The sequence below is a fragment of the Mariniradius saccharolyticus AK6 genome, assembly GCF_000330725.2.
Taxonomy (GTDB): domain Bacteria; phylum Bacteroidota; class Bacteroidia; order Cytophagales; family Cyclobacteriaceae; genus Mariniradius; species Mariniradius saccharolyticus.
This window is the reverse complement of record NZ_AMZY02000014.1, coordinates 115344-230686: the sequence shown is the minus strand read 5'-3', so window position 1 is coordinate 230686 and position 115343 is coordinate 115344. Positions and strand designations below refer to the sequence as shown.

Annotated in this window: 93 protein-coding genes (2 of these 93 cut by a window edge); 39 read left to right on the top strand and 54 right to left on the bottom strand. The window is 47.7% G+C overall.

Features of this window, described 5'->3' with window-relative positions; all coding sequences use genetic code 11:
• On the bottom strand, window positions 1-184 hold the 5' portion of the coding sequence (locus C943_RS15285) for a 3-keto-disaccharide hydrolase (protein WP_157198567.1). It extends 584 nt beyond the left edge of the window; only the first 184 of its 768 coding nucleotides appear in the window; the start codon lies at window positions 182-184; its stop codon lies off the left edge, out of view.
• A gap of 151 nt (window positions 185-335) precedes the next feature.
• On the opposite strand from C943_RS15285, the gene C943_RS15280 reads away from it, so the two are divergent.
• Window positions 336-1247: a DUF1684 domain-containing protein gene (locus C943_RS15280; protein ID WP_008629519.1), complete on the top strand. Its 912-nt coding sequence runs from the start codon at window positions 336-338 to the stop codon at window positions 1245-1247.
• 67 nt (window positions 1248-1314) lie between these two features.
• Here the strand turns inward: C943_RS15280 and C943_RS15275 are convergent, their stop codons facing one another.
• The 4 genes from C943_RS15275 to C943_RS15260 form a co-directional block, all read right to left on the bottom strand.
• Entirely contained in the window at window positions 1315-3768 is a 2454-nt protein-coding gene (locus C943_RS15275) for a zinc-dependent metalloprotease (RefSeq protein ID WP_040480869.1), read from the bottom strand.
• A gap of 66 nt (window positions 3769-3834) precedes the next feature.
• The gene (locus tag C943_RS15270; protein ID WP_008629517.1) at window positions 3835-5931 is read right to left on the bottom strand and encodes a helix-hairpin-helix domain-containing protein; all 2097 of its coding nucleotides are present in this window, start codon (window positions 5929-5931) and stop codon (window positions 3835-3837) included.
• Complete coding sequence (locus C943_RS15265; RefSeq protein WP_040480867.1) at window positions 5928-6752, bottom strand: PorV/PorQ family protein; 825 nt, start codon at window positions 6750-6752, stop codon at window positions 5928-5930. Before C943_RS15265 ends, C943_RS15270 begins: the two co-directional genes overlap by 4 nt.
• An 85-nt stretch (window positions 6753-6837) precedes the next feature.
• Window positions 6838-8295, bottom strand: coding sequence for a POTRA domain-containing protein (locus tag C943_RS15260; RefSeq protein ID WP_008629512.1), 1458 nt, complete (start codon window positions 8293-8295; stop codon window positions 6838-6840).
• 60 nt (window positions 8296-8355) lie between these two features.
• Between C943_RS15260 and yidD the strand changes: the two genes are divergently transcribed.
• Window positions 8356-8577 (top strand): membrane protein insertion efficiency factor YidD, encoded by a 222-nt coding sequence (gene yidD, locus C943_RS15255; RefSeq protein ID WP_008629510.1) that lies wholly within the window; start codon window positions 8356-8358, stop codon window positions 8575-8577.
• Here the strand turns inward: yidD and C943_RS15250 are convergent.
• From C943_RS15250 to C943_RS15230, 5 genes are all read right to left on the bottom strand, one after another.
• Complete coding sequence (locus C943_RS15250; protein ID WP_008629507.1) at window positions 8559-9683, bottom strand: prolipoprotein diacylglyceryl transferase; 1125 nt, start codon at window positions 9681-9683, stop codon at window positions 8559-8561. The two genes, yidD and C943_RS15250, sit on opposite strands and share 19 nt — an antisense overlap.
• Window positions 9684-9704: 21 nt before the next feature.
• Window positions 9705-11552: an NAD(+) synthase gene (nadE, locus tag C943_RS15245; RefSeq protein ID WP_008629505.1), complete on the bottom strand. Its 1848-nt coding sequence runs from the start codon at window positions 11550-11552 to the stop codon at window positions 9705-9707.
• A 46-nt stretch (window positions 11553-11598) separates the two neighbouring features.
• Window positions 11599-12258, bottom strand: coding sequence for a ribonuclease III (gene rnc, locus C943_RS15240; protein WP_008629504.1), 660 nt, complete (start codon window positions 12256-12258; stop codon window positions 11599-11601).
• A gap of 83 nt (window positions 12259-12341) precedes the next feature.
• A complete protein-coding gene (gene fabF, locus C943_RS15235) occupies window positions 12342-13595 on the bottom strand; it encodes a beta-ketoacyl-ACP synthase II (RefSeq protein ID WP_008629502.1) in 1254 nt (417 codons plus the stop codon).
• 21 nt (window positions 13596-13616) lie between these two features.
• Window positions 13617-13853 carry an acyl carrier protein gene (locus tag C943_RS15230; protein WP_008629501.1) on the bottom strand — a complete coding sequence of 79 codons (237 nt, stop codon included), beginning with the start codon at window positions 13851-13853 and terminating at the stop codon, window positions 13617-13619.
• A 149-nt stretch (window positions 13854-14002) separates the two neighbouring features.
• Between C943_RS15230 and C943_RS15225 the strand changes: the two genes are divergently transcribed.
• Together C943_RS15225 and pyk are read left to right on the top strand one after the other, a co-directional pair.
• Window positions 14003-14431, top strand: a complete 429-nt coding sequence (locus tag C943_RS15225; RefSeq protein WP_008629500.1) for an IPExxxVDY family protein — start codon at window positions 14003-14005, stop codon at window positions 14429-14431.
• A gap of 12 nt (window positions 14432-14443) precedes the next feature.
• A complete protein-coding gene (gene pyk / locus C943_RS15220) occupies window positions 14444-15874 on the top strand; it encodes a pyruvate kinase (RefSeq protein WP_008629498.1) in 1431 nt (476 codons plus the stop codon).
• Window positions 15875-15966: 92 nt separating this feature from the next.
• On the opposite strand, the gene C943_RS15215 is transcribed toward pyk, so the two are convergent.
• Together C943_RS15215 and C943_RS15210 are read right to left on the bottom strand one after the other, a co-directional pair.
• Window positions 15967-16443, bottom strand: a complete 477-nt coding sequence (locus C943_RS15215) for a heme-binding domain-containing protein (RefSeq protein WP_008629495.1) — start codon at window positions 16441-16443, stop codon at window positions 15967-15969.
• A complete protein-coding gene (locus tag C943_RS15210) occupies window positions 16440-16829 on the bottom strand; it encodes a heme-binding domain-containing protein (RefSeq protein ID WP_040480863.1) in 390 nt (129 codons plus the stop codon). The genes C943_RS15215 and C943_RS15210 overlap by 4 nt, the downstream gene beginning before the upstream one ends.
• A gap of 266 nt (window positions 16830-17095) precedes the next feature.
• Here C943_RS15210 and C943_RS15200 point away from each other — a divergent pair, with 266 nt between their 5' ends.
• Window positions 17096-18403, top strand: a complete 1308-nt coding sequence (locus tag C943_RS15200; protein ID WP_040480860.1) for a hypothetical protein — start codon at window positions 17096-17098, stop codon at window positions 18401-18403.
• Between the two features lie 102 nt (window positions 18404-18505).
• On the opposite strand, the gene C943_RS15195 is transcribed toward C943_RS15200, so the two are convergent.
• From C943_RS15195 to C943_RS15170, 6 genes are all read right to left on the bottom strand, one after another.
• The gene (locus tag C943_RS15195) at window positions 18506-20632 is read right to left on the bottom strand and encodes a S9 family peptidase (protein WP_040480858.1); all 2127 of its coding nucleotides are present in this window, start codon (window positions 20630-20632) and stop codon (window positions 18506-18508) included.
• A gap of 70 nt (window positions 20633-20702) precedes the next feature.
• Entirely contained in the window at window positions 20703-21239 is a 537-nt protein-coding gene (locus tag C943_RS15190) for a hypothetical protein (RefSeq protein ID WP_008629485.1), read from the bottom strand.
• A 32-nt stretch (window positions 21240-21271) separates the two neighbouring features.
• Window positions 21272-22615 carry a DUF418 domain-containing protein gene (locus C943_RS15185; protein WP_008629483.1) on the bottom strand — a complete coding sequence of 448 codons (1344 nt, stop codon included), beginning with the start codon at window positions 22613-22615 and terminating at the stop codon, window positions 21272-21274.
• 258 nt (window positions 22616-22873) lie between these two features.
• Entirely contained in the window at window positions 22874-23761 is an 888-nt protein-coding gene (locus C943_RS15180; RefSeq protein WP_008629480.1) for a carbohydrate kinase family protein, read from the bottom strand.
• Entirely contained in the window at window positions 23754-25097 is a 1344-nt protein-coding gene (locus tag C943_RS15175; protein ID WP_008629477.1) for a sugar porter family MFS transporter, read from the bottom strand. The genes C943_RS15180 and C943_RS15175 overlap by 8 nt, the downstream gene beginning before the upstream one ends.
• A 45-nt stretch (window positions 25098-25142) precedes the next feature.
• Window positions 25143-25625: a YciI family protein gene (locus C943_RS15170; protein ID WP_157198565.1), complete on the bottom strand. Its 483-nt coding sequence runs from the start codon at window positions 25623-25625 to the stop codon at window positions 25143-25145.
• Window positions 25626-26021: 396 nt separating this feature from the next.
• Here C943_RS15170 and C943_RS15165 point away from each other — a divergent pair, with 396 nt between their 5' ends.
• Genes C943_RS15165 through C943_RS15150 form a run of 4 tightly spaced genes read left to right on the top strand, consistent with a single transcriptional unit; the run spans window position 26022 to window position 28970 of the window.
• Entirely contained in the window at window positions 26022-26396 is a 375-nt protein-coding gene (locus C943_RS15165; protein WP_008629461.1) for a response regulator, read from the top strand.
• Between the two features lie 45 nt (window positions 26397-26441).
• On the top strand, window positions 26442-27239 hold the full coding sequence (locus C943_RS15160) for an MlaE family ABC transporter permease (RefSeq protein ID WP_008629459.1): 798 nt from the start codon (window positions 26442-26444) through the stop codon (window positions 27237-27239).
• Window positions 27232-27993: an ABC transporter ATP-binding protein gene (locus C943_RS15155; protein ID WP_040480856.1), complete on the top strand. Its 762-nt coding sequence runs from the start codon at window positions 27232-27234 to the stop codon at window positions 27991-27993. Before C943_RS15160 ends, C943_RS15155 begins: the two co-directional genes overlap by 8 nt.
• A complete protein-coding gene (locus tag C943_RS15150; protein WP_008629454.1) occupies window positions 27993-28970 on the top strand; it encodes an MlaD family protein in 978 nt (325 codons plus the stop codon). The genes C943_RS15155 and C943_RS15150 overlap by 1 nt, the downstream gene beginning before the upstream one ends.
• A gap of 112 nt (window positions 28971-29082) precedes the next feature.
• Here C943_RS15150 and C943_RS15145 read toward each other — a convergent pair whose 3' ends face one another.
• On the bottom strand, window positions 29083-30291 hold the full coding sequence (locus tag C943_RS15145) for a cation:proton antiporter (RefSeq protein WP_008629452.1): 1209 nt from the start codon (window positions 30289-30291) through the stop codon (window positions 29083-29085).
• Between the two features lie 278 nt (window positions 30292-30569).
• Here C943_RS15145 and C943_RS15140 point away from each other — a divergent pair, with 278 nt between their 5' ends.
• Window positions 30570-31172, top strand: coding sequence for a diheme cytochrome c-553 (locus tag C943_RS15140; RefSeq protein WP_008629451.1), 603 nt, complete (start codon window positions 30570-30572; stop codon window positions 31170-31172).
• A 233-nt stretch (window positions 31173-31405) separates the two neighbouring features.
• Here C943_RS15140 and C943_RS15130 read toward each other — a convergent pair whose 3' ends face one another.
• The 4 genes from C943_RS15130 to C943_RS15115 all read right to left on the bottom strand — a co-directional run bounded on the left by C943_RS15130 (window position 31406) and on the right by C943_RS15115 (window position 35599).
• Window positions 31406-32017 (bottom strand): Uma2 family endonuclease, encoded by a 612-nt coding sequence (locus C943_RS15130; protein ID WP_008629448.1) that lies wholly within the window; start codon window positions 32015-32017, stop codon window positions 31406-31408.
• A 12-nt stretch (window positions 32018-32029) separates the two neighbouring features.
• Window positions 32030-33286 carry a carcinine hydrolase/isopenicillin-N N-acyltransferase family protein gene (locus tag C943_RS15125; protein WP_008629447.1) on the bottom strand — a complete coding sequence of 419 codons (1257 nt, stop codon included), beginning with the start codon at window positions 33284-33286 and terminating at the stop codon, window positions 32030-32032.
• 103 nt (window positions 33287-33389) lie between these two features.
• Window positions 33390-33842: a VOC family protein gene (locus C943_RS15120; RefSeq protein ID WP_008629445.1), complete on the bottom strand. Its 453-nt coding sequence runs from the start codon at window positions 33840-33842 to the stop codon at window positions 33390-33392.
• Window positions 33843-33961: 119 nt separating this feature from the next.
• Complete coding sequence (locus tag C943_RS15115; RefSeq protein WP_008629443.1) at window positions 33962-35599, bottom strand: S41 family peptidase; 1638 nt, start codon at window positions 35597-35599, stop codon at window positions 33962-33964.
• 154 nt (window positions 35600-35753) lie between these two features.
• On the opposite strand from C943_RS15115, the gene C943_RS15110 reads away from it, so the two are divergent.
• The 7 genes from C943_RS15110 (at window position 35754) to C943_RS15080 (ending at window position 43205) form a co-directional block, all read left to right on the top strand.
• Entirely contained in the window at window positions 35754-36515 is a 762-nt protein-coding gene (locus C943_RS15110) for a hemerythrin domain-containing protein (RefSeq protein WP_008629442.1), read from the top strand.
• Complete coding sequence (gene ruvX, locus C943_RS15105) at window positions 36515-36928, top strand: Holliday junction resolvase RuvX (RefSeq protein WP_008629434.1); 414 nt, start codon at window positions 36515-36517, stop codon at window positions 36926-36928. Before C943_RS15110 ends, ruvX begins: the two co-directional genes overlap by 1 nt.
• Window positions 36925-37479 carry a peptide deformylase gene (gene def / locus C943_RS15100; RefSeq protein WP_008629431.1) on the top strand — a complete coding sequence of 185 codons (555 nt, stop codon included), beginning with the start codon at window positions 36925-36927 and terminating at the stop codon, window positions 37477-37479. The genes ruvX and def overlap by 4 nt, the downstream gene beginning before the upstream one ends.
• 48 nt (window positions 37480-37527) lie before the next feature.
• On the top strand, window positions 37528-38337 hold the full coding sequence (locus tag C943_RS15095) for an amidohydrolase (RefSeq protein WP_008629429.1): 810 nt from the start codon (window positions 37528-37530) through the stop codon (window positions 38335-38337).
• A gap of 254 nt (window positions 38338-38591) precedes the next feature.
• Window positions 38592-40820: an NADP-dependent isocitrate dehydrogenase gene (locus C943_RS15090; protein ID WP_008629425.1), complete on the top strand. Its 2229-nt coding sequence runs from the start codon at window positions 38592-38594 to the stop codon at window positions 40818-40820.
• A 371-nt stretch (window positions 40821-41191) separates the two neighbouring features.
• A complete protein-coding gene (locus C943_RS15085; protein ID WP_040480854.1) occupies window positions 41192-41866 on the top strand; it encodes an ABC transporter ATP-binding protein in 675 nt (224 codons plus the stop codon).
• A gap of 1 nt (window position 41867) precedes the next feature.
• Window positions 41868-43205, top strand: a complete 1338-nt coding sequence (locus C943_RS15080) for a TolC family protein (protein WP_245545552.1) — start codon at window positions 41868-41870, stop codon at window positions 43203-43205.
• 30 nt (window positions 43206-43235) lie between these two features.
• Here C943_RS15080 and C943_RS15075 read toward each other — a convergent pair whose 3' ends face one another.
• A complete protein-coding gene (locus C943_RS15075; RefSeq protein ID WP_008629423.1) occupies window positions 43236-43778 on the bottom strand; it encodes an SRPBCC family protein in 543 nt (180 codons plus the stop codon).
• 36 nt (window positions 43779-43814) lie between these two features.
• A complete protein-coding gene (locus C943_RS15070; protein WP_008629422.1) occupies window positions 43815-44639 on the bottom strand; it encodes an alpha/beta fold hydrolase in 825 nt (274 codons plus the stop codon).
• A gap of 215 nt (window positions 44640-44854) precedes the next feature.
• Between C943_RS15070 and C943_RS15065 the strand changes: the two genes are divergently transcribed.
• The 5 genes from C943_RS15065 to C943_RS15045 all read left to right on the top strand — a co-directional run bounded on the left by C943_RS15065 (window position 44855) and on the right by C943_RS15045 (window position 52083).
• Window positions 44855-45475, top strand: coding sequence for a TetR/AcrR family transcriptional regulator (locus C943_RS15065; RefSeq protein WP_008629421.1), 621 nt, complete (start codon window positions 44855-44857; stop codon window positions 45473-45475).
• Window positions 45459-46817, top strand: a complete 1359-nt coding sequence (locus C943_RS15060) for a TolC family protein (protein ID WP_008629420.1) — start codon at window positions 45459-45461, stop codon at window positions 46815-46817. The genes C943_RS15065 and C943_RS15060 overlap by 17 nt, the downstream gene beginning before the upstream one ends.
• A 35-nt stretch (window positions 46818-46852) precedes the next feature.
• Window positions 46853-47980, top strand: coding sequence for an efflux RND transporter periplasmic adaptor subunit (locus tag C943_RS15055; RefSeq protein ID WP_040480850.1), 1128 nt, complete (start codon window positions 46853-46855; stop codon window positions 47978-47980).
• A 4-nt stretch (window positions 47981-47984) separates the two neighbouring features.
• Window positions 47985-51395 (top strand): efflux RND transporter permease subunit, encoded by a 3411-nt coding sequence (locus C943_RS15050; RefSeq protein WP_008629408.1) that lies wholly within the window; start codon window positions 47985-47987, stop codon window positions 51393-51395.
• Between the two features lie 193 nt (window positions 51396-51588).
• Window positions 51589-52083 carry a UpxY family transcription antiterminator gene (locus C943_RS15045; protein ID WP_008629406.1) on the top strand — a complete coding sequence of 165 codons (495 nt, stop codon included), beginning with the start codon at window positions 51589-51591 and terminating at the stop codon, window positions 52081-52083.
• A gap of 305 nt (window positions 52084-52388) precedes the next feature.
• Here C943_RS15045 and C943_RS15040 read toward each other — a convergent pair whose 3' ends face one another.
• The 5 genes from C943_RS15040 to C943_RS15020 form a co-directional block, all read right to left on the bottom strand.
• Window positions 52389-53087: a hypothetical protein gene (locus C943_RS15040; protein ID WP_157198564.1), complete on the bottom strand. Its 699-nt coding sequence runs from the start codon at window positions 53085-53087 to the stop codon at window positions 52389-52391.
• Between the two features lie 77 nt (window positions 53088-53164).
• Window positions 53165-53371, bottom strand: coding sequence for an exodeoxyribonuclease VII small subunit (gene xseB, locus C943_RS15035; RefSeq protein ID WP_008629401.1), 207 nt, complete (start codon window positions 53369-53371; stop codon window positions 53165-53167).
• Window positions 53361-54677: an exodeoxyribonuclease VII large subunit gene (gene xseA / locus C943_RS15030; protein WP_008629398.1), complete on the bottom strand. Its 1317-nt coding sequence runs from the start codon at window positions 54675-54677 to the stop codon at window positions 53361-53363. Before xseA ends, xseB begins: the two co-directional genes overlap by 11 nt.
• A 2-nt stretch (window positions 54678-54679) precedes the next feature.
• Window positions 54680-55315: a chromophore lyase CpcT/CpeT gene (locus C943_RS15025; protein WP_008629396.1), complete on the bottom strand. Its 636-nt coding sequence runs from the start codon at window positions 55313-55315 to the stop codon at window positions 54680-54682.
• A gap of 93 nt (window positions 55316-55408) precedes the next feature.
• Window positions 55409-56872, bottom strand: a complete 1464-nt coding sequence (locus tag C943_RS15020) for a Gfo/Idh/MocA family protein (protein ID WP_008629394.1) — start codon at window positions 56870-56872, stop codon at window positions 55409-55411.
• A gap of 205 nt (window positions 56873-57077) precedes the next feature.
• On the opposite strand from C943_RS15020, the gene C943_RS15015 reads away from it, so the two are divergent.
• From C943_RS15015 to C943_RS14985, 6 genes are all read left to right on the top strand, one after another.
• Window positions 57078-58697, top strand: a complete 1620-nt coding sequence (locus C943_RS15015; protein WP_040480846.1) for a beta-N-acetylhexosaminidase — start codon at window positions 57078-57080, stop codon at window positions 58695-58697.
• A 247-nt stretch (window positions 58698-58944) separates the two neighbouring features.
• Window positions 58945-59808, top strand: coding sequence for a hypothetical protein (locus tag C943_RS15005; protein WP_008629383.1), 864 nt, complete (start codon window positions 58945-58947; stop codon window positions 59806-59808).
• A gap of 52 nt (window positions 59809-59860) precedes the next feature.
• Window positions 59861-60757 carry a helix-turn-helix domain-containing protein gene (locus C943_RS15000; protein ID WP_008629382.1) on the top strand — a complete coding sequence of 299 codons (897 nt, stop codon included), beginning with the start codon at window positions 59861-59863 and terminating at the stop codon, window positions 60755-60757.
• Window positions 60758-60931: 174 nt separating this feature from the next.
• Window positions 60932-61759, top strand: coding sequence for an AraC family transcriptional regulator (locus C943_RS14995; protein ID WP_040480842.1), 828 nt, complete (start codon window positions 60932-60934; stop codon window positions 61757-61759).
• A 298-nt stretch (window positions 61760-62057) separates the two neighbouring features.
• Entirely contained in the window at window positions 62058-63128 is a 1071-nt protein-coding gene (locus C943_RS21535) for a BspA family leucine-rich repeat surface protein (RefSeq protein ID WP_008629380.1), read from the top strand.
• Between the two features lie 253 nt (window positions 63129-63381).
• Window positions 63382-64485 carry a serine hydrolase domain-containing protein gene (locus tag C943_RS14985; RefSeq protein ID WP_008629379.1) on the top strand — a complete coding sequence of 368 codons (1104 nt, stop codon included), beginning with the start codon at window positions 63382-63384 and terminating at the stop codon, window positions 64483-64485.
• Window positions 64486-64614: 129 nt separating this feature from the next.
• On the opposite strand, the gene C943_RS14980 is transcribed toward C943_RS14985, so the two are convergent.
• Window positions 64615-66951: a TonB-dependent receptor gene (locus C943_RS14980; protein ID WP_008629378.1), complete on the bottom strand. Its 2337-nt coding sequence runs from the start codon at window positions 66949-66951 to the stop codon at window positions 64615-64617.
• Between the two features lie 517 nt (window positions 66952-67468).
• On the opposite strand from C943_RS14980, the gene C943_RS14975 reads away from it, so the two are divergent.
• A complete protein-coding gene (locus C943_RS14975) occupies window positions 67469-67927 on the top strand; it encodes a hypothetical protein (protein WP_008629377.1) in 459 nt (152 codons plus the stop codon).
• 213 nt (window positions 67928-68140) lie between these two features.
• On the opposite strand, the gene C943_RS14970 is transcribed toward C943_RS14975, so the two are convergent.
• The 4 genes from C943_RS14970 to C943_RS14955 all read right to left on the bottom strand — a co-directional run bounded on the left by C943_RS14970 (window position 68141) and on the right by C943_RS14955 (window position 73468).
• Window positions 68141-69739 (bottom strand): DUF7133 domain-containing protein, encoded by a 1599-nt coding sequence (locus tag C943_RS14970; protein WP_081610496.1) that lies wholly within the window; start codon window positions 69737-69739, stop codon window positions 68141-68143.
• 301 nt (window positions 69740-70040) lie between these two features.
• On the bottom strand, window positions 70041-70790 hold the full coding sequence (locus C943_RS14965) for a succinate dehydrogenase/fumarate reductase iron-sulfur subunit (RefSeq protein WP_008629373.1): 750 nt from the start codon (window positions 70788-70790) through the stop codon (window positions 70041-70043).
• Between the two features lie 26 nt (window positions 70791-70816).
• Window positions 70817-72751 carry a fumarate reductase/succinate dehydrogenase flavoprotein subunit gene (locus tag C943_RS14960; RefSeq protein WP_008629371.1) on the bottom strand — a complete coding sequence of 645 codons (1935 nt, stop codon included), beginning with the start codon at window positions 72749-72751 and terminating at the stop codon, window positions 70817-70819.
• Between the two features lie 36 nt (window positions 72752-72787).
• Window positions 72788-73468, bottom strand: coding sequence for a succinate dehydrogenase cytochrome b subunit (locus tag C943_RS14955; protein WP_008629368.1), 681 nt, complete (start codon window positions 73466-73468; stop codon window positions 72788-72790).
• A 261-nt stretch (window positions 73469-73729) separates the two neighbouring features.
• Between C943_RS14955 and C943_RS14950 the strand changes: the two genes are divergently transcribed.
• From C943_RS14950 to C943_RS14935, 4 genes are all read left to right on the top strand, one after another.
• Window positions 73730-76516, top strand: coding sequence for a T9SS type B sorting domain-containing protein (locus C943_RS14950; RefSeq protein WP_008629367.1), 2787 nt, complete (start codon window positions 73730-73732; stop codon window positions 76514-76516).
• Between the two features lie 245 nt (window positions 76517-76761).
• On the top strand, window positions 76762-79548 hold the full coding sequence (locus tag C943_RS14945; RefSeq protein WP_008629365.1) for a T9SS type B sorting domain-containing protein: 2787 nt from the start codon (window positions 76762-76764) through the stop codon (window positions 79546-79548).
• Window positions 79545-79970, top strand: coding sequence for a thiol-disulfide oxidoreductase DCC family protein (locus tag C943_RS14940; RefSeq protein ID WP_008629363.1), 426 nt, complete (start codon window positions 79545-79547; stop codon window positions 79968-79970). The genes C943_RS14945 and C943_RS14940 overlap by 4 nt, the downstream gene beginning before the upstream one ends.
• 66 nt (window positions 79971-80036) lie before the next feature.
• On the top strand, window positions 80037-80684 hold the full coding sequence (locus C943_RS14935) for a carbonic anhydrase (protein WP_008629361.1): 648 nt from the start codon (window positions 80037-80039) through the stop codon (window positions 80682-80684).
• A 54-nt stretch (window positions 80685-80738) separates the two neighbouring features.
• Here C943_RS14935 and C943_RS14930 read toward each other — a convergent pair whose 3' ends face one another.
• The 14 genes from C943_RS14930 to C943_RS14860 form a co-directional block, all read right to left on the bottom strand.
• Entirely contained in the window at window positions 80739-81602 is an 864-nt protein-coding gene (locus C943_RS14930) for an alpha/beta hydrolase (RefSeq protein ID WP_008629358.1), read from the bottom strand.
• Between the two features lie 176 nt (window positions 81603-81778).
• The gene (locus tag C943_RS14925; protein ID WP_040480840.1) at window positions 81779-82801 is read right to left on the bottom strand and encodes a PorP/SprF family type IX secretion system membrane protein; all 1023 of its coding nucleotides are present in this window, start codon (window positions 82799-82801) and stop codon (window positions 81779-81781) included.
• Window positions 82798-87693: a PKD domain-containing protein gene (locus C943_RS14920; RefSeq protein ID WP_245545556.1), complete on the bottom strand. Its 4896-nt coding sequence runs from the start codon at window positions 87691-87693 to the stop codon at window positions 82798-82800. Before C943_RS14920 ends, C943_RS14925 begins: the two co-directional genes overlap by 4 nt.
• Window positions 87694-87965: 272 nt before the next feature.
• The gene (locus tag C943_RS14915; protein WP_008629348.1) at window positions 87966-90311 is read right to left on the bottom strand and encodes a TonB-dependent receptor; all 2346 of its coding nucleotides are present in this window, start codon (window positions 90309-90311) and stop codon (window positions 87966-87968) included.
• A gap of 39 nt (window positions 90312-90350) precedes the next feature.
• Window positions 90351-90962 carry an OmpW family outer membrane protein gene (locus C943_RS14910; RefSeq protein WP_008629346.1) on the bottom strand — a complete coding sequence of 204 codons (612 nt, stop codon included), beginning with the start codon at window positions 90960-90962 and terminating at the stop codon, window positions 90351-90353.
• A 117-nt stretch (window positions 90963-91079) separates the two neighbouring features.
• The gene (locus tag C943_RS14905; RefSeq protein WP_008629344.1) at window positions 91080-92312 is read right to left on the bottom strand and encodes a hypothetical protein; all 1233 of its coding nucleotides are present in this window, start codon (window positions 92310-92312) and stop codon (window positions 91080-91082) included.
• 97 nt (window positions 92313-92409) lie between these two features.
• Window positions 92410-94122 (bottom strand): peptidase associated/transthyretin-like domain-containing protein, encoded by a 1713-nt coding sequence (locus C943_RS14900; protein WP_008629342.1) that lies wholly within the window; start codon window positions 94120-94122, stop codon window positions 92410-92412.
• Entirely contained in the window at window positions 94109-95077 is a 969-nt protein-coding gene (locus tag C943_RS14895) for a FecR family protein (protein WP_008629341.1), read from the bottom strand. The genes C943_RS14900 and C943_RS14895 overlap by 14 nt, the downstream gene beginning before the upstream one ends.
• The gene (locus C943_RS14890) at window positions 95074-95655 is read right to left on the bottom strand and encodes an RNA polymerase sigma-70 factor (RefSeq protein WP_040480836.1); all 582 of its coding nucleotides are present in this window, start codon (window positions 95653-95655) and stop codon (window positions 95074-95076) included. The genes C943_RS14895 and C943_RS14890 overlap by 4 nt, the downstream gene beginning before the upstream one ends.
• Window positions 95656-96581: 926 nt before the next feature.
• On the bottom strand, window positions 96582-97400 hold the full coding sequence (locus tag C943_RS14880; protein WP_008629336.1) for a queuosine precursor transporter: 819 nt from the start codon (window positions 97398-97400) through the stop codon (window positions 96582-96584).
• Between the two features lie 181 nt (window positions 97401-97581).
• Window positions 97582-98499, bottom strand: coding sequence for a ribonuclease Z (locus tag C943_RS14875; protein WP_008629335.1), 918 nt, complete (start codon window positions 98497-98499; stop codon window positions 97582-97584).
• Window positions 98500-98501: 2 nt separating this feature from the next.
• Window positions 98502-98882, bottom strand: a complete 381-nt coding sequence (locus C943_RS14870) for an STAS domain-containing protein (RefSeq protein ID WP_008629334.1) — start codon at window positions 98880-98882, stop codon at window positions 98502-98504.
• 30 nt (window positions 98883-98912) lie between these two features.
• Window positions 98913-99848 (bottom strand): phosphoribosylaminoimidazolesuccinocarboxamide synthase, encoded by a 936-nt coding sequence (locus tag C943_RS14865; protein ID WP_008629333.1) that lies wholly within the window; start codon window positions 99846-99848, stop codon window positions 98913-98915.
• A gap of 83 nt (window positions 99849-99931) precedes the next feature.
• Complete coding sequence (locus tag C943_RS14860; RefSeq protein ID WP_008629332.1) at window positions 99932-101050, bottom strand: toxin-antitoxin system YwqK family antitoxin; 1119 nt, start codon at window positions 101048-101050, stop codon at window positions 99932-99934.
• A 928-nt stretch (window positions 101051-101978) separates the two neighbouring features.
• On the opposite strand from C943_RS14860, the gene C943_RS14855 reads away from it, so the two are divergent.
• From C943_RS14855 to C943_RS21530, 3 genes are all read left to right on the top strand, one after another.
• Complete coding sequence (locus tag C943_RS14855; RefSeq protein ID WP_008629330.1) at window positions 101979-102542, top strand: PepSY-associated TM helix domain-containing protein; 564 nt, start codon at window positions 101979-101981, stop codon at window positions 102540-102542.
• 1209 nt (window positions 102543-103751) lie between these two features.
• Window positions 103752-104915, top strand: coding sequence for a baeRF7 domain-containing protein (locus C943_RS14845; RefSeq protein ID WP_008629327.1), 1164 nt, complete (start codon window positions 103752-103754; stop codon window positions 104913-104915).
• A gap of 183 nt (window positions 104916-105098) precedes the next feature.
• The gene (locus C943_RS21530; protein ID WP_157198563.1) at window positions 105099-106319 is read left to right on the top strand and encodes a DUF5692 family protein; all 1221 of its coding nucleotides are present in this window, start codon (window positions 105099-105101) and stop codon (window positions 106317-106319) included.
• Between the two features lie 367 nt (window positions 106320-106686).
• Here C943_RS21530 and C943_RS14835 read toward each other — a convergent pair whose 3' ends face one another.
• A complete protein-coding gene (locus C943_RS14835; protein WP_040480831.1) occupies window positions 106687-107343 on the bottom strand; it encodes a DUF6266 family protein in 657 nt (218 codons plus the stop codon).
• Between the two features lie 776 nt (window positions 107344-108119).
• Here C943_RS14835 and C943_RS14825 point away from each other — a divergent pair.
• From C943_RS14825 to C943_RS14805, 3 genes are all read left to right on the top strand, one after another.
• Window positions 108120-108998, top strand: a complete 879-nt coding sequence (locus C943_RS14825) for an ORF6N domain-containing protein (RefSeq protein WP_008629322.1) — start codon at window positions 108120-108122, stop codon at window positions 108996-108998.
• Between the two features lie 1106 nt (window positions 108999-110104).
• A complete protein-coding gene (locus C943_RS14810) occupies window positions 110105-111376 on the top strand; it encodes an ATP-binding protein (RefSeq protein WP_008629317.1) in 1272 nt (423 codons plus the stop codon).
• A gap of 342 nt (window positions 111377-111718) precedes the next feature.
• The gene (locus tag C943_RS14805; RefSeq protein ID WP_008629316.1) at window positions 111719-112501 is read left to right on the top strand and encodes a hypothetical protein; all 783 of its coding nucleotides are present in this window, start codon (window positions 111719-111721) and stop codon (window positions 112499-112501) included.
• Window positions 112502-112630: 129 nt separating this feature from the next.
• Here C943_RS14805 and C943_RS14800 read toward each other — a convergent pair whose 3' ends face one another.
• The 4 genes from C943_RS14800 to C943_RS14785 all read right to left on the bottom strand — a co-directional run.
• On the bottom strand, window positions 112631-113413 hold the full coding sequence (locus C943_RS14800) for a LytR/AlgR family response regulator transcription factor (protein ID WP_008629315.1): 783 nt from the start codon (window positions 113411-113413) through the stop codon (window positions 112631-112633).
• 3 nt (window positions 113414-113416) lie between these two features.
• Window positions 113417-114442, bottom strand: a complete 1026-nt coding sequence (locus tag C943_RS21525) for a sensor histidine kinase (RefSeq protein WP_008629314.1) — start codon at window positions 114440-114442, stop codon at window positions 113417-113419.
• Window positions 114443-114592: 150 nt separating this feature from the next.
• Entirely contained in the window at window positions 114593-115276 is a 684-nt protein-coding gene (locus C943_RS14790; RefSeq protein ID WP_008629313.1) for an ABC transporter ATP-binding protein, read from the bottom strand.
• Window positions 115273-115343 carry the final stretch of an ABC transporter permease gene (locus C943_RS14785; RefSeq protein WP_008629311.1) on the bottom strand. 1177 nt of this gene lie beyond the right edge of the window, so only the last 71 of its 1248 coding nucleotides appear in the window; its start codon lies off the right edge, out of view — the gene reads right to left on this strand; its stop codon occupies window positions 115273-115275. Before C943_RS14785 ends, C943_RS14790 begins: the two co-directional genes overlap by 4 nt.

The following is a 115343-nucleotide window of genomic DNA, read 5'->3' as shown; positions in this document are numbered from 1 at the left end:
GCATTTGGGCCTTGAAGCGCGGACCTTCCCAATACTTCCAATTCTTGTCCAGTGACTTTCTACTTCCATCAAAGAGTTGGATGGCGCCTTTTTCCTTTTTGACACCGACACCGGTTTGGGCCTGAAGGCAAAATGGGCCGAGTAAAAAAAGGAGTAACAATAGGAATTGGGGTCGGGTCTGCATGGTTTTCGGGTTTTGTTTTTGGAATATAGCCAGCATCCGGGATTTATGAAAGTGGGATTGCATGTTTGGCGGGGCCCGGTTAGAGAAATTGATAGCTGGTTGAAAATATTCTGCGAAAGGTTCTAAATTTCCCCGGTAAACCTATCCATCTATGGCATTTCGGTATTTGAACCTTGTTTTCGTATTGTCCTTTTTCCTTTTCGGTTGTGGAAAGTCCTCCAAATCAGGCCATGAAATAGACGCGGCAGCCCATCAATCAGAGGTGGAGGAATGGTACCAAAACCGTGTAATTTCGCTCAAGAAGGAAAATGGATGGCTCAATTTGATCGGTTTGGAGTGGCTGAAGGAGGGAAGCAATTCGTTCGGTACAGATTCCACCGCTTCGGTCAGGTTGAATACCGATAAGTTTCAGGGCATGTTGGGTGATTTCACGCTTGAACAGGGGAAGGTCTTTTTCAGTCCTTCAGTTGCGGGTATCATGGCGGACTCTGCTTCCATTGAGGGAAAGACCCTGATTTTTGACGAAGAGCAAAAACTGAATGCAAACCTGCAATACCAAACCCTGCGCTGGACAATTATCAAACGGGCCGATGCCTATGGTGTGCGGATCCGTGATTTGGAGTCACCTGCGGTGATGGATTTCCATGGCATTGAAAGGTATCCTGTGGATTTGGCTTGGAGACTGAAGGCCAAATTTGTACCCTATGTGCCCCAAAAGGACATCATGATCACCAATGTCCTCGGACAGACAACACCCAATCCTTCCCCAGGGTATTTGGAGTTTGAGAAGGAGGGGAAAACATTCAGAATTGACGCATTGGATGCGGAGGATGAGTTGTACCTCATCATTGCAGACCAAACATCCGGGGCGGAGACCTATGGTGCAGGTAGGTACTTGTATGTGAAAAAGCCTGTGGAGGGGGACGAAGTCATTATTGATTTCAACAAGGCGTACAATCCTCCTTGTGTTTTCACTCCTTTTGCTACTTGTCCCTTACCACCCAAACAGAATATTCTTGAGCTTGCGATCGAAGCGGGTGAAAAGACTTATGGGGACCATTGAGGGGATTCTACCCTTTGCTTTAATATGGTAAAGAAAAAGGCTGGCAAATAACCAGCTTTTTTCCTTGTTAATATTCGAAGTCGCAACTTAAGTCCCTGCTTCCGATCGGCGCTCCGTCGGGGATTTTCAGCATTTCGGGAATTTTGAATTCTTCTTTGTCTTGAAGGAATACATTGATCTTTTGCGCCAGGTATCTTCTGAAGCTATCCGAAGTCTCTTTGGTAGCACTGCTTTTTGCATCGGCGGTTTTTCCGTTTTGGTTCCAATATGCGATTTCTGAGAGTTTGGCCCTGGTGATGGCTTTCACAGGTGCAGTGGTATTCGGGTCTTTTGCCAAGTTCATCAGGTGGTCCACCAATCTATTCCGGGTCATCAGGTTGATTTCGGACAGGTAATCGGCTTGGTAGCTTCGGTTGAAAACCTCATCAATCGTTTTGTTCAACACCTCGGAGAACGAGGGTAAATTAGAGTCGAATAATTTTTGCTGGTGAAGCCTGTTGGCTCTGCTCGACTCGAAAAGGAAGGAAAAGCTGTGGTCCACTATGTTTTCTCCGGGAGCCAGCGGATCAAAGTTGAGCCCATTTCTCGAGGGGAAGGTTTCCCGGTTTCTTTCATATCCCATGGGTCGAGGCGGAATCAGGGCCAATATTTGCTCTGGTACGGCCAGGTTTTCGGGCCTTATCGCTGCAAGCATGGCGTTCAATGCGGCCATTTGCTTGACTGCATCCAGTCTGGATTGAACGGGTTGGTTGTCTCTTTTGACTTTGTAGGTATAGTCCACGCCACCGATGAGTTTGCTTGTCGCTTCGATTTGGTACCGGTGCATGAGGTAAAGCGGCACCATTACTTCCTCCAACAATGCCTCGGGCTGTCCGTCGGCAAGGGCATTGAGTCCGAAGCTTTTGAGCTTCGTTTCCCGGATCTTCATCAATCGGAGGAGTTCCTCGCTTGCGGAGGCACCATTGTCCCACAGGTGGGAAGTCGGGTGACTCCCGCTTGCCGCCCGAGAGTCTGCATCTGAAATGAATGTATGGCCTGCACTGTAAGTATCTTCGAGGATTTTGTTGAGAAAGGCTTTCTCGTTTTGGCCATTTGGAACTGTCGCGTAGCCATACTTGATTGCCCATTTGTCCCAATCGCCGATCTTATTGTCGTAGGCATTGGAGAGGTCTATATTGCCTGCGTTGTCCATGGAGATCAAAGGGTAGGGATAATCCATGACGGAGGCCCTATTGGTAGGGGAGGATGCATAGGCATGGGCCAATCCAAGCGTATGACCGATTTCATGGGCTGACAGTTGTCTCAGTCTTGCCACAGCCATTTCCAGCATCTTGGGATTCTTCGGCTTGCCATCTTCGAAAGGCTGCAAAAGCCCCTGTGCGATCAGGAAATCCTGCCTCACCCTGAGACTTCCGAGGGTAACATGTCCCTTGATGATTTCGCCGGTGCGGGGATCCCTGACAGATGAGCCGTAGGACCAGCCCCTTGTCGACCGGTGTACCCATTGGATCACGTTGTAGCGAACGTCCATGGGGTCTGCGTCCTCGGGCATCAGCTCGACGCGGTAGGCATTTTTGAATCCTGCCGCCTCAAAGGCCTGTGCCCACCAGTTTCCACCTTCCAAGAGTGCGGATCGGACGGGTTCGGGTGTGCCGCGATCGAGGTAATAGACAATCGGCTCCACAGGCTCGGAGATTTCAGCCTCTGGGTTTTTCTTTTCTAAGCGATGCCTCGAGATAAACCTTTTGACGATGGGTTCTCCGATGGGCGTCGTGAAATCCATGTAGTCGATGTGGAAATAACCGGACCTTGGATCAAACTCCCTCGGCGTGTAGCCCGGTCCGGGCAATTCGATGAAAGAATGTCTTTGCCTCACGGTCACAGCCTCAGGGGAAGGGGTGACCGAGCGGATATAACCTCCCGTAGGCGTTCCGGTCAGCGTGACGATGGCTTCCACTTCTGTGTTTTTGGGGAAGTTTTTTGTCATCGGGTAGTGGATGGCACTTCGGGAAGGGTCTGGACGATAGGTGCCCTGCCGCGCTCCTCCCAGTCTTTCCCCCACCATATGGGCATCCTGGAGATAAAAAGTCGTACCGTCTACTATGTATTTCCCGCCAGCTTGTTCCAAAATATCAAAACCCCAAAGCACCGATTCTGCAAAAGCATCTTTCACGGATTTCACTTCGGCGGGATTGTCACTGTAGGCGCGGAAGTCGTAGTTTTTGTGGACAAGCAGGATCTTGTTCCCTGCTTTTCTGAACTCGACGATGCGGGTGCGTCCGAGTTGGCCGCGATCGAGTCCGATATCATTGGAGCCGATACCGGCTGGCATGGAATTGACATATAGAAATTCCGAGTCCAGACGGCTGATTTCCAGGTAGACCTTTCCTTTGTTTTCGTCGGTCAGGATGGTTACAAATCCCTCTTTTCTCAGCCAGTTGGATTTGTCGATGGCTTGGGAAAAAGCAGCTTGTACCGAGATCGTGCAGCAGACCAGCAACAATAGTAATTTTCGATTCATGGATATGGTGGTTTGTTGGTGGAAATTATCAAAAAATGCCGACGGACTTTGTACCAATAATGGAAATTATCGGTTGAAGAGGTATTGCAGCTGAAAGGTCGTCTCGGTGATGGTGTTGCCTTGGATTTCCTGAAGGCCGCTGCCGATTGTCTCGCGGTCGGTGAAAACCGTGCTTCCCCAGCGAGCCCAGATCACGAACTTTGGGCTGATTTTGTACTGGGCCAGCAGGTAATACCGCATCCCTTGTCCCTGTAAGGCAGGAATCGAAAAGGCCCACAACACGTTTCGCTCGTAGATGAATTGCCTGTTGTCATAATCTTGGGTGTCAAACAGGACAATCCTGCTGGATATCCTCCACCGATCCAAGTCCGCGTTGATGTCTTGGGAAATGGCAAATCCTCGGCTGGTTCGCCCATCAAACAAAAAACGGCTGCCCATGACCCGGGTCTTGATGCTCCATATTTTATCGATACCATAGTCCAGGTTGAAGACATAGTTGAACTTGGAGCCTTGGGATAACTGGTAAGTGGATTGGAAGCCAGGAAGCGCGGAAATATTTCTGGCCTTTGATTCTTCCCTTAGCTGGACAAACAAGAGAACTTTTTTAGAGGGGGTATATTGAACCCGTGTCAACCACTCGTGGCCTTGGGAGGGCGCGTAGACCCAGTATTTGAGCCATGGAAACTTGAAATAGTCGTAGTATACCGACCAGGAAAATTTGGATGAGGGCTTGAAATGAATGCCCGTATACACCCCGCTTTCGTTGATGGGGCGGCTTCCTTCCGAGAACGAGTTTCCATAAAAGCTGTGAAAGTCGCGCCCATAATTTCTCCACAGTATGGAAAGCGAGAGTTTGGGATGCAGGCTGCTCATCATTCCGATAACCGCGGCTTTTCCTCCACTTTGAGAAATGGCCGTTTCGCCGAAAATCAAGTGGTTTTGCAGATTGATTGAAAAGTAGGCGCTATGGACGTGGTTTTCTTTTCCCGCAAATTCAAATTGATTGTACAGTTGGGGCTTTTTTTGTATCGGCTGGCTAAATTGAGTCCAAAGCGTATTGACTCCGATTTGCAGACGCCTGCTTTTGTCCATCCAATGGATGTTGGCGCCAAGGTTCGTTTCCTTGGCTTGTCTGCGGTAGGCCAATTCGGTGGGCGTTCTATGCAATCCCGAGGTCGGTAGCGAGCTGATGAATGGTTGGGTACTTTCACCTTCATCCGCGACTTGGATGTTGCCGTCCCTTGGTGCTTTGGAAGCAAAGACGCTTGCCAACACAGGTCCAAATTGATAGGAGGAAGATACACCGCGGAAGAATCCGTATTCCATGGCAGCCGTGTAGGGACGAAGCCCAATGCTGCTGCGGCGCGTGGTAGTGATCGTTTCGGCGCCTTTGCCCACAGAGAATCCTGCGCCATATACCAATCCCTGACCAAACTGCCATTGGAAATCCCCTAGGCTGAGGGATTTGAGGTTGCCACGGTTGTAGATGCTGAAATGGTAGGAGAAAAAATTGAAGCCATACCGTTGCGTTTCGGGTTGCCAGAGGAATTGTTCGCCGGGATCTTTGTCCAAGGTGAATCCAAAGCTGAAATCCTTTCCATGCTGCATACGAAAGCGCAGGTAGAGGTTGTTGGGGTCTCCGATATAGCGGCTGCTGAGGTTGCCATTGCTGAGCGTATCTGGAGGTGTATAGCCCTTTCTTGTCTGCCAGACCCTGTTTTGCCGCATGATGAGATAAGCGTCTTTGGTTTTGCCGACTCTTGTCAAGAATGGAACAGTCCTGTTTCCATTGTCCTCCAGCTCGACAAAAGGCAGGATTTTGTAAATGGTTTCGAGATCAAATTCCGGAATCGCCTGCAATTCATAAAGGGAAATTAATGGGCCATTTTTTCTTTGATGTTCGAAGAAGTGGTGGATTTGGGAAGGTGTCAGGATGTAGAGCGAGCCCAGTTCCTCCGGGCTGGTTTTGTTGAGATTGATAGGGTTGAGGAAAACCTGCAAAAGGCTCTCGTATAGGTCTTCGTAGTCCGCATCCGTCCGCTGCATCGCAAAAAACTCTTCCACGAAGTTCTCCAGGTTGATTTCCCCTTTGCGGTAGGTCTGCGCCGAGAGTGGTTGGAAAATTAGGCCACAGCAAATCAAGAACAGGATCCCGGCTTTCATTTCCTGACAAAGAGATAGGAGACGGAGAAATGGTGTGTGAATCCCAATCTGTGGTGCTGCGTCATGGCATAGTCGATGTGGAATCTTCGGGGACGAAAACCGATCCCATAAAATGCTCGCTCGGGATTGGTGTTGAAGCCGACCCTTAGCCAAAGTCTCTGGAGAATGCTGTATTCGACTCCGATTTTTAACTGGGGTGGGAGAAGGATATCCTTTTCGGCATCGAGATTAGCCGAGACTTTGTCACTGGGTCGGTAGGAAATACCTGCCTTGACGATCGTGGGCAGTTTCTCAGGGGAATCGCCGCCATAAGATGCCATCGTTGGATTGTACACATGTGCACCAAAAAACACGACGGGACTAAGTTCAGCCAAGCCCCCAAATTCCAGCACAGCGGCACCCGCCGTGCCATATCCGTTTACATGGGTTTGAAAGTAGTTGATTTTCAGGCCTAGGCTCGCGATTCCCAAGCGATGGGCGATTCCCAGACCTGCTTGGCTTTGGGAGAAATCCTTATCACCAAACTGGGATACACCGATCCCTAGGCCCAAGTGATTCATTTTGATGGCCACGAGCGCAGCGAGTGTGCTCAATTCGTTGAGCTGCATGCGGTGGTCATAGGAAAAGGCAGCCTGTGATTCCTTGATTTCTGCAAGCGCACCGATATTGTTGAAAATGGCCCAGGGATCTGCCAGGGTTGTGTGGGCGTTGCCCATTCCCATGGATCTACCGCCTTTTGGGAATACTTCCAAGGGGCTTTGGGCTTGGATGCCCGTCCAAGTGCATACAAAAAGCCAGGCCATCCAAACTCCTGATTTCATTGTCGAGCGGGTTTTACAAGCAATTTAGTTTTTGCCTGTGCGAGATGAAATCAGGTTTCCGATATTAAGCGTTTAAATCGGCTTTTTAGAACGGCGCCCGGAAGTTGAAGAAGAAGGTTCCCTCGTTTTGGTTGTTGACAGAATACTCAAACCGGAAAACCATGTCGTAAAAAGTCACCAAGTCCAATCCCATGCCATAGCCAAAAAGATGGGTATTGGTCAGGCGTGCATTGGAGGGGATTTTGTTGCGGTCATTGACAAAGCCATGGTCGAAATTGGTGCTGAGAAACAGCCGAAGCGGGAAATAGGAGAACTCTTCCAAGGGCATGATTTTGCCGATATTGAAACTTAGGTCTAGGATTTTATAGCGGAGGCTGTTTTTTTGTACGATCGCCTGCTGACCTTCTATGACGTTCAATTCGTATCCCCTTACAAAGTAAGGATTGTATCCGATGCCTCTGACTAGGGTGTAGGGCTGCGCTTGCTGGATAAAGCTTGTGGCGGACAAGCCTGTGGCAAAGTGAAACCTATTGCTTAATTTGAAATACTTGGCAGCTGTCAGCGATATCTCCCAATCGTTGATAGCGTCGTTGGGCAGTAGCCCATATTTGAAAATGCTTGCGTTTAGGACTTCCCCTTCTGTGGCATATTGTACATTATCGCGGTCATCATGTCGGTAAGTATATCCAAGAATGGTGTAACCAATTTGGTTGCCGAGTCCTAGGAGGTAGTTTGGGTTTTGGGTAAAAACATCCTCGTTGATCTTCGTCCTGTTGTACCCAATAGTGGCGAAGTGGAAATTGTAGTAGCTTCCGCGGTAGGTGTACCTCAAAAAGGTAGAAAAATTTTGTCTCAAGACTTCTTCGGCCTCGTTTGTGTAGAAGACCTGTTTGTTGTTTTCTGACTTTACCTGCAGGTTTTTTTGGGTAAAGTATGTCAATTGGAAAGCCAGTCCGTGTCGCTGCTTTCTATCGATATAGGGTTTGCTGTATTGAAGTTCAAAGGCTCTGATGAATCCAAATTGGGCCCCAATTCGCAGTTTTTCGTTTCTGCCGCCCACATTGTTATGGATTAGACGTGCTCCGAAATTTACACGGGACAGGTCCTTGTCTTGGTTGGTCCACCATTCGGCAAAGTTCCTGTCGGCGAGGTTGAAGATGATGTTGGGAATTATATACCAGCGTTCGGTCACCGATACCAGGAGCTCAATTTGTTCGGGTTCGGTGAAGAGTGGCGTGATCTCGACGCTGTTAAACAACTGAAGATTATAGATTTTTTTCTGATCGGCTTCTATCAGTTCGATGAGCAGGTCCCAATCGTATTGGATTCCCGTTTGGACGTTTATTTCCCGAAGGATGATACTCTTTCTGGTTTTCTCATTTCCAATTACAAAAATGTTGTTGACCGTGACCTTGGTGGGAACGGTGCTTTGCACACTGTCCGCCTCTGCATCATCGTCTTGGGCAAATAGTTTCCCCGTTTGGGGAAAAACCCAAGCCAGTATAAAAATTACAAGGATATGTCTTCGTAAAATCTGCTTCAAATCCCTCGTTTCTTGAACTTTTACCCTATTGTTTTGGCTTTACGAATAAAACCCATCTGCTTGAAATCGGTCCTACGCCAAATCGCCATCCTACCCGTATTGTTTTACCAATACCTCATTTCGCCGCTGTTTCCCTCAAGCTGCCGCTACACACCCACCTGCTCCCAATATACCAAAGAAGCCATCCTCAAACATGGGGTTTTCAAAGGTGGCTGGTTGGGGATCAAGCGTATTGCAAGTTGCCACCCCTGGGGTGGTCATGGTCACGATCCGGTACCCTGAGGCAGTTCTTTTTTGAATCCCTTTTTCAAGGCCAGAATTATCAGCACCAGACCAACAGCCACCAAGGGGATACTCAGCCATTGGCCCATATTGAGTGACATTCCTTCCTCGAATTCCACTTGGTTTTCCTTCAGGTATTCCCATACGAAGCGCATTCCAAATACCGACACGAGAAACATCCCCAGCAACAATCCATCGGGAAGCCTTGATTTGTATTTGGACCAAAGGCCAAGCAGCACAAGGAAAATCACGAAATAGGAGATCGACTCGTAGATTTGCGTCGGATAGCGTGCCACGCCAAAAGTCCGAATAGTGGCCACATATTGCTCCCCTTCGTCCTTGAGATCAAAATTGAGTGGTGTTTCCGGACTTTCGGACAGGTATTTTTGGGAACTGTTGAACCTTGTCAGGACATACTTTACGTCCGTTTCGATGGCCCGCCTCAGGTCATCTTCTGCGTATCCGCCTTTTTCTATTTTGATTTCAAAATTCACCGGAACGATTCCATTCCCCGTCAATTCCTGTGCCCTGTCTTCGGGCTTGTAGGCATTTACCTCTGCCACGGGGATCTTGAGTGTTTGCAGGATTTCCTCTGTGTCACGTGCATAGACAAAGCCGCTGTCGGAGCCAGTTGGCATACCGCCGATTTCTGAGTTCATCAGGTTCCCGAGGCGAATCAGTGCTCCTGTCATCGCAGTCACGATAACGATTCTGTCTACTACCCACAGGTAGGATTGTGTGGGGACTTTCCGCGCATACAGATAAAGGGCAAACAAGATGGCGATTGCCGCACCGTGGCTTGCCAATCCACCTTCCCAAACCTTGAGGATATCGATCGGGTTGCTGAGGTATTTTTCAGGTTCGTAAAAAAGCACATGCCCCAGCCTTGCACCGATGATGGTTGCCAAAACCATGTAGACAGTGAGTCTGTCGACCAATTTCTCGTCTTGACCCTCTTTTCTGAAAAAATAGAACATAAACTGCTGCGAAATGATAAAGCCCAAAGCAAACAGCAGGCTATACCAGCGCAGTCGTTCAAAACTGGGGATAACCGCCGGGTTGGGGCTCCAAACAATGTAGTCAAGTATCGTCGATAGTATTGTCATGATAGCAAAGGGTGTCTTTTCTTAATAGTTTTCCAGTTCTTCCAACTCCTCCCGGTATCCCGCCGACAGGATCGGGAAGCGGTACCAAGTTTTTGGGTCCACGTTGAATTCATCCAAATGGAAGGAAGGCGCGAGGCGTTCCCGCTTCCATTGGTTGCGCGACCAAAGTTGGAAAAATTTCTTGATGTAGCCTTTAAGTACGGCTGGTTCGATGGAGAGTTCTTCTTTGAGTATGAGAAAAACATCCAATGGTGATCGCCTGTCCCTAATGGCCAAGCGCTCAATTTCCACGATTACGGCGTAGGGCATCAGGTCCGATTCATCCGTCTGTTGGTTTTCCGCAGGGCGCAATTCTGCCGTTGGTTGGAGGCTGTTCACCTTTTTCAATGCGGGGTAGTTGAGATTTTTCTCTGCCCATTGTAGCCATTGCAGGATAAAATGCTTATCCACGGCGGCAATAGGGGAAATGCTGCCGCTCGTGTCTCCGTCCATGGTGGCGTAGCCTACGTCGCCTTCGCTGCGGTTGGATGTGCTGAGGAGGAGACAGTGTTTGATATTTGCCAGCATCCAAATGATCGGTGAACGGGCTCGTGCTTGGATATTCTGAAGTGTAATGTCATCTTCTTTCCAAGTGAGTTTTCGTCCGATGGCATTCTCGATTTTGGTCGTGTAGGACTGGACTTCGTCGTCGATTTTCCAATGGAAAAACTGGGCTCCGATGCTTTCCGAAAGGGTTTTGGCACTTTGGTAGGTTGAAAATCCCGAGTTTTCGGTCGCTTGATAAGCCGTGAAGAATATTTGGCCGATGATTTCCCGGACCGGATCGGTGCTTTTTACCTGCAGGGGAATGCCAAGTTTTTTGACAAAAGCTTCCACACCTAGTTCTTCCACTCCGCGGCGGACCATTTCGGCAACCAAGACCGCAATCGTGGAGGAGTCTGCACCGCCACTGAGGGAAAGCACAAAACCTTTACTTCGGCTTTTTCTCAGGTAGTCAAACAAGCCCAAACTGGCAGCCTTCACAAATTCCAGGTTGAGATTGGAATCCGACTTTAGTTCGGGGGCATTGAGGTTCTGCTGATTCAAGTCGAAAGTCAGCACTTGGAAATCCTCGAAGGATAGAATTGGGTTTTTGAGAAGCAATTTTCCCTGATGGGCGAGGAGAATTTCCCCGTCAAAGATCATCCGGCCGGATTCGTTGCCGAGTAAGTTGACATAGACGTAGGTGGCGTTGAATAATTCGGAGCTCCGTTTGATCAAATCTTCGCGGAGGACTGATTTTCCCATCGCAAAATGGCTTGCACTTGGGTTGAAAATCAGATCAACCTGCCTGTCTCGTAGTCGGAATCCGGGCCTCACATCTCCTCTCCATGCATCTTCACAAATTTCGAAGCCATATTTTATCCCCTCTTTCTCAAAGATCATATCGCCCAGCGGAACCGCTGCACCCATGAATTCCAAGGAGATTACTTTGCCGGCCTCCCAGGGAGTAAACCAACGGAATTCATAATGTACGCCATCGATCGCAAGGAACTGCTTGGCCACGAAGCCTTTGATTTTCTGATCTTCGACAACCGCGACACAATTAAATACTTTGTCTCCTATCCGGACGGGCAATCCGACGGCAACCGTGATGCCTGCGCAATGCGGTACGAGTTTTTCGAGTTGGGCGAGCGCCTTTTTGGGGTACCAATAACTCAAGAACAAATCTTCACTTCCATAACCCGTGAGGGCCAATTCCGGAAAACAAAGCAATTGAACGCTGTTTTCCTTGGCATATTGGATGGAATCAATGATCCTGCCCAGATTGCCAGACCAGTCCAAAGGAGTCTGGTTTACTGTAGCACAGGCGATTTTGATGGATGACATAAAAAGAGGGATACAAACTGAAAACCCGAATTTCAAATATACTGTTCTAAACGGCTATGTTCAGAATTTCGCAGGCGTTTTTGGCAGCTTCCTGTTCAGCTTTCTTTTTGGTTGCGCCTTTGCCTGTGGCCACGGGTTCATTGTTGATGAGCAATTCAACGACAAATTCCTTGAACCGTTGGCTTCCATCGATGGAGACAGTCCTGAAATCAACCGAGCTGTTTTCTTTTTGGGACCATTCGATGACTTTGCTTTTGAAATTTGTGGTCGTATTGATGATGCTATCCAAGTCAAAATGGATGATGATACGCCTGAGGATAAACTTCTTGCAGAACTCGTAACCACGATCCAAGTAAACGGCGCCCACCATCGCTTCGAGGGCATCGCCGTAGATTGACTTGTGTGTTCCCACGTTTTTCCCACGATATTCCTCTTCGATAATTTTGCTGAGGCCCAGTTTGATGGCAATGTGGTTTAATGCCTCGCGGTTTACCATTCTCGAGCGCGTTTCGGTCAAAAAGCCCTCGTCTCGAAATGGGTATTTGATGAACAGAAACTCTGCCACCACAGCTCCGAGCACGGCATCCCCAAGGTATTCGAGGCGTTCGTTCGAGATTTTCATTCCATTGACAGTCTCCTCTGCAGCCGCGGCATGCTTGATGGCCAGCTTGTAGAGGGACAAATTAAAAGGCTTGCTGCCTACCATGTGTTTGATGGAGGCGGCAAGCCTTTTTTCGTATGATGTGTAGAATAAAGATCTAAGCCGGAGTAAGCGCGAGAGTTTCAAGGCTACCCATTTATTTTCTTGAAAATGAGGGACGCATTGTGTCCACCAAATCCAAAGGTATTGCTAAGCGCAGCCCTGATTTCCCTTTTTTGGGCTTTGTTGAATGTCAGGTTAAGCCTGCTGTCAAACTCCTCATCATCCGTAAAATGGTTGATGGTAGGAGGGACGAGGCTATTTTGGATTGCAAGGATGGAGGCTATTGCTTCGATTGCCCCGGCTGCCCCCAATAAGTGCCCTGTCATGGACTTGGTACTGCTGATGTTGATATTGTAGGCATGTTCGCCAAAGACCTTTTGGATGGCTTTCACTTCGCTGATATCTCCCAAGGGGGTTGAAGTTCCATGAACATTGACATAATCAATATCCTCGGGTTTCAATCCTGCGTCTTCCAATGCGGCGATCATAACGTTGCTTGCTCCAAGACCCTCCGGATGTGGCGCCGTCAGGTGGTATGCGTCGGCGGACATGCCGCCACCGACTATTTCGGCGTATATTTTTGCTCCCCTTGCTTTGGCGTGCTCATATTCTTCTATGATCAAAATACCTGCACCCTCGCCAAGTACAAAGCCATCACGCTCTTTATCAAAAGGTCTTGATGCTGTTTGGGGAGAATCATTTCTTTGTGAAAGTGCTTTCAGGGCATTGAACCCACCGACACCTGCTTCGGTGATCGTGGCTTCCGTACCGCCGGAGACAATAATGTCTGCTTTGCCCAGACGGATGTAGTTGAAGGCGTCAATGATTGCGTTGGTCGCCGATGCACAGGCTGATACTGTGACGAAATTTGGTCCCCTGAATCCGTATTTGATGGATACATGACCGGCGCATATGTCGGCGATCATCTTGGGGATAAAAAATGGGTTAAACCTTGGTGTACCGTCGCCTTTTGCAAAATCGGTGACTTCATCCTGAAAGGACTTGAGTCCTCCGATTCCTGATCCAAGGATCACGCCGATACGGTTGAGGTTGCTTTTTTCGAGGTCGATGCCAGCGTCAAGAATTGCTTGATCTGCTGCAATGAGGCCCATTTGTGTAAACAGGTCCATTTTCCTGGCTTCTTTCCGGTCGATGAACTGTTCTACATCCAACCCTTTGACCTCGCAGGCAAATTGGGTCTTGAAAAGTGATGCGTCGAATCTAGTAATAGGCGCGGCGCCGCTGACACCATTTGAAAGCCCTTTCCAGTATTCTTCTACTGTGTTTCCAAGTGGTGTGAGGGCGCCTAGACCTGTTACTACAACTCTTTTTAAATTCATAAATGAATTTTAAAGGGAATATTATTTTACGTTTGCCTCCAGGTAGCTGATAGCTTGGCCTACTGTGCCGATTTGTTCAGCTTGATCGTCTGGAATGGAGATGTTGAATTCTTTTTCGAATTCCATAATGAGCTCAACTGTATCCAGTGAGTCAGCACCAAGGTCATTAGTGAAGCTTGCCTCAGGAGTAACTTCAGATTCTTCAACGCCTAGCTTATCAACGATAATGGCTTTTACTTTTTGTGCTATTTCAGACATTTTTTGAACAGTTAAATTTTAAACACTCCGCAAAGAAATGGATTTATAACCTTATTGCAAAAAATTGGTTGAGCTAAATTTAAGATATTGTCTGCCTCCAATGAAGTACGAATATTATTTTTACTTTTGTTTTTGCAAATTTTTCAACCATGAAGAAAACCAAGTTATTTGTAGAACACCACTACGAATTTGAACTTTTGGGCTTTGTGGCTCCGCTCAAGGATTACAAGATCGCATGGTTGATCAATCAGCTTTTGAAGACGAGGTTAGCGCGCACCGAGGACTACGTTTTGGATTTCAATGATGGTTCGACGCTGTACATTTCCCAATTCAAGGAAGCTAAGGAGCATGGTTTTCTACAGTTGCTAAGAAACAAATCCCATCACGATTCTGCCGCTTCCATGTACTTAATTCCTGAGTTGAAAATGATCGACTATTTTCTGCTGGTACAGGATTTGACCGGCGAATTGGATTTAAATGACTATATTGGCCGATTATCGGAAAGCCCCTTGATCCAAAATGTGGTCAAGCTTGATATCAGTAAAATCAAATCAAAAGAAAACCTTCTAACCTATTAACATCAATATTCCATGAGTATTGCCCTTTACAATAAGACCAAAATCCTCGCGACGATAGGCCCCGCTTCCAATACCAAGGACATGCTGAGCAGCTTGGCCAATGCCGGCGCAAATGTATTCAGACTCAACTTCTCGCACGGCAAGCACGAGGACCATGCCAAAGTGGTCAAATTGATCCGCGAAATCAACAAAGAAAACAACCTTAATATCGGAATCCTACAAGACTTGCAAGGTCCAAAAATCCGTGTCGGTGAAATGGAAAACGGTGGTGTGCAAATCTCTCCCGGACAAAAAATCACCATCACCAACGAAACTGTCGTGGGCAATGCGGAACTTGTAAGCACCGTCTATAAAAACCTTCCTTATGATGTCAAATCCGGGGATAGGATCTTGATCGACGATGGCAATATTGAGTTGGCAGTGAACAATACTGACGGCAAGAATGTACGCTGCGTCGTCATTCATGGAGGTGTCCTAAAATCAAGAAAAGGTATCAACCTTCCGAACACGAAGGTTTCGGCACCTTCCCTGACAGAAAAGGATTTGGAAGATCTGGAGTTTGGCTTAGCGCATGATGTCGATTGGATCGCGCTGTCGTTTGTCAGGACTGCTGATGATATTAAGGAATTGCGTGAGCGGATCACGGAGGCGGGCAAAAATTGCAAAATCGTAGCCAAGATCGAAAAGCCTGAAGCCCTTGCCAATATCGATGCCATCATTGCGGAAACGGACGCAATTATGGTAGCGAGGGGAGATTTGGGTGTGGAAGTACCTGCAGAAACCGTCCCTCTCTGGCAAAAGCAGATCGTGACCAAATGTAAACTGGCATGTAAGCCGGTGATCATTGCGACGCAGATGTTGGAAAGTATGACCACGCATCCGAGGCCTACGCGTGCGGAAACCAACGACGTGGCAACTGCCGTGTTGGACGGTGCAGATGCGGTGATGCTTTCAGCCGAAACCGCTTCGGGCCAGTTTCCCGTCAACGCCGTGAAGGCCATGAGCAGCATCATCAATTACATCGAGAACAACCATGATGTGTTTCACCACCTATACAAAATCGAGGAAAACGATCCGAACTTTTACAGCAAGAACTTGACGTTGATGGCGGCAAGGTTATCCAGAAATGTGAAGGCAAAAGCGCTTGTAGGCATAACCACATCTGGCCAAACAGCTTTGCGGTTGGCTTCATTCAGGCCATTGGCGAACCTATTGGTGTTTACGCGCAACAGCTCGATGCTCACCCAGCTGAGCTTGGTGTGGGGTGTGAGGGCCTATTACTATGAATCGCATACCTCTACTGACGCGACTTTCATGGATATCCAAGACAGACTCAAGGATGAAGGTTATGTCAAAAAGGGTGACATCATCATCAATACGGCAAGTATGCCGCTAAAGGAAAAAGGGAAAACCAACATGCTGAAGATACACGTTGTAGAGTAGGTTGATACTCGCATATTTCTCTAAAAAATAGGCCCCAAGCGGGGCCTATTTTTATTAAGGATCAAACTCACAACAGTCTGCTTGATAGAATATCATTCCTCGGTATCTTCTTCTTCGGCCACAATATCCATCGTAGTCTCAGCCCAGGTTACGATAAGTTGAATTTGCGCGTCGTCCAACTTTGCGGATGGGTGAATCAGTGTGTAAATACCCATGGGCATTTCGCCTTCCTTCACTTCTTCTACGATGTCGTCGAGTTTTGCGAGCTTATCCATCATCGAGTAAGAAGTCCAGGTGGAAAAATTGAGTTCGTCCCTGCCTTCCCGTACGTCTTTGGCTACGAGCCAGGAAGAAGGTGCCACGTAAGAATACCAAGGGTAATGGGTTTCATTGCTGTGGCAGCTGTAGCAGGAGTTCTTCAACAACGCCGCCACATCGTCCTCCACAATGCCGGATTGGATGATATCCCCCGGATTGGAAGTTTCTACGGCAGGCAACTCGTTGGGGATAAATTGGGAAATAACGATGAGGGCCGCGAGTCCGCCCGTGATGTATTGCCAAGCTTTCATTCCTTCGATTTCTTTTTGCCGGCACTCCAGTCCATCAATGTCGCCAATTCTTCGGCCGAGAGCTTGCCTTCAGGCCTATTTTCCAAGAATTTGGCGGGTGGCATTTCGCCTTTGGCTAGGGTTTCGTTGATTTTGCCCATGGTGGCGAGCTGCTTTGACTTTTTTGTAGCTTCAAAGGCGTCCCAATCCAATTTGGCTTTGCCTTTTTCGTTTTTGGACTCGGCATTGTGGCAACCGTAGCATTTCTTTTCGACTACTGCCTTTACATTAGCCGGCATTTCGGGGGCCACAGCTGGATGGATTGTTTCGGTCTCAGGCTTGGACGTGCCTTGTACAAACAAAAGGCCCATCAAGACAATTGCAGGAATTAAAAATAGTTTTTTCATAATGGGGGTTTTATGGTTTCATCTGGAATTTCTTGAAAATTCTGAAGATACGCAAAGTCTATGGCAAAATCTTGCGTCTTTATTTGGTATTTTACTGATTCGGCAAAACTTGGTTATATAAAATACCAACGGTTTGCAGATTGCAAAGCATCAGGATGGCGAAAGATTTTTTTGAGGCAAGATTTTTTCCGTCTCGGCGACATGCCATATGGTAAGGCTTTAGACAAAAGGGTCAATTTTGTAGCTTGCAGGTAAAATCCAATCGTATGTTCGCTCCTTCCGATTCAACGTGGCCGTCAGCAAACCGGGTTCTCTTTCGCTTTTTCTTCATCTACTTTGCATTGTATTTCAATCCGCTAAACTTTTTCACAGCAATCCCCGGATTGTACTGGTTTGCCGAATGGGTCAATCATCCCCTTGACCTTTTGGTGAATTTTATGAATTCGCGATTTTTCCGTATCAAGGACGTGCTTGTTCCGATGGGGGGAAGTGGCGATACGAGTTATGGATGGGCCTTGTTTTACACCCAATTTCTTCTGGCAGCGGTAGGCACTCTGGTGTGGAGTATCCTCGACTGGAGGCGCTCGGCTTATCCCAAGTTGTATTATTTCTTGGGATTTGGTCTGCGATATACGGTGGCGGGAACTGCGTTCAGCTATGGTATTCTGAAGGTCTTTGCGATGCAGATGTACTTTCCGAATCTGAGCCAATTGGCAACGCCTTTGGGGGATTTTTTGCCGATGCGATTTTCTTGGCTCTTCATCGGCTACAGTACGCCCTATCAGGTGTTTTCCGGGATTGCCGAGGTCTTGGTTGCCTTGCTCTTGATTTGGAGAAACACGGCCTTGTTGGGGTCAATGCTCTCGGTTGGCGTGTTTGCCAATGTGTTTATGCTCAATATGAGCTATGACATTCCGGTGAAGATTTATTCCTTTCATCTGCTCCTCGCGAGCACTTATTTGGTGTGGCAGGAACGTGAGAGGTTGATCGGGTTTTTTCTGAGGAATTCTCCGACGCTTCCCTCGGCGGTCTACACGCCAATCAGCCGATCAAAATGGTTCAATGTTTCACGCTGGGTACTTAAAATATTTTTCATTATCACATCCTTTGGGATGGTGACATACAATTATTATCAGTATCGTCTTCAATACCATGCTGACCTTACCAAGGAATTGCCGCCCGTGGACCCAGGCATGTACCATGTGGAGGTGTTTGTGAAAAATGGGGATACCATTCCCGAAAGTCTTGCGGACACCCTTCGCTGGAGGGATGTTATTTTTGACTACAATGGGGCTGGAAGCTTTTCGGCCAATGATTCCACATTCAGGATGCGGTATGGCCGCGCTTATTTTGACTATCGTCCCGACAGTGCAGGTGAAATTTTGGAATGGAGAAAAGCCAGTTGGGATTCGCTCCCTCGGGTGGTTTTCGATCTGAAAATTCCCAATACGGGAGAGATCCGACTGCATGGCGTCAAGGATTCGGACACGCTTTCAATCGTATTGAAAAAACTTCCCCGGCATTTCGCATTGACCGAGAGGCAGTTTCATTGGCTGAGCGAGTCAAATCGCTGAAAGCCTTTTCGAAAGTTCATCGAAAAAAGCGGATAAAAAAAACCGATCCTTCAATTAGAAAGATCGGTTTAGATTTCTGATCGGATTTAAAACTATCGGATCCTATTCCTTGATACCAAGGATGTCAAATACGAAAGCATATTCTTTTGCCAATTCCTTGAGGCTCTCAAAGCGACCACTTGCACCTCCGTGGCCTGCGTCCATGTTGGTGTAGAGAAACAGGCGGTTGTTGTCGGTCTTCATGGTCCTCAACTTTGCGACCCATTTGGCTGGTTCCCAATATTGGACCTGGGAATCATGCAATCCCGTGGTGGCTAGGATGTTTGGATAGGCTTTGGCTTCCACATTGTCATAGGGAGAGTAGGAAAGCATGTATTCATATTGTTCCTGAATATTGGGATTGCCCCATTCGAGCCACTCGAATGTGGTCAAGGGGATGGATTCGTCCATCATCGTCGTGATCACATCGACAAAGGCCACTTGGGCTATCACACCGCGGTACACTTCCGGGGCCATATTCGTCACGGCACCAATCAACAACCCACCCGCACTTCCGCCAGAGGCGAAGAGTTTGTCTTTGGCTACGTAGCCGTTGTCTTGGAGCCATTTGGAGCAATCGATGAAGTCGAAAAAGGTATTTTTCTTGTTCATCATTTTCCCGTCCTCATACCAGGCTCCACCCATTTCCTGGCCACCTCTTACGTGGGCTATCGCATAGACAAATCCCCGGTCCAAAAGGCTCAGGCGTGAGCTGGAGAAATAGGGATCCATGGATGCCCCATACGACCCATAGGCGTAAATCCAGCCTGGCGCTGTGCCGTCCTTTTTGAAAGCATCCTTCCTGTACACGATGGACATCGGGATTTTCTTCCCATCTCGCGCTGTGACCATGATTCTCTCGGTTTCGTAGTTGGCCTTGTTGAAGTTGCCCAGTACAGGTTGTTCTTTCATCAGGGTTTTTTCCCGGGTCTCCATGTCATAGTCAAAGGTTGAATTTGGAGTCGTCATGGAGGTGTAGGAATACCGCAATGTTTTGGTTTCAAATTCGGGATTGTAGCCCAGACCCGCTGTGTATGCTGGTTCATCAAACTCCATGTTGTGTTCGGAATTGTCTGCCCTCTTGATGATGCGGATTTGTGACAGGCCTTCTTTTTTCTCTTCTATCGCCAGAAAATCCTTGAAATAATCTACACCTTCCAGGAATACCGCTTCGCGGTGGGGAATAACATCTTTCCAATTTGGACTTCCCGGATTGGAAATAGGGGCCTGTGCAAGACGGTAGTTGACCGCGTTCAGGTTGGTGTATATGTAGAATTGATCTCCGCCGGCATGGTCGACACTATATTGGACATTGTCTTGGATCGGCGCGATGAGTATCGGCTTTCCAGGATTGTCTGCATCCAGAAATTGGGCATAGGATGCGTCCGTCCTTCCTGAACCGATGATGATGTATTTCTTGGATTTGGTTTTGCCAACCCCGCAAGACAGCGTCTGGTCTTTTTCCTCAAAGATTATCTCGTCCTTGGAGGCCTCGCTGCCGAGGAAATGTCTTTTCACCTGGAAGTTTCTCAGCGTAACTGGATCCGGAATGGAATAGTAGAACGACTTGTTGTCGTTTGTCCAGACTGCGCTGCTTCGGATATTTTCTATTTTGTCAGGAAGCATTTGTCCCGTCCTCAGGTCTTTGATCATGACCGTGTAGAAGTTCCTCCCGACGGTATCCATGATGATCGCTGCGAGGTTGTGGTCGGGGCTGACGGAGGTGAAGAAATTCAAGAAAGACTTTCCCTTTCCAAGCTCATTTCCATCCATGATGACCTCTTCGGGAGCCTCCAAAGAACCTTTTTTTCGCGCGTAGATGGGGTATTCTCCCCCTTCGACATAGCGGGTGTAATAGTAATAGTCGTCCAATTTGAAGGGAACCGAGCTGTCGTCCTCCTTGATGCGTGCACGCATTTCTAGGAAAAGACTTTCCTGAAATCCCTTGGTATGCGCCATCATGGTGTCCATGTACTTGTTTTCAGCTTCGAGGTATGCGATGACTTCCGGATTTTCTCGGTCGTTGAGCCAATAGTAATTGTCGACGCGGACATGGCCATGCTTGGCTGTAATCTCAAAGGGTTTAACTGCGGCTACGGGTGCAGCAACGTCCGGGAGTGAAAATTCGGGTTTGTTTGGGGAACATGCGATACTCATTCCTAGCAGGATTATTTGGATGGATTTTCTCATCGTTTGTGGAGAATAGGGGGCAAATGTAATGAATTTGGTCAATCGAATTGAAGGTTGCTTTTTTTGAATATCAGTCGACCATGGCGACCCAATCAGGTGCTTGGTTTGTTTGCCGCCTTAGGATCAGATTCAGTTGGCCGACATGGTGCTGCACATGTCGCAGGTTATAGAATAGAATTTCCAATACTGAATAGGTTGCCACGGTCTGTGGGCACCCGACATGAAGCTCTAGCTCGGAGGCTTTGATCCAAGGCTGGGAGAATCGTTCTTCAGGAAAATTCAGGATTTGGTCCCGACACTTTCCTTTGATTTGTGCGATATAGGCCAACATCTCCCCTTGATCAAAATGCCTCAAAGGCAATACATCATCAACAGCTTGCTCCGGCAATTTTTCTTGATTTTCGAGAAAATAGGGGAGTTGGGGTGAAAATTCACTCACGGGAATCGAGAGATAATAATCCAGGAAGATTACGGTATGGTAGCTGAGGTAGAAGAACTTCATATCTTTTTCCCACATCTCCTCCGGACATGCGGCAATGGCATTACCTAGCATATCGACGGCAGCACCAAAATTTTGCCAAAGACAGGTTTTAAAATTTTCAAACATAGATTGATGGTCGAAGGAGATTTAAGCGTATGTCATTTCCGGACAAATGGCTGCATCCTGCCGTATGTTAGGCACCGCCATAGCCATTCCAGGGGACCGAATAGGTATTTCTTCAGCCAAATAGGACTTAGCAAAAGCTGAAACATCCATATGCCTGCGACGAGTAAGTAGAGTTGGTAATATTCCCACTCAGCAAATTGGTTGAGCCCGTAACCAAAGAAAACGAGTGAGCAAATGACCGTGTGCATGATATAATTCGTGAACGCTGTCTGGCCAACCGCTCGTAAGCTATCCATGAGTCGGGTGAAAACTCCATTTTTATAAAGAATCATGACCAAAGCCACATGTGCCATCATGATAAGGATGCGTTGGAAATCATAGATCAATGCCACCCAATTGATCGAATGGGTTTCGATATAGGCTAGGCCAGCTTCGACATTTGGAAAATAAATTGTGTTGTAAATGAACGAAAAGGTAACCAAGGGTAAGCCGACACCATACCCAATCCACATGGTTTTTCGGTATTGGGCATCGGTCCAAGCCAGGGTCAAGAATCCCCATTTGTACAGCGCCATTCCCAGCAGCATCAATGCCAGCATATCCCAAATCGAGAAAATGAGGTATTTGAACTGTCCGTCTATTGCCTTTGGGCGAATGTAGCTTGCCACCTCGGAATAGGAACCCTTCATCAATGCAGTGTTGATTTTGACTTGGTCTTTGTCGGGAATAAATTCTTTTTGCACTTCTTTCCACGCCTCGAGAGCGGCGAGTTCTTTCTCAGCTAATTCGGCTCCCGTTTCCTGTAGCGTAATTACTTCTTTGTACTCCAGGTATTTGGAACGGATGTTTTGCATGAAGAGCGTGTTGGCGACAAAGCCGATGATCGCGACAATCGGAACTCCCATGGCGAGGTATTTGGGTTTCATTTTCCTAAAGAGGAACGCAATCATCCCAATCACGCCGTAGAAATAAAGAATATCGCCCAGCCAAAGCAGGAGGTGCGCGTGGGCAAGGCCAAACAGCGTTAGCCATATCATTCTCTTGTAAAAAAGCCAGGTGGCTGATTTTCCCGCTTTTTCCTTGTTCATCGTGAAAAGTAGAATTCCCGCGCCAAAAACCATCGAAAACAATGCCCGCATCTTGCCCTCGAAGAATATGATATTGACAGCATGCACCCAGAAATTGACGTTGCCTGTATCCTGCGACCAGGGATCCGTGAAGGAGTCTTCCATCGCAAAATAAGGGATGTTCAAAAGCAGGATGCCTAAAAGCGCAACTCCGCGAATAATGTCGATGATGTCGATCCGGTTGACGAGAATGGCGGGCTTCGGCGAATTGTCCACCAGGTTGATTTCAGAACTTGTTTCGAGTGGCATAGTGTGGTTTGATGAGAAAAATAATCATAAACAATTCCTTGAAAATAGTTAAAACTCAGCGAATTGTAATTTTGGTGTTATTGGCGAAGCATGTTTGGGATAAACGAGGATTTTGTAGGAGCAAATAAAGGATAGGAATACCCAGGGTCTCACGGATTCTATTCCTTTCCGGAAATTGATCTACTTCAAAATCAAAAAATGCTGCATTCGAACGATCGCAGCTTCGTTTTTCGGTTATCTAAGAAAGAAAGGGGGTTTTCATCCTTTCTGTCCGACGGCTTTCCAAATCTCGTCTACCTGGTAACGTGGCGTTCCACCTTTTTTCGTCGCAACAAATGCTCCGATTGCACAGGCAAAATCGAGTATTTCCTCGGGTTTTTTGCCTTCCAAATAGCTCTTGACAAAACCACCCAAAAATGCATCACCTGCACCTACGGTATCCTCTACAGTGACTTTATAGCCGGGATGCTTGAAGACTTTCCCATTTTCATAGATCATGGCGCCCTTCGATCCCAAAGTGACGCAGACCATTTGGATCGGGAAGTGGGTCGTGAGCATGTCGCAAACGGTATTGATGTCGTTTTTCAGGTTGAAATAATCCGCGACGATCTCCAGTTCGTCTTCGTTGATTTTCAATATGTCTGTGTAGCCAAGCAAAAGTTCTATCTTTTCGAAATCGTAGAACGGCGCACGGAGGTTGATATCAAAAATATTGAGCGTTGGCTGGTGTAGGAGATGGTATAACGTGTCCCAACTTTGGGTATTTCTCACGGCAAGGCTGCCAAAAATCAAGGCATCGGCGGATTGGACTGCATGGATGTTCTGCTCGTTCATTTCGATGTAATCCCAGGCCACCGGTGAGACGATCGTGTATTTGATGTTTTCGGGGTCTTCGTTGTGGACGATGACATTTCCTGTAGGATGGATATGGTCTATCTGAACCAAATCCGTCGGAAAGCCATAGCCGGATATGAAGTCAAGGAATTTTCTGCCTCTTTCATCGTCTCCTACCCGTGAAATCATGCCCACTTCAAGGCCCAGTTGGTGGAGATGAAGTGCGACGTTCATTGGAGCGCCGCCAGGTATTTCCTTATCGGGAAAGCAGTCCCACAGCATTTCCCCAAAACAGATGACTTTCTTAGACATGAGTTTTTTGTAGTTCTTGTTGAATTTCTTCCAAAGACTTTCCTTTCGTTTCAGGCATTCTGAAGGCCACCCAAAGCAGTTGGAGCACCATCATGAGCGCGAAAAAGGCGAATATACTTCCCGCACCAAATGTATTGGCAAAGAAGGGGAAAACATTTGCGATCAAGGCTGCCAAAATCCAGTGGGTAAATGAACCCAGGGATTGGCCGAATGCGCGCAACTCATTGGGGAATATTTCGGCAATAAATACCCAGATCACGGAACCCTGTCCGATCGCATGCGAGGCGATGAACACAAATACGAAATAGGGGAGTAGGTTGCTGGAAATCATTCCTCCAAAATAGGAATACGCCATCAGGGATAGCGAAATGATGTAGCCGACCGACCCTATGTACATGAGTTTTTTCCTTCCCAATTTATCGATCAAATATAGACCGGCCATCGTCGCGATGAGGTTGATGACGCCGATTCCGATTGTAGAGAAAAGTGCATCTTCTGTGGAAATCCCTGCCGATTCGAAGATTCTTGGCGCAAAGTAGATAATGGCGTTGATGCCGGACATTTGGTTGAAAAATGCCATCAGGAAGGCGAAGAAGGAAATTTTTCTGAATCTGGAATCGAATAGTGCGGCGACGGAGGTTTTACCTTTGATCGACTTGCTCTCTTCGATGGCCAATTTGATCGCTTCGTCTACCCCCTCGGGATCGGTTCGTGTCAAGATTTCCCGGGCAGTTTGGTAATCCTGTTTCTTTGCGATCAGCCATCGTGGGCTTTTAGGTACTTTGAGGATCAAAATGGAATAGATCAAGGCGGGGATGGCCTCTACTCCCAGCATCCAGCGCCAAGCTTCATCAAGGTTGGCAGTACCGATAAGGTAGTTTGAAAAATAAGCCATGAGAATGCCAAACACGATATTGAACTGGTAAAGGGCCACCAGTTGCCCGCGACTTTTTGCAGGAGCAATCTCGGAAATATACATCGGCGCGACAACTGAAGATGCGCCCACGCCTAGGCCACCGATGAAGCGGTAAAACATGAATGAGTAGACATCATCCACCAGGGCAGAGCCCAAGGCGGATACGAAATAGAAAATACCGATCCAGATCAGGGTAACTTTTCTTCCGTATTTGTCCGCGGGTATGCCGCCAAGCAAGGCACCCAAGACGGTCCCGTAGAGCGCCATGGCAACAGCGAGCCCGTGGCTCCAATCATCCAGTTCCCATAGGTTTTGTATATCCCTCTCTGCGCCCGATATCACTGCGGTATCAAATCCGAACAAAAACCCGCCAAGTGCGGCAGTGATGGAAAGGAAGAGTGCGTAGTTTTTTTGCTGCATGTTGTTGCTGGGATAGAGGTTAGACTAGGGGTCAAAAAGTGATTGTCAATTGGTAGGTTTAGTAAGCTTAGCGTGAAGATCAGTGATCATCATGAGTGCCGCTGGCCCATACCATTCCCGAAGATCCATCTTCAAAACACCCGCCGCGACAGCCGGATCTTGAGCTGTTAAGCTTGCGGCTTCGTCCATTGTGGAGACGTCAAAGACAAAAATCCCCCTCAAATCTTCATTACCAAAGAAAGGTCCGGCCATGATTAGTTTCCCAGATTCCGCCAATTTGGTAATATTCCCCATGTGGCCTTTTTGGATTTCAGCCCTTTGCTCCGGGGTATATTCAGCTACCCGTTCGCCGCGATAAAGAAATGCCATTACATACTTTTTCATGCCACGTTCGTCAGCGCCGAGCTTCTCGGCCAGGGCTGCATCGTAGCCCGATTCTTGGCCCAAGGCATTTAGGCTAAAAGTGCAAGCCAGCATTACAAGTGCAACAATCGACTTTATTAGTGAATGAGCGTAAGTGAGCTTCATGGTGTTTTTGTTTTGAGAATGGCATGGCCAATCTAGTCAAAAAATGGGAATCCCATCAATTGGGAAACCGAAATATTGGAACTCTAAATTTGGGCCAATCTTTTCTTTTTCTGTTGATTGAAGATAGCAACGCGGTTCTTTTTGGTTCTATTGTTGCTGCATGTGATTATTCAGATGTTGACATGTAAGTATCAGATAAATAATGGATTAAATGTGTTTTAGATATAGCTGAATTTGTAATCGCTAAATTATTTTGATTAGGCTAAAAATGTATTCTCGATAATTAGCCATGCCAAGCAGGATGTTTTTATATTTGTGAGTCTTAAAGTTCATTCCCTACCCCCTTCCTGGCAATGATCTTTTGGGCAGTGTTTTGTGAACCAATCTTTTTTCCTTATGCCCCAAAAAGTTTCCACGCTGGTGTTTGTAGATGATGACAAAATCCAGCACATGATCAATCGAAAGAATCTCCAGCGGATTAGTCCAGAATTGCAGACCTTCTTTTTCGACAATCCATATGAGGCTTTGGATTGGCTGAAGGGAGGTAGTGCGGATCTATTGATATTGGATGTGAATATGCCCGAGATGCAGGGCTGGGATTTTTTGGACCACCTCCAGAAAATCGGCAATCATATCGAAGTGAAGATGCTCACTTCCTCGATGGATCCGATGGATGTGGAGATGAGTAAAAATTATGCACAAGTGTCGGGGTTTCTGGTAAAGCCGCTTACTCCACAAATATTGACCGAAATATTGGGATTGGATTCTTAACAATGCCCCAAATTGTTACCTTAGTGATTTCAACTTTTGCCGTTTATGTTCTATAAGATAGATTCGAGGGATACAGTTCTGAGTAAAAAGCTTGATAAATTTTTTAGGGGGCTGGCTAATGCCTTCCAATTTGTAAAGCGGTTTTTTCAGGAAGTCTGGCGCCCGCCATATGAGTTCAGGGAAGTCCTACGTCAGTGCTACGAGATCGGTTATCGCTCTTTGCCTTTGATCTCCTTGACAGGATTCATCATCGGAATTGTATTTACAAACCAAAGCCGTCCGTCACTCGCCGAATTCGGCGCTACTTCTTGGCTTCCTGCTTTGATTTCCATCGCTGTGGTTAGGGCCTTGGGCCCCTTGGTGACAGCGCTGATTTCGGCAGGCAAGGTTGGATCCAGTATCGGCGCAGAGATCGGTTCGATGAAGGTAACGGAGCAGATCGATGCCATGGAAGTATCCGCGATCAATCCATTTAAGTATTTGGTCGTGACCCGGACGCTTGCTACCACCTTTATGATACCTGTACTGATGATGTACACGGATTTTGTGGCTTTGATGGGTTCATTCATCAATGTCAATCAGAACGAGCTCGTCAGCTTATCCACGTTCTTCATCCAAGTTTTCGAATCCATTTCGTTTCTTGACATATTTTCCTCAGTGATCAAATCGTTGATCTTTGGATTCACGATAGGCATTGTTGGATGCTACAAAGGCTACAACTCGTCGAAGGGTACCGAAGGCGTGGGGCAGGCGGCAAACGCGGCGGTCGTTATGTCGATGTTTTTGATTTTCATAGAAGAGCTATTGGTCATGCAGATCGTAAACGCCATCCGGTATGCGTAAGATAGAAAACGAAAAAGTTGTGGAGATCAGAGGACTGTACAAGTCCTTTGACGACAATCATGTGCTTAGGGGAGTGGATTTGGATTTGTACAAAGGTGAGAACCTTGTCGTCCTTGGAAAATCGGGTACCGGTAAATCTGTCCTGATCAAAATCCTCGTGGGCTTGCTCACACCGGACAAAGGCGAGGTGAAAATCTTCGGAAAAAACGCATTGGGATTGCCGATCAAGGAATTGAACCAATTGCGGTTGAGGATTGGATTCTCTTTCCAGGCCTCGGCCCTATATGATAGTATGACCGTGAGAGAAAACCTTGAGTTTCCGCTTGTACGGAACGTCAAGAATATCAGCCGAAAGGAAGTCGATAGGCGGGTCGAGGAGTTGTTGGAGGCAGTAGCACTTCCCAAGACTGTCAACCAGATGCCTTCGGAGCTTTCAGGAGGTCAGAAGAAAAGAATTGGTATCGCCCGAACTTTGATCCTCTACCCCGAGATAATGCTCTATGATGAGCCGACGGCAGGTCTTGACCCGGTTACCTGTATTGAAATAAATAACCTCATCAATCAGGTACAAGAACAATTCAATACCTCTTCCATCGTGATTACCCATGACCTTGCCTGCGCGAAGCAAACAGGGGACCGCATGGCCGTTTTGATCAACGGCCAATTCACGGCAGTAGGGTCCTTTACGGACGTATTTGAGGGGGCGGAGGACCCCCAAGTAAAAGCATTTTATGACTATAATTTTATCAAGTAATGAGAAACGATAATAAAAAATCTGTCATTGTGGGCATTTTTGTCCTAATAGGGATCATCATTTTCGTGTTGGGTGTACTGACGCTGGGAGGCCAACAAAAGAAATTCGTGAAAAGCATCAAACTGAGCGCTGTATTCGACGATGTGGCGGGACTTCAGCAGGGCAACAACGTATGGTTTTCAGGTGTGAAGATCGGCACAGTCCGCAAGATCAATTTCTACGGTGAATCCCAAGTAGAGATTATTTTGGCTGTGGAGGCAAAGGTGCAGGAATACATCCGGAAAGATTCGAAAGCAACAATCGGTTCGGATGGACTGATCGGTAACAAAATCATCGTGATCTATGGCGGTACGACCCAATCTCCCGCTGTCGAGGATGGAGACAGACTCACCGCCGAGATGCCGCTTGATACCGACAAGATGATGGCTACGCTCCAGGAAAACAACAAAAATCTAGTCACAATTACCGAAAATCTTAAGATACTCACCACCAAAATCGCCGAAGGGAAAGGTATCGTTGGCGCGGTCATGACTGATAGCACCTTGGCTATTTCTTTCAAAAACACGCTTAACAACCTCGAGTCGGCTTCCCTTGAATCACGAAGGACCTTGTCAGAACTTTCCAATGTGAGTAAAAATCTCAACAAAGAAGGTACTCTTTTACATCAGTTGACAAATGACAAAGAGACTTTCCCGAAACTTCAAAGCACTGTATCAAAACTTGAAGAAACTTCAAATAACGCGGAGATGCTCACCAAAAACCTGAATGCTACTTCACAGAAACTCAACAGCACGGACAATACTGCAGGGATGTTGTTGAATGATGAGGAGTTTGCGGGTAAACTTAGGAGCACCATGACTAATGTCGATAGCGCTACCTTAAACCTGAACAAGGGTTTGGAAGCGCTACCGTATACATGGCCTTTCCGAAAGGGATTTAAGCGTAAAGCCAAGGCAGAGGCGGCGCAGGGCAACTGAATTAGTCAATGAAAACCTCCCAAATCAGGAGGTTTTTTTAGGGGCCGTGATTAACCTTTGAGCGATCCGCGATGAAATCCGGTTTTTGTGTCAGTGTCCAAATGTTGTGCGGTTAATTTTCATGATCTCCCTTTCCAAAAATACCTGACAGCGGCCTAGCTGAAATACCGTGTAGAAATATGCTCAACAACACCGTCAGGGTGATTACGCTCACCAATCTATCCATACCATCAGGTCCCAAAGTGATGATTGCTATCAACAGATAAAGGATTGAAGCCACGCCTCTTGGGCCAAACCAACCGATAAAAAGAACGGTTTTTCGATCAAGACCAGTTCCGATGAGACTTATCCATACAGGAAGCATTCGGATAAGTGTTAGACTCATGATAGCGTAAATCCAAGCTCTCCAGTCCCAAAGTGGGTACGAAGAAGGCACCAAAATCATTCCGAAGAGCAGGAATATAAACATGACCATCACTTGACTTCCCGCTTCGCCGAATTCTTTCATTCGTTCCCTCGCCTCCTCTCTTCTGGTTCCAAGCATCATCCCCGCAACAAATGCCGCGATGAAGCCATTTCCTCCAAAATATTCAGCGGCAAAGAACGCCAAAACCGCGATTGCAAATGATTCCAGCATTTGGTAAATCACAGTCATCATACCCTTTTTGAGGGCAAGTTCTATGAGTTTTCCCCCTAACCATCCGACAATTCCGCCGATGGCGGGACCTAGAATGAACTGTTTTAACAGGAATGTCAAAAGGTGGCCTTCCTTCACCTCCAGACCCTGTTGCAATGCCAATACACTGATGCAAATCAACAAGGGCGGATAGGCGAACCCATCGTTGAGACCGCTTTCCACGTTGATCGTTTGCCGGATCTTTTTTGGCACTTTTTCACCTGTTACAACCGACTGGCCCAACGCGGCATCTGTTGGCGAAAGTATCAATGCCAATAGAATTAGAATGTAAAGATTCTCTTCCGGGAAAATCCACATAGCAGCTAAAGTTCCCAATACCATAGTCAAAGGGAGTCCAATTCCTAATAAACGTGATGGGAGGGATTTTTCATACCACAGGCTTTTTCGATCGATCGTTGAACCGTCAACGAATAGAATCAATATTAGGGTGAATTCTACGACAGGCTTCACATAGCCAGCCTTCGGACTTTGGTCCAATAAATTGGGCATAAAGTAACTCACAAAGAGTCCCATGAGAACAAAAACCATAGGTGGTGTGATGATCGAGTTCTCCGCTTTCTTGGAAAAAACGCCATAGCCAAGAATCAACAAGGCCATGATAAGGATCATTGGATAGTCATGCATAGCTGCCGGGATTTGCGGAAAGTTAAGGTTTTTCGGATTTTCAGCTCATCGAATTTGTCAGGGGTTTATCTGTTTGGGCTGTTTTTTTCACCGCAGGCGCCTGAAAAGTATCTTGTTAAAATCTGGTCATTGTCTAGCCAAGTGAGTATCTTGTATCAGATTTGTTTGAGTCGATTAGCGTTTGCGGTTTTGTTTTTAGTACGGATCAACGCCACGGTTTTTTTCTGGCGGCGCAGTCCCCGAATTTATAAGCACCATTTAAACCAAAAAACACAACTATGAAAAAGGAAGGAATTATGTTGGCAACATTAGGAGTACTTCTTGTCTTCAGCCAATGCAAGCCAAACCAGACCAAAGAAGAAATTGTCGAGAATAAGCCCGCTTGGGAATTGCTTGGTTACCAATCCCTGCCCGACTATGGCAAGCATTTGGTAACAATCGGTGGTTGTCACGACTGTCATACCCCGAAAAAGATGGGACCAAATGGGCCTGAGCTGGACATGGAATTGGCACTATCCGGGCATCCGTCAGCCATGCCTTTTCCAGATGTAGATCGGGCTGCCATGGAGAAAAACGGCTACGCGGTTACCCAGACCTTGACGGCTTGGGTTGGACCGTGGGGGGTTTCTTACGCTTCCAATCTTACCTCAGATCCCACGGGTATTGGTGGATGGACTGAGGAGCAATTTTTCCGGGCACTTAGGGAGGGGAAATTCAAAGGAAGTCCCAATGGTAGACAGATTTTGCCTCCCATGCCTTGGCAAATGTTTCAGGCTATGCGTGACGATGAAATCGGGGCGATATTCGCTTACCTACAAACGACCAAACCCATCGACAACGTTGTACCTGATGCTTTGCCGCCAAGCTCGGTGGGGCAATAGAACGCAAATTGCATTGACAGCCGGAAATTCAATTTCGGCTGTTTTTTTTGAGACAGCTTGGGCAGATGGTTTTGGGCTTCGTTTTGACTGTACCCGGGTGAAAAATGAGAACTCGCTCAATCAAATGGCGATTTTTAATTCTTTTATCGAGCGGGCCAAATCAGACTATTTCAGCGTCAAAAGCTTCGTACTGACATTTTTTGTTGTTGACGTCTTGCAGTTTGGACGCAGGGTCATGTAATATCGGCAAAGAATTCCCCCAAATCCAATTCAAAACCCTTAAGCACAGATGACTTTACTTTGTCACCGTAGGTCATCAGGCGTGAGGCTTGGTACTTGCCATCTTTGAGCGTGTAGACCAACAGGGTTTGACTTTCAGGATCAACTATCCAGTATTCTTTGATGCCCGAGGATTCATAGACTTCAAATTTATGCTGGAGTTCGAGCTGCTTATTCCCAGGTGAAAGAACCTCGACGACCAAATCTGGCGCGCCGATGCATCCACGGTCATCCAATTTTACCGGATCGCAGACGACGCAGATGTCGGGTTGTACGACGGTGTAGATCTTGTCGTCTCGTTTTGACTTGACGGGTAATCGGACATCAAATGGAGCGATATAGGCTTGGCATTTTTTTCCTTTGAGAAATAGATTCAATTCTGTATGCAGATTTCCAGCGAGCCATTGATGGATTCTTTTTGGGGCGGCCGCTGCTTTTTTGAAGACCCTGCCCTTGATGAGTTCCACCATTTCTTCCATGTCCCAGCTCAAGTAATCAGCGTAGGTATAGTTGCCATAGGTGATATCAGGCTCTTTGACTATAGAATTTTTCAGGTCCTTTTCCATACCGTAATTTAATCATTTGGCAGGTGTTTCGGGAAGTATTTTTAGGTACAAATCCCGAACTTCTTTCAAACAATGGCGGCTGAAATTCTCCAGTTCCTTGATTGCCGGATTGCTGCCCATCAATGCTGCTTCGGCTTTTAGAAGGTCATTTTGCAACGATAAAAATTCAGGCCAAATTTTCGCCTTTCGGTTTTGATAATCGCGACAAATCCATTGGTGGACTTTCTCCGCTTGCCACCACAGCGAATCGTCAGATTGCGAACTTGGTTGGGAAAAATCCTCGAGAACACGTGTCCCGAAAAAGAAGGGCAAAAACACCGAAAGGCAGGGCATCGAGGTCCCTGTCAGCCAAACCGTGTGGGGTTTTCCCTGTCGAATTTCAGCGACCATACTTCCAGTTGTAGAACTCGGATTTGTCAAGCCCGTCGCATGCATGCAAAGAGAGGAGGTGGTTGCTTTTTTTGGGTTGAAAATCGGGTCTGCCAACTCATGAGTCCTCAAAACTTCCATCGCTGCGCCAGCGTCAAAGCTTTTTGATTGCTTTTGTACCAATCCAAAGCTACAGGCCTGTCTGGAATTGGATTTCCCCACTTTGGTGAATAGAAAATCCGAGAAATATTCCTTGAAAGAAAAGGGCTCCGGTTTCTTCAGAATGGAATGAGGGAACTGTCTTTTTTCTCCAGATAGGTGGATTTGATCATATTCAGTGTCAATCGTCAGGCCATTGGAAATGCTGCCAATACGTTTGACTTCACGAGAAGCCCAGGATTTTCCGGCAGTTTCCAGAACGAAAGCTTGGTTCTGATCTGCAATCAGAAAACTGTTGTGGTAGAAAAACCCCCGATTCCTGTATCCTCCGCAGGCATCCTGTCCATATTCTTCCAGTAAATTCGGAATCAACGCAAGGGCCTCCTTGGCATTTTGGCAGCGTTCCAGGGCCAGCCGAAGCATGTCCATGCCCGTCAATCCGTTGTTTTTCTTAGAAATAGGGATATTGGTAAATACTGCCTCATTACCAATCACCAAGCCGTGGACGTTGACTCCCATTTCGGCACCCCACATCTGAAATGGCTTTGATAGGATCACTTCATTTGTCGACTCTGACTGGGGAATGGATATGAAAGTGCAATCCAAATTGGATTTTCCCGATTGCTTAGCTGGAATTTGGATAATACCCTGTGCTTCGTCAGGTTCACGGTCTGAGTTCTTCGCAAAAATTGTCGAACCATTTTTTGTAAATCCAGGAAGGGCGACCAGCGTATCACACATGGCATCAAGGAATGAGGAATATGGGAAAATCGAAATGGGTGTTGATTATTGACTTGGCGAACTGCCGGAAAAACTTCCAAACTGGAAGCTTGAAGTTCAGGCGCTATTTGTATTCGTCGTTGATTTCAATCCAATAGCCGTCCGGATCTTTGAGGTAGATTTGCTTGATGCCGTCGGGACGGATATTGATCTTATTTTTATTGCCTGGCCAGTCTTCGTACTCAATTTTCAGTCGCTCCAGATTTTTTACAAAATCATCCATACTCGGCACGCTGAAGCAGATATGGTTGATCTTATTGATAGTCACAGGTTCCCAAGGTGCTTGGATGAGATGCATGGATGTGTTGTTGCCAATGTCCAGCCAAGTATGTAGCCCGTCCTTAAATGGTTCGTCGATTTCAGGGAAACCGAAGACGTTTTTGTAAAAATCACTGCTTCTTTTCAGTTCCTTGACGTAGACCGCGATATGGGTGATTTTTGTTTGTTGGGCCATGAGTACTGGGGATATCATCAGAACACAGGCCAAAATTAGGATTTTGCGTGCAGCTGTCTTCATTGGTTCTTGGGTTTGTGAATGAGGAATATACGCTGAATCGGGAATCTTTCCCAGATGAAACAACAAAAAAGCCCCTTGCCGAAGCAAAGGGCTTAAATAATCTGGTGATTTAAGGCTTCCTATTCATTGACTTTTGGGGCAAAGGCCAATTTCTCGGCTTCACCAAAAAGCGTCAATGCTTGCAGGTACACCTCGTTGATATCGTTGATGACGCGATAAAAGGCATTGTCGTCGTAGAGGTTGCGTCCCATATGGGCTTTGATGAGGATTTTGAGGTAGTCTTTTGATTTCCGGTAATCCTTCTCGTCAAACTTCACCTTATTACGCTCTCCTACTTTGATCAAGCTTTGAAGCATCTCTTCAGAAACCTGGAACTTGGCATAGTAGTCTTCGAAGCTCATGTTTTCAAATTTCTTTTTGTTTTTTTCCAAGTAGTCCAAAATGAATTCCCGTGCAGAATCGGAGTTGAAGAGGCGGTTTACATAGCTACTAGCCATGGTGGTGTCGAGTGGCACGAAGAAATCCGGCATGATACCTCCGCCACCATAGACCGTCCTTCCTGACAATGTTTCGTATCGCAAGCTGTCGTTGAACCTGATGCTGTCCGCGGTGAAAAATTCCCCGTGTTCAAATCTGTTGTTCCAGTCACTGTTGTAATCCTCGTCGTTGCCGTAGGGCTTCTGAATGGATCTGCCGGATGGCGTATAGTAACGCGCTATGGTCAGCCTCAATTCTGCACCGTCAGAAAGGTCGATGGGCATTTGAACAAGTCCTTTACCGAAAGATCTTCTGCCGACAATCAATCCGCGGTCATTGTCCTGAATCGCTCCCGCCACGATTTCGGAGGCGGATGCGGAGCCTTCGTTTATCAGGACGATCACGGAGCCATCCTCAAAAAGCCCTGGTCTGCTGGCTGTGGCAATTTGGTTGTAGCGGCTGAGTTTGCCTTTTTGGGAAACGATCACGGCGTTTTGGCCGAGGATTTCATCAGCAATCTGGATCGCAGCCCCCATGTACCCACCGGGATTGCTCTGCAAATCCAAGATCAGTCGAGTCATGCCTTGTTCTTTGAGGCTGGTCACGGATTTTCTGAATTCCTCATGCGTCGTTGCAGCAAACCTGGTTACCTTGATGTAGCCAGTGGTTTCATCGACCATGTAGGAAGCATTGATGCTGTACTGGGGGATTTTGTCACGGATGATCTCAAAGTTGAGCAGGTCTTTTTGGCTTTTTCTTCTGATATCGACGATTACCTTGCTGCCCCTTGGACCGCGAAGGAGGTCAAATACATCCCGATTGGTGATCCCGGTTCCGGCTACGGTTTTGCCGTCAACTTTGATGATCTGATCGCCTGATTGTATGCCGAGCTTTTCGGAGGGACCGCCTGTCAACGGTGCGACTACATAAATCGTGTCGCGGATGATGCCGAATTCCACCCCGATTCCGTCAAATTCCCCGTCCAATTGGGATTGGGCCAAGGAGGCGTCGCGTGCTGGAATGTAGCTGGAGTGTGGGTCGAGCTTTTCGAGCATCTGTTGGATGCCAAATTCTACCAATTCATTAGTGTTGACGCTGTCGACGTAATCACGATTGATATAAGTGATGATCTCCTGCAATTTATAAATAGCGGCCTTGAGATCGTTTCTGTCGGTTTTTGGTTCGGCAAATGTAGCTCCGATCCAAATTCCTGCAGAGATAGCCAAAGCCAAAATCAAGGGCAACCTGACTTGTTGCTTGGTGTTTTTGATTTCGCTCACGGTTAGGATGGTTTTAGTTGGTGTATGATAGATAAGTGGGTATCAACATACCTTCTAACTGAAATTTCCGACCTTTCGTTTAGCCAAGGCCATTAATTTCGATTTTAAACTTCATGATGTCCTTGAAAAGCCAAAATAAGTTACTTTTGTAAGTATGTTGGATTCCAAAGATATTGAAAAAAGCCGCATACGGGAACTAGTTTCCGAGAATTATGTCTTCGCCGCGGTACTCCATTATTTCGGGATCAACTTTTTCCTGTATGAGCAGAATTCCCTCGAGGAAGTATGCCGAAAATTCAAAATCAACCCGCAGCAACTGATAGACGAACTGGAGCGATGGGCCTCAAGAAAGGAGCCGAGCACCGAAGAGCTTTTCCTTAGGCCAATCGAAGTATTGGTGTCCTACCTGAAGCGAAAGCACTACTTTTTTGTTCGGCAGGAATTGCCTTTTCTGTCAAATATGATCTCGGGAATACAGGTAGAAAATCCCGTTTTCGCAGCTATCCTGGCGGACATGCGGATGATGTTCCCTCTCTTTGTGGAGGATTTTATCCACCATATCCATGAGGAGGAAACCACGCTTTTTCAGCGAATCAAACTCCTCCACGAAATTGAGGAAGATGAATACCGTCTGGTAGATGCGCTTCATATTCTCGAGAAAAGCCCCATATCCGTGCTTTCCCAAGCGCATGAAGCGCACGATGATGAGATGGAGGGAATCAGAAGATTGACCAAGGATTATGAACTTCCCGAGACCGCACCTGTCAGTATGAAAGTGCTTTACCATGAGCTTCAGGTTTTTGAGCGGGAACTCTCCATACATGCGCAAATCGAGGATCAGCTGCTTTTTCCCAAGGCTATGGAACTCGAAAAAGAGGTGTTGCGAAGGGTGCGGAAAAAAATCCTGCATAACTGATGGGCAGGGTCTTGGCCATTGATTTGGGAACCAAAAGGACCGGTTTGGCGGTTACAGATTCGCTTAAGCTGATTGCCAATCCTTTGGACACCATCCCAACGCACCAATTGGAGGATTTCCTCATGAAATATGTCGCCAAAGAAGACGTCGAAGTCATAGTCATCGGCCTTCCCAAGAAATTGGACAACAGCGCAAACGAAATGACCCCGCGGGTTTTGGCATTGAAAAATCGCTTGGAAAAAGTCTTTCCACAACTGAAGTTGGCCTTGGTCGATGAGCGATTCACCTCCAAAATCGCCTTACAAACCATGATTGACATGGGCACCAAGAAAAAAGACAGGCGGGAAAAGGAAGGAAATTTGGATAAAATATCCGCAACCATCATCTTACAATCCTATTTGCAACAACAATGATTTATCCCATAGTAGCGTACGGTAACCCGATTTTGAAAAAGGAGGCTGAGGAAATTCCTGAAGGAGACAACATTTCTGATTTGATCAAGGATATGTTTGCCACGATGGAAAACGCCAACGGCGTGGGCTTGGCCGCGCCACAAATCAACAAGGGTATTCGGCTTTTTGTGATCGATTCCAACCTGATGTTGGACGAAAAAGACGAGGAGAAAGGCGTCAGACGTGCTTTCATCAATCCGATTATCCTGGATGAATACGGGGACAGCTATTCTTTCGAAGAGGGTTGTTTGAGTATCCCGGAACTGAGGGCTGAAATCACCAGACCTGAAAAACTCACCATCGAGTATTTCGATGAAAATTGGAATCTGCGTGAGGAAGAATTCTCGGGAATGACGGCGCGTGTAATCCAGCACGAATACGACCATCTGGAGGGGATTCTTTTTGTTGATTATCTAAAGGGATTAAAAAAGAAGCTGCTTCAAAGCAAACTCATCGACATCAGCAAAGGCAAAGTCCCGACGGACTATCGGATGATCTATCCGCTGAAGTGAAGCCCTTAAACCAGCAGATTTTCCTGTTGGTTTTTTTATTTTTAAACCATGAAGCAAATCCCAGAAACCAACTTACGGCTAGCATTGGTCCAAACAGACCTTTTTTGGAAGGATATCATCGCCAATTTGGCCATGATAGAAGAGAAAATCCTCAACCTCCAGCAGGAAGTAGACCTTATCGCACTGCCCGAAATGTTTCCCACGGGATTTACGATGGATGCCTCGGAAGTCGCCGAACCGATGAATTTGACGGTTTGCAAATGGCTGCTGCAAATGGCGAGGCAGACAAAGGCCGTCGTCACAGGCAGCGCTGTGATTCAGGCTGGCGGGAAATTCTACAATCGGCTGCTATGGGCAAGACCGGATGGAAAGCTGGATTTCTACGACAAGAGGCATCTTTTCCGGATGGCCAACGAACATGACCATTATGATTTTGGAAAAGCCAAGAAGGTTTTCGAATGGAAGGGTTGGCGTATTTTGCCGCAAATCTGTTATGATCTACGGTTTCCGGTGTGGAGTAGAAACCAAGTCCAAGAAGATGGGTCATTGGCCTACGACTTGATGGTTTATGTGGCAAGCTGGCCAAAGCCAAGGATAAATGCTTGGGATGCACTTTTGAAGGCGCGGGCCATCGAGAATCTCAGCTATGCAGTCGGGGTCAACAGAGTCGGGCAAGACGGGAATGGCATTCCGTATTCGGGACATTCCGGTGCATATAATTTCAAGGGCGAGACTTTGGTTTTTTCGGAAGATAGGGAGGAAGTCCTTTACGTTGAATTGGATGCAGCGTCGTTGGCTGAATTCAGACAGAAGTTCCCGGCTTGGATGGATGCCGATGACTTTTCACTGCGGTTTTGAAAACCAATTGGCAAAAAAGTTTCCTAATTGATCCTGAATCTTTTTGACTTGGATAATCCAGTCTTCGGTCTTTTAGAGTGCATTTTCATGCCCTTTTTCCCCATTTGTAAAGCCGGTTTGAAACTGCGGATAATTGCTTAATTTAGCCCCGATTTATACCAAAACACAGCGCTCCGGGTTCAATTTGACTTTTTGTTTCAAATGAAGATTGGCCGCTTTTATTTCTCTTTATCCTTAAACTTGTTTGATTAAAAATGACTGATAAAACAGCGAAAATCCTCTATACCTTGACGGATGAGGCACCGGCTTTGGCTACCTATTCCTTGTTGCCGATTGTGAAGGCTTTCACGCATTCAGCTGGTATTGCGGTAGAAACACGCGACATTTCACTCTCTGGACGAATTATTGCGCTATTTCCCGAGTTTCTGAAACCTCAGCAGCGGATCAGCGATGATTTGGCTGAGCTCGGAGAGATCGCGAAGCAGCCGGATGCCAATATTGTGAAATTGCCCAATATCTCGGCTTCCATCCCACAGTTGAAGGCAGCCATCAAAGAACTCCAAGCCCAAGGCTATGCACTTCCCGACTATCCTGATGATCCCAAATCCGAGCAAGAGAAGGATATCAAAGGCAGGTACGACAAAGTGAAGGGAAGCGCCGTGAATCCTGTGTTGCGGGAAGGGAATTCTGACAGGAGGGCACCTTTGGCAGTCAAACAATATGCGAAAAACAATCCCCACAGCATGGGGAAATGGTCTTCTGATTCCAAGACCCATGTTGCAAGTATGAGCCGCGGGGATTTTTATGGAAGTGAAAAATCCGTTACGATCGCCTCTGCCACGAAAGTGAGTATTGATTTGCACACCAGCGCCGGAACGAAAATTTCCTTGAAGGAAAACCTTGCTTTGCAGGCCGAAGAGGTGATTGACGCGGCGGTATTGTCCGTGGCAGATCTGATAGAGTTTCTGCAACAGCAGAAGGCCGATGCCAAAAAGCAAGGAGTACTTTTTTCGCTCCACATGAAAGCCACCATGATGAAGGTCTCCGATCCCATCATTTTTGGCCATGCGGTAAAGGTGTTTTTTGCACAGCTTTTCGAAAAACACCAAGCTGTTTTTGAAAAAATCGGCGTAGATGTTAACAATGGATTTGGGGATTTGATCGCCAAAATGCAGACGCTGCCTGAATCAGAAAGAAAGGCCATTGAGTCGGATATTGAGGCAACATTGGCTGAAGGGCCGGATTTGGCAATGGTAAATTCGGACAAAGGCATCACCAACCTCCATGTGCCTAGTGATGTGATCATCGATGCCTCCATGCCGGCCATGATCAGAAGTTCAGGTCAGATGTGGAATAAGGCAGGCAAACTCCAAGACACCAAAGCTGTGATTCCAGATCGCTGCTATGCAGGTGTGTATGAGGAGACCATCAATTTCTGCAAAAAACATGGTGCTTTTGACCCAGCTACGATGGGAAGTGTGCCAAACGTTGGATTGATGGCGCAGAAAGCGGAAGAATATGGCTCCCATGACAAGACCTTTGAGATCCCGGCGGACGGTACCGTCACCGTTACGGATTCATCTGGTGAAGTGTTGATTTCCCATGATGTGAAAAAAGGAGATATCTGGCGCATGTGCCAAACAAAGGATGCCCCGATTCAGGATTGGGTAAAATTGGCGGTGAATCGGGCACGTGCGACGGGCGTTCCTGCAGTATTTTGGTTGGATGAGAAGCGTGCCCACGATGCCGAATTGATCAAAAAAGTGAAAAAATACCTTGGCGACCACGATACCAAAGGTTTGGATATCCGGATTCTTTCACCTGTCGATGCGACGCGGCTTTCTTTGGAGCGTATCAAAGAAGGTAAGGACACCATTTCAGTGACCGGAAACGTCCTGCGGGATTATTTGACCGATTTGTTCCCAATTTTGGAATTGGGCACTTCAGCCAAGATGCTTTCGATCGTTCCTTTGATGAATGGAGGAGGTTTGTTCGAGACAGGCGCCGGTGGTTCGGCACCTAAACACGTCGAGCAGTTCCTGGAGGAAAACCACTTGCGTTGGGATTCACTCGGTGAGTTTTTGGCTTTGGCGGTTTCCTTGGAGCATTTGGCTGACACGTTTCATAACGATCGGGCAAAGGTACTTGCCGAGACCTTAGACCAAGGAACCGGCAAATTCCTCGAACAGGATAAATCCCCTTCCCGCAATGCGAAGGAACTCGACAACCGAGGCAGCCATTTCTACTTGGCAATGTATTGGGCTGAGGCGTTGGCTGGCCAGGACAAGGATTTGGAATTGAAGACAAAGTTCACTCCGATTGCAAAGGCCCTTCAGGAAAATGAACAGAAAATTGTTTCTGAATTGAATGAAGCACAGGGCGTGAAAATGGATATCGGTGGGTACTACAAGCCGGACGAATCCAAGACTTCCGCCGCAATGCGTCCAAGTCCTACGTTCAATGCGATATTAGAAAGGATTTAATCTACAAAGATCAGCTGGATTGAAAGCCACCTTGCGAATAGCGGGTGGCTTTTTTTGTGCCTTACCTTTCGGTTTTTGATTAGGCCAGTGCCAGGTAAACAGGGGATATCGTCCGTCAGCGAACAATATTGTTCGATTATTTTGTCTCTTATGCCTTAAAATCAGGTGTTTTTTGTCCGAATTGGGGCATTTTTTATGGCACGCTGTTGGGAAAGAAGTTGGGGGATTTTAGAAACAAGAAACAAGAGCAAAGATCCATGGGCTACGGCTATGGTCTGGGGACTATCGACAATGGTCTTTCAGGCGTCAACCAACCCTTCGGCTTTACTCAGGTAAACAATAACCACTAATCAATAACTTCCCACGAAGACATGATAAAACTTACCCAAATAGACAAATTCATTGAATCGAGGTTCCAAAGGGTTTTTATCCTAAAGGGCGTTGACCTTACTATCCAACAGGGCGAGTTCGTGACCTTGATGGGACCATCGGGTGTAGGCAAATCTACATTGATGAATATAATAGGACTGCTCGATCAGGACTATGAGGGAAACTATGAATTTGATGGCAAATCAGTTCCCGCAATGAAGGATAAGCAGCGGTCTTCGCTGCACAAAGCAGAGTTTGGCTACATTTTCCAAGCCTATCACCTCATCGATGAGCTAACTGTCTATGAGAATATCGAAACGCCGCTTTTGTACAGAAATGTCTCCAGTTCTGAGCGAAAAAGCATCATAGCGGACTTGTTGGATCGGTTCAACATTGTGGCAAAAAAGGACCTCTTTCCTGAGCAGCTATCGGGAGGTCAGCAACAACTTGTCGGCATCGCCCGAGCAATCGCAGGAAGGCCTCGTGTATTGCTTGCCGACGAGCCAACGGGTAACCTACACTCTGCCCAAGCAAAAGAAATCATGGAAGTATTCAGGGAACTCAACAGAGAAGGAACAACCATCATCCAAGCCACCCATGCACGGGAAAACGCCGATTACGGCACACGCTTGATCGAGATGTTGGATGGTAAGATTGATAAAGATATTTCGATATAAGATGAAAAAGACACTCGTAGCCTGCCTGTTGTTGGCAGGATTTGCTTCCGAGCTTATCGCTCAAGATACCTTACAGCTGACTTTCCGTGAAGCGGTCGATTTGGGCTTAAAGAACAACGTCGATTTCAATCGGCTGAACAACCAACAGGAAGTTCTGAAAATCGAGAAAACCGCGGCCGTGTTGGGACATTTGCCCAGATTGACGGGAGGCAGTAACCTCATGCGGCAAAAAGGCCAACAATCCCAATTGGTCGGCGATGATTGGGTCATTACCAATCAGACCAACGACATGATTACGGCCAATTTGACCACGACCATGCCGATCTTCAATGGGACCCGCAGGATCAATACCACCCAAGCGACGCGTTTGTATGCCGAAGCTGGAGAAAATGCCATCCAACGTGCGGGCCAGGATGTGATGTTCAATGTTGCCCGGCAGTATTTGCAGGTACTTTTGGATGAGGAACTCTATCGCATCGCACTTGAGAATCTCGAAAACCAAAAGAAACAATTGGAGCAAATCGACGGCTTTGTCCAAGCGGGCCTGAGGACGCAGGCTGATTTGTATAACCAACAATCGGAAGTTGCAAGGCTGGAGACCGTTGCTCTGAATGCGAAGATCCAGTGGGAGTCGGATTCTTGGGTTTTGGCGGAAACGATCCAATTGGAGCCGGAAGTATTCCCTGTAATCGAGCCTGTCAGCCTCCAACAGATCACGAGCGAGTACACGACCATGGGATTGGATGAATTGTATGCAGTCGGTGTCCAAAACCGTAAGGACCTCAAGCGCCAACAGCTGCTCGAATCAGCCACCAAAAACCAGCTCGCTGCCACCAAGGGTATTCTTTATCCCCAGTTGAATGCTTTCTTCGATTACAATACTTTTTTCACTTCACTAGATAATCGGAGGATCTCCGAACAGCTTTGGCAAGTCTATCCGCAGCGCACGTTTGGATTGAGCCTCAATCTGCCCATTTTCACCAATTTCGACAACCGTGCTACCGTAGCGAGAAGCCGTATGCAATACCACAACCAACAGCTCGATCGAAATGCCCTCGAGCGTAGGGTATACCAAGAAATCAAATTGGCTTACGAAAACTATAAGGCGAGTATCAAGCGGGAGGAAGCAACCAAAGTGCAACTGGCTGCGGCCGTTGAAGCACAGACAGCCATTGCTGAGCGATTCCGGCTCGGCGTCAGCAACTTTGTAGACCTAGCCACTGCCAATCAGCAGCTTGTACGTGGGCAAGCCGACTATGCTCAGGCGCTTTATACATTGTTCTTTCAGGAGGTGATTTTGCGGTACCAATTGGGTGTACTCGATGTGGAAAACCAATAAAAAAAGGGCCTAGAGCCCTTTTCTTGGTCTTCAACGACTTTCCATTATCCGCTTCAGCTTCACGAGGCCCGATTCAAAATCCTCGCCAACCGCTTCTTCCACATCAAGTGCAAGAAGCCTAAGGTTGCCCGGGTAGCCCATGTCGCCACTGAATCCCCAAGTGACCTTGGTCTCAGAGGGTCCAACTGACTCTGTGATGAGGTAGGCGCGATAGGTCGATTTAAACGGTTTTGTCAGGTTCCACTCATAGTCGATACGCTTTCCATTTTCGATTGCCACGATTTTGTGTTCCCGTTTGCCCACGTCGGGGCGTTTGCTTTTACAGGTAGAGACGAATCCGATTTCCCCGTCCTGACCGTAATAGGCGCGCTTCATCACAGGATCCATGTTGGACCAAGCGCTGAATTTATCTTGGTTCTTAAGGTATTTCACGTATTCAAAAACTTCTGACGCCGGGCGGTTGATGGTGATTTCACGTTGTACCTCGCAGTCTTTTGGTACAAAAACCGCCAAGGTCAGGACCGCCACCAACAGGAGTAGGGCAGCGAATCCGATTCTTTTTAAGGCTTTCATGGCTTGCTATTTTGGGTTGAAGAAATTTACCAATTTTCAACCTTCACCGCCAATTTTTACCGGATTTTTTATAAGGAATTTTGCGGTTTTTTCAATTAGGTCATTATGCCCGCATTCCAATTCCACTTGTTGCAGATGTGGGATTTTTGAATTGAATCGTTGCAAATTTTTCGAAGTGATCATTTTGTCATACTTTCCTGTGACAAGCATTGCCGGAGTTCCGCGCTCTCGTATATAAACAATGATTTTTCCAATATCAGGCTGCAGCGGCTTGAAGACGCTCCATGTAAAGTAGATTTGCGCCCGCATGGTTCGGGTTTGCATTTGTGACTTGACAAATTTGATCAAGCTGCTCTGCAAAAGACCAAGTGAATGTAGGAAATCCATAACCCTGAAAAACCGATCCGGATGGAACACCACCCGCTTGAATAGCCGGTTCATATAGCCAGGAAAGGTCGCCATATTGTACCAAAAGCCGGTTTTGATCCCGTCGGGCGCCATCAGCAAGAGTGATTTCACGCGCTCGGGAAAAAGCTCGTAAGTGACGAGGCAAAATTTTCCCCCCATGCTGTAGCCGATTAAGTGAAATGCGTCAAATTTCTCCTCCGCCATCAGTTGGACCCAGATTTCCCGCCAGATTTCTTTCGTAAGTTTTTTGTCGGCGGTTTTCCAGCTGCTTTGGCCATGATAGAAAATATCGAAGACCAAATAGCTTTCATTTTCCTTTCTCAAGGGTAAATAAGGATCATACACCTTCATGCTCTGTCCAAAACCATGGAAAAGCACAAATACCTCACTGCCCTTTCCATGTCGCTTATAAGCCAAATGGCCAAAGGATGTTTCAAGGAATCGTGTTGACATAATTCACAAGTTCAGTATTATTGGTAAATAAGGGAATTTTGTTTTTCTTAAAATTTTAAATCAGAATAATATTTTTTGTTCGATACCGAACATAATGATTATTTGTTCGATAATTTCTTGTTTCTGGTTTTTTCGAAATAAAATATTTAAAAAAACTTAAGAAACTTTGAACTTTCCAATAGTTTCCTGAGTTTTGTCCTCAAATTTCAACGGATTTGGATACAAAAGAAAAGATCATCGAGATTGCCAACGAGCAGTTCAAGCGCTATGGGCTTAGGTCTGTCACGATGGATGACATCGCGCGAATGGCAGGGATTTCCAAGAAGACCATTTACCAGGAATTTGCCGACAAAAACCAACTGGTGTTGGAAGTTTTTACGGCTGAGTTAGACAAGGACAAGTCGGCGATTGATTGTTTTCCAGTGTTGGAAGAGGATTTGATCAAGCATTTGGTGGAACTATCCTCCTATATGCGTGATCGGTTTGCGGACATCAATCCCATGGTGCTCAACGAGTTGCAGCGGTATTATCCGCAGTGTTGGCAGCTTTTTGAGGATTTTAAGAAGGAGCACATTTACAAACAGATTGTAGATGTATTGGAGAAGGGGAAGGTTCAGGGGTATTTCCGTCCGGAAATCAATACGGAGATCATTGCGCTTACCCGACTCGAGCAGATGATGAGCACTTTTGACCCCATTAAATTTCCGCCTTCCAAGTTCAATCAAGTCGATCTGCAGGTGGAGCTATTCGAACATTTCTTATATGGAATTTTTACAGACAAAGGAAGAGAAGCATATCAAAATCAAAAAAAACAAACCAATGAAAACCACAATTAAAAGCCTTTTTGGAATAGGGATATTCCTTCCGGTGCTCTTGGTGGAATCCCCAGCCTTTTCCCAAGAAGTACTCAAGCTTACTTTGGAAGAAAGCTTGGAATACGCCTTGGAAAACAACGTCGAAGCCAAAAACGCAAAGCTTGAAACCCTGATTGCGAAAGCGAGCATCACCGAACGGAGATCTGCAGGCCTTCCACAGATCAATGGAACGTTTGACGTCACGCACAACGCCGCGATACCCGTAGTCTTCCTGCCCAATGAGGGGCCGCTGGCGAACCCCGATGTTGACTCGGATGTATTGCCGGTCCGATTCGGTGTCAACTACACCTCGGGATTGGTGTTCCAACTGAACCAGATGATTTTCGACGGATCGTACTTTGTTGGCTTGAAAGCCGCGAAGACTTATAAGCTGCTCTCGGAGTTTGACAACCAAAAGACGCAGGTCGATGTGAAGGAAAGCATCAAGAAAGCGTATTTCTCCGTTTTGGTCAACGACGTGCGGCAGACCCTGGTACGGGCAAACCTTGGCAGGTTGGATACACTGCTGAAAGAAACACAGGCGCTTTATGAAGCTGGATTTGCGGAGAAAATCGATGTTTCGAGGATCAAAGTTCAGCGCAACAATCTCCAAACTGAAATCGAGAAAGTCCAGGCAGCCCGCGACATCAGTGTCGAGCTCCTCAAACTGCAGATGGGACTGCCCATGAACTACCAGATTGAACTGAGTGAAAAGCTGCAGGATCTGGTTTCCCTGGGTGAATTGGAGGCCTTGCTTCAATCTGAGGGAGGAAGGAGGGTCGAAGTCGACCAATTGGAAACTAACCTTGAACTGGTTGATCTGGACATTAAGTACACCACTTCGCTCTATATTCCAAACCTTGACTTTTTTGGAACATACCAAAGAAATGCGGCTGCGCAGTCCACGGGATTGATGTTCCAAAACGACCGCTGGTTCACGGGCGCATTCATTGGGCTCAGGCTGCAAATACCCGTATTCGATGGCTTGCTGAAGAGTGCACAAATCAGGCAAAAAAGGTATCAGATGGAGCAGCTCCAAAACCAGAGAATTTTCATCGAAGACAATATCCGAGTAGAGAGGTTCCAAGCAAAGACCACCTTGGAGAACAACATCCGCACATTCAAGGTACAGGAAGAGAACCGCGAGCTGGCTTTAGAAGTATTCCGCATGGCACAGATAAAATACCAGGAAGGCGTGGGCTCCAACCTAGAAGTTGTAGAAGCCGACTCTGCCCTGAAAGATGCCGAAAACAATTATTTCTCCGCACTTTATGATGCTCTGATCGCTAAAGTCGACCTCGAAAAAGCCTTGGGTATTCTCTAATAAAACCACAATTGAAAAAACAGAAAAAGAAACATATGAAAACGAATATTGGACTATTGATTTTTGGAACTATACTTTTGGCCGTATCCTGCGGACCAAAAGACGAACTCAGCCAAAAGAAAACTCAATTGGCTGAATTAAAAAAGTCAGCGGCGGAAATGCGTGCTTCCATCGAGACCTTGGAAAAGGAGATCGCGCAATTGGATCCTGCTTTTGCTCAGGAAAACAGGAAAGCGGTATTGATATCGACGCTTACACCTTCCAGTGGGAAATTTGAGCATTTTGTGGAGGTTACAGGCTCAGTCCTCTCCAAAAAGAATGTCAACATTTCGGGTGAAGTCTCCGGTAGGGTCCAGGAAATCATCGCCACCGAGGGCATGCGCGTGACCAAAGGGCAGGTTTTGGCAAGAATTGATGCCGAGGCGATCAGTAGGAATATCGAAGAAATCGAAAAGCAATTGGAGCTTGCGAAGATAGTTTTCGAAAAGCAGGAAAGACTTTGGAAGCAGCAGATTGGCACTGAGATCCAATACTTGGAAGCGAAAAACAGGAAAGAGACTTTGGAAAAAAGCCTTGCGAGTCTCAAGACCCAGGAAGCAAGGACCCAGGTCAGGGCACCATTCAACGGTACCGTTGAGACGGTTCAGGCCCGTTTGGGTGAACTGGTACAGCCAGGTACGCCGATGTTCCAATTTGTGGGCGACAGCGATCTTTTTGTCGAAGCTGACGTTTCCGAGCGGTATGTAGGTATCGTCAACAAAGGAGATGCAGTCGCGATTTCCTTCCCTTCCATTGGACAGGAATTGAAATCCAAGGTTTCTGCAGTTGGTGCGATTATCAACCCCAACAACAGGACCTTTAAGGTGGAAGTAGTGCTTCCTGCCCAAGCAGAAATAAAGCCCAACATGATCGCTGTGCTCAAGATCAAAGACTACGAAAGTGCATCAGCCGTCACGATCCCGAACTACCTGATTTTGCAGGACAACAAAGGGGATTATGTCTTCACTGTTGAAAACAATACCAGCAAAAAGCGCTATATCAAGCGTGGCAAAACCTTCAAGGAAACTGCCGAGATTTTGGAAGGCCTGACCGGTACTGAGGTGTTGGTGGACAAAGGGTTCAGGGAAGTAGGGGACAATTACGCAGTGAACGTAGCGAAGTAATCCTATGGCACAGATAGAAGAACAAAAAAAGGAGATTGTAAGGGAATTTGGGATCAGTTCCTTTTCCGTAGATAACAAGACATCTGTTATCATCCTTTCGCTAATCATCACGGTATTGGGTATCCTGTCTTACAAGTCGATGCCCAAGGAGAGCTTCCCCGAGATTGTCATCCCAACTGTCTATGTGGGTACGACTTACCCCGGAAACTCACCCATAGACATGGAAAACCTGATTTCCAGGCCTATCGAAAAGGAGTTGAAGTCCCTCAACAACGTCAAAAACATTACCTCGACTTCGGTGCAGGACTTTTCATCGATTGTGGTAGAATTTAACCCAGGAATCGAAATAGCCAAGGCGATCCAGGATGTGAAGGACGCAGTGGATAAATCCAAGAGTTCTCTTCCAAACGACCTAGACCAAGATCCGGACGTTTTGGAGATTAATACCTCGGATTTCCCGATCATGAACGTCAACATCTCCGGTAACTATACGGAAGAAGAGTTGAAGAAATTTGGGGAATACCTCGAGGACGAAATCGAGAAGCTATCTGAGATATCCAAGGCAGAGCTACGTGGTACGATCGAGAGGGAAATCCGGGTAGATGCGGACATCTACAAAATGGAAGCCTTGGGCGTTTCATTTGGTGATATCTCCGACGCGATTGCCCAAGAAAACCTCACCATTTCGGGTGGGAATTTGTTGACGGGTGAATTTCGAAGGGCGTTAAGGATTACTGGTGAATTGAAAGATCCTGCCGAACTCAACGATATCATCATCAAAACCGAAAACAATCGGATCGTCTATCTTTCCGATGTCGCTGAGGTTACCGATACATATAAAGAAAGGACCAGCTACGCGCGAAGCAACAAACTCCCTGTATTGACTGTCAACGTCATCAAGCGTAGTGGGGAAAACCTCCTCGACGCCGCCGATAAGATCAAAGAAATCATTGACGAGGCGAAAGCGGAGCGTTTCCCGCAGGACCTTCAGATCAGCATCACCAATGACCAGTCCAAGGTCACCCGTACACAAGTCAGTGATTTGGAAAACTCGATCATCTTCGGTGTCATCCTAGTGGTGCTGATCCTGATGTTTTTCCTTGGATTCAGGAATGCCCTTTTCGTAGGTATTGCTATTCCGCTTTCCATGTTCATATCCTTTCTGATACTGAGTGCTTTGGGCATTACGCTTAACCTCATGGTGCTGTTTGCACTGATCCTTGCATTGGGTATGCTGGTGGACAATGGCATCGTGGTCGTTGAGAATATCTACCGATTGATGCAAGAAGGAAAATCACCCATTCAGGCGGCAAAGGAAGGCGTCGGAGAAGTTGCTTGGCCGATCATTACTTCGACCCTTACGACGCTTGCGGCATTTTTGCCCTTGGCGTTTTGGGATGATATCATCGGCGAGTTCATGAAATATCTCCCGATCACCTTGATCATTGTACTTTCGTCCTCATTGTTTGTGGCCTTGGTGGTCAACCCGGTGTTGACGGCGATGTACATGAAGGTCGAGGATCTCAATAAGGAGAAGCCAAAGCAGAAGAACTTGGTCATCGCGGGGATTCTCGGTATCATGGGCATCCTCTCATTTCTCGCCGGTTCCAATACGTTTGGCAACCTGTTCCTAGTAGCTTCGATACTGACCGTGTTCAATGTTTTTGTACTCAGGGGTGCGATCCGCTGGTTCCAAAATGTGTTTCTGGTTTGGCTGGAAAACACCTACGAAAGCACATTGAATTTTTCCTTGAATGGTAAAAAACCTTATTTGGTTTTTGGAGGGACAGTCCTGTTGCTTTTCTTTTCGATTGGTCTCTTGGGGGTTCGCGCACCCAAGGTGTTGTTTTTCCCAGACAACCAACCTGCATTGGTCAATGTCTTTATCGAAAATCCGATCGGAACCGATACTGAGGCGACCAATGAGTTTATGGTCAAAATGGAAGACGACCTTTTGGCTGTGCTTCAACCCTACGAATCGATCATCGAGTCGGTGATTACCCAGGTTGGAGAAGGTACAGGGGATCAGACTATGGGCCCAAGTATCGCCAATACGCCCAACAAGGCCAAAGTAACTATCAGTTTTCTAGAGTACCAATTCCGCCAAGGAATCAATACCAATAAGGTCATGGAAGAAATCCGGGCCTTGGGAGAAAAGTATCCTGGGGTTTTGGTTACGGTTAACAAACAACAAAACGGTCCTCCTGTCGGAAAGGCCGTCAACATTGAAGTCAGTGGCGAAGATTACGTGAAGCTGATTGATTTTGTGGGTCAATTCAGGGACCATTTGGCTTCATCCAATATCGCAGGTATTGAGGAATTGAAAACGGACCTCGAACTGGGAAGCCCTGAAGTGGTATTGGATATCAATCGGGAGACAGCTCGGAGGTTTGGACTTTCGACTTCGACCATTGCCAACGAACTCCGTACCGCGCTCTTTGGATTGGAAGTATCCAAATACAAAGAAGGGGAGGAAGATTATCCGATCCAACTTCGGCTCAAGGATGAATATCGATATGACATTGCCACACTGTTGAACAAGAAGATCAACTTCAGGGATAAATTCGGCAATAAAAAGGAGGTTCCGATTTCGGCCGTGGCGGACTTGCAGTACGGTTCAACTTATGGTTCGGTCAAAAGAAAAGACCTGAACAAGGTGATTACCGTGTTCTCCAATGTCAACGATGGCTACAATCCGACCGAGATCAACAATCAGCTCAAAGAGATCGTCGCCCAATATGAGATTCCCGACGGGATTAACGTGAAGTTCACGGGAGAGCAGGAGGAACAAGCCAAGTCGACGGCGTTTTTGACGCGGGCACTGCTAATCGCGGTTTCTTTGATTTTCCTGATTATCGTTGCCCAGTTCAACTCTGTGACGACACCGTTTATCATCATGGCCTCTGTCGTGCTGAGTACCATTGGTGTGTTTCTGGGATTGGTAATTTTCAACATGGACTTTGTCGTCATCATGACTGGGATTGGAATTATTTCCCTCGCCGGAGTTGTCGTGAACAACGCTATCGTATTAATCGACTATACCAATCTCGTGCGGCAGCGGAGAAGACAGGACCTCGATATTCCGGAAGGCTCATTTCTTCCGTATGACGAGTTGCTCAAAAGTATTGTGGTTGCCGGTAAAACAAGGCTTCGTCCCGTATTGCTGACCGCCATCACGACCGTTTTGGGTCTCGTACCGCTGGCGATTGGCATGAATATCAACTTTAGTACCCTATTGAGTTCTTTCGATCCACAGTTTTATGTAGGAGGTGACAACGCGTCCTTCTGGGGGCCAATGGCTTGGACCGTAATATTTGGTCTAACCTTTGCGACCTTCCTTACGTTAGTGGTGGTACCTGTGATGTATTTGTTGGTCGACAAGGCCAATATGCGGATCAGGAGACTGTTCAATTAGCATGATTAAATAAAGGTTGGTGGTTTTTAAATGATTAAACCCCCGGGGTATTGTTCCGGGGGTTTTTTGTTTTCCAATTACCAACACTTTTGAAATCAATGACTTACGGAGGACAATTCCCTCCCGTGGTCGATTCACTTCACGCCGTGCAAAAAATGCCTTATTTTAGCAGCCACAAATTATTTTTGAGCTAATGGAATTGCAGTGGTACGTTTTATACACGACTTCAAGGGCTGAGAAAAAAGTTGCCCAAAGGCTGCGGGAACGGGGCTTGGAGGTGTACTTGCCCATGGTCGAGGAGCTCCGACAGTGGTCGGACCGGAAAAAGAAGGTCCAAAAAGCCCTATTTAATGGCTACGTCTTTGTCAAGACCACCAAGGCCAATTTGTGGGAATCCCTGCAGGTACCGGGGGCAGTGAAGTTTGTGAATTTTTCCGGGGAACATGCCACTGTCCGAGAGGAGGAGATCCGCACCATCCAAAGGGTCTTGGAAACGGGTATCCCCGTGGAGGCAGACAGTTCTGAGATCGAAGCCGGCGAACGCGTAGAGATTCTTGGCGGGCCCCTGCGCAATATGGAAGGCGAATGCGTCCAAAAAGGCAACAAGGACTACTTTGTGATCCGAATCCCCGGCATCCACCAGAACCTGCTTGTCAATATCGAAAGAAAGTACCTGAAGGTGCTGTGAAATCAGGTCTGTAGCGGATGTTCGACCCGCTTCGGGGTCGCTTAGCTTTGAAAATATTTTCATTTCTCCATGGGTACAACCCATGGCTATTCAAGGTTTGACTCCGTTGGAGTCATTAATTCGTATTGATTTGGGTTATTTGATTGTTTCGTTTGAAAAGATGTCCATCGATACCATTTCGACCCCAAAGGGGTCAAACTTTTCAATAGCCCTCGGTGTAACCGGGGGTAAAAGGGATGTTGTCTAAGCCGGCAAAACCCCAAAGGGGTTGAACGTATCAGGCGGTTTCCCTGCATTTCGGCCATTTATTTGATCGAATTCCGCAACAACCTCCTCAGCACCAACTGTGTCTGTACAAAATGGTCGTTGAACTGATTGTAGCCCACATTTCCGTCCAATTCGTCCGAGAAGGAGAACATGCCCTTAAATTCCAGCGAAAGGTCAGTCACCGACCCAATGCTGTAAGTTAAGCCTATCAAGCCTGGGATATAGAATGAAGTAGCAGTTCCGGACGATGCCGGCGCAGTATCGTCAAATGAAAACCGATCTTCCCTCGACACATACACATAGCCAATCCCGCTGCCGATATAAGCATTGAACCTACCGCGGTTCATATGGGTATCGTAGGGAATCAAATAGACAATCGGCATAAAATCCCCATAAAAAGCCTGCCCCGTAAATGTAAAAACGCCCCCTGAAGCCTGCCAAGCATCCACGGCCCAAGTCCTTTCGGGACCTCCAGTTTCCAGCCATTGGGTCCCAAGGCTCAGCCGCAACGCGATTCGGTTGTGGATTTTGTTGGAATAGGCAAATGTCACTGCGGGTCGCCATTTGAAGTCACCTTCATTGAATACGCCCGTATTGTCACCGTACATAAACGAAGGGCCGAGACCTAATGAAATGGCATGATTGCGTTCGTAGCGGTCGCGGTAGAGGCTTTGGGCATTGGCAATCGTTGTGACAAGGACCAAGTATAGGACCATCAAAAAAACCATTCTTTTCATGACAAGCGAGTTGAGTGCGAGATAGGGTGTGGGAGGATGTACTCCCAATTTTTCGAAAATATACGGAATAATCGGACTTAATCCAGCTTCTCGGCCTCGTCAAGCGCCTTGGCGATTTCTTCCTCGGTCATCCGCAGTTTAGCTTTGCAGGATTTGACAAGTTGGCTGGCTTCCTTCACGAGATCGGAAAGTTCGTCCATTCCCTTTTCTCCCGTTTCCAAAAGGGAAACAATCTCTTCGATACGAGCGATTGCCTGTTCGTAGCTGAGGGCTTTATTTTCCATGGTTTTCTATTTTTTGGATGGTACTGCTGATGGTTTGGTTTTGGGAAAATGTCTGCATTTCCTGGCCTATTTCCGGCGTGCACAGGTGCAGTGGCTTGCCGTCGATTTCGGTGCGGGTATAGCCTTTTGCAAAGAAGGTCTGAGGGTCAGAAAGCGTCAAGAGCTTTTCCAATGCCATTAGGCCTTTTTGCTCCATTTCCAGCCTTCGTTTCCAGGATTTGTGCAATGCCTGCTGCGCGTTTGCTACTTTTAGCTGATTGAGCTTGGTGATTTGTAGGCTAAGGTTTTTGGTTTGATGCATCAGAAACGCAAGCCTGTCCTTTTCCTTGTTGACGGAGAATTTGACTTGGCCCTTCAGTTGCGACTCGAGTTCACGCAAATTTCGCTGTCCTTCCAATAGTTGCCAGCCCACGCTTCTTTGGAGGTTTTTGAGTTGGAGGGCAAGGCTGTCCTCAAAATCCCTGAATCCAGAAAGCAGAAACTCCGCCACCGCCGTGGGTGTCTTCAGTTTGGTATGGGCGACCATGTCGGCAATGGTCTCGTCCCTTTCGTGGCCGATGCCAGTAAGGACAGGAATTGGAAACTTGGCCAAGGCCCTCGCCAAGGCCTCATCGTCAAAGCAATCCAAATCCATCTGCGCCCCTCCGCCCCGGATCAATACCAGCGCATCGTAGGATTTGTTTTCGTGGGCATTCAATACTTGGTCGATGGCGGCCATGATGCTTTTTGCGGCCTCGCCACCCTGCAAAGTAGCCTGAAACAGCCTGAAATGGATCCGGTATCCTTCCCGGTTGTGATCCAATTGGTTGACAAAATCCCCGTATCCAGCCGCCGTAATCGAACTGATGACGCCGATTCTCTGGGGCACGAGTGGCAGGGATTTCTCTTTGTTCAGGTCCATCAGGCCTTCCTGCACCAGCCGATCGATGATTTCCTGACGGATGCGGGCACGCTCGCCCAAAGTAAAATCCGGATCAATGTCCTTGATATTGAGGCTGAATCCATAGACTTCGTGGAAGGTCACCACGGCTTGGCAGAGGATCTTCATTCCTTGGCGCAGGGGTTGTCCAGTCACTGACCGAAACCTGCTGGCGATCATGCGGTAGCTGTAGGACCAAATATTTGCCCTCATTTTGGCCAAGACCTGGTTTCCCTGCTTTTCCACCAAATCCAAATAGGCATGTCCATTGACGGCCTCCTTGAGTTCGCCGATTTCCGCCACGACCCAGTAGGAAGGCTCCAATTGCTCTTCCAATAGGTTCTTGACGGTTAGGCTGAGGTCGAGTAGGGAAATGCCTTGGTGCATGGTTACTTCGCTGCTTTTATTTTATCAAACCTATACCCACCCTTCGTGGCACCCCAGACTTGTTGGCCGTTGGCATCCCAGCCTTGGTCCCAGCTTTCCATCCCGTCCTTTGTCAGGGTCACTTTGGAGGTCGTGAAACGTGCGCCACGCAAATTACTGGGGCAGGCTTTGTCTTGGGTACTCCCTTCGAAAATTCCGCTTTTGGTTTTCCGAAGGAATATCCCACATCCTTCCTTGGATACAAGTTGGTCAGGGGTCAATGACCCAAGGGCGGTAGGGTCATTGGCCTTTCCGGCAAATTTTTCAGGTTCTTTAAGCTCGTATACCTGGCTGACCAGCGTAGTGTCATCCATTTGGTACAAATGATAGATACGTTGGCGGTAGGGTTTATCCTTGGTTGTAGCCATGGCCTGCTCCACATACAGCCAGTATCCGTCTTTGTTTTTTTGCCAAATAGGCTGCATTTCCAAGCTGATATGTAAAAAATCAGCATCTTCCTTGGATTGTGCCTCGCTGCTGAACGTACCAGCCATCATGTCCCGTAGTTCCTTCAAATCCTTTTTGCCAAGTTGAAGATGTTGGGAAAGGGATGGGAGTGAGACGAGCCAGAAAATGCACAAAACCAGGTATCGTTGCATGGATTGTTTTTTCGGCAAATTAACCAAAAAATTAAAACCCCTTCCTTTCCAATAGAAAAGAAGGGGCTGAGTAATTTCCAAAACGGACGGCTTTTAGATCCCCAATTTCCAGCCTTCGCGGTACGTGCGTTGCACAAATTGGTTGGCAGGCTCGAAGTTGGTCACTTTCATATTGGCACCATCCCAGAGGAGTTTGATACCTCTGCCGGGATAGTCAAATGCGGTCGAGTTTGGACGCTGTACCCTGTAATCATAGCTCCGGATAGCCAAGTTACCCATGAGTACCGACTCAGTCAGTGGACCTGCGACCGAGAACGGAGAGCTCAATTTGTCATATTCCTTGCTGCCGTAGCCACCGATACAAGCTTCTACCCAGTTGTTGTAGTGGCCGCGATCCCCTAATGGTACGCGGTATTCGGTTTGGGGTACTGAGACTTCCTTGGTGCGGGAAGTTGGAAGCAGCTGTGGATTGGCACCATATGTGCCACACATCATTTTGCCTTTGGTGCCTTCGATGATGACGCCGTTGCCGCCGTCGCCCATGACTTCATTTGGACCAAGCTCAATGGGTCTTGTAGGCTGGATTCCCCCATCCATCCAATGGAAGGACAAATCCTCTTTTCCATCCCTTTTAAACCGGAGTGTGATATGCGAAGAAGGTGGACAGCTATCCGGGAAATAGCCACGCTGAAATTCCCCGATATAGACCGATCCCACGCTGCATTCGGCGGATTCGGGATATCCTAAGCCCAGTACCCTGAATGGGGGCTCAATGATATGACAGGCCATATCGCCCAATGCACCTGTACCATAATCCCACCAGCCACGCCAGTTGAAAGGAATCAGGTTTGGCACGTAGTCTTTGTAGGGGGCAGTTCCCAGCCATAGATCCCAATCCAAATCGGCAGGTGGGGTTGCTCCTTGGCTTGGCCATGGAATGCCTTGTGGCCATACAGGCCTATTGGTCCAGCAATAGACGCGGGTCGCTTCGCCAATGAGTCCCGCATTGTACCATTCCACCATTTGGCGGACACCGTCGCCTGAGGAGCCCTGGTTGCCCATTTGGGTAACGACTTTATATTTGTCAGCTGCTTCGGTCAGCATCCTAGCCTCATAGATATCATGCGTCATCGGTTTTTGCACATACACATGCTTGCCCATCTGCATGGCCATCATGGCTTGGACGGCGTGCATATGGTCTGGTGTGGAAACCGTCACGGCATCGATGTGTTTATGTTCCTTGTCAAGCATGACCCGGAAGTCCTTGTAGTATTTTGCTTTTGGATGTGCTTCCACGCTGGGCTTTGCCCGGGTATCATCCACGTCACAAAGCGCGATGAAATCCGCCTTTCCGCTGCTGAAAACGCCCCTGACGTCACCTTGGCCCATACCACCTACGCCGATGCCCGCCACACGGAGTCTGTCCGAAGGCGCTACAAATCCAGGTCCACCCAAAACGTGCCTTGGGACGAGGTAAAAACCCGCCAAAGCTGTGGCAGATGCTTTGATAAAATTCCGCCTGGAATCAGCGGATTTGGAAATTTCTTCTTTTTTCATGCTTGACTTTCAATTAGAAACGGTTGAATATATGTCGGTTTGAGGCTTTTAAGATAGACAAAAAACCCATTTCTCCTAGTGAAATCTGTGGCCAAAACGCCAATTGGAGTGATAAAGGGAAAGGGAAACATTTCAATAATCGGTAAAAGCTTTTGTAAATTTTTTAATTAAGTTTGGTCACACTTACCCGATAACCTTCCTAGAAATGAAAAAATCCAACATCCTCGTCATTTGGTCTTTGGCATTTGCGAGTCTCTTTGCATGTGCGCCCAAAACCGAACCTATGAGCACGTATCCAATCATTCCTGCCCCCGTGACCATCACAGATGCTTCTGGTCATTTCACGATCAACAAAGACGTCCAGATTGTATTGGTGGGCGAAAAGGACGCGGCGGCAAAAGCTGCCGAGCAACTCCGTCAGTTTCTTTCGCAAGTAGGATTGGAGATACCGTTTGGAGAAGATGCAGATGCCAAGGATGTGATTGTCTTTGAACTGAATCCCGGCTTGGATATTCCTGCTGAGGGCTATCAACTGGACATTGAAAAAAGGAAAGTACATATCAAAGGCACTGATGCCTCCGGATTGTATTTTGCTGTGCAAACCATCCGGCAGCTTCTGCCTGAAAGTATAGAAGGGACTGCCGAAGTCAGCAAGCTATATTTGCCCGCTGGAAGTATTCAGGATAATCCCGAATATGCTTATCGTGGCATGATGCTCGATGTGGCGCGGCATTTCTTTTCGGTGGAGGATGTGAAGCGCGTCATTGACCTGATTTCAAAGTATAAAATCAATTACCTCCACCTGCACCTTTCCGATGATCAAGGCTGGAGGATTGAGATCAAATCCTGGCCACTGTTGACCCGCATCGGTAGCCGAAATGAAGTAGGAGGGGGAAAAGGTGGTTTTTATACCCAAGAACAGTACAAGGAAATTGTGGCTTATGCCGCTAGCAAGTTCATCACCATTGTGCCTGAAATCGATATGCCCGGCCATACGAATTCGGCGTTGAATTCTTACGGCATACTCAACCCCGGCATCACGGTGCCGGAAAAGACTGCCAAACCCGTCGATAGGGGAGATTTGGGGATTACCGAACCTGATGACAAAGCAACACCTTACCATACGGGCATTGAAGTAGGATTCAGCACGCTTGACACCGATAGCCCTACCACCTACCAATTTATAGATGATGTCATCCGTGAATTGGCTGAGATTACACCCGGGCCTTATATCCATATCGGTGGCGACGAGTCGCATGTGACCGCTTTGGAAGATTACATTCCCTTTATCGAAAAAGCCCAAGCCATCGTGACCAAATATGGTAAAAAGACAATGGGCTGGGATGAGGTGGCCCATGCCAAGTTGCTGCCGACTTCAGTGGCGCAGTTTTGGGCAAAGGGTCAAAACGCCCGCATGGCCATCGAACAGGGTTCCCAAATCTTGGTTTCTCCCGCCGTGAAGACTTATTTGGACATGCAATATGATTCCACCACCCAAATTGGTCTGCATTGGGCGGCTTACATCGAGCTCGATGATGCCTACAATTGGGATCCTATGGCCATGGATTCACTCGCATTCGAAAGGAAAAGCATTCTGGGCGTGGAGGCGCCTTTGTGGTCAGAGACAGTAACCAATCTGGAGGAAATCGAGTTTATGACCTTTCCGAGATTGCCCGCCATCGCGGAGATCGCTTGGACGCCAACTGCCAACAGGAGTTGGGAATCTTTCAGCAAGCGCATCGCCGCCCACGGCAAGCGGTGGGAACTCATGGGTGTCAACTACTACAAGTCCCCGAGGGTGAATTGGGACGGTGAAGCAAAGTAAGTACGAAGTTAGAAGTACGAATTACGAGGGTTTTCCCAAGAATGGGGGATTGTACCAAGTATCAAGAAAAGCCAAGACTTGCCCAGTGCGATGTCTTGGCTTTTTTTCTTCCGTCCTGCTTCTTGTGTCTTGTGTCTTATGTCTTGCGTCTTTTTCCATTGTTTGATTTTTGTAACCTTTGATTTGAATTTTGTTAGTAAAGACCTTTTCTGGTGTTCTATTTTTGCATCATCCAAATCCCATCAAAATGTTGATCATGAATCATGACCGATTTAATTTCCCCAAATCCGTCAAGAACTCAAACTGTAAGTGGCTGCTGCCTGAAAGAAAACTCTGCTCGATTTTCGTAAGTGCAGTCCTGATTCTCGTAGGTGCCAGTTTCCAATCTGTTGCGCAGTCCGCGACCGAAGAGCGCCACAACCATTTCCGCGGCAATATCAGTGTGACCAACAACGGCCTTTCGCTGATTCCTGCATTTTCGCTGGGGAGACCTGCTGCCATTTTCGAATTGTCTCTTGGAGGTGAGCGTCTGAGTTTTGACCCCGAACTTCGTTTCGCACTCGATGGACAGCCTTGGTCATTTATCTTTTGGTGGAGGTACAAGATCGTAAAAAAGGAAAAATTCAACCTGCACATGGGTGCCCACCCGGCTTTCGTGTTTGTTAATACGCTCGTCGATGACGGCAACGGCAATATGGTGGAAAGTATGGAGGCAAAGCGGTTTTTTGCTTGGGAGGTGTCTCCAAGCTATACATTCAGTCCAAAGATCAAGGTCAATTTCCTCTATCTGCAGGGGAGGAGCCTGGGAAATGTGCCTTATGCCCTCAACCAGTTTGTAGCCTTGGGGTCCTCGTTTACGGATGTTTCCATTTCGGAAAAATACTTCTTCAATGCCCGTCCGCAGCTTTTCTATCTGAAAATGAATGAGAAGGACGGATACTTTGCCAGCTCGTCCTTTGTGGTGGGCAGACGGGATTTCCCAGTTTCACTTGGATCGATTGTCAGCAGAAAGATCGTATCTGAGATCGAAGTCGATGATTGGATTTGGAATATCAGCTTGATTTATTCTTTCAACAACCAATTCGTAAAGCGATCAAGTCCTGTCTTGTAGCATGCTCGAATAGGTCTTTCAAATAAGATTTTCATCTTCATTCTTTCCTATCATGGATAAGCCCGAAACCCTCGAAGAGTTTTACCAACGAAAATTCAGTTGGCTGCCGGAAAACATCCGAAAGGATATCGGGCATTTCAATATGTTCCGTCTGGAGCAATTTTACAACGGGAAAGCGACCTCCATTCCCTATCGCAGGCGGGATTTCTTCAAAATCATGCTTGTCAAAGGCCGGAGCGAGGTTTTCTTTGCCGATCAGGTGATCGAGGTCAAGCGGCAAGCGCTGGCATTTTCAAACCCACTCATTCCCTACAAATGGGAACACCACGAGGAACTGCAAGGACAGTACTGCATTTTCAACCAACACTTTATGAGCCAGTTTGGCAACATCATGCAGTATGAGGTTTTTCAACCGACCGGAAACCACGTGTTTGAATTGGAAGATCAGCAAGTGCTGGATATTGAGGCAATTTTTCAGCGGATGGAAAAGGATTTCCAATCAGATTACAAATATCGATACGACAGCATCCGCAACCTGATTTTTGAGCTGATCCATTATGCGCTCAAGCTGCAGCCCAACACGCTGAGCGATCGACAGCCCTTCAATGCGGCGCAGCGGATTTCCGCCATTTTTTTGGAATTGCTCGAGCGGCAGTTTCCGATTGAGGACAACCACCCCCAAATTGAACTTCGCACAGCCTCCGAATTTGCCGAGCATCTCAACGTCCATGTCAACCATCTCAACCGGGCATTGAAGGAGACGACCGGCAAAACCACCTCGCAAGTGATTGCAGAGCGCTTGGTACAAGAAGCTAAAGTCCTACTGAAACACAGCAAATGGAATATATCCGAAATCGCCTTCGCCCTCGGTTTTGTTGAGGTGACCCATTTCAACAACTTCTTCAAAAAGCACGTGGAATCCACACCAACGAAGTTTCGGGAAGTTTAAAAACGTTCTGAAAACTGACAATTCTGAAATGGCACAAATGAGGAGAGATTTGAGAGACATTGCAAAGTAATATAATTCTCGTTCAATCCAATTGTGTGAACCAAAGGTTGCTCTAAATGAGGGTTTTATGTAATTTTAACTGCGTTTTCACCATTCTTTTAGCTGTTTTTTTTTATGGAATCGCCAAGAATTTACCCGCCAATACCTGAATTGCGCGCATATATCAAGAATTTCGTAATGTGGGATTTAGATTTCACCAATAAAGATCCCTTCAAGTTAATGGCTGTACCCATGGGGGTTCCCATAATGGTTTTTCCTTATTCAGGTTGTTTACACATAAATGCGGGGAAAATCCACGGAGGGGAGCAAATTCGACCAATTCTTTTTGGACAAATCACAAGGTCAGTTGAAATCCGACTATCTGGCGCAGGAGGCCTTTTGCTTGTCATATTTTCGCCCGCGGGTATTTTCCATTTCCTTGAGCATTCCCTGCGAGGAATAACGGATCGATATAACTATTATCTTGAGCAAATCAATTGGGTTGGGAAGGATATTCTTCCTGCATTGAGGTCAAATAATCCTTTATCAGATATCTCGGCAAAGGCTAGACTTGAGAATGTATTTTTAAGGCGATTGAATCAAAGTCATGATCGCGATGAGTCCACAATGCGAATAGTAGATTGGATCAATTTAAAAAAGGGAAAAGTCTCCGCAAATGAAGTTTCAAGTCAATTCAATTTATCTCTGAGAAGCCTTGAAAGACGTTTTTTGATGCATGTCGGGCTAGGTCCCAAACACTATGCAAATATCGTTAGATTCAGGCACATACTGCGCTATAAGAAGGACCATCCAGATGCAAGTCTGCTGGATTTAAGTGAGATAGGGGGCTTCGTGGACCAATCGCATTTTATTAAGAACTTCAAGAAAATAACAGGAGAGTCTCCGGAGGCTTTTTTTTCACATAACCTTGAAGTTTTAAACCTCACACTAGAATTCACCTGATCAGGAAGAGTTAAAGAATTCTTTTGATTTCTAGGGCCCTGGTGGTCATACCTTATTCGACTTTTGACGCTATCCTGGAAAGAAATCCTATGCGCTTGTTAATGGGTGATCTTTTCAGACAAGCGCCGTTCTTATTTTGGCCCATATAACCGCACCGAAAACTGAATTGTCGATTTTTTACAATGATTTTGATGTAGATCGTATATAAATTTCTTGCTGATAGTCAATCAAATACAGGTGATTTTAGATTTGTTTGACATCAATTGTTTTAGTTTTCACTTTTCAATATTTCAAAGCCATGAAGAATTTCAGATTATTTCAGATCTTATTACTCACAATGGTTTTCTCTTGTGGGGAAAAACCCAAACCATTGACAGGTTACAAGCTTACACTGTCTTCATCTCCTGAAGAGGCGGGAAGAATAAACTATGTTCCTTGGTATAGCCTTTATCCGGCAGGACAGCCCGTTACCCTTACTCCTGAACCAAATGATGGGCGTTGGGTATTTCAAAGGTGGGAAGGTGATGTCAGCGGTAGTGATAATCCACTCACGCTAAAGATGGATTCGGACAAGAACGTTGTTGCGGTATTTGTTAAGCGAGAATACCCCTTGTTCTTCGAAATAGAGGGGCAGGGGACCATTTTGGAACGGGTCGTAGAAAATCCTTCCGGTCGGGAATATCCCCATGGGCAAACTGTAGAACTAACCGCGGTTCCAGATGAAGGCTGGGTTTTCGAAACCTGGGGCTATCAGGAGGAATTGATCGGAGTATTTCAAGCATGGATTGAAAATCCTTTCAGGATCAAAATTGAGGGTGAAACCGTGATTCGAGTAAAATTCAGACAAAAACCTTCTGGGGAACCAAAGTTTTTTCTTGCTGACAACGGCATAACATGTAAATGTGAAAACGTCTATGTCGGTCAGAAAGGAATGATCAATGGAGTAGAGTATTTAGCCGTAAACGATGACTTTTTAAGGCACTTGGTTAGGCAAGATATTGATTTGACCAGGTTGTGCACATCCTTGGTGACAGACATGAGCTATTTGTTTATGGGAGTGAGTATTGACCAGGCGATAGGGAACTGGGACGTCAGCAATGTGACAACTATGGAAGGGATGTTTGCCGGATTTCAGAACCCATCGGGTTGGGAAATTCCGTTTGAAGAAAATGCCATTTTATTCAACCAACCTATTGGCGCTTGGGATGTCCGGAACGTCACGAACATGGATTATTTTGTCAAGGATAACACTAAATTCAACCAAGACCTATCCAAATGGTGCGTGATAAAGATTCCAACCCCACCCAAAGAGACTTTTCCGCAAAATTGGACATTACCAAAACCTGTCTGGGGTACTTGCCCGGATTAGAAATCCGCGATCAATCTCAGTTAGTCAAATATTTCGGGATCGCCATTCAATCACTACCACAATTCCGCTTTACTTCGAGTCAAAAAGGTCATGTGAAAACTGGCGGCAGCTAATTCTCGGTTCTGGAAAAACATCCTGAAATAAAGCAAAAAGACGTTAGAGAACGGCATTGTTATAATTCTTGCAGTTAAACGCATTCTCTGAACGGTATTGAAAACTCTTTTAGGCGTAGATAATTCGGGGAAAGAGCATTATGAAAAAGTACCTTAGGTTAATTATTCCTTTTGCCTTTTTGGGTATTCTTTGTGGATGCCTTGAGGATTCCGATTCATCGTCAGCAGACCAATTCTCCTCGCTGGACGCGAGAATAGAGGAAACTATGGAAAAGTATAAATTCCCTGGAGTGCAAGTGGCGATTATGAAAAATGAACGCCTTGTCTACCAGAATTCTTTTGGCTTTGCTGAAGTCGAATCATCAGCTCGGGTGACAAACAAAAGCCTTTTCCGCATTGCGAGTATTTCCAAACCGATCACTGCTATTGGAATATTAAAACTTGTCAAGGATAGTAAGTTGGAGTTGGACAGCAAAGTTTTTGGTGAAGGCGCAATCTTAGGAACTAAATTTGGTGCAAAGCCTTATTCTGAAGCCGTAAAATCCATCACTGTACGACACTTGCTGGAACACAAGGCGGGTGGCTGGCCTAACGACGCCAATGATCCGATGTTTTTGGCTATCCATTACCCACAGCATCAGCTTATTGGCTACGTCCTAGATACACGTCCTTTAAGTAACCCACCTGGATCAACGATTATATATTCAAATTTTGGTTATTGCATCCTAGGGAGGATAATTGAGGAGGTTAGCGGCGAAAACTACGAAACCTACATTAAAAAGAATGTCCTGGAACCTTATGGAATTACTTCTATGCATATTGGGAGGAATTTTGATCATGACAAACATGAAAATGAAGTAAAGTATTACAATCGTCATTCTGATTATTCCCCCTATCAAATCGATGTGAAACGGATGGATTCTGGTGGTGGATGGATTGGCTCTGCCACAGATTTACTAAGATTTATGGCCAGAATTGACAGGCTTCATCAAAAAGAAGATATGCTGGATGAATATTTTCTAAACCAAATGTATTTTAGATTTTCCAATTGGTTTCATTACGGTGCGATGTCAGGGACATCAGGAGTATTGGAAAGAGTAAATGATAACTTTAGCTTTTCTGTTTTGGCTAATGGGAATAGCCTTGAATTCGGGACCTCTCTAGATGCATTTAGGCGGGTCATATACCAAGACCTACAAACAAGAACTGATTGGCCAGACCATGACCTTTTTGACAATCAATAGTGTCAAGGTGAAGCAATTAGTCCTTCCGGTGATTCGACAGTGAGAGTGAGGAAGGAGTGAATAGTACTCCATTGTCTTCGTAATCCAAAAACAGACTAGATTGGTCAGAAGTTAGGATTAAATTATCCTCTAGAAATTCATCCTTGCAGAAAGCAGAACAATCCTCGTTTCCTGCTTGGAATAAAAATCCTGCGAAAAGGTATTGGTCCGGGCAAAACCTGCAAATCTTCGCGTATCGAAAATGTCCCGCACGCTCAGCGCGATGCTTCCTTTCCCATTTAAAAGACTTTTTTGGACAGTCGCGTCTATGAAATACTGGGCCAGATCCCTTCCCTGTGCCTCAATTTCAGGGGAATCGTAGGTTCCAGCGAGCTGGAAGTTGATTCCCAAAGGAAGCTTAAAATCCTGAGTCAGCTTGAGGTTCCAGGCAAAGCCCGAATTTGTGAATTCTTGGCTGATATTCGAACCATCAACAATAATTCTGTAAATCGTCAGGCCGCCGTTGAGTGAATACCATTTGCTGACTTCACCCGTGCCGATCCATTCCAGGCCATAGGATTGGGAGGAAAGCAGGTTGGCTGGCTGCGAATAGGAAATGCCGTCCTCCACGATCGTGATGAAATCCAACTGACCCGCGACATGTCTGTAGAAAAGGTTTGTCGTCAGGGATGCTTTTTTGAAGTTGGCCATATGTCCCAATTCGAAAGAATTGATCATTTCAGGCTGGAGGTTTGGATTTCCACGCCTTACATTCAGGCTGTCCGTGATATCAGGGAAGGGATTGAGTCTCCAGGCCGTTGGTCGATCGATTCGTTTGCTGTAGGTGAATTTCAGCGAATGGACATCGCTGATGTTGTACATACCCTGCACGCTCGGAAAGAGGTCGAAATACCGCTGCCTGTTCGTTTCTCCAGTGTTCTCAAGATAGGTATCCACAAAAGTCATTTCCCCCCGTAAACCAAGTGCATATTCAAATTTTGATTTTGTCATCGAATAAACTCCGTAGCCTGCAAGGACTTGGTCTTCATAGACGAATCTATTGCTGACACGCGGGTCCTCGACAAATCCCCCCTCAGATTCGTCGAACCGCAGATATTGGTAGTCATTGTCAAATTTCCTGAAAATGGATTTCAGGCCTGTTTCAAACTTCCCGTTCTCCAAAGGCTTGATATAGTCCGCCTGCAGGACGGAGATATTGCGGATTTCATCGATGTAGGCCAGCTCCTGTCCGGTGCGGTTTTCTGGTAGTGGTTCGAGCGTGTTGTTGAAAATATCAATTTCCTGGGTCTTGAACTGGTTTCGGAAAGAATGACTTGCCGTCGCCCGGAGCAAATGTCCTTTGTCCTTGAACGAATGCTCAAAGATCAAGGCATTGTCCAAACCGGTATCGGTTTCACTTTCTTGGTTTCTGCGCACGTAGTCAAATGCCTCCGGGCTGGCTCCGCCTCGTTCCAATTCCGCAAAAAGCGTGTTAACCTGCCTGTCCAGGCTTGACTGGTACACACCTTCGTAGCTGAGGACATTGTTGCCAAAGTAATAGTCGGCCCCATAAGTCAGGTTGTGCCCCACGTTGCGGCTTGCATTTTCTGTGTTTTGTTGCAGTACTTCTTCGTCTTCAAACAATACCCGGGTAGACTGCCGATTGCCGACGTTTTTCCAATCCCGAAAGTTGTATCCTGCAAAAGTGTTCAGTTTGAGGCCCCGGTGGTTGATGCGGGCACCTAAGTTGGTTCTGTTGCGGGTACCGTAGGTCGCTTCAAGTCCTCCATGGGTTCCGAGGTCCTGTCCCTTTTTGAGGATGATATCGATGACGCCACCCTCCGCCTCGGCATCATAGCGTGCGTTGGGGTTGTTGATGATTCGAATTTCCTCGACGGCGCTCGCCGGAAGCTGGTCTAGGTTTTGGGTGAGGGAGGAGTTTCTACCATTAATGAGAATGTTGGTGCCCGTGCTTCCGCGCAGTGCGATCGTTCCATCTTCCGACACAGTAATTGAAGGCGTGTTGCGCAGGATGTCCAATAGCGTACCGCCGACGTTGGCGAGGTTGGCTTCGGGCGCGATTGTGATCCCTTCCATACTGCTACGAATCGGCAACTTGCTGGTTTGCACGACCACTTCTTGGAGACTTTGGCCATCTCCTTGCATGGCCAGTTCGCCGAGGTCAGTTAATCCGTTAACTTTGATTCCTTCTTTGAGGAGGTCACTGTAGCCAATGAAAAAAGCCTTGAAGGTATAATTTCCCCGCGGCACTTCCAGGCTGAAACCCCCATCGAGGTCCGTGTCTGAAAATGTCAAAGGTTTGGTTTGATCGCCCGCTGCAAACAATGCCACCTGAACAAATGCCAAGGGTTCCTTTGATTCGGCGTCGAATAGCTTGCCACGAACTTCGAATGACTGTGCAATGGCAACGGTCATTTGGGAAATGAAAAAAAGCGTGAAAAAAAGCAATTTTCTGCCTGTACTCATGGTAGCAATGTTGGTCTGTAATGGTTTGATTTGCTTGTACTTACTGAATGGTTTCTGTTATGTGGACAAAACTCTTACTCAGGCAAGGCTATTGAGCGCCCAATAGATTAACCACGCTGATGCCGATAAGGTTTGGAGATTTGACTGGTGGCGCTAGCGTTAAATGTTTGGGAGATAGCTTTTAAAGAAGGGATGAAAAAATACCCTCGCTCGCTTTCTGAAAAACAGATTGGGGCGTATTTTTTTACCCTAGATCTAAGGATTTGAAAGATAATTGAGCCGATCTTCGATTTCAACTGTACACAGTTCGTCATGAAGGGTTTCAAACATCTGGGATTTTGATTCTTAGGTTGAACTGATCCATTGAGTTAGCATTTTTGGGATAGATCTTTTGTCAAAAACTAATCTCATAAATTTTTTTGACTAAATATTGTTTTTTCAATTCTTAAAAACTACATTCAATGCTTTGAGTATTGAAACATCTGTTTTTGTTGATCACCCGCCAAACGAAAAATCAATGGAAAAAAGAAATCCAATTCCCCCAGAAAAATTGCAGGCCGCCATGCAGGCCTTAGAGCAAATCCAAACGATTCTGTCCCGTTATGCCTCCAAACCTGAGGATCAACAATTCAATTCGACGCCTGAGACTGACGAATCTTTGGATTCATACGCAAATCGCATCCTCGAAGAACTTCTCGACAATCTTGGGATTTCTCTTGCACTCACTGATGTAGAGCAGCACGAAACTGATTCTGACCAGGAATCAACATTGTTGTCCATTTTTCATGCGTTGAAGGAACTCCAAACGAAGCTCGAAGATACAATCACCTGGCACAGGACGGAGGCTTATCTTTTTGCGCTGAGCTACCATAACTCGGTCAGGGAGGCGGCTAAAGCCAATGTACCGGGCGCAAAGGAAATCAACGATGAACTAAATAAAATCCTTTGGCAGAATAATCCGGATGGCGATAGTTGATTTTGTTCAAAACCTGAGCTGGTGAGTGTAGAAAACCGAGCCAAGTAGCTCGGTTTTTTTGAGGTATTCCATTTCAACAATTCCTTCAAGAAGCATATGGACGTCACTCCGACTAGATTTCGAGAAAGGTAAAATGGTTGAGCTTTCTTTCTGACCTCGAACTTTTGACAGATTGATTTTTGGTTTGAGATTGCGGGGACTAGCCCGTCTGGCTTACAGGCTCGAAAGATAGTTGAGCAAATTCTTGGTTTCCTCCTCTGATAGGCCTGCCAATAGATTTTCATACATCAGCGATTTCAGCTCTTCGGTGGAGGATTCGATTTGGTCTTTGGGTATTTCGAGGGTATGGTTTCCTACCAACATCATGGAAACCTTTTCCTGGTCCGAATATACCACACGCCCCAAGAGGACTTTGCCGTCTTTGAGCACCATGCGTGTCGCGATCATACTTGGTTTGATGATTTTTGAAGGGTCCTTTATCGCATCCAGGATTTCTTCCTGCGAAAACTCCTTTCCAAGTCCTTTCAGGTTTGGGCCAAGCAAATCCGTTTCCCCATCTACCGCGTGGCAGGCCGCGCAAGCACGGATGCCAAATAGGGCCTTTCCGTTTTCCAAGGATGCCGCGGTGAAGTTTTCTTCCTTGATGGTTCGCTGCGTGGGATTTTTTCCTTCCAAGCTCGGATCATACACCAATTTGTAAAAGCCCCCGGTTTTCTCTTCCACCACATTGTACCAATAGTCTGATTTTCCGTGATGGGCTACATAGAGTGAACCTTCAGGCCCAAAGCTGAGATCGGAAAGTTTTGGAATGTCAGCGACTGGAAATTCTTCAAACTTGAATCCTTCGGAGGTTTTGGTAATGGCAACCCTGCCGACGCCACCTCTGTTCCAAAGCTCGCCCGGCCCGTAAAACGCGAAAAATAAATTGCCTCCCGTGCCCCCAAAGTCGTTGGAAACAGCATTGAATTCGATGCCTCCGGGTGCGATTTCCGTCTCAAGGCCGTACAGCGGAGCTTCAATGCCTTCGAAAGTACCCTCATATTTTTTCACATTATGCCCGTAGAACTTGTTGGGCACCAGCAAGTTCAATTCCTCCAAGGCATTGCCGCCACCCTTGTTGTCGGCGAAGAAGAGATTGCCTTGTGGATCAAAGTCCATTCCGTGGATAGACCTTACCCCGGTTGCCAAGCGCTCCCATTGGCTGCCGTCTGGAGATACTTTTAAGATGGCTCCCCGGATTCCTTCTGGGTCTGGCGAAGCGCCTGAATTGAACGAGTCTGTTGTCAACACAAAGTAAATCCAACCATCTGGTCCCACCCGCAACGCGCTGGTCCATTCATAAGGATGGTCACTCACAGGCATCTTATCAAACACTGTCCAAGAAACATCCGCTTTATTGTCCCCATCGCTATCTCGAAAAGCCCGAAGCTCCGATCTTGTACCGATGTAGACCGTGTCGCCAGAAAATGCAAAACCAACCGGCGAGGCCAGGCCAAGCTCATTAAGGTCTGAATAAAGCACCGCTTCATCCTCCAATCCATCCCCATCCGAATCATGCAGCGTGTAGATTTCCCCACTTTGGTTGGCTGCAAAAATCATCCCCTTTGGTCCCATAGAAACCTGCACAGGGTTGACGACTTTGACGCCCGTTTCGATGGGCAATTTGTAGACACGGTAGGGGCCGTAAACCGGGAACGCCTTCTCTTCAAATGCCTCGGGCAATCCCTTGGGAACCTGCTTGCAGGAGTATGAGAATAAAGAAATTCCAACCAAAAGGCAGAATAGGAGGGGTAAGTTAGAATCCGTTTTCATTGGACAGCTCTTGGAAAAAAGAGATTGATGGAATCGGGAAAATTACGGTATCTCGAATTTACTGGATTTGTAAAATAATAGGTTACTCCGAAGTTATTTTAGAGAAATATTTTCAGAAAAATAAGCTAGTTCACCTAATAATATTTGTTTTGGTTTCTTGTAGAGTCTTAAAAATCGGATGGGTTTACGCCATCTCGTTTGACAAATCCGGGAACTTGAATTTTTCCGTGGTTTTCAAGCCAGGAAGAAAAAAAAAGACCGAGTCGCCCCGGTCTTTTTGGTTATGGATGCTTATTCATTTTTACAGGTTTTCGCTGCTGACGACCGCGGTGAAATATTCGCGGTTCATGCGGGCGATATTGGTGATACTGATGCCTTTTGGACACTCTGCTTCGCAGGCACCTGTATTGGTACAGGCACCAAATCCCTCCGCGTCCATCTGTGCCACCATCTTTTCCGCCCGGGTCTTGCGCTCTACCTGTCCCTGGGGCAGTAGGGCAAGTTGGGAGATTTTGGCAGAAGTGAAGAGCATTGCGGAGGCATTCTTGCAGGCTGCCACGCAAGCCCCACAGCCGATGCATTGTGCTGCGTCCATGGCTTTGTCAGCCACGGTTTTGGGGATTGGGATTTCGTTGGCATCGGGTACACCGCCGGTATTGACGGAAATGTAGCCACCCGCTTGGATGATCCTGTCGAAGGCAGACCTATCCACGACCAAGTCCTTCATGACCGGGAATGCCTTTGCCCTCCAAGGCTCGATGGTGATGGTTTCGCCGTCGTTGAAGGAGCGCATGTGCAGCTGACAAGTCGTCGTCTGCAGTGGTCCGTGCGGTTTGCCGTTGATGTAGAGCGAACACATGCCACAGATTCCTTCCCGGCAATCGTGGTCAAAGTGCACGGGGTCTTCCCCTTTTTCGGTCAGGCTCTCGTTGAGCACATCCAGCATTTCCAAGAAGGACATGTCCTTGGAAACCTCCGTTACTTTATATTCTTTGAAACCGCCTTTATCGGCGTTGTTTCGTTGTCTCCAGATTTTTAAAGTCAAATTCATAGCTCCAATGCTTTAGATTCTTGGGATTACTTGTAGCTTCTTTGGGTCAGTTTCACGTTTTCGAAGACCAAAGGCTCTTTGTGAAGGACTTCTTCTTGACCCTCGCCCACGTATTGCCAAGCGGCCACATAGGCATAGTTGGCATCGTCACGGAGCGCTTCGCCTTCAGGGGTTTGGTATTCTTCCCGGAAGTGACCGCCGCAGGATTCGTTCCTGTTGAGCGCGTCGTCCACCATCAGTTCACCCAATTCGATGAAGTCGGCTACGCGGTGGGCTTTTTCGAGGGATTGGTTCAGTTCCTCGTTTTCTCCCAACACCTTCACGTTGGACCAAAACTCTGCTTTCAATTCTTGGATCATTTTTTTGGCTTCCTTCAATCCTTCTTCCGTCCTCGCCATCCCGCAGTAGTTCCACATGATTTTGCCCAGTCTCTTGTGGAAATGGTCGACAGTCTTTTCGCCCTTGATGCTGAGCAATTTTTGGACGCGGTCCTTCACTTCTTTCTCGGCTTTCTTAAACTCAGGATGATCTGTTCCGATTTTGGTGGACGGTGTTTGTGCCAAATAGTCCCCAACAGTGTAGGGAATTACAAAATACCCATCAGCCAAGCCTTGCATCAGCGCAGAAGCACCAAGCCTGTTCGCACCGTGGTCGGAGAAGTTGGCCTCGCCCAAAGCGTACAATCCAGGAACCGTCGTCATCAAGTTGTAATCCACCCACAGACCGCCCATGGTATAGTGCACAGCAGGATAAATCATCATTGGTACCTGATAAGGATCCTCGCCGGTAATCTGCTGGTACATGTCAAAGAGGTTTCCGTATTTGGCGGAAATCACGTTTTTCCCATCCCGGATGATGGCATCGCGGAAGTCCAAAAATACAGCTTCTCCTGTTTCGTTTACGCCACGGCCTTCGTCGCAGACATATTTGGCATTTCGGGAAGCCACGTCACGAGGCACGAGGTTACCGAAGGATGGATATTTTCTTTCCAGGAAGTAATCCCTGTCTTCTTCTTTGATATCAGAGGCCTTGATTTGGCCTTTTCTGAGTTTTTCGGCTGTTTCCTTGGTTGCGGGCACCCAAACTCGTCCGTCGTTTCTGAGTGACTCCGACATCAAGGTCAGCTTACTTTGGTGGTCACCGGAAACAGGGATACAGGTAGGGTGGATTTGGGTGAAGCATGGATTGGCCATGAAAGCGCCTTTCTTGTGTGCACGCCAAGCCGCGGTCACGTTGGACCCCATTGCGTTGGTAGAAAGGAAAAACACGTTGCCGTATCCGCCTGTACACAACAAGACTGCGTGTGCGGAATGGGATTCGATGGCGCCTGTGATGAGGTTTCTCGTGATGATGCCGCGGGCTTTGCCGTCTACGATCACCACGTCCATCATTTCGGTCCTTGGGTAAAGTTTTACTTTGCCATTGGCTACTTGCCTGGAGAGCGCAGAGTAGGCGCCAAGCAAAAGCTGCTGCCCTGTTTGGCCTCTCGCGTAGAAGGTTCGGGATACCTGTGCCCCACCAAATGACCTGTTGGCCAGCAAGCCTCCATACTCCCGCGCAAAAGGAACGCCTTGTGCCACGCACTGGTCGATGATACTGACGGAAACCTCCGCCAAACGGTGTACATTAGCCTCTCTCGCCCGATAGTCACCGCCTTTGATGGTATCGTAAAACAAGCGGAAGATGGAATCGCCGTCGTTTTGGTAGTTTTTGGCAGCGTTGATACCGCCTTGTGCAGCGATGGAGTGTGCACGTCTTGGGCTATCTTGAAAGCAGAAAGCCTTTACGTTGTAGCCAAGCTCTGCCAAGGAAGCCGCAGCAGAAGCGCCCGCCAAGCCTGTTCCCACGACAATGACGTCGTATTTACGCTTGTTGGCGGGATTGACCAGCTTCACGCTGAATTTATGTTTTGTCCATTTTTCGGCCAAAGGGCCATCAGGTATTTTGGAATCTAGTATCATAGGTCAAATTTTTACCCAAATAAACTATTAGAAATTTTATGCTTGCAGGAACATCATGATCGGAATCAAGGCAAACAGTGCCGGAATGAGAATAGAGAATCCAATACCCACTTTTTGGATCAGTGGAGAATACTTGGCATGGTTTAATCCAAGCGTCTGGAAAGCACTGGCAAATCCGTGTGAAAGGTGGAAGGCCAAGAAGCCCATGGAAACCACATAGAAGAGTACATAGAGGGGATTGGAATAAGCCTCTGCAACGATCAAGTAAACGTTTTTGTAGGTAACTCCTTCGTACACGGCTGTGGGAATTTCTCCGAATTTGAATTCGTACCAAAAACCGCGTAAGTGTACCAGAAGGAATATCAGGATGAGTGTTCCCAAAATCCCCATATTCCTCGAAGCCCAAGCGCTGTTGGTGTTGGCCTTGCTTTCTGCAAAACCAATTGGACGTGCGGCCTTGTTGTACCGGGAAAGCATAATCGAGTAGACCACGTGGATAAGGATAAAGGCGAAGTTACCGATCGAAACAACCCGGATAAGTGGATTCTTCGCCATTGTTTCGGCATAAATGTTGAAGGACTCGCCACCATCAGGTATCAGCAACTGAAGGTTACCCGCCAAGTGGACTACCAAAAACAAAATCAGGAAAAGACCCGTAAGGGCCATCAGCAGCTTTCTGCCCAGTGTGCTATTCAAGGTCTTGGATACCCAGCTCATATTTGTTTTTTATTAGATCGATTGATGTTTGGATTTTTAATCTGTCGGCCAAATTTACGTGCCGCAAACATAGCGAACAAACTGACTTCAATCGATTGAACTTATTTTAAATTGTTCTAAATAGACTCGAATTCGAGCCCATTCTGAGCTAATTTTCATGTTGTCCTAACCTTGTGTTTATTTTTATTGTTTGAATTAAATCCATAATTATACTTTGTTTTTGATAGCTTCGTATAACTATCAGACCAAACTATCGACAACATGAAAATGCGAGGTTCTTTTTTCCTGATATACACAGTACTTTTGTTTCTGACTGCGAATAGTGTTTGTGCGACCCATATTCGCGCAGGTGAAATCATAGCTGAGCGGGTTTCCGTGCAAACCCTGACCTACAGAATCACAGTGGTGGGGTACACGGATACGCAATCCTCCGTAGAATTTGGCCCAGGATTTATTGATTTTGGCGATGGTACGGAACCTGTTGCGCTTAATACCCAGGCAGATTTCACCACTGTTGAGACGCTTGGCCCCGGTATTGAAAAAGTCACGTTTGTCATTACACATACTTACCAGGGTCCCGGGCGATATACGATTGGATTCAGGGAAGAAAACCGGAATGACAATACCCTCAATATGGATGACTCGGTCAACACGCCTTTCTATGTGGAGACCCAGATCATCATCGATCCATTTATTGGCATCAATAACTCACCGGTGTTGACAGTACCACCAATAGACCGGGGAGCTGTGAATCGGCGCTTTATCCACAATCCGGGAGCCTATGATCCCGATGGGGACAGTTTGGCCTATGTGATGGATATTCCAAAACAGGGTTTTCAGCGCGTGGTCAACAATTATCGAAGCCCGGCATCAGCGGAATTCAGCTCTCGGCAAGAAGATGGCTCCACTCCAGCATTTCTGCGCCTGGATTCGCTCTCCGGTGATTTGGCCTGGGATGCGCCCGGTACCGCAGGGCAATACAATGTAGCATTTCGGATTCAAGAGTGGAGGAAGATCGACGGAACCTATCGCCTTGTTGGTTACGTGGTCCGGGACATGCAGATCATCATCGAAAACTCCAACAACCGAAGGCCGGAGCTGATACTTCCGGATGACCTTTGCGTGGTGGCAGGCGAAAAAATCGAGGACATCGTTATCCAGGGCTCCGACCCGGATGGGGACCCAATCAAGATTGAGATGTTTGGAGAACCACTCTTAGTCAATGCTTCCCCCGCCATTTACACACCCAAGGGGGTTTTTCAGCCAAGCCCAGGAATTGTTAGGTTCAACTGGAATACCGTTTGTTCACACGTAAGGGAAAGAGAATACGAAGTGCGTATTCGGATTACCGACCAGCCTCGTTCGGGTCCGGCGCTGGTGGACATCAAGACCTGGAAGATCAGGGTCGTGGGGCCGCCGCCGGTTTGGGACAACATCGAGCAGGGGCAGTCGCGGTCCGTGAACCTGGAGTGGCAACCCTATTCCTGCTCCAACGCCGCGGACGTGATGCAGGTCTGGAGGAGGATCAATTCCGACCCCTACGAGCCGGATTCCTGCGAGACGGGAATCCGTGCGGGCTACGAGTTGGTGGGAGTGACCAACATGTCCACATTCAGTTTCCTGGACACGAACAAGGGCGAAGGCCTTGCCCCGGGAAACACCTACTGTTACCGGCTTGTGGCCGGATATCCAAGCCCTAGAAACGGAGTTAGCATCGTGTCGGAAGAGATCTGCGTGACCATCGACGTGGACGTTCCGATCATCACCAACGTAAGCATCGAGGCGACCGATGCCTCCAGTGGCGAGATTTTCGTCAAATGGACGCCGCCCTACGATATCGACAGGACCCAGTTTCCGGGGCCTTTCACATATGAACTGGTAAGGAGGACCGGGTTTACCGGCAACCAAAACCGTGTTTCGGTGGTCAGCACGGCGGATACCTTCTTCACGGACACGGGCCTGAACACGGAAAACCTGGTCTACAACTACAAGGTCATCCTGAAGGAGAACGCCACGACGATCGACAGCTCGACCTCGGCCTCCTCGGTCAGGCTGGAGCCCGTCATCATCAACGAGGCCATCGAGCTGAACTGGTCCTTTACCGTGCCCTGGAACAATTCCATCAGCCAGTACAGGCACGAGGTCTACCGCAACAGGAACGACGCCAATGCCCAGGACGAGAACACCTTCGAACTGATTGCCGAGGTGGATGTGACCACGGCTGGTTTCACCTACCTGGATGACGGACGCCACAACGGGATTCCGCTCCGCAGGGATACAGAGTACTGCTACTATGTGGTCACAAAAGGCGCGTACAACGTCAGCCAACTGACCTATCCGCTTGAGAACAAATCCCAGGTCATCTGCGCGAGGCCGGATGACGACAGGCTGCCCTGCCCGCCGGTGTTGACTTTTGAAGGGCCGGATTGCCGGGAGTACCTGTCGGACAAGCCCTGCGGCAACAATACTTTTACCCACGAACTGGGCTGGGAGCCGGATTTCACGGGCTCCTGCGACGACGAGCTGAGCGCGTTCAGGCTGTATTTCAACGAGGACGGGGAAGAAGGGGAATTTGCCCTGGTGCGTACATTCTCGCCTTTTGAAAGGGATGCGGTCATCAACAACCTGAGCAACTACCGTGGCTGCTACTACATCACGGCCGTCGACAGGTCCGGCAATGAAAGCGAGCCGAGCAACACGGTATGCGTGGACAACTGTCCGGCGTATTTCCTTCCGAATGCCTTTACCCCGGACGGGGACGGCATCAACGATACCTTCATGGCCTTCGACAATCCGTTTGCGAAGTGCCCGAGGTTTGTTTTGGGCGTGGAGGTATTCATCGTCAACCGTTGGGGAGTCGAGGTGTTTTCGTTCAACAGCCTAAGTTCCAACGAGAACGATGTCTTCATCCGCTGGAACGGCAGGGACAAAAACGGCAACGAGCTTCCGGCGGGCACCTACTTCTACACCGCGACGGTCAGGTTTGACGTGTTTGACCCGGCTTTGAAAGAGCAGACGTTCAAAGGGACGGTCCAGATCGTGAAATGAGTCTTCCGAAGGATTACGGAGTCATACTATTCGACGGCGTGTGCAACCTCTGCAACCACGCCGTCGATTTTGTGTTCAAGCGGGGAAGACATATCGGTTTGAGTTTGCAGCGCTGAAGGAGCCTTTTTTGAGCTATTTTTCGGGCCATCCCAACCTTGTATTTGTTTTTATTGTTTAGATGAAATAAATAATTTCACCGTGATTTGGATATCTTCGTATATCTACCTGACCAAACCATCGATTAAATGAAATTGCAAGGTTCCGTTTTTCTATTCTCCCTCGTAATGATGTTTTTTTATGCAAGCAGTGCTTTGGCTACCCATATCCGGGCCGGTGAGATCACTGCAGAGCGGGTTTCCGTGCAAACCCTGACCTACAGGATCACAGTAGTAGGCTATACTGACACGCGGTCTAGCGTCATATTCGGACCGGGAGAGGTGAACTTTGGAGATGGAACTGAGGCCGTAACCCTCAACACGGAAGCGGATTTTGTCCTAGTTGAGTCATTGGGCAATCAAATCGAGAAAAACACATTTGTGATCACGCATACCTACCAAGGGCCGGGACGCTACACGATCCGTTTCCGGGAATTCAACCGGAACGACCGGACACTCAACATGGATAACTCAGTCGAGACACCTTTTTATGTGGAGACCCAGATCGTCATAGACCCTTTTATCGGGATCAACAATTCACCCGTCCTGACCATCCCTCCCGTAGACAACGGTGCAGTCAACAAGCGCTACATCCACAATCCGGGCGCCTATGACCCGGACGGTGACAGTTTGTCTTATGTAATGGACATTCCAAAGCAGGATTTTCAACGTCCAGTCAATAACTACAGAAGCCCAGGAACGTCCGAGTTCAGCTTCAGACAGGAAGACGGATCGACGCCCGCATTTCTGACCTTGGATGCACTCACAGGTGATTTGGTCTGGGATGCCCCTGGTTTGGCCGGACAATTCAACGTAGCGTTTCGGATTCAAGAATGGCGAAAGATCGCGGGAGAATACCAGTTGATCGGTTATGTGGTGAGGGATATGCAGATCATCATCGAAAACTCCAACAACAGGCGACCGGAATTGATTTTGCCTGACGATCTCTGTGTAGTGGCAGGGGAACGGATTTCCGATATTATCATTCAAGGTTCCGACCCGGATGGGGATCCAATCAAGATTGAGGTTTTTGGTGATCCGCTTGAAATCAATACTTCGCCGGCTACCTATGCTCCTGAATCTGTTTTCCAACCTAGTCCTGGTATAGTCAGATTCAATTGGCAGACTGTCTGTGCCCATGTACGTGAGCGAGAGTATGACGTGCGCGTACGCATTACCGACCAGCCGCGTTCGGGTCCAGCGCTGGTGGACATCAAGACCTGGAAGATCAGGGTTGTGGGGCCGCCTCCGGTTTGGGACAACATCGAGCAGGGCCAGTCGCGGTCCGTGAACCTGGAGTGGCAACCCTATTCCTGCTCAAACGCCGCGGACGTGATGCAGGTCTGGAGGAGGATCAATTCCGATCCCTACGAGCCGGATTCCTGTGAGACGGGAATCCGCGCAGGTTACGAATTGGTGGGAGTCACCAACATGTCCACATTCAGTTTTCTGGACACGAACATGGGCGAAGGTCTGGCACCCGGAAACACCTACTGTTACCGGCTTGTTGCGGGATATCCAAGCCCTAGAAACGGAGTTAGCATCGTGTCGGAGGAAATCTGCGTGACCATCGACGTGGACGTTCCGATCATTACTAATGTCAGTATCGAGGCGACGGATGCCGCCAATGGCGAGATTTTCGTGAAATGGACGCCGCCCTACGATATTGATAGGACCCAGTTTCCGGGGCCGTTCACATATGAACTGGTAAGGAGGACCGGGTTTACCGGTAATCAAAACCGTACGTCTGTAGTCAGTACCGCGGACACCTTCTTCACGGACACGGGCCTGAACACTGAGAACCTGGTCTACAACTACAAGGTGATCCTCAAGGAAAACACCACAACGATAGACAGCTCGACCTCGGCCTCCTCGGTCAGGCTGGAACCCGTCATCATCAACGAGGCCATCGAGCTTAACTGGTCCTTTACAGTGCCCTGGAACAATTCCATCAGCCAGTACAAACATGAGGTCTACCGCAACAGGAACGACGCCAATGCCCAGGACGAGAACACTTTTGAACTGATTGCCGAGGTGGACGTAACCACTGCCGGTTTCACGTATTTGGATGACGGACGCCACAATGGAATTCCGCTCCGCAGGGATACCGAGTACTGCTACTATGTGATCACAAAAGGCGCATACAACGTCAGCCAACTGACCTATCCTTTGGAAAACAAATCCCAGGTCATCTGCGCGAGGCCGGATGACGACAGGCTGCCATGCCCGCCGGTGTTGACTTTTGAAGGGCCAGAATGCCAGGAATACCTCTCCGACAAGCCCTGCGGCAACACCACCTTTACTCACGAACTGGGCTGGGAGCCGAATTTCACGGGATCCTGTGACGATGAACTGAGCGCGTTCAGGCTGTATTTCAATGAGGATGGCGAAGAGGGGGAATTTACCTTGGTGCGTACATTCTCGCCTTTTGAAAGGGATGCGGTTATCAACAACCTGAGCAACTACCGTGGCTGCTACTACATCACGGCTGTCGACAGGTCCGGCAACGAAAGCGAACCGAGCAACACGGTCTGCGTGGACAACTGTCCGGCGTATTTCCTTCCGAATGCCTTTACCCCGGACGGGGACGGCATCAACGATACCTTCATGGCCTTCGACAATCCGTTTGCAAAGTGCCCGAGGTTTGTTTTGGGCGTGGAGGTATTCATCGTCAACCGTTGGGGAGTCGAGGTGTTTTCGTTCAACAGCCTAAGTTCCAACGAGAACGATGTCTTCATCCGCTGGAACGGTAGGGACAAAAACGGCAACGAGCTTCCGGCGGGCACCTACTTCTACACCGCGACGGTCAGGTTTGACGTTTTTGACCCGGCTTTGAAAGAGCAGACGTTCAAAGGGACGGTCCAGATCGTGAAATGAGTCTTCCGAAGGATTACGGAGTCATACTATTCGACGGCGTTTGCAACCTCTGCAACCACGCCGTCGATTTTGTGATCCAGAGGGATAAGAAAGACCGATTCAAATTTGCCTCTCTTCAGGAACCTTTTTTAGAAGGATTTTTGAAAAGATACCACATTCCTAACGCCTATTTGGATTCCATCGTATTCGTGTACCGGGACAAGGTATATGTGAAAAGCCGGGCTGCCTTGGAGATTGCACGGCTGATGGGAGGATTTTGGAGTTTGCTTTATGTATTGGTACTTGTGCCCTCGTTTCTGAGGGATCCAGTTTACGATTGGATTGCCAAAAATCGGTACCGATGGTACGGCAAGCGAAGTTCATGTCGCGTCCCCACCCCCCAAGAAGCCGCAAAGTTTCTGAAGCCGGCTGATTTTTTATAGCCATTGCAAAGGTTTTGTTTTGAATTTGGGCTTCGATTCAATAGTTTCCCATAAAAATATTTTAAGATGGATATCAAAAAGGTTTTTAAGAACAACGAATTGTGGATTGCGGAAAAGCTGGAAAAGGACAAGAACTATTTTTCTGATCTTTCCAAAGGCCAAAATCCGGATATTCTCTACATAGGTTGCTCTGATAGCCGCGTGACGGCAGAGGAATTGATGGGTGTGCAGCCCGGTGAGGTGTTTGTCCATCGCAACATCGCCAACATGGTGATTTCCATTGACCTCAATGTGATGTCGGTGTTGGAATATGCGGTCGGCACACTCAAAGTCAACCACGTTGTTGTCTGTGGACATTATTTCTGCGGAGGTGTCAGGGCCGCTATGAATGCAGCGGATTTGGGATTGATCAACCCTTGGCTTCGCAATATCAGGGATGTGTACCGCCTCCACAAAAAGGAACTCAATAAGATCGAAGACGAAACGAAACGCTACAATAGGCTGGTAGAAATCAACGTGCAAGAGCAATGCGTCAATTTGATAAAGACCGCCGTAGTACAGCGCCACATCAAATCAAGGGGATTGAAGGTTCACGGTTGGGTATTTGATATCGAGACCGGGAAGTTGATCGATTTGAAAATTGACTTTTCCAAAATCCTCGAAGAGATCATGGAGATTTATGATCTGGGTAATTTTTCCCATGAAATGCTTTGAGCTAGCGGCTTGAAACAGTAAAGGCGGACAATCATCCGCCTTTTTCGTATCGATTTACTTTTGCGCATTTTTTTTGAATACCTGGTCAATAAAGAGAAAATGGACCGGCAGCGCTTCGGTCCAATATTGCCAGGTATGTGCCCCCGGCCGCTCGGTATATTCGTGTGGGACATTTTTATCCAATAGGAGGCGGTGGATTTGACGGTTGGTTTCGATCAAAAAATCATCTACGCCACAGTCAATGATGAGTGCAATGCCATTCTCTTTCATCCGGTCCACCAATCCGACTGCCGTGTATTGGGTGAATGGCGCGTCATACTGGATTTGGCCTAACATGGCGACTTGGGCTGATTTCCTCAGGTTCCTGAACTCCTCCGATACCTTCCACATCCTCGTGTCGATGTTCATCACGCCACTCATGCTGCCTGCGGCGATGAATAGTTCGGGATGCTTTGCCGAAAGCATCATCGCCCCGTGTCCTCCCATGGATAGGCCCGTAATCGCGCGTGCTTTTTTATCCTTGATGGTAGCATAGTTGTTGTCGACAAAAGGAATCAATTCCTGCGTGACATAGGTTTCGTATTGGACAGAGTCAAGGAGCGGACTATCAAAATAATAAGAGGATGGCCCGACGCCAGGTGTAACGATGATGGTCTGGTATTGGTTGGCTAGGTCCAAAAGCAGGCCTGCTTCAGTGACCTGTTTGTGCCAATCGGAAAATCTTCCGCTCCCTCCATGGAGGACATAGATGCTTGGATAGTTTTCTCCCCTTTTTTTGTAGCCTTTTGGCGTGACTACTGCGGCTTTGAGGGTTTTCTTCATTGTGGGGCTGTACACCTCAATGGTGTCCACTTTTTGTCCAAAAGCAAATACGGGAATCAAAAGCAACAAGCTCAGGACAAGGTTTTTGAATTTCATACAGGAAAGGTTATTGGTTTGATGTCCGAATTTATAGCATCGCATCGAAAACGCATTCAAAGACAGATTCCGTTGAAGATGACGATTCCTGTTTTTTACTTCGGTGGTTGTTTCAATGTATGGATCCCACAAAAGGCAGTTGCGTTTTGCGTCGCGCGATAGAAGCTTTCTGAATTCTACATCATGAAGTTGAAGCATTTCAAAATCCGGCTTCTTTGGTTGCGGGACTTGGGATCTCCCATCAGGAATTGGTAGCGAAAGGACACTTCATGGGCGCCTTGTGCGGCTGAACCGATTTCGGAGAGCATAAAATCATAGCTGTACCCGATGACCATCCCGATGGGAAGGTTGACGCCGAGCAGCAGGATGATGGAGTCCTGATTGGGCATATTGCGGGTACCCGGAATTCCCCTGAACCCTAGGCCACCGATGACATTGCCATACAGCATTTGTGCGCCTATGTCCAGTTGCTGGAAAGGGTTTTGGTTTTTGTAGTTGAAAAGCAAAGTGATCTGGTTGTCAAATTTGGACCCGAAATAGTTGTTGGTGCCGAGAGGAAAAGAAAATCCCCCATGCACACTCCATTTTACCGGGAGAAACCCGACTTCATTGTCAGGGAAGAAGCTCAAATTGGGGCGATTGATATGATAGGCCGATGCGCCTAGCCAAAGGTGTTCGTTGTGTACCAAGGCTCCGAAACCAAGATCAAGATATCCGTAAGGCTCAAAATCGGGGATTTGGTCTATGGTCGATTGGTTGATGGTACGACTGAACAAATCCACTTGGTCACCGAAAATCAAGTTGTCCAACCTGGCACTTCTCCTTGCGTATCCTGCCTGCCCGCCAAGCCGAAAGCTCCAATCTTCCGAAAGGCTCAAATTGTAGCTGTAGAAAAATGAGATGTCGGAGGTGTTCATCTGCATATTGGCCTCTTGGAAGCTGTTGACCAAAACCCCGAAACCACTTTTGAGGTCGTAGCTGTAGTGGTCAAAATAGGCCGAATAGGCATTGAAATCATAGGAAAGTCCCGGCCATTGCTTCCGGTAATTGACACCGAAACGGCTCAGTTCCGTAGAGCCTGTCAGAGCGGGATTCAGGTTGAGCGGGGATGCGTAGAATTGGGAAAAATGGAAATCCTGGCCTTTTGCCGTCCATGCAAAAAGCATCAAAAGGAGCGCTATGGTGCTTTTTAGTTTCATTTAAGCAAAAGGAATACATCCGTTTTTGTTTCCACGCGGCCGTCCACAGTCTTGTATTGCAGCTTGTAAACGTAGTTTCCAGGCATTGCGGGTTCTCCGCCGATTTTTCCATCCCAACCTCGGGAATTGATATCGGTGGTATGGAAAAGGCTTTCTCCCCATTTATTCAACACCCAAAACTCATGGCTCTCCACGTTGACAAATTTCGGGAAGAAATAATCATTGACCCCATCGCCGTTGGGCGAGAATACATTGGGGACCACCAAGAAATAGTCCACGACTTTGATTTTCTCTTTCCACTCCAGGATGCAGCCAAACTTGTCGATGGCTTGAAGCGTGATTTCGTATTCACCGCCAGCTTGGTAGGTATGCCTTGGATTGGTTTCCGAGCTGCTGTTTCCGTCGCCAAAGTCCCAGAAATAGGACGCCACTTCGCCTATTGTGTTGTTAACAAACTCGATTTCGATTCCCACCAAGAATCCGCCATTTTGGTCAAAGGCGACAGATTCAATCTCCGCATCCAGCACCACATTGGTATTGGATACTTCGTAGGAAGTCTTGAATTCACAGCCAGCTTGGTCACGAACGGTCAAGAGGTAAAGACCCGGATTGTCGGCTACCATTTGGGTACCGTTTTGGAAAACAAGACCGCCAGACCATTGGATGGAGTAGGGGGGTACGCCTCCCGTGACAGTGAGGAGGAATTCTTCCTGGACTTTCCTTGGACTACAATCCACGAGTTGATTGCGGGTAGCAAGTACTTCGATGGGTGGTGGTCGCTTGATGACAAACTCACGGTTCGAGGTACAGCCGTTTGCATCGATGATGTTTACATTGTATGTCCCCGTGGTCAGCCCTGTCAAATTCTGGGTGTTTGCACCATTGCTCCAGGCGAAAGTGTAAGGTGGTACGCCTCCGGAAACCTGCAATTGGATGGTGCCACTCGTACCATTATCGCAATCCAAGGCATCGTTCACGACTGCGCTGATGCTGATGTTTTCGGGCTCGAGTATGGTGAATTCGCGCCTGATTTCACAGGAACCGAACTTGCTCACAGTCACGCCATAGGTCCCGGGCCCTAGGTTGAAGAGCTCAGGAACCTGTCGCCCGTCATCCCATCTGATGAGCAAGCCTTCATTGCCGCCTTCAATTTCCAGCTTGATCTGTCCATCTTCTTGACCAAAGCAGCTGACATTGGTAACGGTTGGGTTGATTTTGAATACGGGTGCGTCGATGATGGTGACTGCTTGAGTGACCACGCAGCCGATGTGGTCAGTTACTGTGACTGCGTAGTTGCCCGGGCCGAGGCTTGTGAAACTGGTTTGGTTGGAGCCAAAATCCCATTGCACCTGATAGGGCCCAACACCACCGACAATATTGAGATTGATAAATCCATCCTTGGCCTCATAGCAGCTGATATCGCCTTTGTCAATTGTGATCGCAAGGCGTTGGGCAGGTTCCGTGATGGTTATTGGCCCGGAATCGAAGCTGCATCCATTGGCGTCAGTGAGGGTCAATTCATAGACGCCTGCCTCCAGGTTTTGGAGCGATAAGCTATTTGCCGGGAACAGGTCTCCGTTTTTTGTCCAAGATATCTGGTAAGGTACTGTTTCGATTCCGCCTTCCGCTACGAAGGAAATGCTTCCCGAAGGATCACCTGTACACAGCACGTCCTGTTTTTCCACAAATGTCACTACCAGTGGAGTCGGTTCGGTGAGGGTATACCCCGCAGTCACTTGGCAACCGAAATCGTCCGAGATCACCACGGCATAGTCTCCGGGTGCCAGGTTTTCGATTTCCCGCTGGTTCGAGGTGAATCCATTGGGACCTGTCCAAGCATAGCTGAACGAGCCATTTCCGCTTCTGGGATTCAATCGGATAAAGCCATCGTCGGCGCCCTTGCAGGAAATACCAAATCCATTGAATTTACCTACTTCCGTATCCAAGGTAATCGATGGATTCACCACGATGGAGTAAATCGAGGGTACTCCCGCACAGGTCCCTTGGTTTCCGGTTTGGGCAAGCACTTCAAAATCGACTTGTATCGGATTTGGCGTTGGGTTGACCAAATCCATCTCGGGAATGGTATTGCCCGTTCCTGAAGGAATCGCACCTTGGACGCCATTGGCTCGGGAGATCCAGGAAAATGTGGCACCTTCCACATTGCTGCTGATCGTCACTGCGTCACTGGAAGTCCCGGTACAGAGTGTTTGGTTGGGAAGGGAAAACGCAATCTCAGGTGCAGGCTGTAAGGCAACTGTGAGGGTAAATGGCTCGCCTGGGCAATTTCCCAAGATGGGCACAATGTTGTACACCACTTGTTTCACCTGGCTGGAATTGTTGACCAGCGTCTGGGAAATGCTTGGCGCAGGGATATCATTTGAAGCGATTCCCGTCACATCCGGTACGGGATTGACGTTCCAAGTGAAGCTTGTTCCTTGAACCACGCCAGCAGGCCTGAAATCAAATGGAGTCCCGCTGCAAACTTCGATTTCAGCGTCAGGATAAATCGGCGCCGGATTCACTTGAATGATGTACCTGGCTATCACCTGTTCGCAGGCCCCCAAGTCTGCCGGAACGATGCTTGCGCTGAACACCACATCTACTGGTACATTTCCGGTATTGACCAGGGTTTGGGCAGGAATCAGACTTTCCCCATTAAGTGTTACGCCTTGGACTCCATTGGCTTCTGCCGTCCATGTGACTCCCAACCCGGGAGGTGTAGAGCTGAGTTGGACGGGGAGTGAAGTTTCGCCTGAGCAAATGACTTGGTCTGGAATTGAGAAGGCTACTTCGGGTGCAGGTGTGACGGTAATGAATACTTCTTCGACTTGGCTACATCCTGTGGCCGTGTTGGTAACCGTTACTTCGAAGCGGGTGTCTTGGGTAGGGCTGACGATTGGATTTGCAGTGTTGGCGTTTTGGATTGGACTTGCCGGTTCCGAACTCCACTGATAGCTGTAAGTTCCCACGGGCGAAACGGTCACGTTCAAAGGAATCGTTTCCCCTCGGCATATCGATGCGTCTTCCGTAACCTGAAGTTCAGGAATCGGGAAAACCTCGAAATCACGACTTGCCACGGTCGTACCGCAGGAGGTCGTTACGGCAAGCGTTATTTTTTTTGGTCCAATAGTATTGAAGTCAATAAGTCCGGGGTCAAGATTGGTCGAGGTGGAAATGCTTCCGCCCTCAATGGTCCACAGGTAAGTTGCAGCTTCTTCACCGCATAGATTCAGTATTTGGGGAATTGGATTGAGCGATAGGCCGCCGCAAGCCGTCACGGGTATGGTAGGTAAAATTACCTGCGGTGGCGCAAACACGCTGACTGTATCGGAGGCCGTGAAAGTCCCGCAGGAAGTGACCATGCTTTGGGTGATCAGGTATTTCCCAGGATTGGTGAAGACAAATTCTGGACTATAGGAATTGGAATTGCTGCCAGCGGCGAAACTCCAGCCCGAGGTGCTGCCGCAATTTCCCCCCAAATAGCTGACCGTCCAGTCGAAATAGTCGCCCCCATTTGCGCAGGTTCCTAGGAGATTTGAGGTGTTTGTAGCTTTCACTTGGATCGGGCCACAGCCTTCCGCGACATCCAACTCAAAGGCTGGTTCCGGGGTCGGAATGATGCAAATTGTTTCTGTCACCTCTTCGATACCGCAGCGATTACCTGATATCAACCTGATCGTGTAGACGCCGGGTACGGTGAATTTTGGGGTCAAAACTTGCGAACCGACCAGCCAGGTATTGGGAACGTTGGGGTTTGGGCGACTCCCGAGGGTATTTCCGGGGCTCAATTCCCAGCCGGTGGCGGGACTGATTTCCCAAACAAACCTGCCGATATTGGAACATTGGCCGTTGTTGCTGACTTCATTCCCAAATAGGGTTTCGTTTCGGATGTCGAAGAATGTATTCTCGCAAAATACCGAATCGGCCAGGCCAATAATGGGTTCAGGCTTCTCCGTGATATAAATCGGTACGACTTGCGCAGAAGACTTTGAACAGGGGTTTTCCGCCAAAATCGTCGCTGAAAACGAATTACCAAAGCCTGGTGCTCCGAATTTGCCACAGGAAGTTTCCGTAAAAACATGGCTGACGAAAGCAGGCGGGGGATGGTTGAAAACCTGAGGCGGGGTGCCATCCGAGAATGTAATCGTGTAAATCGTCCCCGGAGGGTTGTTTTCTGTTCCCGTGATCGGGAAGGTCAAGGCTTCGCCGGAGCAAATGTTGGTATTGCCGGGGTTTCCGAAACCTACTGCTGGATTGGACCCGATGAAGACGCCGATTTTTTTGGTAACGCTGCAGCCGTTTTCGCCCACCACCGTGTATTCGAGGTAATAGACGCCGATTTCATAGGCATGCTGCACTTCATCCCAATCTTCCGCGACAAAAGGTTCAGAGCCGTCTCCCCATTCAATCGTGTAGGATACGTTGGTCTCTTTCGTCGTGGAAGTATTGTAAAATGTAAAGTTGGATTCCTCATTGTCACAAACGATAAAGAACGGCAGACTGTCAAAGTCCGTATCGCTTCTGTCACTCACAACAGAGGTAGAGGGAACTTGCTTGACGGTGATTGGACTGGTTTTGGAATCCGTAACGCCCAAGGAATCTGTCACCGTCAATGTCACATCAAATGTTTCTGTACCATTTCCGACCGCTGCGGTAAAGGCATGTTCGGGGGAAGCTAGCGTTGAAGTCGTTCCATCGCCAAAATCCCAGAGGTAAGTCAGTTGGGTACCGGTAGATTTGTCGGTAAACTGAATCGGCGCACTGCCACAGTCTTCCGGTTGTTCGAAGGAGAAGTCCGCCGTGGGTGGGTCGACGGTTTCTGTTTTCGTTGATTTGTAGGCCTGATTGATGCGTAGAATCCCCACCATCGCTGCCCCAACGCTTCCCACTACCAAAAACAGGATTAGAATTGAAAAAAATCTGCGAAAACCGATCATCTACTTAGGCGCCATGAATTGGGAAAACAGTTACCAGCGTCCATGAAGATAGAAAAATGTGGCCAAACGCCCAGCGGCATCCGAAAAACTTTGTAGCGATTCTACCATCCCTCCGGTTGATGGATTTTTTTATAGAACAAAAAAAGACGGCCAAAGCCGCCTTTTTCATACACGTGATGTGGTGGAATCACTTTTTTGGTCCTAAAGCTGGAAACCTTTTTTACCTAGAATTCAATCCTATAGCTCAATATGGGAATCAAAGGCGTTTGGTAAGCGGTCTTGATGACTCCCTCCATCGGTTCGAAATAGCTGCCAAAAGTATTCTCCCGATTGGTGACGTTTTGGATGTCGAGGGCCAAAGTTTGGGTCGAATGAGGCCGGTTGCGCTTGAGGCTTACCCGTAGATCCGTTCTGAAATAGGCTGGGTTTTGGATTTCAAAGGCACGGCTTTCATCCTTCACCGTCTCCCCCGCAGCGATGGATGCTTCCAAATCTATGGGTGTATCCCAAAGTCCACCTCCGTATACAGACCGGATGTTGACTCCAAAGACCCTGTTCTTTTTCCAGTGGTATTCCTTTCCTGCAGTGAAAACCAGGTTTGCCCGTCCATTGAAGCGGGTATTTCTCCATTTGTTTTCCTCTGTTTTATAGAGAGAATTGTAAAGTGACGCCGAAAGCAGAAAGTACAGGTTGCGGTGGGTGAACTGCTCCAGCGTAAACTCCGCTCCGTAGTTTTTCCCAAACCCGCGGTTAACCAGTGGGTCTGTCATGAAGGACCATTGCTGATTGAGGATCGAATAGGTTTGGTCTTCGCCTGGCTTGATCGGGATTTGGAACAGGTGCTGGTAATAGGTTTCCACTTTCAGGCGCAGGTAAGGATTCAGCGAGCGGTCATAACCAAATACAAAATGGTGGGATTTACTCAAATCGAGGGCTTTGTTGGGGAAAATGGTTTGGCCTTCCTCTTGTTGCTCGGAAAAGTATGTCCCCAAAGGCTGGATTTGACTGTGAAGTCCATAACCCAGGCTGAGTCTTTGTTTTTCGTCAAGTTCATAGGTCGCACTTATCCTCGGCTCCAGGGAATTGGAGCCATTGAGTAAAAACCGCATGTAATGTAAGCCCAGGTTCAGGTTTAATTTTTCGCTTGCACGGACCTGTAGCTGGGAAAAGGCCTGGACACTTTGGGTGCTTCCTTTTGAGTCGATATTGGCCACCATGTTTCCTGCTTGCTCGTCAAATGATTTTTCACGCAGGTTGAAGTAGAGTTGGTTAAGGAAAACCCCGCTTCTCAGGTTGTATTTGGGAGAGATTTTGGTATTGAGCACGGAGCTAAAGGTGATTTTTGACTGACCAAAATTCTCAAAGTACCTTTCTTCGGATTGGTAGGACTCATTGAGGCGATCGTAGGTGCTACCGATGCCGTTCCCAGAAGCCAAAACTGTCGTTTGGAGAAAATTCGACTTGTTGAGCATGTAGGTATGCTTGATTCCAACCGCTCCCGTATTGGAGAAGAATGTGGAACTATATCGATCTGCATCAGTCGACCAGTTCAGGGAATCTTTATCTGCATTGCTGTTTTGATCGCTCAGGCCCCCGAATCCGAAGATCGAGATCGTACTTTTCTTGCCTGTCGGCAAATAGAAGTTGAAGGAAAGATCTTGGAAATTGGTTACGAAATCTCCTAAAGGCACCCCCATTTTGGAGAGAATCGACAGTGTGGAGTAGCGGTAATTGATCAGATAAGAACCTTTGTAGTTGGGGGAAAGGGGTCCTTCCGCAGCGATATCGGTGCCGAGGAATCCAGCTTGGAAGGTGAACTCCCACTTTTCATTATTCCCTTTCCTCAAATTCAAATCGAATACACCCCCAAGCGCATTGCCATATTCTGCGGGAAAAGCGCTCGTGATGAAATCCGAATTGCTCAATAGTTGCGCGCTCAAGATGGAGATACCGCCGCCGGAAGTGCCTGGGTTCACAAAGTGGTTGGGATTGGCGATATCGATTCCCTCCATTCGCCAAAGTAGGCCGTTGGGGCTATTGCCGCGGATGGAGATATTGTTGTTGCCGTCATCGGTGCTCACCACGCCTGTGAAGGAAGTCACCATGCGTCCGGGGTCGTTGACCGCCGCGGCAAATTTCCGGGTCTCCTCCACGGTAAAGGTGCGACCGCTCACCGCGATCATGTCGTTGACGGTTCGGTCTTTTTCAGAAGCGATCACGACGACTTCCTCCATCTGATTGAAGTCTTCCTGTATAGCGACCGTCAGAACTGTCTCTTTTCCAGAGTTGACCAAGATTTGGGGTAAGATCGCGTCCCGGTATCCAATAAAGCCCACCCGCAGCGTGTGGATTCCAAGGGGTACATGAGGGATTTTGAATTCCCCATTTTGATCGGACACGGCACCCATGAGGGGTTCGGTGTCCAAGATCATGACAGTGGCGCCCGGCATCGGGGATTTTGTGACTTGGTCAATCACGGTTCCGCGGATCGTCTGGGTCAAAGTTTGGGCAGTTGCCTGGCAAACTCCCACGGAGAATGCCAGGACAAAAAGTAAGATAGTTGGTTTCATGTGTGGGTTGGAATAGTTGGCTTTTAGCTTTGTATTGTGTTATTGGAATCTTCCCCACCTGCCGCCGCCGACAAAAAAGCCAAGCGTGAAGCCGAAGTATTCATTGGTGGACTGACCGATTACTTCACCGGCGATGTTTTGCAGGTCGCTTTTTGGTACAAAGTTGTACTCGGCCCCGATTCTGAACTTGCCCAATTCCACCCCTGCGCGTACCATCGGCGCCCAAGCGAAGCTTGCCCGGAGATTTCCGATGTCATCGGGGTCGATATCGGTACTTTCGATATTGACGCTGCTGAAGGTGTAGTACCCAAATCCGGCACCCACATAGGGGGCTGCTTTACCTTTTTTATAGTTGAAATAATAGTTGGCTGTGCCCGAAAAGGATGTATTTGCTGATATTTCCCCTGTAAAGTCCTTGGGGATATCATAGTAAACAATGTCCTTGGCCAAGCCGGCGACGCCAAATCGCAAACCGAGCGCAAGGTTTCTTTGCACCAAAATCTGTGGCTCGAAATTGACCAAGGCGCCGATACCTCCGCCTTTTGGCGCTGCGGCACCGAGGTCCATTTGGAATCTAAATCTGTCCGCCTGTTGGCTGTAGGCGGTAAATGCAAGAAGCGATAGGATGAATACTGTGATGAGCTTTTTCATTTTGTGGTTTGTATTGTAGCAGGCTGTCTGCTAGGTTATGATTTGCTTTGATGACAATTGTTGAAAGCTTTACCCCTATTCGGGAAGCAAGTTTTTTTGGAAATGGGAGGAGATTGTTTAGAAAATTCTGAATCCCGCCCTGAATCCCCACCACCATTGGCTGCTGATATCTTCGGGATAGATGTTTTCGTTCCTGATCTGGGGATTCGTGTAAGTGAAGAGCTCGGGATGGCCTGCAAAGGAATCATCAAAAACCCGGAGATTGAGCGTGGGTCCAGCGAATACGGCAAGCTTCTTGGAAAGCTGCACATCGGCGCCGACATACAGGCGATTGACCAAGTTGAGCGCTTCGACACGGCCTTTGCTGAGCTGTTCCGAGCTCGCTTCGATATTGAGGAAGACATTCCTGCCGAGTTTGGGCGATGTACCGACGCCGTAGCCAAATGCCCAAGTGGGTTGCTCATTGAGTTCGGGCCGGATTCCGGCGAAGAGGATGTTGTAAAACTCCCGCTTTCCCGTACGCAGCGCCAGGTTCATGGGCAAAACCTCATTGGCACTGATCTCGATAGTCTGGTATCCGGACCTTACAAAGCTGATAAGACCTACAGGCACACCACTCATGCTGTCCGCGTAGTTGATGATCCCGAGTTGGAAACCGTCGACTTTGCGGGCATAGTTGAAGCTCCCGACCTGTGAACCGCGGACATCGTGGGCGGTGAAATTGGCCAAACCTGCAATCTGTGAGCCTTCGAGGTCTTTTCCGGAAAAGTTGGCCAGACCGGAGAGTTGGACGCCTTTGACGTATTGTGGGGAAAAATTGGCGAGTCCCGCCAGTTGGACGCCATCCACGGTCCCGGTCGTAAAGTTGGTCAGGCCCGCCAATTGGACGCCCCGCACGGTTTGCAGGTTGGAATTGAACAGTCCGGCCAATTGGACGCCATCGACTTTTCCACCGACTTGGTTGAAAAGCCCGGCCAACTGGACCCCGGTCATATCGCCGCGGTTGATGTTGAAGAGCCCCGCCATCTCAAAGGCCCGTGTGCCGGCAGAGTAGCCTCCGAGAAAATTGAAGGAGACGTCGTTGATGACATTGCCGGAATTGGTACCGTTGGTGCCCACAAAGGGGACAAAGGAAAACTGCATCGACACGGTCGTCGTGTCCGCACCTTTGAGGGTAAAAACCCGCACTAGCGGATTATTGACTGCTTTTGCTTCGTTGGACTGATCCCCTTCCGATTCGGGCGATACAGTGGAAGTGTTTTGTGACTCGGTCGAAGATTGGGCGCCGGCTTCCAAGGCTTGGAAGGCCAAGAGCGCTGCGGTAGCGAGTATTTTGCTGAAAGTATGCATGGTATTGGTTTCGTTTCAATACCAAGACAATTGAGGAAGGGGAGACCCCTATTGATAATTGAATCTTTTTTAAAAAATATATGATCGATGAATTCAATCAAAAAAACCTCAACCCAGCCCGGGCACCGACCCATAGTTGGCTGGCCAAGTTGTATTCGGGGAACGTGTTTTCCCGGAGGCTGGCGGGATTGGTGTAGGTGAATAGTGTCGGGTGGTCCTGATAGGTGCTGTCGTACACCCGCCAATTGATACTGGGGCCGAGGTAGAACCCAAAGCCTTTGACAAACTGGTGCTCGATGCCCACGTAGGCCTTGTTGATCAGGTTGAGGGCCATGACGTTGCCGTTGTTGAGTTGGGAGGAGGAAAACTCGATGTTGAGGAAAGTCTTCCGGCCAATGCGCGGTGAGGTTCCGATGCCATAGCCAAAAGCCCAGACTGTCGTATCCGCATTTTCCGGTCTTACTCCTGCAAAGATCATGTTGTAAAATGACCGCGTGCCCGTCCTTAGGGAAAGGTTGAGCGGAAGGACCTCATCGGCCCCAATTTCGACTTGGTGATAGCCCTTGCGCACGAAGCTGATCAAGCCAATCGGCGTCCCGTGGATGCTGTCCGCATAGTTGAGGAGTCCGAGTTGGACGCCGCGGACATTGTTGCCAATGTTGAGGATAGGGCTGATTTGGACGCCATTGATGTTTTTGCCCGCATAGTTTGCCAACAAAGATGCTTGGCCTCCATTGATTCCCTTGCCCGCCACGTTGATGAGTCCGGCGAGTTGGGCCCCGCGGACCTGGCCGAGGTTGAAATTGATCAAACCTGCGGACTGTACCCCTTCGACGTTGGAGTAGGTCAGGTTGGCCAAGCCGGCTAGTTGTGCCCCGCGGACGTTTCCGCTCACCTGGTTGAAAAGTCCCGCTGCTTGGACATATTGGACGTTGCCGCTGCTGAGGTTGAATAAGCCACCCAATTCGAGCCTGTTGGTCCCGCCCGAGAAGCCACCAAGCAGGTTGATCGAGTAGTCGTTGGACACGCTGCCGGAGATTTTTCGGTTGGTGCCGACAAAGGGAACAAGGGAAGCCTGGAATCCACGGTGCAAGGTATCGCGGACGTTTTCGAGGTTGGTGAAGCCCACCGAGTTTTTGGTCCAGGCCCAGAAGTTCTTCACAGGCTTGGCGATCGTTTCCCCGATTTCGGAAAAATCAACCTCCTTGGCCTGGAGCAGGATTTTGTTGAATGCATTGTTTTTGTCCTTGATCACCAGGGTTTCCGAGTAGTCTTGTTTGGTGACCACCAATTCTAGACTATCCAATGCAGGGTTTTTCACCGACAATTCGAAGAAACCATACTCGTTGGTCGTGGAGGATTTGAGCGTAATCGGATCGTAGACGGTGGCGTCGCGGATGGCTTTACCGGTTTTTTTGTCAATGACATAGCCACTGACGAGCAAATCTTTGGAAGACGTGGATTTTGGCGTGAGGATGACGTAGACGCCCTTCTGTTTGATCTCTACTTTGCCTTCAAAAACAAGCTCCAGGACTTCACGGAGGGGTTGGTTGGCAAAATTCCCGGTAATGGTTCGTGTCACATCGATTGCCGAAGGGCTGTAGGAAAATACGCAGCCGCCTACCTCCGACAAGCGCTTGAGAAACAGGTCCAGTCTTTCTTGCTTCGCTGTGATGCTGATTTTTCTTTCGAGGACGGGGATGTCTTGGGAAAATGCGCTACCCTGGAGCAGCACCCAAAGGCAAAAAACCAGCCCCGCCCGCAAACTGAAGTTCCCGATGCCCGCTTTCAATGGTTCAAAAACAGCCATTTCCTTTGATGATTATTCTTTCATCGATCGTTTGCACCTCCAATCCTAGGGTTTCGGAAATGATCCCGAGGATGGTTTCCAGACTTTCGTTTTCGAAGGCGACCGTCAGCTTGCAGCTTTCAATCGGTCCTTCCAGCACAATGGTCTTCCCATATACTTCCTGCAATTTCCCGACGATTTCGGACAGGCTTTCTTCTTGGAAATCAAAGTTTTTGGTCTTGAAAGATGCGGCGTTTGGATCTGCTTCGACTTTAGCGAAAGTGGCATCCAGACGGTTGAAGGTTGCCTTTTCACCCGCCGATATCGTGATTCCTTCCGTTTCTTTGGTATACAGGCGTACCATGCCTTCGATCACGCTGACCTCGAAAATGGTTTTTGCAGGGTTGGCATTGACCTGGAATACGGTGCCGATATCATCAATCAGCAATCCGCTCGCTTCTACCGTCCAGTTTACCTTTTTGTCCTCGGGGATGCTGATCAGCGCTTCCCCTTCGAGGCGGATGGTTCCGGTTTTCCGGCGCTCATTGTAGGTAATGGAAACCTCGGATTGGCGGTTGAGTGCAATCTCTGTCCGGTCGGGCATCAGGTGGGTTTGCACCTCGTTTTCACTTACAAACTGGAATTCCTCCTTTTGGAGCCAGGGTTTGAAGAACAAAAGCGAAAGCCCCAATACCAAGACCACACTTGCCGCAATGGACCACATGGGGAAAAAGAAGTGGGTTTTTCCTTTGCCATCGATTTGGGAGCGCACGCTGGCCCAGGCTTTTTCGGTATCGAAGTCCACCTCTCCCGGCAAGGTCGCCTTTTCGAATATCAACCGCGCATCGTCGAGGTATTTCTGGTTGTCCGGCGAAAGGGCACACCACTCCTCCAACTCACGGATTTGGGTCTCCGTGGCTTCACCGACAATGTACCTGCCGATCAGATCTTCGATATGTTCTGTCGCGCCGTTCATGGTTCGAGCATGTGTCCCATCAGGATGATGATCAGTGGCAAATAGTCCTTCAACTGTATCCGCATCAACTTCAGTGCTTTGCCCATTTGGTTTTCAACCGTCTTGACGGAGAGGTTGAGTTGGTCTGCGATTTCTTGGTATTTGAGTTCCTCAAAGCGGCTCATTTTGAAAATCAGTCGACACTGTTCGGGGAGCGTTTGGAGTGCTTCCTGGATTTTGGTTTCCAATTCGGCACGTATCGTCAGGTGGTCAGAGGCCTGTGTCAGCGGTTCTCCCTCGGCCATGACCTGATTGGCGTGGATTTGCCGGACCTTTTGGCGTTTGAGCTCATTGAGGCAGGCGTTGCGCACGGACCGGTACAAATAGGCCTTCAGGGAGGTGTCCACCTCGATGCTTGCCCTTTTTTCCCAAAAGCTGATAAAGGTGTTTTGCACCACTTCCTCCGCCACATCCGGGTCGGGGAGGTAGGAATGGGCAAAGCGGCAAAGTGGCTTATAATGGGTCTTGAACAGCATTTCGAACGCAGGTATGTCGCCTTGGCGGATGGAAGAAAAAACCGATTGATCCGTAGCCTGCATGAAAAAGGTTTGCTTTCCGTGCAAGATAGGATTTTGGTTCCTTTTAATAAAGAAACCTGAAAGCGTGTTTACCCCTATGTGTGATTGTAGATAATTTAACCGTTGGCCTGAGAATTTATGATTGGTACCCCAAGCATTTCAAATGACAAAAAGGTTCACGTAGCGGACGGAGCGATTTCGCCGAGGGCGCCGCGCGAGAATTATTCCTGTCACAGGTGACGCAGCTTGCGGATACCGATGGCCATTGGGAGAGCTTCTCGTGTATCAGGGAGACCGCTCATTCCTACCATTGACAAGAATCCCAACATCAATAGTTCAACCCCTTTGGGGTTGATCCAAATTTGCATTACATTCTACCCCGGGTTGCTACCCGGGGCTATTCAAGGTTCAACCCCCGTTGGGGGTTTGGATCTTTTGTCATTGCCTTTCTCTAAATGCCAAATTTTAAAGACTCCGAGCTGGACGGGATTACCATTCTCTTTTTCTCTTGTTACTTTTTTCTTGACAAAAAAGTAACCAAAAAGTCAAGAAAGTCCGATCCTAGGCTAACGCACGATGCCCGCGCCGGCCCGGCGGACTTTCATTCCCCCGCGCATCCTAACCAGGTGCTTTGTACAGTTTGGGGGATTGACCACCTCTCACCGACCCTCCCCTGTGGGTAAAAGTTGAGCTATTAAATGATGAATGACGACCTCATTCCCAATTAGGCCCCAGTTTAAGAAAAGGACTTAGTTTGTTACCTCGAGTGAGGAGGGGTCTATTATCCAGGCCAGATTAGATTCCTCTTTCCTACCAATGACAATATTGATCCCGAAGAGATAATGTTCAACCCCTATGGGAGTTAGGGTTTGATTGGTATTTCCAGTAAGGGGATGCCAATTCCCCAAAGTCGCGTTGAGGGTTTGCCCGCTTGCAGTGGTTATCTCCTAAAGGAAGGAAGTATCCGAAGATGCTTCCTTGGTCATTTTTTCGGCGGCTTCCTTGCCTAAGTAGCGGTCGATGAGGTAATGCCCGAGGTACAAGAGCGGCGTCAACATAATCGCCACGGAAAACTTGTACACATAATTGATGATGCCGACTGAGGCCACTTGGGCGATCGACCAATTCCCAAAAACATAAAAAGCGATTCCCAATACCACAAAGGAATCAATCATTTGGGAAACCAAAGTCGAACCCGTCGCCCGCAGCCAAATCATCCGGGGTCCGGTGACTGCCCTCAGTTTTTGGAAGACAAATACGTCGATCAATTGGCCGAGAAGGAATGCCGTGAGCGAACCGATGATGATGCCTAGGCCCTGCCTGAAAATCGTGTTGAAGGCGTAATTGATGTTGAAATTATTGCCCTCCGGGTCGGGTGTATTGACTTCGAGCCAAAACGAAGCGGGGGGAAGCACCGTGACGATTGAGATGACAAGGAAAACATATGCGATCAGGATTGCCGTGATAAAGCTGATTTTGCGGACGCCTTTTTTGCCAAAATACTCATTGATGATATCGGTTGTGATGAAGACAACCGGCCAGATTACAGCACCCGCCGTCAGGTTAAAATCCAGCACATAGTCCCCAAATATCTTCCAATTGACGGGTTGGAAGCCCAAGGTCTGTTCCCCGGAGAAGATCTTCACGCCGATGATCTCGGCTAGGATGGCATTGGTTAGGAATATCCCCGCAAGGATGATGAAAAGATTGGTCTTTTTGGATTGGAAGGCCTTTTCGGATTCGAGCTGCTGTTTGTTTGTTTCCACTCTGCGTCGGGGTTGTAGGGGGTCATGTGAATTTCTTTCGCAATAGCAATGTAAACCTTGAAATCGGCCTTTGGTTTTAAGATCGTTTTTTTATCCGGAAATGTGTGAGGGCATCCACTTTTGAAGCTATGAAGGTCATATCGAAAAGTGAAATCCTCGGACGAAATGGCCCGCCGCTATTTCAGTCAATCGTATAGGTAATGCCTTCCTCGCTGAGAAAAGTCGCGGGGAATACCTTTGCTGCTTCCTCCCAAATCGGTGTCAAATCCCGGTACCTGGAGGAATAATGTCCCAGCATCAGGCTTTTGACCCCGGCTGCTTTGGCGATCATACCCGCTTGCTTGGCGGTGGAGTGGAATGTCGAGCTTGCCCGTTCTGCTTCATCTTCGCCAAAGGTAGCCTCGTGGTACAGCATGTCGGCACCGGCAATGTATTCCACCAGGTTTGGATCGTATTTGGTATCCGAGCAGTAGGCGTACCTTCTATTGGGTCTTGGCGCGTGGGTAAATTCAGATGCCGCATACACGATGTTGCCGGACTCGTCCAAGACATCCTGTCCCATCCGCAGCAAATTGATAGCTTCGACAGGTGGGCGATGTTGCTCGACTTTTTCTTTTACCATGTTGCGGAGGCCGTGTTTTTCCTCAACCAAAAAACCCGTGCAGGCGATACGGTGCTGCAGTGGGAAGGAAAATACCCGGAATCCCGGTTCTTCCAATACCAAATGGAATCCTTTGTCCGACAGCGGCACGAAACGCAGCGGGAAACCCAGCTTGGTCTCGCTGTGACGAAGCTGAACCGTGATGATTTCGTCCAAGCCGGGAGGTCCAAAGATTGTCAGGAGTTTTTCCCGCTTGACCAGGTGAAAGCTGGAAATCAGCCCCATCAGGCCATAATAGTGGTCCCCATGGAGATGGGAAATGAATATGAAATCGATCCTCGAGAACTTCAGCTTGAACTTCCGCAATTGTATCTGCGTGCCTTCACCACAGTCCAGGAGCAAATAAGAACTGCCCACGGTCAGCAACTGGGATGTTTGGTTGCGACCGTGGGCAGGTATGGCAGAGTTGCTGCCGAGGATGGTGACCTGGAATTCCAAGCTTAATCTTCGTCTTCTTCTTGATCTCCACCGTCGATTTCATGCATGAAGATGGCTTCAGCTGCCTCTTCCAACGAATCTACCAAATGGAATACCTTGTCCAGCATGGATATCTTGATCAGTTTCATCACGTGGTCCTGTGGGTTGGCGATGATGAAAATGCCCCCGTTGCGGCTAAATTCCCTGTTGCCGACGAGGAGTGCGGAAAGACCGCTGGAATCGGCATATTTCACCTGACTCATGTCGATGATGAGGTTAGGATAGCCTTCTGCCTGCACGGTCAGGAGTTCGGATTTGAGTTTGGGGGAAAGGGCAGAATCGAGTTTTTCCTCCATTGGAGTGAAAACCACATACTGTTCTTTTTTATCAATGGTATATTTCATAATCGGTTTAGGTTTTTCTTTTATGGGGATTTAAATGTGTTCCAATATGGCAGTTTTGATACTTCCCTGCAAATCCTTGTCTGAACATTTGACAAATGGCTCACCGATGATCTTTTCGAAAAGTTCGATGTAGCGATCGGTGATTTCTTCCACGAATGCATCCGGCATTTCGGGGACCCTTTGGCCATCCTTTCCTTGGAAGCCGTTGGCAATCAGCCATTGGCGTACAAATTCCTTGGACAACTGTCTTTGAGGCAGGCCTTCGATCTGAAATGCCTCATAGGTGTCGGCGTAGAAATAGCGGGAGGAATCAGGCGTATGGATTTCGTCGATGAGCAGTATTTCGTCGCCGTATTTGCCAAACTCATATTTGGTGTCGACGAGAATCAGCCCCTTATCCCCGGCCATTTGGCTGCCCTTTTCAAACAGCGCATGGGTATACTTTTCCAGAACGGCATAGTCCTCCGGGCTCACGATTCCTTGGCGCAGGATTTCCTCCTTGGAAATGTCCTGGTCATGTCCTTCGGCGGCTTTGGTAGTGGGGGTGATGATGGGTTGGGGGAGTTTGTCATTTTCCTTCAGTCCCTCCGGAAGCTTTACGCCACAGATTTCACGTTTCCCTGCCTTGTATTCCCGCGCCGCATGTCCGGCCAAGTAGCCCCGGATAACCATCTCCACTTTGAATGGCACGCATTTTTTGCCTATCGTGACATAGGGATGGGGGGTAGCCGTGACCCAATTGGGCACGATATCCGCGGTGGCGAGCAGAAACTTCGCCGCAATCTGGTTGAGTACCTGGCCTTTGAAGGGGATTGGCCTTGGCAGCACCACATCAAAGGCCGAAATCCTGTCCGTAGCCACTACCGCCAATTTGTCTTCGAAAATATATACATCCCGTACTTTGCCTTTGTAAAACCCAAGCTGTCCGGGGAAGCTGAACTGGGTTTGCTTGATTCCTTTTTCCATGATCGAAACGTGTCAGGCAAAAATAAAAAAATAGCTCGGAAAGGGAGGGTCGCTGCCGTAATTTATCCCGGTAAGAAGGGCTTTTATTTTGATTTGGTCTCGACGAGCTTTCCTTCCTCAAAAACCCTTTCCATCAAAAGTTGGCCGTCTTCCCCATAAATCTTCTGTACGCCGTGCATCCTGCCGTTTCGATAGGGTGTACGTTCCTTTTCCTTTCCGTTGGGAAAAAACAATACCGTATCGCCTTCTTCCAGGCCTGACCGGTATAGGCCAAGCTTTTCCTTGGCGCCATCGGGGTAAAAAGTCTGGATTTTCGAAAGCTTTCCCGCAGCGTCGAAACTGGCGATCTCGCGTACGGTTCCCGCCTCGTAGTAGCTTGTGATGTCGCCCGTCAGGATACCCCTTTGGTATTTTCCTGTTTCTTCGATTTTGCCATTTTCGAAGTAGCTTTCAAACGAGCCTACGGGCACGCCTTTCTTGTAGGTTCCTCGCCGCGCGACTTGGCCGTTGGGATGGTAGAAGAGCGCTTCGCCTTCCTGAATGCCCTGTTCGTAGTAGAGTTTCGACTTTGCGGATCCGTCTTCATAATAGGTGAATTGCTCGCCGTGCAATTGGCCTTTTTGGTAGTTTGCCTCGGCGACGCGATTTCCGGCTTCATCAAATTGGCTTCGCTTGCCGTCCATGACGCCCGATTGGAAATTGAGCCGCTCTTTGATGTTGCCGTTTTCGTGGTACAAGATCGTTTCCCCATTGGGCCGGTCTTGGGCAAACTGGGCCTTTTGCTTGATTTGGCCGGATTCGTAGTAGGTCAGGACCTCGCCTTCGATTTTGTCATTGCGGTAGCTGAGGACTTGGGATAATGCACCTTCGGGGTAAAAGCTCTTGGAAATGCCCTCCTTTCGGTTTTCGATATAGTTGATAAACCGCAGGGTATCCTGTGTCTCTGGATAGAAATCCACAAAAATTCCTTCCTTTTTACCGTTGACGAGGGTGCCCGTTTGGGCGAGTTCGCCGGAGGGAAGAAAAAGCTTGTAGGCACCTTGGGGTACGCCGTTGATTTTGGAATAGACTTCCCGGAGCATCTTTTTGTCCTCGTCGTAGTAGGTGCGTACCTCTTCCTGGGAGAATGCGGTGCCAAAGGCGACAAGGAATATAGTCCAACCCAACAATGCTTTGAGGGCGATATATCCGGAAAACTTCATGGGAGGTGAATTAAGTAATTGAGGATTAAGTGCTCGAAAGATATCAAATGAAGGGAGGAAATCAAAAGCAGCAGAGGTCAGTGTTCAGTCGCAGTATACAGAGCTCAGTGGTCAGTTGCAGTTTGCAGATTGAGTTGTTCGTGAATTTTTGGATGTTTGGTTTCTCGCAAAGTGCGCGGAGGCGCAAAGGAAAGTAGTTTGCAGAGGTCAGTGTTCAGTCTCAGTGTTCAGTGATCAGTATACAGTCTCAGCTGGCAGTTGGAGGTATTCGCGCATTCGTGGCTATTCGTTACTTGTGAGTAAGGATTGGTTTCTTGCTGGCGTTAGGCTCCATTTGAGATTCTTGGCGTCTTCGCGTCTTTGCGTGCGATTTATTTAGAGAGTCGCATTTCTCGCAAAGGGCGCGGAGGAGCAAAGGAAAAGTAGAGGTCAGGGTTCAGTCGCAGTATTTAGAGTTCAGTGGTCAGTTGCAGTTTGCAGATCGAATTGTTCGCGCATTCGTGGCTATTCGTTACTTGTGAGTAAGGATTGGTTTATTGCTGGCGTTAGGCTCCATTTGAGATTCTTGGCGTCTTCGCGTCTTTGCGTGCGATTTATTTAGAGAGTGGCGTTTCTCGCAAAGGGCGCAGTGGAGCAAAGGAAACAGAGGTCAGTGTTCAGTCTCAGTGTTCAGTGGCAGTCGGAGGTATTTTGGCATTCGTGGCTATTTTTTCTTCTGAATGAGGCTTGGGTTCATGGTGATGGTAGACATGCCGTTGGATTCTTGGCGTCTTCGCGTCTTTGCGTGCGATTTTTCCTTTTTGCGCGCTTTGCACCTTGACTGTCTTTGCGAGCGGGGTCTTTTTTGGGTGCTGTGGTGCAGACCGCTTGAGGAAAATCAGGGTTTTCGGCTCCGAATTTATTTATTTTCGCCCCAACAATACCGACGATGGACCCGATTTCCAAAAAAGCCCAACATACACGCAGTTACCGCAGGATACACCGCTGGTTTAGCATGGTGTCTATCCTTTTTTTGGTGCTTATCGCGGTGACGGCCATTTTGCTGGCTTGGAAGAAGCAGTGGAACCTCGTGCCGAAAACCCAACAATCCAAGACTGAGATGACGGGCAGTTGGATCCCCGTGGAGGAAATGATTGCGGTCGGTCAGGCCTATGTGCGGGACAGCCTCGGCAAAAGCACCGAGCTCGACCGGGTGGACATCCGTCCCGACAAGGGTATAGCTAAGATCGTGTTCAAATGGCATTTTACCGAAGTGCAGGTGGATGGGTTTTCAGGGGAGATTTTGTCCATCAGTCAGCGCAATTCCGACCTGATCGAAAAGATCCACGATGGAAGCATCTTGGATTTCTTGGCGGGTTCGGATGGAGAGACAGCGAAGTTGACCTATTCGACGCTGACATCCGGGGCATTGCTGCTACTGGCATTTACCGGATTTTTTCTGTGGTATTGGCCGCGGGTGATGAAAAGGTTGAAGCAGAGAAGGGTGAGGTAGAGAGGAGAAGCGAGAAGCGAGAGACAAGAAGCAAGAGACAAGAAGCAAGAGACAAGAGGCAAGAAAAAAAGAGGCGAGACAGGAGGTGGTAGAGACGAGAGACAAGGACCAAGCGATAAGGAGCCCCAAAGGCGCGTCATCACCTAGCAAAGGGTGCAGCACTTTGCTTCGCGATAGGCGAGACGCATTTTTACATGCCTATACAGACCAGGGGATCGAAACCACCGCGAAGCGGGTGGAACACCAATAGCCACTGGTAAGGTCCTTCGGCAATTTTTTTCTTCAGGGTATACCTTATGCACCGCAACCCGGGGAAAAAGAAGGCGTCGTCGTTTTGGATTTTTTGGGAGCCGAATGTTCAAGATTGGATTTGGGTTTTCACCAAAAACCGGGAAGGGATGAAGGCAAGAGACGAGATATAAGAAGCGAGTGGTATGTGGCGACACAGACCAAGGTAAAGGAACCACAAAAGGCACAAAAAAGATCAAAAGGTTGGGCAGTCCGATCCTATCAGCCAACCAAGTCCTGGCCGGCCCGGCGGACTTTCATTCCCTACTCGCGATCTGACCAAGTTCATTTTGCCGTTTCAAACCTGGTAGCTTCGTAGGCGATTTATATTTCGCCAAATCTGCAAAGGGCTGGGGTTCAGAGGGAAGTTTAAGTAGGCAGTGGCGGTTTTTGGTAGCAGTTTACAACAGTAGGAAAATGACGATTCGTGCGTTCGGGGCTATCCGGGGAAATTAAAGACCCAGCCGAGCGGGAACCAGATTGGAAAGTGGTCTCTGAGACAAAGATCACGGTGTGGGCCCGGGAAGATGTCTTTGTAATTGAATGATCCCAAACGCACTTATCTGAAGGTTTGGGGGATTGCTGGTTTTTAGACTCTAAGGATAGGATTAAAAATCCTTTCCAGAGCTGTTCGGAAAATCCCAAAAAGCAGGTGCAGTATTGGTATTAGCCAATTAGAGATTGAAGGCATTGATTCAATCGGTAAACTTGAAACCTTGTCGATGGCTTTCGTGATTTTCGCCTGAACGCCATTTGGTAGATCAAGCTGTGGGGTCTGGGCTTCTATTTTTATTCTTTTGTAATTTTATGTGTATTTTATAGTACAATACTTTGGGTTTTTAGCTAATTTGATAAAATATTAATGTTTAAAAAATTCTATCGACATTTCAGTATTCACCAGTTAACAACTCTCAAAATAACATGAAAATTTTTGACAAAAGCCAGTTCGTCGAACTTTCCAAGAAATCAGGGTTCCCCTTCATTTCGATCTACACGCCTACTTCTAGGCTAAGCACAACGGCCTACAAAGACGACAAAACACATTTGAAAAACCAACTTCAGGAAATTGAGGACCGCCTCAAGGCCGAAAAAGGGTTTGACTGGAAAGAAGCTGAAAACATACTCGCCCCCGCGTACGGTTTGCTCGACGACGAGGAATTTTGGATGCACAATTCTGACATGTTGGCAATTTTCCTCTATGGTGGCAGCATGGAGTATTTCCAAATGCCTTTGGATATCGCCCAAGCCCAACATTTTATCGGATCCAAGCCCATGCTTCTCCCAATGATTCCCGAGCTGTCAGACGACGGGCACTATTATCTATTACTCCTCAACCTGGAAAATCTGCACCTGTACGAAGCCACAAGGAATTCGATTCGGGAAATAGTCGATGACGAAGTTGCTGCTTCGTTTACCGAGGATGAAGAATCAGAAGATAGACAGAAGACTATGCAGGTACGAAGTGGTGGCAGCGGCGGCAGCCAATTCCATGGCCAAAGTGAAAGCTCTGACGAAGAACGCAAGAAAAGGATTTTCAAGTTCTTTCAAAAGGTCAACAACAATCTTGTCCCCCTCCTCAACAAAAATCCGCTTCCGCTCTACTTGGCTGGAGTAGAGTATTTGATCCCGATCTACAGGGAGGCAAATGACTATGGCTACCTGAAGGAGGAACACATCACAGGCGCCTTCAACCACAATGACATGATGGTCCTCCATGCAAAGTCTTGGGAAATTGCGGCGCCGTATTTTGAAAAAGAGCGCCTGGAAAGAAAGGACAGTTTCGGGCTTTATCTATCGCGGGGCTTGGCCATCCACAATGACAAACTGAAGCTTATCAAGGCAGCATTGACGGGCGGGGTCGACACCTTGTTGGTGGATTCCGACCACCACCACCTTTGGGGCACTTATGATGAAGCGACCCACACGATCGATGTTTCCGAAAGCCAAGAACCCGGCATGCACTGCCTGATTGACGAAGCAGCAGCAAAGGTCATCGACTATGGTGGAAAGGTCTACCTGACGACGGGCGACATGATGCCTCCGGAAAGCTCGGCGATAGCTGGGTTACTACGATATCCACTTTGATTGGAATGAAGAAGCAGGACTTAAAATCCTGCTTCTTTTTTTTTGGCGTCTACTTTACTAAGGAGGACAAAGCTTGGGTTTTGTTTAGTATGAGTACTTTTTCAAAAGACATCTTCCCAAAGAACGAATTGACCGGATTGAATAAATCACAAACAATAAAAACCATCAACTAATTACTTTATTATGAAAAATTCATTCTCCAGTAGAAGAGTGTTCCAAGTATTATTTGTTGCACTGATTGCATTCATGGGCACCCTAGACAAAGTATTTGCGCAGGGACTGCCCGGAGATCACGGGCGTTGGATAGGCACCTTGGAGGGATCCATGGTGGATAGCCAAGGGAGTGGTTTGGTCTATGATTTCCAATTCAAAGAAGACGGGACTGTCGACGTGGAGAAAAGTTTGACGGTCAGTAAGCTAAAACAAACCTTCAATTGGACGATGGAGGGCGAAAACATCGTCCTCTCGGGAGAAGCTTCAGGCCCCATAGGTGAATTGTCCGACAGAACCATCACTTACATCGATGACACACGGTACGAGTTCAAACATGTAGATGGTATCACTGACGTAGAAATCCGAAAGAGCAAACCCTTTTGGTCATGGATGCATCTGGTGTTTTTGTTTGTCGTCCTGATGGTTGGAAATGAACTGTCGAGGTACTACAAAGGGGTCTCCTACTTGCTCTATTTCATCCTCCCGATTGCGTTGATCCCTCATTGGATGAAAGCCGGATTTGATGGTTGGTTTAGATGGATCAAACTGTACTCTGCGGTAGCGGGCAGTGTGTTTACCATGATCTTCAGGTTCCACAATATCGACGGAAAAACATGGGCAAAATTCGTCGTTATGCTGATTTTGGCTATCAATATTGCAGAAGCGGTCTTGCAGGATTTTTCACAACCCGATTTGCCTAACTTGATCAACGGGATCGCAGGCGTGCTTTGTATGATAACTATTTCAAGGTGGAAGGGGGTCAAGAGAGACGAGCAAAAGCCACATGATATGCTTTGGCCGGGTATGACCACATTTTGGATCTTGGCCTATGATATTTGGAACATCACCTTCGTGTATATCAATTTCCCAAATACGGTCGCATTTTCATTTATCGTGCTGTTGGCACCGACAGTTGCCGCGATATGGATCAAGAAAGGCACCTATCTACAGGCTAGGGCATTTACTTTGGCGATATATATGATGTACTTGTTTAGCTTCAAAGCCTTTGCAGACAACAGTCTTGGATTGACCTTTGTAATCCCGATGCCAAGGTCAGAAGGCCTGGTAATGGCGATGGCATTGGTCAGCTTGGCCATGAATGCGGTCTATTTTGTGTTGCACTATAGATGGAGATTTACTGGAAAGGCTCCTTCGAATATTGAAGTTGGACAGAGTGAATCTGTACTCTAAAAGGCATTTCATTCGAATTGAATTTAAAAGGCTATCCTGAGGTGGGATAGCCTTTTTGATGATGCATCCATGCAGGTTTTATAACATCTCCTTGAGGTTAAGAAAAATACCTGAAGCACCATGGACATCTCTTCCATCATCCAGCCCGATGTTACACCTGTTTTTTGGACCGATCATAAAGTCCGATCCTATCGGCGCGCTGGCCGGCCCGGCGGACTTTCGTTCCCTCCCGCGATTTAACCAAGTACTTTGTGCAGATCAAGATCACTGAGCCCCAAAGGGGCGGCATCACCAAGCGAAGGGTGTAGCCCTTCGCTGTGGCGACAAAGACCAATGCATAGTTACATCGACAGGAACACCCTCCCGGCTACACCCGACCGAGGTAGACAGAATCGGACAATTGGGTTTTCTTGGTACGGGAGTTTTCCCGACTGAAGGCCAGGTAGACATGCCAAGTTCTGCTTCTTTGGGATTCGGGAAGTGGGAAAAGCATCTTTCCTTCTTCCCTCGATTTGCCGTAGGAAACCCAATCGCAAAATTCATCTTCCGGGTGGTGGATGACCACAAAGGCCCGGTCCCAAGGCTTGGCATTTCCAACCCAGGAGTGTTCGGTCCATGTGAGCAAGATTCCATCCTCTACGCGTGTCGCTTTTGCTTCGAAGGGAGGCATGAGTGAACCGCTGCTTACCTTCAGCAACGCGGGGGAGAGTTTGTGGGCGCGGCCATCGGCTTCGAAAGCCTGATTTAGGGTTTGGGAAAGACAGGCATGAAAGGGCCTGCGGGCACCGGTGGCCAATTCTTGGTATCCGAATTGGATGACTTTCTTCAAGGGCTTGAGGTACTTTTGCGCGAGGCGCATCTTGCTTTGGTTGAGTTTGGAAAGCTCGGATACAGCTTCTTTTTGGGCTTTGGTGCGGGCGTGGGGGGCTTGGCGTGCGTAATTTTTGCCGTCGATTTCGTAGTACACGATGCGTCCCATTTTACCACTCAGATTGCCTGAGGGTGAATCAGTTACAGTTGCCATAGCGGTATGATTAAGGGTGAACCTAAAATTACTATGAATTAGTTGATTTTCAAAAATCGATGAATTAAATTTATCTTCATAAACGCTGTCTTCAGAAATCCCTTGGTACAGACTGGAGGAAAGCGGTAGGTCGGAAGGAAATATTCGCCGTTTTTGAGGGCGGTAAGTGTGGCCTGTCACTCATGTTTGATCGCCGTACTTTTTTGGAAAGATCGTATTGCAGGCAGTTCCTTCACGCACTTTTTCGCAAAGCTTTCGGACAGTATTTGTACAGTGAAAGTACAATGCCCTACTGGAGTTGGACTGGATTTAGACTGGACTTGGACTGGAGATGGACTGGTCAAGGATCGGGTGGGGGTCGGGTCAGTGTCCGATGAGCACCGGGACATGGTCTAGACTGCTACGGCTTTGGAACGGGACTGGGGTAGCTTAAGGGTAGGTGGGTAAGGTCAGAGGCGAGTTGCAAGAAGCAAGAAGCAAGAAGCAAGAAGCAAGAGGCAAGAAGCAAGAGGAAAGATGCGAGAGGAAAGATGCGAGAGGCGGGATGCGAGAGAAAAGAGTGGACTGTGGCGATAGAGGCCAACGGTTTTTTAATGAGTCCGATTAAATGTTTTTATCAAATTCCCCAAAAAATACCTTAAACACGGTATATGACTGTTTTATCGAATGGACTAAATTAGTAAAATTAGATGCTTTATTCAATTGGTATTTTCTTGTTCCATCAAAAAACAAGAACTGTCCGTCGGAGGGAGTTTCTGCCTTAAATCCAAGATTAAATGGAATTGATCTCGTTGGAAAAAATTCAAAATCGAATCTTTACTGTTAGGGGTGTTCAGGTTATGCTCGACAAAGATTTGGCGTCTTTCTACAATGTAAAACCGATTAGGCTACGTGAGCAAGTTAAAAGAAACCCCAACCGTTTTCCGGATGACTTCGTGTTTTCTTTGGACGAAAAGGAGGTGGTGTACTTGGTATCGCAAAATGCGATACCTTCCAAACAAAGCCTTGGAGGAAGTTCGCCTTTGGTATTTACAGAGCAAGGTGTCGCAGCTGTTTCAGGTGTGATTAAAAGCGAAAAAGCTGATGAAGTGAGTGTGGCGATTGCACGGGCCTTTGTCGCTATGCGCAAGTTTTTGCAAAACAACGCCTCAATTTTTCAGCGCCTTGACCAAGTAGAACTAAAACAACTCAAAACAGACGAGAAGCTGGAGCAGATTTTCAAAGCCTTGGAAGCTGGCAAGCCTGAGCCCCAACATGGCATCTTTTTCGATGGACAAATTTTTGATGCCTATGTGTTTGTGGCAGATATCATCAAAAAGGCAAAAAATGACATCATCCTTATGGACAACTATGTGGACGAATCTGTCTTGAACCTGCTTTCAAAGCGTCCGAAAAACGTCACTGCCACCATTTACACCAAACATATTGGTAAACAATTCTTGCAGGACGTTCAGAAGTACAACAGTCAATATCCGGAAATCAACATTCAGGCGTTTGCGGAGGCCCACGACCGATTCCTGATTATCGATCAGAGCGAACTGTACCATATTGGTGCCTCGCTCAAAGACCTCGGAAAAAAGTGGTTTGCGTTTTCAAAGATGGATTCCTTGGTAAGTGAGGTCTTGATGAAATTGAAAAATGGCGTGGAGAATTGAGTGACTGAAAAGTCCAAACCCACATCCCATTCAGCAACTATTTGGTACTCCAAAGATCGTAGAGGGGCTGAGAATGCTAAGAAGCCACTGACAATCCTAGCGGCGCATCAGCTTGGCCTGTGCGGACACAAACAACAGGAAAGAAACCACCCCGGAGTGGGTGGAATATCAATAGCCCCGGGTAAGGTGCTTCGACAATTCCTTTCTTCCCGGTATACCTTATGCGCCGCAACCCGTTGAAAAAGAAGGTATTGTCGTTTTGGATTTTTTGGGGAGGGATTGTTTTGACGGCCAGCAAGGCTATAAATGAACCTTGATCCTTTTTCCCCTGTTACTTTTTTTCTTGTCAAAAAAAGTAACCAAAAAAGACAAGAAAGTCCGATCCTATCAGCGCACAAGGCCCTGGCCGGCCCGGCGGACTTTCATTCCCCCGCGCGATCTAAGGAAGTACTTTGTGCAGATTCAGGTATAGAAATAATACTGCCCGTTCTCGCCAAGCATATGAAAGAATATCAGGAATCCACCCCGAAGCGGGTGGAACTCTCAATAGCCCCGGGTAAGGTGCTTCGGCAATTCCTTTTTTCATGATATACCTTTTGCACCGCAACCCGGGGAAAAAGAAGGAAGCGTCGTTTAGGATTTTTGGGAGCGGAAAGGATGAGGATGGATTTGGGTTTTCACCAAAAACCGGGAAGGGATGAAGGCGAGAGACGAGATGCGAGAGGCAAGAAACAAGAATCAAGAGGAAAGATGCGAGAGAAAAGAGTGGACTGTGGCGACAGAGGCCAAGGGAAAGGGTTTTTTAATGTGTCCGATTAAATGTTTTTATCAAATTCCCTAAAAAATACCCTAAACACGGTATAGCGCGGAATTCGGTAAACGATTATTTTAGCGAAATAAGAAGGTGGCAGTTTTTGGGCTGTCGTATCTAGGAATCCTTTGATCTTGACGAAATAGCAAATCCAGGTTCCGATTAAGGATCAATCCCTGAGCCTGTTTTAGGTGGGGACAAGGAAAAGTAAGATATACATTGGATTATACATGGTAATTTGGAGTTATATGGAAGGGTTTGCTTTGGGTGTATACATGTTTGTGCAATATTAAAAATGAGCTTCAAACACTTTAGGACAACATATTACAGAGATAGGGATTCAACGATCCAATTAAGTGGTAAACTTAATGCCTTTAATATAAAAGACTTTTGTACTGCTCTCGAAAGGTTTTATTCATCAGGGAAATCTAATTTAACAATTGATCTTGAACGAGTTGAAAGAGCCTATCCAAGTGGCGTTTTACCAATAATTACAAGCCTAGACTTAGCCAGAGACAAGGGGGTGAAAATTTATGTGAAGCTTCCGAATAATGACAATACAAGGAAACTTTTCCGAAGTGTAAACTGGGCTCATTTTCTCTCACCAGAGCAGTTTGAAAAGTCTGAGTCAATACATGACCGACATTTAGTAACCCGCAGATTCGAAAATGCGGAACAACAAAAAGCAGTCGTTGATGATTTCATGGATGTCGTTTTGCGAAGTATGGCTATTCCCCGCGATATAATTTCTGGTCTTGAATGGTCTATAAACGAAATAACTGACAATGTTCTGAATCATTCAGAATCCAAACATGGAGGCATAGTTCAAGCAAGTACATATCCAAAAGACCAAACAATCGCATTTGCTGTGGCAGATTCGGGAAGAGGGATTCTTAAATCAATGCAGGAGGGATTTCCAACGTTAAGGACGGATATCCAGGCCATCGGTGAAGCGATTAAGGCAGGTGTAACACGTAACCCTAAGTTTGGACAAGGAAACGGTCTTGCAGGTTCATTGAAAGTTACGACATTAACAGGCGGCTCTTTTGATATTACTAGCGGAGCTGGACGATTCGTAGTTACTAATGAGCAAACATTACGGAAACCACTTTTTAATGGCCATTATCAAGGCACTGTTGTTTGTGGCCAAATCAAAATCACAAATGATTTTAAAGTATCAGATGCGCTAGATTTTGGCACAGGTATTAAATACATTCCAGTTGACATTGTTGAAATGCAATATGAAATGGAGGACAAGGATTGCTTGATTTTAAAAATGAAGGAGGAAACTACTGGTTTTGGCACCCGTAAATCTGGACTTCAAATCAGGACAAAGTTGAAGAATCTCCTAGATGCTCAACCAACCTATCCATTAGTAGCAGATTGGGAAGGTGTCCCTGTAATTTCTAGCAGCTTTGCAGATGAAGTAATGGGTAAGTTATTTATAGAATTAGGAGCCTTGACATTTACTTCACGAATTAGGAACGTAGGGATGGAACAACTAATTCATGGCCTACTTGACAAGGCAATTGGTCAAAGATTGACACAGGAAAAAGATGATGAATAAACACTGCACACCAGACGGGAAACCGTCGCGCAGCTTTCCTTTGAATCAAGGAAGTAGCTGTTTTTTAGCGAGGTGCCGGATTTTTGAGGCAACAGGAACAAGAGATGCGTTATCCTCATTAGCAGTACTAGACCTCGGTATAGCCCTGCAACCTATCTGGCGCAGTTCAAGTGACTCATTGCATCCGGAATTTGGTTATTGGTGTTAAAACCCTGAACTTAATTTCTTGAATTTACAGGGGGCATAAAAACGTAGGCGGAGAATCCCTATTGGCTTTTTTTATTGTTTTAGTATCGGCAATCTTGAAAAACACCTTACAAATCGTAAACTAACACTCAGAGAATGGAAAAATGTTTTGTAATTCAACCTTTTGACAAAGGCAAATTTGATAAACGATTTGTCGACATTTTTGAGCCTGCAATTCTTAATGCTGGATTTGAAGCATATCGCATCGACAAAGATTTAAGCGTTAGAATTCCAATCGACGATATTGAGAAAGGAATTTCAGAGAGTGCAATTTGCTTTGCGGAAATTACTACGGATAATCCGAACGTTTGGTATGAACTAGGTTTTGCTTTCGCATGCAACAAGGACGTTGTTATGGTTTGCTCAGACGAACGACAAGGTAAGTTTCCTTTTGACATTCAACATAGGCATGTAATTACCTACAACACAGGTTCGACAAGCGACTTCATAACTTTGGGTGATACGATTACGCGGAAAATAAAGGCGTTTCAAACAAAATCAAAAACAGTTCGGCAATTAAATGCTACACCTGTAATTGAAACTGAAGGATTGAAAGGGCACGAAATTGCTTTATTGATATTGATAATGGAAAATCAAGTGTCGTCGGAAGACAGTACTTCAATTTTTGGACTAAGAAATGAAATGAATAAGGCTGGCTATACTGACATTGCAACAAGTGTTGGAATAAGAACACTTTCCAAAAATGGCATGATTGAAACATTTAAAGAAATTGAACATTGGAACAATGGCCAAGAGTATATTGCTTGTAGGCTGACGCAAAAAGGTGAAGATTGGATATTATCAAACCAAGACCAGTTACAATTTCGTCGGACAAATAACACGCAAACAAAAATCGAGGATGATGAGCTTCCATTTTGACGAATTGAGAAGAAGGCCAGCAAAGACAAGATGTTAGCCCTTGCCTCCTGTGAACCAAAGAGGCAGCTATTTTTTTAGAAGAAATGGACTATTTAGGGGAAACTTACAGAAACTCACCTCCCCACCCACTTACTCACCCCCCAGCATCCAGCGCTTGAATTGGGGGCTGCGCTCGCGGCTGATTTCGACGGATTGGAGCAGGGGGTTTTTGAGGGATACCTCAAGGCCCTTGTAGGTGGGTTTGATCTGCTTGACCTCGTCGATGCGGATGATGGTTTGCCGGTTGGCACGGAAAAAAACCGCAGGGTCCAGCTTGCTGTCCAGTTCCTCCATGGTCTGAAAGTCCGTGATGTACCGCTTTCCTTCCCGGGAAATCAAAAAGATGAGTTCTTCCTTCACGAAGCCCGAAACATCTGCGATTGCAATGGGCACCAGGCTGTTGTGGACGGTTACCAGCAGCCTTTCGAGGTAGACTTTTCCGGATTTGACGCGCTCCAAGGCCCTGCGGAGCTCCGGAATGGCAAAGGACTCCCGCCGTTTGCGGAGCTTTTCCAGCGCATTTTGGAGTTCCTTTTTTTCGATGGGTTTCAGGAGAAAATCCACGCTGTTGACCTCGAAGGCCCGAATCGCATATTGGTCAAAAGCTGTCGTGAAGATCACCGGACACTTGGGTTCGTAGCGCTTGAACAGGTCAAAGCTGATGCCGTCCGCCAACTGGATATCGGAAAAAATGATGTCCACCTCCTGGTCCTTTTCGAACCAATCCAAGGCTTTCTTCACGCTCGGCAGTATGGCCAATAACTCCGCCTGTGGCAGCAGCTCCAGGATGTGTTTTTTCAGGCCATCCGCCACCAAGGGCTCATCTTCGAGGATGAGGATTCGGATCGGTTCGTTGGGGGAAAAGCCGTTCATAGGTCAGGAGGATTGGGGGATCAAAGGAATGATGACAGCAAACTTGCCCGGGCTGGACTCGGTCTCCAAGGCTTGGGGACTGAGGTAGCTATAGAGTTTGGCGAGGTCGGCGAGGCCTCTCCCGTTGGATTCCAAGACCTGTACCTTGGGATGGATCGAATTGCTGACGCAGAGCGTTTGCCCTTCAGCCTTAATCTCAATCCGCAGCGGATCTTCGGGATCGATGGCGTTGTGCTTGATGCAGTTTTCCAACAGGATCTGCAACGTGACGGGAACGATTCCCCCGTTTTTGGCTTCCTCGGGGATATCGATGGAGATGTCGACTCCTTTGCCAAAGCGGGTTTCCAGCAAGAAAACAAAATGTCCGATAAACGCGAGCTCTTCCCGCAGCGGTACAAGCGATTTGTTTTCGTGCAGCAGCACATAGCGGTATACCTTGGACAAGTTGGTCACATACTCCGAAGCCAGCGCAGGCTGATCGATGATGAGGCTGTGCAGTGAACTCAGGGAGTTGAAGAGAAAATGCGGATTCAGTTGGTTTTTGAGGTTGTCAAATTGGACTTGGGTCTTTTCCCGCTCCAGTCGCTCGGCATCGAGGAGACTTTTTTTCCATTCGTTGAAGAAATATTTTCCAAAGAAAATGCTGTTGATCAGAAAGGACAAGGTCGCGAAGGTGGCGTAGGTGGTCATGCTGAACATCACGGAAAGCGATCCTTCGAGGTATTTCCCAGCGACCATGAAGAGTACCCTGTTGATGATGAGCATGTAGACAGCCCCAATCAGGAGTTGGACAGCCATGCGCAGCGCCAAACCTTTGGAATAGGGGAGCACGCGGTTCAGGTACCTTTCCATTCCCTTGAAAAACTCCCAGCTCAGCACCAAAAACAGGAAGGAAAAGCCGATTGTCTCCGGGGGAAACTCGCCTTTTAGCCCCAAGTCGTCCCACAGGAGGTAGCGCGCCAATCCACTGAATAGGGTGACGAATGCGATGATGGCATATTCGATCCAAATGTTCTTCTTGATCTTCATCTTGCGCGTTTAGGGCGTAGGTTACGTGTTTTTTTTGGTCCTGTCAACTGAGGGGACAGGGAATTCCAGTTTTCAAGGCTTCGTTCAAAGCCCCGGACATAGGCTTGGCGCTGCGCATCCCTTTCATTGACAAGCCTCCAAAATCCGAATTTAGGAAATGATCCGGCCATCTTTCATCTCGATGATGCGGTCTGTCTTTGCTGCGAAATCATCGTCGTGCGTGACGGTGATGATGGTTTGGCCCAAGTCCCGGGTAAGTTTCCGAAAGGTATTGAAAACAATGTTGGAATTGACCGAATCGAGGTTTCCTGTTGGCTCATCACCCATGATCAGCAGGGGATCATTGATGAGTGCCCGGGCGATGGCCGCCCGCTGCTGCTGTCCGCCGGAAAGCCTCGAAGATGCTTTTTTGGCTTGGTCGGCGATGCCGAGCAGGTCGAGTTTCTCCATGGCCTTTTGGCGGATCACTTCCTCGGAATGTTTCTTGAGCTTGAGCGCCGGGATCATCACGTTCTCGAGGGCGGTGAACTCGGGCAGCAGGAAGTGAAATTGGAAGACAAAGCCGATGTGTTCGTTGCGGAAGCGGGCGAGGTAATCCGGTGACTTCCCAGTGAGTTCCTCGGCGTTGATCTGTAGCTTGCCTTCAAAGTCCATGTCCATGGTGCTGAGCAGGTAGAGGAGCGTGGATTTTCCGCTCCCTGATTTTCCGATCAGGCTGAGGAATTCACCCCGCTTCACCTCGATGTCGATTTCCTTCAGGACTTGGAATGTTTCGGGCTCATGGAAATACTTGGTGATTCCCTGGGTTTTCAAAAGGATGTTGTCTGCGCTCATATGCCTCTGATGATTTCGATGGGGTCAATTTTTCCGGCTTTTCGGGAAGGCATCCATCCTGCTACGG

Coding starts and splice junctions, on each gene's coding strand:
- C943_RS15280 (WP_008629519.1), top strand. CDS start 336: ATGGCATTTCGGTATTTGAACCTTGTTTTCGTATTGTCCTTTTTCCTT.
- C943_RS15275 (WP_040480869.1), bottom strand. CDS start 3,768: ATGAATCGAAAATTACTATTGTTGCTGGTCTGCTGCACGATCTCGGTA.
- C943_RS15270 (WP_008629517.1), bottom strand. CDS start 5,931: ATGAAAGCCGGGATCCTGTTCTTGATTTGCTGTGGCCTAATTTTCCAA.
- C943_RS15265 (WP_040480867.1), bottom strand. CDS start 6,752: ATGAAATCAGGAGTTTGGATGGCCTGGCTTTTTGTATGCACTTGGACG.
- C943_RS15250 (WP_008629507.1), bottom strand. CDS start 9,683: ATGACAATACTATCGACGATACTTGACTACATTGTTTGGAGCCCCAAC.
- nadE (WP_008629505.1), bottom strand. CDS start 11,552: ATGTCATCCATCAAAATCGCCTGTGCTACAGTAAACCAGACTCCTTTG.
- rnc (WP_008629504.1), bottom strand. CDS start 12,258: ATGGTAGGCAGCAAGCCTTTTAATTTGTCCCTCTACAAGCTGGCCATC.
- fabF (WP_008629502.1), bottom strand. CDS start 13,595: ATGAATTTAAAAAGAGTTGTAGTAACAGGTCTAGGCGCCCTCACACCA.
- C943_RS15230 (WP_008629501.1), bottom strand. CDS start 13,853: ATGTCTGAAATAGCACAAAAAGTAAAAGCCATTATCGTTGATAAGCTA.
- C943_RS15225 (WP_008629500.1), top strand. CDS start 14,003: ATGAAGAAAACCAAGTTATTTGTAGAACACCACTACGAATTTGAACTT.
- pyk (WP_008629498.1), top strand. CDS start 14,444: ATGAGTATTGCCCTTTACAATAAGACCAAAATCCTCGCGACGATAGGC.
- C943_RS15215 (WP_008629495.1), bottom strand. CDS start 16,443: ATGAAAGCTTGGCAATACATCACGGGCGGACTCGCGGCCCTCATCGTT.
- C943_RS15210 (WP_040480863.1), bottom strand. CDS start 16,829: ATGAAAAAACTATTTTTAATTCCTGCAATTGTCTTGATGGGCCTTTTG.
- C943_RS15200 (WP_040480860.1), top strand. CDS start 17,096: ATGTTCGCTCCTTCCGATTCAACGTGGCCGTCAGCAAACCGGGTTCTC.
- C943_RS15195 (WP_040480858.1), bottom strand. CDS start 20,632: ATGAGAAAATCCATCCAAATAATCCTGCTAGGAATGAGTATCGCATGT.
- C943_RS15190 (WP_008629485.1), bottom strand. CDS start 21,239: ATGTTTGAAAATTTTAAAACCTGTCTTTGGCAAAATTTTGGTGCTGCC.
- C943_RS15185 (WP_008629483.1), bottom strand. CDS start 22,615: ATGCCACTCGAAACAAGTTCTGAAATCAACCTGGTGGACAATTCGCCG.
- C943_RS15180 (WP_008629480.1), bottom strand. CDS start 23,761: ATGTCTAAGAAAGTCATCTGTTTTGGGGAAATGCTGTGGGACTGCTTT.
- C943_RS15175 (WP_008629477.1), bottom strand. CDS start 25,097: ATGCAGCAAAAAAACTACGCACTCTTCCTTTCCATCACTGCCGCACTT.
- C943_RS15170 (WP_157198565.1), bottom strand. CDS start 25,625: ATGAAGCTCACTTACGCTCATTCACTAATAAAGTCGATTGTTGCACTT.
- C943_RS15165 (WP_008629461.1), top strand. CDS start 26,022: ATGCCCCAAAAAGTTTCCACGCTGGTGTTTGTAGATGATGACAAAATC.
- C943_RS15160 (WP_008629459.1), top strand. CDS start 26,442: ATGTTCTATAAGATAGATTCGAGGGATACAGTTCTGAGTAAAAAGCTT.
- C943_RS15155 (WP_040480856.1), top strand. CDS start 27,232: ATGCGTAAGATAGAAAACGAAAAAGTTGTGGAGATCAGAGGACTGTAC.
- C943_RS15150 (WP_008629454.1), top strand. CDS start 27,993: ATGAGAAACGATAATAAAAAATCTGTCATTGTGGGCATTTTTGTCCTA.
- C943_RS15145 (WP_008629452.1), bottom strand. CDS start 30,291: ATGCATGACTATCCAATGATCCTTATCATGGCCTTGTTGATTCTTGGC.
- C943_RS15140 (WP_008629451.1), top strand. CDS start 30,570: ATGAAAAAGGAAGGAATTATGTTGGCAACATTAGGAGTACTTCTTGTC.
- C943_RS15130 (WP_008629448.1), bottom strand. CDS start 32,017: ATGGAAAAGGACCTGAAAAATTCTATAGTCAAAGAGCCTGATATCACC.
- C943_RS15125 (WP_008629447.1), bottom strand. CDS start 33,286: ATGTGTGATACGCTGGTCGCCCTTCCTGGATTTACAAAAAATGGTTCG.
- C943_RS15120 (WP_008629445.1), bottom strand. CDS start 33,842: ATGAAGACAGCTGCACGCAAAATCCTAATTTTGGCCTGTGTTCTGATG.
- C943_RS15110 (WP_008629442.1), top strand. CDS start 35,754: ATGTTGGATTCCAAAGATATTGAAAAAAGCCGCATACGGGAACTAGTT.
- ruvX (WP_008629434.1), top strand. CDS start 36,515: ATGGGCAGGGTCTTGGCCATTGATTTGGGAACCAAAAGGACCGGTTTG.
- def (WP_008629431.1), top strand. CDS start 36,925: ATGATTTATCCCATAGTAGCGTACGGTAACCCGATTTTGAAAAAGGAG.
- C943_RS15095 (WP_008629429.1), top strand. CDS start 37,528: ATGAAGCAAATCCCAGAAACCAACTTACGGCTAGCATTGGTCCAAACA.
- C943_RS15090 (WP_008629425.1), top strand. CDS start 38,592: ATGACTGATAAAACAGCGAAAATCCTCTATACCTTGACGGATGAGGCA.
- C943_RS15085 (WP_040480854.1), top strand. CDS start 41,192: ATGATAAAACTTACCCAAATAGACAAATTCATTGAATCGAGGTTCCAA.
- C943_RS15080 (WP_245545552.1), top strand. CDS start 41,868: ATGAAAAAGACACTCGTAGCCTGCCTGTTGTTGGCAGGATTTGCTTCC.
- C943_RS15075 (WP_008629423.1), bottom strand. CDS start 43,778: ATGAAAGCCTTAAAAAGAATCGGATTCGCTGCCCTACTCCTGTTGGTG.
- C943_RS15070 (WP_008629422.1), bottom strand. CDS start 44,639: ATGTCAACACGATTCCTTGAAACATCCTTTGGCCATTTGGCTTATAAG.
- C943_RS15060 (WP_008629420.1), top strand. CDS start 45,459: ATGAAAACCACAATTAAAAGCCTTTTTGGAATAGGGATATTCCTTCCG.
- C943_RS15055 (WP_040480850.1), top strand. CDS start 46,853: ATGAAAACGAATATTGGACTATTGATTTTTGGAACTATACTTTTGGCC.
- C943_RS15050 (WP_008629408.1), top strand. CDS start 47,985: ATGGCACAGATAGAAGAACAAAAAAAGGAGATTGTAAGGGAATTTGGG.
- C943_RS15045 (WP_008629406.1), top strand. CDS start 51,589: ATGGAATTGCAGTGGTACGTTTTATACACGACTTCAAGGGCTGAGAAA.
- C943_RS15040 (WP_157198564.1), bottom strand. CDS start 53,087: ATGAAAAGAATGGTTTTTTTGATGGTCCTATACTTGGTCCTTGTCACA.
- xseB (WP_008629401.1), bottom strand. CDS start 53,371: ATGGAAAATAAAGCCCTCAGCTACGAACAGGCAATCGCTCGTATCGAA.
- xseA (WP_008629398.1), bottom strand. CDS start 54,677: ATGCACCAAGGCATTTCCCTACTCGACCTCAGCCTAACCGTCAAGAAC.
- C943_RS15025 (WP_008629396.1), bottom strand. CDS start 55,315: ATGCAACGATACCTGGTTTTGTGCATTTTCTGGCTCGTCTCACTCCCA.
- C943_RS15020 (WP_008629394.1), bottom strand. CDS start 56,872: ATGAAAAAAGAAGAAATTTCCAAATCCGCTGATTCCAGGCGGAATTTT.
- C943_RS15015 (WP_040480846.1), top strand. CDS start 57,078: ATGAAAAAATCCAACATCCTCGTCATTTGGTCTTTGGCATTTGCGAGT.
- C943_RS15005 (WP_008629383.1), top strand. CDS start 58,945: ATGTTGATCATGAATCATGACCGATTTAATTTCCCCAAATCCGTCAAG.
- C943_RS15000 (WP_008629382.1), top strand. CDS start 59,861: ATGGATAAGCCCGAAACCCTCGAAGAGTTTTACCAACGAAAATTCAGT.
- C943_RS14995 (WP_040480842.1), top strand. CDS start 60,932: ATGGAATCGCCAAGAATTTACCCGCCAATACCTGAATTGCGCGCATAT.
- C943_RS21535 (WP_008629380.1), top strand. CDS start 62,058: ATGAAGAATTTCAGATTATTTCAGATCTTATTACTCACAATGGTTTTC.
- C943_RS14985 (WP_008629379.1), top strand. CDS start 63,382: ATGAAAAAGTACCTTAGGTTAATTATTCCTTTTGCCTTTTTGGGTATT.
- C943_RS14980 (WP_008629378.1), bottom strand. CDS start 66,951: ATGAGTACAGGCAGAAAATTGCTTTTTTTCACGCTTTTTTTCATTTCC.
- C943_RS14975 (WP_008629377.1), top strand. CDS start 67,469: ATGGAAAAAAGAAATCCAATTCCCCCAGAAAAATTGCAGGCCGCCATG.
- C943_RS14970 (WP_081610496.1), bottom strand. CDS start 69,739: ATGAAAACGGATTCTAACTTACCCCTCCTATTCTGCCTTTTGGTTGGA.
- C943_RS14965 (WP_008629373.1), bottom strand. CDS start 70,790: ATGAATTTGACTTTAAAAATCTGGAGACAACGAAACAACGCCGATAAA.
- C943_RS14960 (WP_008629371.1), bottom strand. CDS start 72,751: ATGATACTAGATTCCAAAATACCTGATGGCCCTTTGGCCGAAAAATGG.
- C943_RS14955 (WP_008629368.1), bottom strand. CDS start 73,468: ATGAGCTGGGTATCCAAGACCTTGAATAGCACACTGGGCAGAAAGCTG.
- C943_RS14950 (WP_008629367.1), top strand. CDS start 73,730: ATGAAAATGCGAGGTTCTTTTTTCCTGATATACACAGTACTTTTGTTT.
- C943_RS14945 (WP_008629365.1), top strand. CDS start 76,762: ATGAAATTGCAAGGTTCCGTTTTTCTATTCTCCCTCGTAATGATGTTT.
- C943_RS14940 (WP_008629363.1), top strand. CDS start 79,545: ATGAGTCTTCCGAAGGATTACGGAGTCATACTATTCGACGGCGTTTGC.
- C943_RS14935 (WP_008629361.1), top strand. CDS start 80,037: ATGGATATCAAAAAGGTTTTTAAGAACAACGAATTGTGGATTGCGGAA.
- C943_RS14930 (WP_008629358.1), bottom strand. CDS start 81,602: ATGAAATTCAAAAACCTTGTCCTGAGCTTGTTGCTTTTGATTCCCGTA.
- C943_RS14925 (WP_040480840.1), bottom strand. CDS start 82,801: ATGAAACTAAAAAGCACCATAGCGCTCCTTTTGATGCTTTTTGCATGG.
- C943_RS14915 (WP_008629348.1), bottom strand. CDS start 90,311: ATGAAACCAACTATCTTACTTTTTGTCCTGGCATTCTCCGTGGGAGTT.
- C943_RS14910 (WP_008629346.1), bottom strand. CDS start 90,962: ATGAAAAAGCTCATCACAGTATTCATCCTATCGCTTCTTGCATTTACC.
- C943_RS14905 (WP_008629344.1), bottom strand. CDS start 92,312: ATGCATACTTTCAGCAAAATACTCGCTACCGCAGCGCTCTTGGCCTTC.
- C943_RS14900 (WP_008629342.1), bottom strand. CDS start 94,122: ATGGCTGTTTTTGAACCATTGAAAGCGGGCATCGGGAACTTCAGTTTG.
- C943_RS14895 (WP_008629341.1), bottom strand. CDS start 95,077: ATGAACGGCGCGACAGAACATATCGAAGATCTGATCGGCAGGTACATT.
- C943_RS14890 (WP_040480836.1), bottom strand. CDS start 95,655: ATGCAGGCTACGGATCAATCGGTTTTTTCTTCCATCCGCCAAGGCGAC.
- C943_RS14870 (WP_008629334.1), bottom strand. CDS start 98,882: ATGAAATATACCATTGATAAAAAAGAACAGTATGTGGTTTTCACTCCA.
- C943_RS14865 (WP_008629333.1), bottom strand. CDS start 99,848: ATGGAAAAAGGAATCAAGCAAACCCAGTTCAGCTTCCCCGGACAGCTT.
- C943_RS14860 (WP_008629332.1), bottom strand. CDS start 101,050: ATGAAGTTTTCCGGATATATCGCCCTCAAAGCATTGTTGGGTTGGACT.
- C943_RS14855 (WP_008629330.1), top strand. CDS start 101,979: ATGGACCCGATTTCCAAAAAAGCCCAACATACACGCAGTTACCGCAGG.
- C943_RS14845 (WP_008629327.1), top strand. CDS start 103,752: ATGAAAATTTTTGACAAAAGCCAGTTCGTCGAACTTTCCAAGAAATCA.
- C943_RS21530 (WP_157198563.1), top strand. CDS start 105,099: ATGAAAAATTCATTCTCCAGTAGAAGAGTGTTCCAAGTATTATTTGTT.
- C943_RS14835 (WP_040480831.1), bottom strand. CDS start 107,343: ATGGCAACTGTAACTGATTCACCCTCAGGCAATCTGAGTGGTAAAATG.
- C943_RS14825 (WP_008629322.1), top strand. CDS start 108,120: ATGGAATTGATCTCGTTGGAAAAAATTCAAAATCGAATCTTTACTGTT.
- C943_RS14810 (WP_008629317.1), top strand. CDS start 110,105: ATGAGCTTCAAACACTTTAGGACAACATATTACAGAGATAGGGATTCA.
- C943_RS14805 (WP_008629316.1), top strand. CDS start 111,719: ATGGAAAAATGTTTTGTAATTCAACCTTTTGACAAAGGCAAATTTGAT.
- C943_RS14800 (WP_008629315.1), bottom strand. CDS start 113,413: ATGAACGGCTTTTCCCCCAACGAACCGATCCGAATCCTCATCCTCGAA.
- C943_RS21525 (WP_008629314.1), bottom strand. CDS start 114,442: ATGAAGATCAAGAAGAACATTTGGATCGAATATGCCATCATCGCATTC.
- C943_RS14790 (WP_008629313.1), bottom strand. CDS start 115,276: ATGAGCGCAGACAACATCCTTTTGAAAACCCAGGGAATCACCAAGTAT.